Origin of the sequence: Mucilaginibacter pankratovii, from assembly GCF_014773265.1 — a bacterium.
GTDB lineage: Bacteria > Bacteroidota > Bacteroidia > Sphingobacteriales > Sphingobacteriaceae > Mucilaginibacter > Mucilaginibacter pankratovii.
The window spans coordinates 284,933-400,275 of record NZ_JACWMY010000005.1; the positions used below are offsets into that span (position 1 = coordinate 284,933).

113 protein-coding genes (2 of these 113 running past the window's edge) are annotated in these 115,343 nt (G+C 42.9%); 79 read left to right on the forward strand and 34 right to left on the reverse strand.

From position 1 onward, the window contains the following. From IDJ77_RS11935 to IDJ77_RS11960, 6 genes are all read left to right on the forward strand, one after another. Positions 1–122, forward strand: the end of a protein-coding gene (locus tag IDJ77_RS11935; protein ID WP_191189180.1) for a helix-turn-helix transcriptional regulator. It extends 151 nt beyond the left edge of the window; the window shows 122 of its 273 coding nt (coding positions 152–273); the start codon falls outside the window, past its left edge; the stop codon is at positions 120–122. A gap of 10 nt (positions 123–132) precedes the next feature. Further along, entirely contained in the window at positions 133–393 is a 261-nt protein-coding gene (locus IDJ77_RS11940; protein WP_191189181.1) for a helix-turn-helix domain-containing protein, read from the forward strand. Positions 394–686: 293 nt separating this feature from the next. Beyond that, positions 687–1,079: a plasmid mobilization protein gene (locus IDJ77_RS11945; protein ID WP_191189182.1), complete on the forward strand. Its 393-nt coding sequence runs from the start codon at positions 687–689 to the stop codon at positions 1,077–1,079. Then, the gene (locus tag IDJ77_RS11950; protein WP_191189183.1) at positions 1,060–2,010 is read left to right on the forward strand and encodes a relaxase/mobilization nuclease domain-containing protein; all 951 of its coding nucleotides are present in this window, start codon (positions 1,060–1,062) and stop codon (positions 2,008–2,010) included. Before IDJ77_RS11945 ends, IDJ77_RS11950 begins: the two co-directional genes overlap by 20 nt. A 40-nt stretch (positions 2,011–2,050) precedes the next feature. Next, positions 2,051–2,710, forward strand: coding sequence for a hypothetical protein (locus IDJ77_RS11955; protein ID WP_191189184.1), 660 nt, complete (start codon positions 2,051–2,053; stop codon positions 2,708–2,710). A 290-nt stretch (positions 2,711–3,000) separates the two neighbouring features. Beyond that, positions 3,001–3,276 carry a hypothetical protein gene (locus tag IDJ77_RS11960; protein WP_191189185.1) on the forward strand — a complete coding sequence of 92 codons (276 nt, stop codon included), beginning with the start codon at positions 3,001–3,003 and terminating at the stop codon, positions 3,274–3,276. A gap of 206 nt (positions 3,277–3,482) precedes the next feature. On the opposite strand, the gene IDJ77_RS11965 is transcribed toward IDJ77_RS11960, so the two are convergent. Together IDJ77_RS11965 and IDJ77_RS11970 are read right to left on the reverse strand one after the other, a co-directional pair. Then, entirely contained in the window at positions 3,483–4,940 is a 1,458-nt protein-coding gene (locus IDJ77_RS11965; protein WP_191189186.1) for a sensor histidine kinase, read from the reverse strand. A gap of 305 nt (positions 4,941–5,245) precedes the next feature. Further along, the gene (locus tag IDJ77_RS11970) at positions 5,246–5,482 is read right to left on the reverse strand and encodes a hypothetical protein (RefSeq protein ID WP_191189187.1); all 237 of its coding nucleotides are present in this window, start codon (positions 5,480–5,482) and stop codon (positions 5,246–5,248) included. Between the two features lie 141 nt (positions 5,483–5,623). On the opposite strand from IDJ77_RS11970, the gene IDJ77_RS11975 reads away from it, so the two are divergent. Further along, a complete protein-coding gene (locus IDJ77_RS11975) occupies positions 5,624–5,872 on the forward strand; it encodes a helix-turn-helix domain-containing protein (protein ID WP_191189188.1) in 249 nt (82 codons plus the stop codon). Between the two features lie 34 nt (positions 5,873–5,906). Here the strand turns inward: IDJ77_RS11975 and IDJ77_RS11980 are convergent, their stop codons facing one another. Both IDJ77_RS11980 and IDJ77_RS11985 read right to left on the reverse strand, forming a co-directional pair. Further along, positions 5,907–6,350: a hypothetical protein gene (locus IDJ77_RS11980; RefSeq protein ID WP_191189189.1), complete on the reverse strand. Its 444-nt coding sequence runs from the start codon at positions 6,348–6,350 to the stop codon at positions 5,907–5,909. 9 nt (positions 6,351–6,359) lie between these two features. After that, positions 6,360–6,755, reverse strand: coding sequence for a helix-turn-helix domain-containing protein (locus IDJ77_RS11985; protein WP_191189190.1), 396 nt, complete (start codon positions 6,753–6,755; stop codon positions 6,360–6,362). A 504-nt stretch (positions 6,756–7,259) separates the two neighbouring features. Here IDJ77_RS11985 and IDJ77_RS11990 point away from each other — a divergent pair. The 6 genes from IDJ77_RS11990 to IDJ77_RS28025 all read left to right on the forward strand — a co-directional run bounded on the left by IDJ77_RS11990 (position 7,260) and on the right by IDJ77_RS28025 (position 12,098). Beyond that, a complete protein-coding gene (locus IDJ77_RS11990) occupies positions 7,260–7,499 on the forward strand; it encodes a hypothetical protein (protein WP_191189191.1) in 240 nt (79 codons plus the stop codon). Between the two features lie 5 nt (positions 7,500–7,504). Then, positions 7,505–8,377 (forward strand): HEPN domain-containing protein, encoded by an 873-nt coding sequence (locus IDJ77_RS11995; protein ID WP_191189192.1) that lies wholly within the window; start codon positions 7,505–7,507, stop codon positions 8,375–8,377. A gap of 23 nt (positions 8,378–8,400) precedes the next feature. Beyond that, entirely contained in the window at positions 8,401–9,723 is a 1,323-nt protein-coding gene (locus IDJ77_RS12000) for a hypothetical protein (protein WP_191189193.1), read from the forward strand. A 689-nt stretch (positions 9,724–10,412) separates the two neighbouring features. Then, a complete protein-coding gene (locus IDJ77_RS12005; protein ID WP_191189194.1) occupies positions 10,413–10,964 on the forward strand; it encodes a helix-turn-helix domain-containing protein in 552 nt (183 codons plus the stop codon). A gap of 679 nt (positions 10,965–11,643) precedes the next feature. Beyond that, a complete protein-coding gene (locus tag IDJ77_RS27635; RefSeq protein WP_394368032.1) occupies positions 11,644–11,862 on the forward strand; it encodes a transposase in 219 nt (72 codons plus the stop codon). Further along, positions 11,841–12,098, forward strand: coding sequence for a transposase (locus tag IDJ77_RS28025; protein WP_394368033.1), 258 nt, complete (start codon positions 11,841–11,843; stop codon positions 12,096–12,098). Before IDJ77_RS27635 ends, IDJ77_RS28025 begins: the two co-directional genes overlap by 22 nt. A gap of 121 nt (positions 12,099–12,219) precedes the next feature. Here IDJ77_RS28025 and IDJ77_RS12020 read toward each other — a convergent pair whose 3' ends face one another. The 5 genes from IDJ77_RS12020 to IDJ77_RS12040 all read right to left on the reverse strand — a co-directional run bounded on the left by IDJ77_RS12020 (position 12,220) and on the right by IDJ77_RS12040 (position 16,514). Then, positions 12,220–12,603, reverse strand: a complete 384-nt coding sequence (locus tag IDJ77_RS12020) for a hypothetical protein (RefSeq protein ID WP_191189196.1) — start codon at positions 12,601–12,603, stop codon at positions 12,220–12,222. Between the two features lie 407 nt (positions 12,604–13,010). Next, on the reverse strand, positions 13,011–13,769 hold the full coding sequence (locus tag IDJ77_RS12025) for a DUF4382 domain-containing protein (RefSeq protein ID WP_191189197.1): 759 nt from the start codon (positions 13,767–13,769) through the stop codon (positions 13,011–13,013). A gap of 169 nt (positions 13,770–13,938) precedes the next feature. Beyond that, positions 13,939–14,487 carry a hypothetical protein gene (locus IDJ77_RS12030; protein WP_191189198.1) on the reverse strand — a complete coding sequence of 183 codons (549 nt, stop codon included), beginning with the start codon at positions 14,485–14,487 and terminating at the stop codon, positions 13,939–13,941. A gap of 166 nt (positions 14,488–14,653) precedes the next feature. Further along, positions 14,654–16,258: a PAS domain-containing protein gene (locus IDJ77_RS12035; RefSeq protein ID WP_191189199.1), complete on the reverse strand. Its 1,605-nt coding sequence runs from the start codon at positions 16,256–16,258 to the stop codon at positions 14,654–14,656. A gap of 61 nt (positions 16,259–16,319) precedes the next feature. After that, complete coding sequence (locus IDJ77_RS12040; protein ID WP_191189200.1) at positions 16,320–16,514, reverse strand: DUF3606 domain-containing protein; 195 nt, start codon at positions 16,512–16,514, stop codon at positions 16,320–16,322. A gap of 506 nt (positions 16,515–17,020) precedes the next feature. On the opposite strand from IDJ77_RS12040, the gene IDJ77_RS12045 reads away from it, so the two are divergent. The 18 genes from IDJ77_RS12045 (at position 17,021) to IDJ77_RS12130 (ending at position 30,513) form a co-directional block, all read left to right on the forward strand. Then, positions 17,021–17,437: a response regulator gene (locus IDJ77_RS12045; protein WP_317174335.1), complete on the forward strand. Its 417-nt coding sequence runs from the start codon at positions 17,021–17,023 to the stop codon at positions 17,435–17,437. An 8-nt stretch (positions 17,438–17,445) separates the two neighbouring features. Then, positions 17,446–17,985 carry a DUF892 family protein gene (locus IDJ77_RS12050; RefSeq protein WP_224751065.1) on the forward strand — a complete coding sequence of 180 codons (540 nt, stop codon included), beginning with the start codon at positions 17,446–17,448 and terminating at the stop codon, positions 17,983–17,985. Positions 17,986–18,248: 263 nt separating this feature from the next. Next, positions 18,249–19,271 carry a PAS domain-containing sensor histidine kinase gene (locus IDJ77_RS12055; protein WP_191189201.1) on the forward strand — a complete coding sequence of 341 codons (1,023 nt, stop codon included), beginning with the start codon at positions 18,249–18,251 and terminating at the stop codon, positions 19,269–19,271. Between the two features lie 821 nt (positions 19,272–20,092). After that, positions 20,093–21,322: a site-specific integrase gene (locus IDJ77_RS12060; protein WP_191189202.1), complete on the forward strand. Its 1,230-nt coding sequence runs from the start codon at positions 20,093–20,095 to the stop codon at positions 21,320–21,322. A gap of 139 nt (positions 21,323–21,461) precedes the next feature. Continuing rightward, positions 21,462–21,791: an ArsR/SmtB family transcription factor gene (locus IDJ77_RS12065; protein ID WP_191189203.1), complete on the forward strand. Its 330-nt coding sequence runs from the start codon at positions 21,462–21,464 to the stop codon at positions 21,789–21,791. A 56-nt stretch (positions 21,792–21,847) separates the two neighbouring features. After that, positions 21,848–22,318 (forward strand): DUF6428 family protein, encoded by a 471-nt coding sequence (locus IDJ77_RS12070; RefSeq protein WP_191189204.1) that lies wholly within the window; start codon positions 21,848–21,850, stop codon positions 22,316–22,318. A gap of 27 nt (positions 22,319–22,345) precedes the next feature. After that, positions 22,346–22,762 carry an arsenate reductase ArsC gene (locus tag IDJ77_RS12075; RefSeq protein WP_191189205.1) on the forward strand — a complete coding sequence of 139 codons (417 nt, stop codon included), beginning with the start codon at positions 22,346–22,348 and terminating at the stop codon, positions 22,760–22,762. A gap of 5 nt (positions 22,763–22,767) precedes the next feature. Beyond that, positions 22,768–23,853, forward strand: coding sequence for an ACR3 family arsenite efflux transporter (gene arsB, locus IDJ77_RS12080; RefSeq protein WP_191189206.1), 1,086 nt, complete (start codon positions 22,768–22,770; stop codon positions 23,851–23,853). Continuing rightward, a complete protein-coding gene (locus tag IDJ77_RS12085; protein ID WP_191189207.1) occupies positions 23,853–24,623 on the forward strand; it encodes a metallophosphoesterase family protein in 771 nt (256 codons plus the stop codon). The genes arsB and IDJ77_RS12085 overlap by 1 nt, the downstream gene beginning before the upstream one ends. Before the next feature lies 1 nt (position 24,624). Beyond that, positions 24,625–25,362 carry a metallophosphoesterase family protein gene (locus IDJ77_RS12090; RefSeq protein ID WP_191189208.1) on the forward strand — a complete coding sequence of 246 codons (738 nt, stop codon included), beginning with the start codon at positions 24,625–24,627 and terminating at the stop codon, positions 25,360–25,362. Between the two features lie 10 nt (positions 25,363–25,372). Then, positions 25,373–25,753 (forward strand): ArsR/SmtB family transcription factor, encoded by a 381-nt coding sequence (locus IDJ77_RS12095; protein WP_191189209.1) that lies wholly within the window; start codon positions 25,373–25,375, stop codon positions 25,751–25,753. Between the two features lie 89 nt (positions 25,754–25,842). Beyond that, complete coding sequence (locus tag IDJ77_RS12100) at positions 25,843–26,604, forward strand: hypothetical protein (protein WP_191189210.1); 762 nt, start codon at positions 25,843–25,845, stop codon at positions 26,602–26,604. A 162-nt stretch (positions 26,605–26,766) separates the two neighbouring features. Continuing rightward, positions 26,767–27,030, forward strand: a complete 264-nt coding sequence (locus IDJ77_RS12105; RefSeq protein ID WP_191189211.1) for a helix-turn-helix transcriptional regulator — start codon at positions 26,767–26,769, stop codon at positions 27,028–27,030. 17 nt (positions 27,031–27,047) lie between these two features. Beyond that, positions 27,048–27,311: a helix-turn-helix domain-containing protein gene (locus tag IDJ77_RS12110; RefSeq protein ID WP_191189212.1), complete on the forward strand. Its 264-nt coding sequence runs from the start codon at positions 27,048–27,050 to the stop codon at positions 27,309–27,311. 442 nt (positions 27,312–27,753) lie between these two features. Next, positions 27,754–28,134: a plasmid mobilization protein gene (locus IDJ77_RS12115; RefSeq protein WP_224751066.1), complete on the forward strand. Its 381-nt coding sequence runs from the start codon at positions 27,754–27,756 to the stop codon at positions 28,132–28,134. Further along, entirely contained in the window at positions 28,131–29,018 is an 888-nt protein-coding gene (locus IDJ77_RS12120) for a relaxase/mobilization nuclease domain-containing protein (protein ID WP_191189214.1), read from the forward strand. Before IDJ77_RS12115 ends, IDJ77_RS12120 begins: the two co-directional genes overlap by 4 nt. A 51-nt stretch (positions 29,019–29,069) precedes the next feature. Continuing rightward, positions 29,070–29,768 carry a hypothetical protein gene (locus IDJ77_RS12125; protein WP_191189215.1) on the forward strand — a complete coding sequence of 233 codons (699 nt, stop codon included), beginning with the start codon at positions 29,070–29,072 and terminating at the stop codon, positions 29,766–29,768. Between the two features lie 247 nt (positions 29,769–30,015). Beyond that, complete coding sequence (locus tag IDJ77_RS12130) at positions 30,016–30,513, forward strand: hypothetical protein (RefSeq protein WP_191189216.1); 498 nt, start codon at positions 30,016–30,018, stop codon at positions 30,511–30,513. Between the two features lie 65 nt (positions 30,514–30,578). On the opposite strand, the gene IDJ77_RS12135 is transcribed toward IDJ77_RS12130, so the two are convergent. From IDJ77_RS12135 to IDJ77_RS12145, 3 genes are all read right to left on the reverse strand, one after another. After that, complete coding sequence (locus IDJ77_RS12135; protein ID WP_191189217.1) at positions 30,579–31,472, reverse strand: hypothetical protein; 894 nt, start codon at positions 31,470–31,472, stop codon at positions 30,579–30,581. Positions 31,473–31,487: 15 nt separating this feature from the next. Then, the gene (locus IDJ77_RS12140) at positions 31,488–35,084 is read right to left on the reverse strand and encodes a DUF6443 domain-containing protein (RefSeq protein WP_191189218.1); all 3,597 of its coding nucleotides are present in this window, start codon (positions 35,082–35,084) and stop codon (positions 31,488–31,490) included. 127 nt (positions 35,085–35,211) lie between these two features. Continuing rightward, positions 35,212–35,616 carry a helix-turn-helix domain-containing protein gene (locus IDJ77_RS12145; RefSeq protein ID WP_191189219.1) on the reverse strand — a complete coding sequence of 135 codons (405 nt, stop codon included), beginning with the start codon at positions 35,614–35,616 and terminating at the stop codon, positions 35,212–35,214. Positions 35,617–35,745: 129 nt separating this feature from the next. Between IDJ77_RS12145 and IDJ77_RS12150 the strand changes: the two genes are divergently transcribed. Together IDJ77_RS12150 and IDJ77_RS12155 are read left to right on the forward strand one after the other, a co-directional pair. Next, complete coding sequence (locus IDJ77_RS12150) at positions 35,746–36,843, forward strand: HEPN domain-containing protein (protein ID WP_191189220.1); 1,098 nt, start codon at positions 35,746–35,748, stop codon at positions 36,841–36,843. A gap of 2 nt (positions 36,844–36,845) precedes the next feature. After that, positions 36,846–38,174, forward strand: a complete 1,329-nt coding sequence (locus IDJ77_RS12155; protein ID WP_191189221.1) for a hypothetical protein — start codon at positions 36,846–36,848, stop codon at positions 38,172–38,174. A 271-nt stretch (positions 38,175–38,445) separates the two neighbouring features. On the opposite strand, the gene IDJ77_RS12160 is transcribed toward IDJ77_RS12155, so the two are convergent. Further along, on the reverse strand, positions 38,446–41,163 hold the full coding sequence (locus tag IDJ77_RS12160) for an N-6 DNA methylase (protein WP_191189222.1): 2,718 nt from the start codon (positions 41,161–41,163) through the stop codon (positions 38,446–38,448). Beyond that, positions 41,160–42,014, reverse strand: coding sequence for a DNA-methyltransferase (locus tag IDJ77_RS12165; protein ID WP_224751067.1), 855 nt, complete (start codon positions 42,012–42,014; stop codon positions 41,160–41,162). The genes IDJ77_RS12160 and IDJ77_RS12165 overlap by 4 nt, the downstream gene beginning before the upstream one ends. A gap of 325 nt (positions 42,015–42,339) precedes the next feature. On the opposite strand from IDJ77_RS12165, the gene IDJ77_RS12170 reads away from it, so the two are divergent. Next, a complete protein-coding gene (locus tag IDJ77_RS12170; protein WP_191189224.1) occupies positions 42,340–42,642 on the forward strand; it encodes a restriction system modified-DNA reader domain-containing protein in 303 nt (100 codons plus the stop codon). Between the two features lie 481 nt (positions 42,643–43,123). On the opposite strand, the gene IDJ77_RS12175 is transcribed toward IDJ77_RS12170, so the two are convergent. Further along, positions 43,124–45,016: an AAA domain-containing protein gene (locus tag IDJ77_RS12175; protein WP_191189225.1), complete on the reverse strand. Its 1,893-nt coding sequence runs from the start codon at positions 45,014–45,016 to the stop codon at positions 43,124–43,126. A gap of 14 nt (positions 45,017–45,030) precedes the next feature. Then, the gene (locus IDJ77_RS12180; RefSeq protein WP_191189226.1) at positions 45,031–45,654 is read right to left on the reverse strand and encodes a hypothetical protein; all 624 of its coding nucleotides are present in this window, start codon (positions 45,652–45,654) and stop codon (positions 45,031–45,033) included. A gap of 85 nt (positions 45,655–45,739) precedes the next feature. On the opposite strand from IDJ77_RS12180, the gene IDJ77_RS12185 reads away from it, so the two are divergent. The 4 genes from IDJ77_RS12185 (at position 45,740) to IDJ77_RS12200 (ending at position 51,222) form a co-directional block, all read left to right on the forward strand. After that, positions 45,740–47,752 carry an AAA family ATPase gene (locus tag IDJ77_RS12185; RefSeq protein WP_191189227.1) on the forward strand — a complete coding sequence of 671 codons (2,013 nt, stop codon included), beginning with the start codon at positions 45,740–45,742 and terminating at the stop codon, positions 47,750–47,752. 114 nt (positions 47,753–47,866) lie between these two features. Continuing rightward, positions 47,867–48,433 (forward strand): hypothetical protein, encoded by a 567-nt coding sequence (locus IDJ77_RS12190; RefSeq protein WP_191189228.1) that lies wholly within the window; start codon positions 47,867–47,869, stop codon positions 48,431–48,433. Positions 48,434–48,873: 440 nt separating this feature from the next. After that, positions 48,874–49,473, forward strand: a complete 600-nt coding sequence (locus IDJ77_RS12195; RefSeq protein WP_191189229.1) for a hypothetical protein — start codon at positions 48,874–48,876, stop codon at positions 49,471–49,473. Between the two features lie 261 nt (positions 49,474–49,734). Next, positions 49,735–51,222: a TonB-dependent receptor gene (locus IDJ77_RS12200; protein ID WP_191189230.1), complete on the forward strand. Its 1,488-nt coding sequence runs from the start codon at positions 49,735–49,737 to the stop codon at positions 51,220–51,222. Positions 51,223–51,228: 6 nt separating this feature from the next. Here IDJ77_RS12200 and IDJ77_RS12205 read toward each other — a convergent pair whose 3' ends face one another. Beyond that, positions 51,229–51,843: a response regulator gene (locus tag IDJ77_RS12205; RefSeq protein ID WP_191189231.1), complete on the reverse strand. Its 615-nt coding sequence runs from the start codon at positions 51,841–51,843 to the stop codon at positions 51,229–51,231. A gap of 1 nt (position 51,844) precedes the next feature. Next, positions 51,845–53,812, reverse strand: a complete 1,968-nt coding sequence (locus IDJ77_RS12210) for an ATP-binding protein (RefSeq protein ID WP_191189232.1) — start codon at positions 53,810–53,812, stop codon at positions 51,845–51,847. A gap of 127 nt (positions 53,813–53,939) precedes the next feature. On the opposite strand from IDJ77_RS12210, the gene IDJ77_RS12215 reads away from it, so the two are divergent. Genes IDJ77_RS12215 through IDJ77_RS12230 form a run of 4 tightly spaced genes read left to right on the forward strand, consistent with a single transcriptional unit; the run spans position 53,940 to position 57,394 of the window. Next, on the forward strand, positions 53,940–54,980 hold the full coding sequence (locus IDJ77_RS12215; RefSeq protein WP_191189233.1) for an OmpA family protein: 1,041 nt from the start codon (positions 53,940–53,942) through the stop codon (positions 54,978–54,980). Positions 54,981–55,018: 38 nt separating this feature from the next. Then, complete coding sequence (locus IDJ77_RS12220) at positions 55,019–55,567, forward strand: hypothetical protein (protein ID WP_191189234.1); 549 nt, start codon at positions 55,019–55,021, stop codon at positions 55,565–55,567. A 21-nt stretch (positions 55,568–55,588) separates the two neighbouring features. After that, entirely contained in the window at positions 55,589–56,557 is a 969-nt protein-coding gene (locus IDJ77_RS12225; RefSeq protein ID WP_191189235.1) for an RICIN domain-containing protein, read from the forward strand. A gap of 12 nt (positions 56,558–56,569) precedes the next feature. Continuing rightward, positions 56,570–57,394: a hypothetical protein gene (locus tag IDJ77_RS12230; protein WP_191189236.1), complete on the forward strand. Its 825-nt coding sequence runs from the start codon at positions 56,570–56,572 to the stop codon at positions 57,392–57,394. Between the two features lie 3 nt (positions 57,395–57,397). Here the strand turns inward: IDJ77_RS12230 and IDJ77_RS12235 are convergent, their stop codons facing one another. Next, positions 57,398–59,287: a glycoside hydrolase family 127 protein gene (locus IDJ77_RS12235; protein WP_191189237.1), complete on the reverse strand. Its 1,890-nt coding sequence runs from the start codon at positions 59,285–59,287 to the stop codon at positions 57,398–57,400. Positions 59,288–59,460: 173 nt separating this feature from the next. On the opposite strand from IDJ77_RS12235, the gene IDJ77_RS12240 reads away from it, so the two are divergent. From IDJ77_RS12240 to IDJ77_RS12265, 6 genes are all read left to right on the forward strand, one after another. Beyond that, positions 59,461–59,931, forward strand: a complete 471-nt coding sequence (locus IDJ77_RS12240; protein ID WP_191189238.1) for a hypothetical protein — start codon at positions 59,461–59,463, stop codon at positions 59,929–59,931. A gap of 16 nt (positions 59,932–59,947) precedes the next feature. Beyond that, complete coding sequence (locus IDJ77_RS12245; RefSeq protein ID WP_191189239.1) at positions 59,948–60,406, forward strand: hypothetical protein; 459 nt, start codon at positions 59,948–59,950, stop codon at positions 60,404–60,406. 27 nt (positions 60,407–60,433) lie between these two features. Next, the gene (locus IDJ77_RS12250; RefSeq protein ID WP_191189240.1) at positions 60,434–60,922 is read left to right on the forward strand and encodes a hypothetical protein; all 489 of its coding nucleotides are present in this window, start codon (positions 60,434–60,436) and stop codon (positions 60,920–60,922) included. A gap of 46 nt (positions 60,923–60,968) precedes the next feature. Beyond that, on the forward strand, positions 60,969–61,394 hold the full coding sequence (locus tag IDJ77_RS12255; protein ID WP_191189241.1) for a DUF1801 domain-containing protein: 426 nt from the start codon (positions 60,969–60,971) through the stop codon (positions 61,392–61,394). Between the two features lie 164 nt (positions 61,395–61,558). After that, complete coding sequence (locus tag IDJ77_RS12260; protein WP_191189242.1) at positions 61,559–64,417, forward strand: M16 family metallopeptidase; 2,859 nt, start codon at positions 61,559–61,561, stop codon at positions 64,415–64,417. A gap of 282 nt (positions 64,418–64,699) precedes the next feature. Next, positions 64,700–65,677: an SH3 domain-containing protein gene (locus IDJ77_RS12265; RefSeq protein WP_191189243.1), complete on the forward strand. Its 978-nt coding sequence runs from the start codon at positions 64,700–64,702 to the stop codon at positions 65,675–65,677. 9 nt (positions 65,678–65,686) lie between these two features. Here IDJ77_RS12265 and IDJ77_RS12270 read toward each other — a convergent pair whose 3' ends face one another. Then, positions 65,687–66,550, reverse strand: a complete 864-nt coding sequence (locus tag IDJ77_RS12270) for a DUF808 domain-containing protein (RefSeq protein ID WP_191189244.1) — start codon at positions 66,548–66,550, stop codon at positions 65,687–65,689. 114 nt (positions 66,551–66,664) lie between these two features. On the opposite strand from IDJ77_RS12270, the gene IDJ77_RS12275 reads away from it, so the two are divergent. Continuing rightward, positions 66,665–67,735 (forward strand): DUF2235 domain-containing protein, encoded by a 1,071-nt coding sequence (locus tag IDJ77_RS12275; RefSeq protein WP_191189245.1) that lies wholly within the window; start codon positions 66,665–66,667, stop codon positions 67,733–67,735. Here the strand turns inward: IDJ77_RS12275 and IDJ77_RS12280 are convergent. Further along, positions 67,705–67,977, reverse strand: a complete 273-nt coding sequence (locus IDJ77_RS12280) for a UBP-type zinc finger domain-containing protein (RefSeq protein ID WP_191189246.1) — start codon at positions 67,975–67,977, stop codon at positions 67,705–67,707. The genes IDJ77_RS12275 and IDJ77_RS12280 overlap by 31 nt on opposite strands. A gap of 253 nt (positions 67,978–68,230) precedes the next feature. Here IDJ77_RS12280 and IDJ77_RS12285 point away from each other — a divergent pair, with 253 nt between their 5' ends. The 4 genes from IDJ77_RS12285 to IDJ77_RS12300 all read left to right on the forward strand — a co-directional run bounded on the left by IDJ77_RS12285 (position 68,231) and on the right by IDJ77_RS12300 (position 73,066). Beyond that, positions 68,231–69,487, forward strand: coding sequence for a putative DNA modification/repair radical SAM protein (locus IDJ77_RS12285; RefSeq protein WP_191189247.1), 1,257 nt, complete (start codon positions 68,231–68,233; stop codon positions 69,485–69,487). A gap of 2 nt (positions 69,488–69,489) precedes the next feature. Then, positions 69,490–70,254 carry a TIGR03915 family putative DNA repair protein gene (locus tag IDJ77_RS12290; RefSeq protein ID WP_191189248.1) on the forward strand — a complete coding sequence of 255 codons (765 nt, stop codon included), beginning with the start codon at positions 69,490–69,492 and terminating at the stop codon, positions 70,252–70,254. Between the two features lie 880 nt (positions 70,255–71,134). Beyond that, entirely contained in the window at positions 71,135–71,548 is a 414-nt protein-coding gene (locus IDJ77_RS12295) for a DUF7674 family protein (protein ID WP_191189249.1), read from the forward strand. 168 nt (positions 71,549–71,716) lie between these two features. Further along, on the forward strand, positions 71,717–73,066 hold the full coding sequence (locus IDJ77_RS12300; RefSeq protein ID WP_191189250.1) for a PhoH family protein: 1,350 nt from the start codon (positions 71,717–71,719) through the stop codon (positions 73,064–73,066). A gap of 108 nt (positions 73,067–73,174) precedes the next feature. Here the strand turns inward: IDJ77_RS12300 and IDJ77_RS12305 are convergent, their stop codons facing one another. Then, positions 73,175–75,328: an FUSC family membrane protein gene (locus IDJ77_RS12305; protein ID WP_191189251.1), complete on the reverse strand. Its 2,154-nt coding sequence runs from the start codon at positions 75,326–75,328 to the stop codon at positions 73,175–73,177. 204 nt (positions 75,329–75,532) lie between these two features. Between IDJ77_RS12305 and IDJ77_RS12310 the strand changes: the two genes are divergently transcribed. After that, entirely contained in the window at positions 75,533–78,106 is a 2,574-nt protein-coding gene (locus tag IDJ77_RS12310; protein ID WP_191189252.1) for a phosphoenolpyruvate carboxylase, read from the forward strand. A 532-nt stretch (positions 78,107–78,638) separates the two neighbouring features. Next, positions 78,639–79,166, forward strand: a complete 528-nt coding sequence (locus tag IDJ77_RS12315; RefSeq protein ID WP_191189253.1) for a DUF4142 domain-containing protein — start codon at positions 78,639–78,641, stop codon at positions 79,164–79,166. Between the two features lie 101 nt (positions 79,167–79,267). Here the strand turns inward: IDJ77_RS12315 and IDJ77_RS12320 are convergent, their stop codons facing one another. Both IDJ77_RS12320 and IDJ77_RS12325 read right to left on the reverse strand, forming a co-directional pair. Next, positions 79,268–79,723, reverse strand: a complete 456-nt coding sequence (locus IDJ77_RS12320) for a DUF4268 domain-containing protein (RefSeq protein ID WP_191189254.1) — start codon at positions 79,721–79,723, stop codon at positions 79,268–79,270. Between the two features lie 6 nt (positions 79,724–79,729). After that, a complete protein-coding gene (locus IDJ77_RS12325; RefSeq protein ID WP_191189255.1) occupies positions 79,730–80,077 on the reverse strand; it encodes a hypothetical protein in 348 nt (115 codons plus the stop codon). A gap of 98 nt (positions 80,078–80,175) precedes the next feature. Here IDJ77_RS12325 and IDJ77_RS12330 point away from each other — a divergent pair, with 98 nt between their 5' ends. The 3 genes from IDJ77_RS12330 to IDJ77_RS12340 all read left to right on the forward strand — a co-directional run bounded on the left by IDJ77_RS12330 (position 80,176) and on the right by IDJ77_RS12340 (position 83,600). After that, a complete protein-coding gene (locus tag IDJ77_RS12330; protein ID WP_191189256.1) occupies positions 80,176–81,642 on the forward strand; it encodes an alpha-L-fucosidase in 1,467 nt (488 codons plus the stop codon). Between the two features lie 88 nt (positions 81,643–81,730). Then, positions 81,731–82,681 carry an SMP-30/gluconolactonase/LRE family protein gene (locus IDJ77_RS12335; protein WP_191189257.1) on the forward strand — a complete coding sequence of 317 codons (951 nt, stop codon included), beginning with the start codon at positions 81,731–81,733 and terminating at the stop codon, positions 82,679–82,681. Positions 82,682–82,697: 16 nt separating this feature from the next. Then, the gene (locus tag IDJ77_RS12340; RefSeq protein ID WP_191189258.1) at positions 82,698–83,600 is read left to right on the forward strand and encodes an SMP-30/gluconolactonase/LRE family protein; all 903 of its coding nucleotides are present in this window, start codon (positions 82,698–82,700) and stop codon (positions 83,598–83,600) included. 92 nt (positions 83,601–83,692) lie between these two features. On the opposite strand, the gene IDJ77_RS12345 is transcribed toward IDJ77_RS12340, so the two are convergent. Both IDJ77_RS12345 and IDJ77_RS12350 read right to left on the reverse strand, forming a co-directional pair. After that, the gene (locus tag IDJ77_RS12345; RefSeq protein ID WP_191189259.1) at positions 83,693–84,868 is read right to left on the reverse strand and encodes a glycosyltransferase family 2 protein; all 1,176 of its coding nucleotides are present in this window, start codon (positions 84,866–84,868) and stop codon (positions 83,693–83,695) included. Continuing rightward, positions 84,865–85,788, reverse strand: a complete 924-nt coding sequence (locus tag IDJ77_RS12350) for a glycosyltransferase family 2 protein (protein ID WP_191189260.1) — start codon at positions 85,786–85,788, stop codon at positions 84,865–84,867. Before IDJ77_RS12350 ends, IDJ77_RS12345 begins: the two co-directional genes overlap by 4 nt. Before the next feature lie 74 nt (positions 85,789–85,862). Between IDJ77_RS12350 and IDJ77_RS12355 the strand changes: the two genes are divergently transcribed. The 7 genes from IDJ77_RS12355 (at position 85,863) to IDJ77_RS12385 (ending at position 91,076) form a co-directional block, all read left to right on the forward strand. Beyond that, entirely contained in the window at positions 85,863–86,363 is a 501-nt protein-coding gene (locus IDJ77_RS12355) for a hypothetical protein (RefSeq protein WP_224751068.1), read from the forward strand. Between the two features lie 10 nt (positions 86,364–86,373). Further along, positions 86,374–87,507: a fused response regulator/phosphatase gene (locus IDJ77_RS12360; protein ID WP_191189261.1), complete on the forward strand. Its 1,134-nt coding sequence runs from the start codon at positions 86,374–86,376 to the stop codon at positions 87,505–87,507. Next, positions 87,504–87,845, forward strand: a complete 342-nt coding sequence (locus IDJ77_RS12365) for an STAS domain-containing protein (protein ID WP_191189262.1) — start codon at positions 87,504–87,506, stop codon at positions 87,843–87,845. Before IDJ77_RS12360 ends, IDJ77_RS12365 begins: the two co-directional genes overlap by 4 nt. Before the next feature lies 1 nt (position 87,846). Beyond that, positions 87,847–88,404 (forward strand): hypothetical protein, encoded by a 558-nt coding sequence (locus IDJ77_RS12370; RefSeq protein WP_191189263.1) that lies wholly within the window; start codon positions 87,847–87,849, stop codon positions 88,402–88,404. Positions 88,405–88,421: 17 nt separating this feature from the next. After that, positions 88,422–89,582, forward strand: a complete 1,161-nt coding sequence (locus tag IDJ77_RS12375; protein ID WP_191189264.1) for an acyltransferase family protein — start codon at positions 88,422–88,424, stop codon at positions 89,580–89,582. A 374-nt stretch (positions 89,583–89,956) separates the two neighbouring features. Then, positions 89,957–90,421, forward strand: coding sequence for a helix-turn-helix transcriptional regulator (locus tag IDJ77_RS27840; protein WP_191189265.1), 465 nt, complete (start codon positions 89,957–89,959; stop codon positions 90,419–90,421). 115 nt (positions 90,422–90,536) lie between these two features. Beyond that, entirely contained in the window at positions 90,537–91,076 is a 540-nt protein-coding gene (locus tag IDJ77_RS12385) for a DUF4199 domain-containing protein (RefSeq protein ID WP_191189266.1), read from the forward strand. Positions 91,077–91,243: 167 nt separating this feature from the next. Here the strand turns inward: IDJ77_RS12385 and rseP are convergent, their stop codons facing one another. The 6 genes from rseP to IDJ77_RS12415 form a co-directional block, all read right to left on the reverse strand. Then, entirely contained in the window at positions 91,244–92,578 is a 1,335-nt protein-coding gene (gene rseP / locus IDJ77_RS12390; protein WP_191189267.1) for an RIP metalloprotease RseP, read from the reverse strand. 6 nt (positions 92,579–92,584) lie between these two features. Continuing rightward, the gene (locus tag IDJ77_RS12395; RefSeq protein WP_224751069.1) at positions 92,585–93,781 is read right to left on the reverse strand and encodes a 1-deoxy-D-xylulose-5-phosphate reductoisomerase; all 1,197 of its coding nucleotides are present in this window, start codon (positions 93,779–93,781) and stop codon (positions 92,585–92,587) included. 56 nt (positions 93,782–93,837) lie between these two features. Continuing rightward, on the reverse strand, positions 93,838–95,343 hold the full coding sequence (locus IDJ77_RS12400; protein ID WP_191189268.1) for a GH3 auxin-responsive promoter family protein: 1,506 nt from the start codon (positions 95,341–95,343) through the stop codon (positions 93,838–93,840). 2 nt (positions 95,344–95,345) lie between these two features. Continuing rightward, entirely contained in the window at positions 95,346–96,047 is a 702-nt protein-coding gene (locus IDJ77_RS12405) for a hypothetical protein (RefSeq protein WP_191189269.1), read from the reverse strand. 9 nt (positions 96,048–96,056) lie between these two features. After that, positions 96,057–97,025: a glycosyltransferase gene (locus IDJ77_RS12410; RefSeq protein WP_191189270.1), complete on the reverse strand. Its 969-nt coding sequence runs from the start codon at positions 97,023–97,025 to the stop codon at positions 96,057–96,059. Between the two features lie 108 nt (positions 97,026–97,133). Then, on the reverse strand, positions 97,134–98,084 hold the full coding sequence (locus IDJ77_RS12415; protein ID WP_191189271.1) for a glycosyltransferase family 2 protein: 951 nt from the start codon (positions 98,082–98,084) through the stop codon (positions 97,134–97,136). Positions 98,085–98,245: 161 nt separating this feature from the next. On the opposite strand from IDJ77_RS12415, the gene IDJ77_RS12420 reads away from it, so the two are divergent. Together IDJ77_RS12420 and IDJ77_RS12425 are read left to right on the forward strand one after the other, a co-directional pair. Next, on the forward strand, positions 98,246–100,849 hold the full coding sequence (locus IDJ77_RS12420) for a M1 family metallopeptidase (protein ID WP_191189272.1): 2,604 nt from the start codon (positions 98,246–98,248) through the stop codon (positions 100,847–100,849). A 106-nt stretch (positions 100,850–100,955) separates the two neighbouring features. Then, complete coding sequence (locus tag IDJ77_RS12425; RefSeq protein WP_224751070.1) at positions 100,956–101,921, forward strand: energy transducer TonB; 966 nt, start codon at positions 100,956–100,958, stop codon at positions 101,919–101,921. Positions 101,922–101,947: 26 nt separating this feature from the next. Here the strand turns inward: IDJ77_RS12425 and IDJ77_RS12430 are convergent, their stop codons facing one another. After that, positions 101,948–103,447 (reverse strand): malate:quinone oxidoreductase, encoded by a 1,500-nt coding sequence (locus tag IDJ77_RS12430; protein WP_191189273.1) that lies wholly within the window; start codon positions 103,445–103,447, stop codon positions 101,948–101,950. Between the two features lie 290 nt (positions 103,448–103,737). On the opposite strand from IDJ77_RS12430, the gene IDJ77_RS12435 reads away from it, so the two are divergent. Then, positions 103,738–104,250: a hypothetical protein gene (locus IDJ77_RS12435; protein ID WP_191189274.1), complete on the forward strand. Its 513-nt coding sequence runs from the start codon at positions 103,738–103,740 to the stop codon at positions 104,248–104,250. 285 nt (positions 104,251–104,535) lie between these two features. Then, entirely contained in the window at positions 104,536–105,546 is a 1,011-nt protein-coding gene (locus IDJ77_RS12440) for a glutamine synthetase beta-grasp domain-containing protein (protein WP_191189275.1), read from the forward strand. A gap of 32 nt (positions 105,547–105,578) precedes the next feature. On the opposite strand, the gene IDJ77_RS12445 is transcribed toward IDJ77_RS12440, so the two are convergent. Beyond that, positions 105,579–105,983, reverse strand: coding sequence for a gamma-glutamylcyclotransferase family protein (locus IDJ77_RS12445; RefSeq protein WP_191189276.1), 405 nt, complete (start codon positions 105,981–105,983; stop codon positions 105,579–105,581). 86 nt (positions 105,984–106,069) lie between these two features. On the opposite strand from IDJ77_RS12445, the gene IDJ77_RS12450 reads away from it, so the two are divergent. The 10 genes from IDJ77_RS12450 to IDJ77_RS27940 all read left to right on the forward strand — a co-directional run. Beyond that, positions 106,070–107,428: a glutamine synthetase family protein gene (locus IDJ77_RS12450; RefSeq protein WP_191189277.1), complete on the forward strand. Its 1,359-nt coding sequence runs from the start codon at positions 106,070–106,072 to the stop codon at positions 107,426–107,428. 65 nt (positions 107,429–107,493) lie between these two features. Beyond that, positions 107,494–107,883, forward strand: coding sequence for a GxxExxY protein (locus IDJ77_RS12455; protein ID WP_191189278.1), 390 nt, complete (start codon positions 107,494–107,496; stop codon positions 107,881–107,883). A 105-nt stretch (positions 107,884–107,988) separates the two neighbouring features. Beyond that, on the forward strand, positions 107,989–109,026 hold the full coding sequence (locus IDJ77_RS12460; RefSeq protein ID WP_191189279.1) for an aminoglycoside phosphotransferase/kinase family protein: 1,038 nt from the start codon (positions 107,989–107,991) through the stop codon (positions 109,024–109,026). Positions 109,027–109,146: 120 nt separating this feature from the next. Further along, complete coding sequence (locus IDJ77_RS12465) at positions 109,147–109,998, forward strand: HAD-IIA family hydrolase (protein WP_191189280.1); 852 nt, start codon at positions 109,147–109,149, stop codon at positions 109,996–109,998. Between the two features lie 43 nt (positions 109,999–110,041). Beyond that, entirely contained in the window at positions 110,042–111,061 is a 1,020-nt protein-coding gene (locus IDJ77_RS12470) for a glycoside hydrolase family 43 protein (RefSeq protein WP_224751071.1), read from the forward strand. A gap of 24 nt (positions 111,062–111,085) precedes the next feature. Further along, positions 111,086–112,258, forward strand: coding sequence for an aldose epimerase family protein (locus tag IDJ77_RS12475; RefSeq protein ID WP_224751072.1), 1,173 nt, complete (start codon positions 111,086–111,088; stop codon positions 112,256–112,258). Between the two features lie 207 nt (positions 112,259–112,465). Then, the gene (gene moaA, locus IDJ77_RS12480) at positions 112,466–113,455 is read left to right on the forward strand and encodes a GTP 3',8-cyclase MoaA (RefSeq protein WP_191189282.1); all 990 of its coding nucleotides are present in this window, start codon (positions 112,466–112,468) and stop codon (positions 113,453–113,455) included. A 12-nt stretch (positions 113,456–113,467) separates the two neighbouring features. Further along, a complete protein-coding gene (locus IDJ77_RS12485; protein WP_191189283.1) occupies positions 113,468–114,661 on the forward strand; it encodes a molybdopterin molybdotransferase MoeA in 1,194 nt (397 codons plus the stop codon). A 48-nt stretch (positions 114,662–114,709) separates the two neighbouring features. Continuing rightward, positions 114,710–115,189: a cyclic pyranopterin monophosphate synthase MoaC gene (moaC, locus tag IDJ77_RS12490; protein ID WP_394368034.1), complete on the forward strand. Its 480-nt coding sequence runs from the start codon at positions 114,710–114,712 to the stop codon at positions 115,187–115,189. Next, a protein-coding gene (locus IDJ77_RS27940; RefSeq protein WP_317174336.1) for an NTP transferase domain-containing protein crosses the window boundary here: on the forward strand, positions 115,170–115,343 show its 5' end (the start). 1,008 nt of this gene lie beyond the right edge of the window; the window shows 174 of its 1,182 coding nt (coding positions 1–174); its start codon is at positions 115,170–115,172; its stop codon lies beyond the right edge, outside the window. Before moaC ends, IDJ77_RS27940 begins: the two co-directional genes overlap by 20 nt.

Genomic DNA, 115,343 nt, shown 5'->3' on the forward strand with positions numbered 1-115,343 from the left:
TGTCATTGGTGACTGTCACAGACTGGATGAAAAAGGGATTACCTTTTTTGCGCCTGCACAAAAGGGTGTATTTCAAAATGAGCGAAGTGCTCAAAATCATGCAACAAAAAATTAAAGATTAAGGAGGGAAAGATGAACATCGAATTTATCACCAAGGATGATTTACGTAAGATCGAGAATTTATTAGGCGAGATCAAGGGTCTTATAAAACCCGGTCAGGGACAAAGTAAACAGTGGCTGAAAAGCTACGAGGTAAGGAAGCTATTAAACATTTCGCCCGGTACCTTACAGAATTTAAGAGTTAACGGAACACTCCGTTATACCAAGATCGGCGGGCTGCTTTATTACAAGTTAGAAGACATTGAAAAGCTATTGGAGGGCAACGCCAGGTGAGGAAAAAAAGCAACTCCGATGCGAAGCATCGGAAAAAACAACGGGCGAAGACCAAAGCGAAGCTTTGATAAAAAGAGCCGCACAGTATACCGCTTGCGGTATAGCTGTATAGTTGTCTATACCGGCCGGAGGCCGTTAACAAAAGGCATTTGCCGATAAGAAGCAAGTTTGTGTTTTTGGTACCCAAAAACTCCGTTGCAGCCTACGGCTGAACGGCAAACTTGCTTTTTGCTCCCGATGGTCGCAAAAAGGAAAAATAAAAAAAGTGATGGGATTAAGACAGCGTGAGGCGTATGGAAACGAACGAAAAATTATCGGTTAAAACCGAAAAACCAAAACATAAAGGTGGCAGGCCAAAAGTTAAGGTCAAGCGTGAAACACATGTCAAAGTCCGGTTAACCGCTACAGAGCGTTTTATGATTGCCGCGAGAGCTAAAGATGCAGGTATGCGCATTAGTGATTGGATAAGGGCGGCGGCAAAGACCGCAAAAGTAGTGGCACGTTTAAAGCCGGAGGATCTACAGATCATGCGGATGCTTGCAGGGTTAGCCAACAACCTGAACCAGTTAACGAAGTTGGCTCACCGGGACGGCATTTTAACGATTGCGATTAAATGCGGTAATCTTCTGATTGAAATAGACCAGGCATTAAAATATTTTAACAGCGATGATCGGCAAGATACCTAAACCCGGTAAAAGCTTTGGCGGCTGTATTGAGTATAACGTCTTGAAAAAAGAGGCGGCCATACTTTATGCGGATGGCGTGCGCATCGACAAGACAGCGCACATTATTGACGACTTTAATATGCAGCGCAAAATGAACCCCGGCTTAGGTCAGGCAGTAGGCCATATTTCGTTAAGCTGGAGCCCGGAGGATAAGGAAAGGCTAAATGATGAAAAAATGGTCAGCATTGCCAAAGAGTACCTCCAACGAATGAAAATACAGGACACGCAGTTACTGATCGTTAAGCACAAAGACCGGGCGCACCCGCATATTCATATTGTTTATAACCGGGTTAATAACGAGGGTAAAACAATCCCTGATAGTTTCCAGCACCTGAAAAACATTAAGATCAGTAAAGAGCTAACCTTAAAGTATGGCATGCATATCGGGCAGGATAAGGAAAAGGTTAACCGACCGCAATTAAAAGGTATTGATAAGCTGAAATATGAATTATACGACACCACTAAAGCGGTAAGCCAAAAGGTTACCAGTATGGCAGAACTTAAACAGGAACTGCTAAAGCAGGGCATTGGGATGCGGTTCAAATACAAAAGCGGCACGTTGGAAAAACAGGGCATTAGTTTCAGTAAAGGCGACTATAAGTTTAAAGGGTCAGAGATTGACCGTAGTTTAAGCTATGGCAGGTTGAGCAAACAGATTGAGCAACAAGCACAGCAGAAGCAAGCCGAAGAGCAACGCCCGACCTTAGCGCAGCAGCTAAGGGAAGTCATAAACAGGGGGCCAGTTAAAGAGCAATCCGGTCACCATTCGGTAATTGACTTGTTTGGCCGTATTCCAATCATTACACCTGAACCGGAACCTGATCCGTACCGCAGGAAAAAAAGAAAGGGCCAGGGTAACGATCAAGACCAAAGCCAGGGCATTAGCAGATAATAAATAACAAGATTAATGGACAACAAAAAATTATTAAGACATGGGAACGCACGAAGAAAATAATATGCAGCAAGAGATTATAGATAGTATGGCTAAAAAGGTTACAGACCTTGAAAAAAGACAGTCCAAAATTGAGGAACTTGGTTTAAGCGCCCTGCCATCAAAAGTTAAGGAATTGGAAAGTAAGGTAACAGAAACAGCCAATACGCAAACGCTGGAGAACACCAAGCAGTTAGAGCGTTTTGATAAACAACTTAACGGGTTTGATGAAAAGATAAATGCCATACCTAAAGAAATACCCATTAAATATAATGTTCAGTTTGATACAAAATCAAAGTTTATCATTAGGACAATTTTAGGGTTAGGGCTTGCGGGTGCCATTATGCTTGCCGTCTCTATATGCTTATGGATTGAAAACAGCCGTAGGGCTGATGAAACAAACAAATTCCTTATCCTACGGGGCTTTTATCCCAATGTGGCAAAATATATTGATACTGCTTATATCAGCAACGCCGACTTCCTGATTAAAAAGGCAAAGGCTAATATTGATGAACAGCAAACCATGTCAGAAGCGGCATTTGAAGCGAAACAGGCTGCTGAAGAAAGCAAGATGGCAGATGAAAAGTTAATGGCTCTAAAGCGTAAAAATCAACCTGTGAAAAAGACCACGAAAAAAACAACACGACCAAACCCTAACTGATAGAAACAATTAAAATCCCCCCGGCTAATTCTTTGAAATGTTTTCTAAGAAAAAATAGCACTGACTTAAAAGTATGTATTTGTAATTTGATAAATTAAAGTATATTTAGAAATCTAAGCACATCTACGTGCTTTTGTGATAAGGTTTAGGTTAGAAAAGCTCGGCGCGATGCCCGGCTTTTCTTATTTTGGCACTTTTTCTATATTAGGAAGGCTTTTTTAATGTAACAATTTAGTTGTATTATTCCACAACATAATTATTATATTGCCCGTACAAACCTTATTATAATAATGGTACGAGTTAAAGCCCTAAACCAGTTTCACAAGGCCATTGTGAATGTTAAAAAAGAAGCTCATAAAATGCGGCTGGAATTAGAACGTGCAGAAGCATGGTATGAAGCGAAAGACAAATATTATAAACTCAGTAAAAAAGGCCAGGAATGGCCCCGACATCTTTTTGAAGTCCGTCAATTAGTTGAGGCAATTGAAGATCTGGAATTTGTAGGTCGAAAATTCAATATCAGTAATGGGGAAGTGGTATTGCCGAAAATAAAATCGTATTCATAAACTTAACTGTAAATACGGTGCGTTCAGCAATTTTATTAACTTCATGGTTTCCAATTAATTGTGCAGGATGAAAATAGGTAAGCTTATTGACCGCAACTTTTCTACGGCCTCTGTCTTAGGGGTTAAAAGCCATATCATTTTGCTCACCGATTATGAGCGTGGAAAGTATACTTGGTCAAGGCAGCACATTCAGGTGTTCCTGTCAATTAAATATCGCTTCTCCTGGGCAATAGGATAGTAAATGTCGTGCCTGAACCAGGTTCGCTGGTGACGCTAATTTCCCCACCCAACACATCAATATGGCTTTTGACCAGAAACATCCCGAGCCCCTTTCCTTCCACATCGGTATGAAACCTTTTATAGGGTTTAAATAATTCCGCGCTATGGCGTTCCAGATCGATGCCGCGGCCATTGTCGGATAAAACGATATGGATCATCGTTTCCTCATATGAAATACCCAAGGTAATGATCGGATCACTTTCCGACCGGTATTTGATTGCATTGGTGATGAGGTTAAAAAAGACACTATAGATATAGGCTTTATGAGAATAGAGGAGAAACGTTCCTTGCGTCACTTCGATCCGCACTTGATTCCGCAAGATATTATCAGCCAGATCTGTTTTTATGTTGCGGATCATTTCGTAAAGATCGATCCGCTCCATTGTCAATTCCACCGAACTATCTGTCGCGTTCAGAATTTTGCTGAGATCTATAATCACTTCATCCAGCCGAGATATGGAGTTTTTTAAATTGTTGGTGCAATAGGCGACCGTTTCCGGGTCATCTTTCTCGATTTCCAGCAACGTGGCGATCCCCATGATATTCGCAACCGGGGAACGCAGATTGTGTGAAACAATATAACCGAACTCCTGTAACTCTCGGTTATGTTTATACAAATCATCGGTAATTCGCTTCATTTCTTTAAGCGCCAGTTTCCGTTCGCTGATGTCGTGCATGGCTCCAACCATCCGCACGGCGGTACCTTCTTTATCACGAATCACAAAACCACGGTCCACTACATCGGCAAAAGTTCTGTCCGCTCTTCTGTAACGATATTCTTCCTTCCAGTTTGTTTCCTTACCTTGAAGAATCACCTGAATACTTTCTGTTACCCGTTTGATATCATCCGGGCAAATGTGCGATGTCCAGGACTCAATTCCTGGGCTGATTTCGGCCTGTTTATAACCGAAGATTGTTTCAAAGTTCTCTCCCCAATATAAAGTCCCCTTTACAATATCCCAGTCCCAGATGGCATCAGAAGTCGCACGGGAGACATACTGATAGCGCTGGTTACTTTCCTCCAGCGAAATTCTCATTGCCTCTTCCCGTTCGGTGATCAGTCCGCTCCTCGCGATAGCATACAGCAATTGATCCTCTACATCCCACTGGGCCGACCAGCGCAGTGGTACGATATGACCGTCCTTATGAACATAACGGTTTTGGATCTGTAGTTTCGCCCCACTTATTACTTCGACCAGCGCTTCGGCGGCGATACCCAAGTCTGCCGAATCAATAAAGTCTGTATACGATCTGCCGCATAGTTCCTCCGGCGTATAACCGAGTAGATCCAGCGAAGCTTCGCTAACATCGACAAAGCGACCCTGCCCATCTATAGTGCAGATGAAATCAGCAGAAAGCTTTAAAAGTTTATCGAGTTTTATCATCGAAAAATTTATCCGCTAATTAACCTATAATATTTTATTTATTAAAAAAAAACACTATAGGTTATGGACTCAGATCGGCTTCGTATTCCAAGCAACCAATACTTTCTCTTTATCGTAAAGATTGCCCATTAAGTCCCGGACCGATGCCTGTAACGGCTTGATTTTTACTCATTGGGGCATGCTTACCAGAATAGATTGCCGATATATTTACCGCGAGATCAAAAGAACGAACTGACCATTTGGAATAAGGTTAAGTGAGACACTGTGGGATTATTTTTTCAAAATGGAAATAATATTAAAATATTTTATAGTTTTTCAAGCCCCGTCCGTTCTTGGTGCAACTTATAGATTGCATCAACTAACAGTGTAAGCTTTTCTTTAAATAGTTCGAAATTCAAACCATCCAAATCTTTCATACCGCTACCCTTGTCAAGATAGGCGAACATTAACCATTTAAAAAGTTCTTCATCAACTTCATTTAAGGGTTCTTCCCCAAATAAGTCTTCGATTTTTTTCTTCAAAAGTGACAGGCCCTCACCCATATTTATTAAACGATTACGATTTAAAATCAGCCAATTAACATTGTTAATGCGATGGCCTTTATCAAAGTTACGATTTGTCGTGTTATAACACAACAAATTTGATGGTATAATTTTACAATTTCCCTAATCATTTTATAGATAATGGTTAGCGATTTAGATAAGGGCTTATTAATACAATTCGGAAAACGTCTTCGGTCATTAAGACTATCTAAAAAGCTGACTTTGCGCAAAATGGCTTTATTGTGCAATGTGGAATTTGCTGATATTCAGCGTTATGAAACCGGCAAAGTAAATATTACCTTGCTTTCATTAGGCGAACTTGCAAAGGCACTGGAAATAGAACCAAAAGAATTGTTAGATTTTACCCAGGAGCAAGACCTAAAGCATTAAAAAATAACAAATAGCTTATTCTCAAAATTGGTTGTTAACCTGTCGGTTTCAGATAGACATAGCGATTATTTTCGTCGTTTTTGATACGTGCCAGTTTTTTTTCTTTCACCAGGCCGAGTAAAAGACCGGACACCTGGTAGGTATAAACGGTAACATCATACTTTTCAGCGCAAAAATCTGTAATCGCTGAAATAGATTGAGGGGTATCAAAAAAGGCACTGCCCAACAGTAGTCTTAAAATTATGGTTAATCCGATCTTTTTTTCTTTTGTTTGAGACACTTCTTTGTCTTGCGGATTTGCAGACATAACAACCGTCGGCATGAAAATATCTCCATCTTTTAAATCACTTACATGGGTATTCAAATGATCTAAAACACGCTCTATAACAATGACCTGCACTGTTTCAGAGTTGAAAGCGTTTATAACGTCGGTAAATTCAATTAATTGCTTTTTTAATTGTTCAGTTTGTTTATACATGCAGAGAAATTATTTTTTTAATAGATCGTTTTTCTCCCGCTCACTCTGTAACAAACGTTCATAAAGCTTTTTATTTTCTTCAACCAACTCCATTAACTTATCTAATGGATTGAAAGTACAGTGATAATTGCCAAATGGCCCGTGATTAACACTGCTGTCATTAAACGTATTAAAATAATTAACCACAGCTTCTTCGCTAAAATTTTTGATAGCATCCGGTGTTACGCCTAATACCTTAGCTACTTTATCTAAAACATCATCTTCCAAAATATCGCTTTGCTCCATACGGGAAACAGTTTGTTGGCTCACACCCAATTCAGATGCAAGAGTTTCTTGTTTAATGCCCCGTAGTTCACGGATGCGGCCAATCTTTCGACCGATATTGGTATTAGCAGATGTTTCCATATCTCCAAATATACAAAGTTTTCTTTCTGATAATAATATGGGTAACATACGATTAATCCGATGCGTTTCGGCAGACGGCTTCATTGCACCACGCACTGCGTGCAGGGTTCCATTCCGCAGTCCGCCTCTCCGCCGCACCGCAAAACTGAAATTCGTTCCTCATAACAGATTTGCTTCCGGCCACCGCTCCTTGACGGGACACATTCCATATTCACCTGTACAGCGAAGATAGCCCACGCCGGGATAAAAAGTAAAGGCTATACGGAGCAGGCAACAGTGTTTTGTTTTTTAGCGGCTTGCCTGGCCTTGACTTTTACCCGGCTACGCGCTCTTGGTTGCTTAACAGTTGAGTATGGCCTGCATGTTCATCACCTCTTTCGGCTCACCTGAACGCAGCAGAGCACCAGCGGTAAAACACACGAACATCTAAGTAAAATACACGTGTTATGGGTTCGGTACGGCTTTATCCGCGCCGAAATTTGAATATCAAGTAAAGTATTCACCATGAAAGTCATTATTAATAACATCAATATCTATTTTAACACAGGGTATAAAAGCACTATTAACATAGGTACCGAAAGAACAACTATACCGGATGTAAACGACTTCTGTTCTCATATTGTCGTAAACGATGGCGTTGTAACCGATGATAGTGCATTTCTTGAGCGCTTAAAGGAACGCCTTACCCAAAGCGAACAAGAAGTAAAAGAATTTCTGGAAAAGTATAACGCAAAAACCCATTAAATGCTATGGAAAGAAAGAATATCAATCTCTCTTCCTTGCAGTACAAGGAATTAGAAGAAATCATTACACTGCTAACAGGCCAGTATAAAACGGAATACATTATTTGCTTTGGTTGCCTAAATGATGTTAAGGCAACAAGCAGTTGTTTTATTGAGGATGTGAGGCAGAACAATACCAATTACTTTTTGCTGATGATTACGACAGAGATCACCCGTATAGAGCATGAAGTACAAGACTATGTAAACAACCACTTTGATAAGGCAGGTATCACCATCATCGTGCATGGCCTTGAAACGGTAACCAATGCGATAAGCCAGGGCAGCCGTTTTTTTACCGCAGTTTGCCGTGATGGATTGCAGTTATACACCGCCAATGGCTTGCGCTTAAATATGGACTACCCCAATTTGAACCCTGCCACTACACAGACAAAAGCAGAAAAGCATTATTATCACCGGTATTGTATGGCTTTGGGTTTTATGGAAGCGGCAAGTGAATGTTTGGAAAAGGAATATTACAACAATACCATTTTTATGCTTCATCAGGCCGTAGAACAGGCTTGTATAGCCATGATCCGGGTATTTATGGCTTACCGTTCAGACATGCATAATCTTTCCCGTCTGTTGAATCTATGCGGTTGTTTTTCAGGCGAACCAGCCGCTATATTTCCACGCAAGACCACGGAAGACCAGCGTTTGTTCCAACTATTGCTTAAAAGCTATTCAGATGCCCGATACCGGGATGAATATAAAGTGACCAGTCAGGATGCAGATATGCTTTGCACACAGGTAAGGGCATTTATAGAGCTTACCGAGGAACTTTGCATTGACAGGATAAATGACTTACGGACGGCGGTTACCGATGTTCCTAAACAGGATTGAATTTTAAACTTAAATCTTAAATCATGCCAGCTAAACAAACAAAGGTGGGTACGATCTTAGACCCTGATACTTTCTTTTATACCATCCCATTAGAACTGCCTAACCAGCGTTTAACGAGGGAAATACTTGGAAAACATTTTCCGATGCCAAAGGGGAGGCGGGCACACATGGGCATTGATGCGGAGTATAAAAGCTTTAAAAATGGGTTGGTGTCAGTCAGTGTAAAGTTGCCTGATAATTCTGAAAATATATTGTTTCTGCATGTCGGTTTAACTGAATTAGACATTGCCTGTACTTGCGGTATGCCGGACAGAAAACTTTGTTATCATGCTTACATGGGATTGTATAGCCTCACCTGGCACCATTATTTGGATTTTGACAGGTATTACTGGCCGGGATTTACAGCAGATGAGAAAGTAAAGGATAAGTTTTTAACCACCGAAGTAACAAAAAATTGGATTTCCGTAAAATCGAAAGCAAAATACGGTAACATTTTTAAGTCTACCATCGGATTTGAGGACATTGAAAAATTCCCATTGGTAAAACCAGCAATGGTTACAACTATACCAACAGGTGGTCAGCAGGCAATATCTTATTGTTTAACTTACAACGTAGGCAGTCATTCCAATTTGCATCTACCTGTTTTAATGCCTTGTTTGGGAGTGACCAATAAGCATAACGATGAAGTTGTTAGCTTTAAGCAGTTCAATCGCAGGGATAAACCTGTTGTGGGGGTTATTTATAGCATAAACCAGCAGCAACTTAACGAAATATCCATTCAACAATTTGATATAGCAAAGCGGCATTACGGATTAACTGGTGAGGGAAAAAAGCAAGAAGCGGCAAAGGCAAAGCACGAAATGCTTAACTTATGGGAGCGGGCAATTCCCTTACTTTTAAATGAAAAATACAACTATCGCTATTATACCTATTGGTTAAAATACTTAAAGGATAAACCGCGTAAGGCCGATATACGAAATTGCAGATACAGTTTAGAAAAACCCGCTTTAAGCTTTATATTAAAATTCCACCAGGATCATTTTTCATTTGTTGCGGTGGTTACTGTTAATGGCAAACCTTTAAAATTTAAATTCAAGCCGCATTTGTTTGTATTTGACGATGCTACAGAACTATGTTACCTCATGCCATCGGTTCAGGACGATGATTTCTTGATGTGGGTGTTATCCAACAACAAAAGGTTAACGGTGCTTAGAGAGCATCTCAACGAGTTTCACGACACGTTCCTTGCTAAGGTTAGTTCATCTTATCCGGTAGCATTCATCGATCTTAAATCTCAAAAGGCGGTTCCATATAATTTTGAAATGATTTCCAATGAAATCACTTAAATTAAATTGGCATGGAAAACAGAAATGACAATGAATTTAGAGAGCTATCGCCAAAGGAAATTAGAGACTTGCAATTAGGGATGCGGTATTTTTTTATAAATCACCCACATGAGAATTTAAAGGGTGTGCTATGGGATCTGTACAGCGGTTGGGTCTACAATTCGGCGGACTACGTAACGAGTGAACAAATAACGAATATGTTATTATTTTATGAAGCACTCCTTGAATTTATGGGCTACGTACATAATTATTGTCAATATCTTGACAGAACTGTTTTAAAAGAATAGTTAAAACAATACTTTATTTTGCGAGTATATTCGGCGAGTTATAACAAAATATCTTATGCATCGATCCTGCGCTCCGGCAATATTCTATTTAAATTAAGAAAGTATTGAGATTTGGCAACACGGGTTAATCCCTACAAGTTACCGCCGGAGCAATTAATATTAATTTTTCGTTAATCGACGAAAAAAATCCATTATACTAATCATATTACGCAAATTACAACCTTCGGATTTACCAATCATATCCGGTATCAAATTTAACTACCATAGTTCAAAACCACCATTAAAAGCCTTTGTAGCATTAGCGGGCACTATATTTTTGGATATACCGGCAGCGTTTTATTAAAACAGGCTACAACGGATAAAAAATTATAGGGGGCACTTGTTTTGTAATATACACCTACAATGGACCTCTTTATAAAAAACATGGTAAGCAGTCGCTGCAAAATTATTGTCGAATTTGAATTAAGAAAAGCTGGGTTAAAATGTACCTCGATTGATCAGGGTAAGGTAACTGTTGCAGGAGATGTACTGCCGGCTCAAATTCAACAGGTTGGTGTGTCGTTATTTAAATTCGGACTGGTGTTAATGGATAACAAAAAAAGCATACTAATTGAAAAGATCAAGCAGGTTATTGTCGATTTGGTCTTTCATTCAGAAATGCGCTTAAAAACCAACTTTTCCGACTATCTCAGCAACAAACTTAACCTTGACTATACTTACCTGGCCAACACATTTTCGGACGTACAGGGTATTACAATCGAGCAGTTTTTGATCCTTAATAAAATTCAACTGGTAAAACAATTGATACGGCAGGATGAACTAAGCCTTACCGAAATTTCATGGAAACTGCATTACAGCAGCGTAGCGCACCTATCTACCCAATTTAAAAAGGTGACTGGTTTAACACCATCGCAATTTAAAGACCTTGCTTTTCAAAGTCATGCACCATTGTAAATGGATGAATTATATAACTTATTAACAAGCTATGTAATAGACTTTCTACAAAGAGGGCTTAAGTTTGTGACATCCGCTTATCTTTCACTGGTTACTTACACTTTCAGCCACTTACTTATTGTCGCCGGTTACCAGCATTGATTTAATCCCATTAACATAAAGGGTTTGTATGGCTTCCGTGGATCCAGGCGCAAAGTGTCTGACAGGGCAATATAGCCGTATAGAACGTCATTGATCCTAACGAAGACCATCGTATCACTTCCGTTAGCATGGAAACCTTCGAGGATCGCAATTTTCTCTCTTAGGGATAGTAAACAGGTTTAAGGACGATTTAATTTAGAGGTAGATTTTATCCGTTTGGAGGTTAAAACATTCGCATTGAACGATTCCTTAAATTAAGGGCAAAAAAATGTCGACCCAGGGGAGGCCGACATGGAAAGGCTGACGGAATTTAACGTCTCTAATTTTGAATTAATCAGGTGGTATTAATAATTAATTTCAAGGCAGCACAGAAGATATTGAAATACTGCCCACTGCTCCGTTTTGCTGAGCCGATTGCTTGCCATCAATAAAAATCTTACCGCAGACCTGACTGCCGTCAGTACTGATCACCGTTAATTTTAGTGCCAGGCGATGATTACGTATCAAGATAAAAAAAGGACAAAACGCCGAAGCCAGTTTGGGGGTATTGGACAGCCAAAGTGTAAGATGGGGGAACAACAGGGCTCTGAACAGCTTTGATGGCAACAAGAAAGTAAAAGGCATTAAACGGAATATCATAGTGGATAAAAACGGGTTTTTAGTTGCAGTGATGGTAACAGTAGCTCATATCCATGACAGTAAAGCGGTAATGCTGCTGATGCGGATGTTGAAAGAATGTTATTCGGAAGTAAAGTAATTATTGCTGATGGTGGGTATCGTGGCGAGATCGCAGAACAGGTAAAGAAGAGTTTCGGTTATATAATAGAAGTGATTATGCGTTCTGAGGATAAGAAAGTCGGGTTTAAACCAACCCATAAAAGATGGGTGGTTGAAAGAACATTTACATGGTTTGACAATGACAGAAAGCTATGCAGAAACTATGAGCTCCTACTTGAATCTTCTGAAAATATGGTCAAACTCGCCGCTATATAATTATTATTGAATAAAATTTAAATAGGCTCTAAAAAGTTGCCATATATCAATATATTTTTTGATTATAAATAAAGAAGCCCGATTTGTTTAAATCGGGCCTCTTTATTGGTTAAAGGTTTTGTTAAAAAGAATAAGTAGTTGAAGCAGTCAATACTGTTCCTGTCCCTGTATTTTCTTTGACTAAATTGCCGTCAACGTAAATTTGAACCTTTAAAGTGGATCCAGCACTTGCACCATTACCATTTGCACTAAAAGTAATTATAGATACGGATGATGGAATAGTTAGCTCTGAACTAGCAAATGAGCTGCTGTTCAATGATGAAGTATTTGTTACATTACCTGATTCATTGGTATAAGCTACTGCTGAGAGTTTAGCATCTGAAGATGTTTCTGCTTTAAATTTTACTTTGTGTGTTCCTGATGCATTATCTTTTTTACAAGAATAGAATACTGATACAGTAAGTACTATAAAAGATACCGATAAAATTTTAAAAATGTTTTTCATAAGGTTTTGTTATAAATCAATTATTTAATACTTCATACCAAACACCGTGCCATAAATAGTTTAATATTATTTTAAATTGCCGGATGAAAGCCATTTGAACAAGACCTTTATACGGACATTTGGGCATATTACATCACAGTTTAAAAAGGGTTCTAGAATATTATCGAAATCCAATTTGAAAATTATAATTTATTTACACGTGCGTGTTGAAAATGTTTGAGTTTATTAATTAGCCCGTCGGCTTTTTTTAACAATGAGCAATCACAAGTACCGGTCTAATTATCAGCTGTTAAAATAGTTAAACCTGCTCTGGCAAAAAAACATGACGAGGTCATTATTTCGCCGCAACGGGTAGTATTAATAAAAGCACACCTCCTTTTGTTGGAAGTGTACTTTTATGCAATTAACTAAGGAAAAGTAACGGTTCCCATATCCTTAACACCGCCATTCACAACAACAACATTGCTAACAGTTTTAACCGCATAGGGGCTTACAGGTATAAAATTAATGCTGTAGGTAGCGGCAGGCAAACCGGGGAAGTAAAACTTTCCGGTAGCATCCGCAATTGTACCTACTGTATCCGTTCCGCTAATAGCGTACACTTTAGGATAGGCCGCTATAGGGTTTACCATACCAGTTATGGCACCCGAAACTGCCTGTGAAATGGCACGGATGACCGGCTTTAATATATACTTTCCGTTTCCGGTGGTTACGATGGACTGCCCGGCATCAAAATCAAGCAATAAGGTATAAGCGATACCCGCTGTCAGGTTATCCATGACCTTCAATTTTACTCCGGATGTCTGCCCACTTGGTGTAGTTAGATCATAAGAGACACCATTAACGATTACCCTATTACCGGTGGTATTCAGCACCAAGCGTACCTCCTTTAATTGCCCTGCCGGAATATCCGCAGCAGCCAGTAAAGTGTCTTTTCCCAACCTGAAATGCAGGATGTCAATCGGGCCGCCGTTCACAGCCAGTGTTTGCTCACCACCATCGGTAATAACAACGACTTGTTTGATGCTTAAAATGACCGCATCATAGGGCCCGGGGCCGTCAGTCAGCCGCACAGAAACAGAAGTCGTATTGGAGTTATTGCTTTTTTTACAGGAAGCAAATCCCAAAGCCAGGATCGCGACCGAAAATAAAATCAACTTTTTCATAATTAATAGGGTTTTTAATAATGTAACATATTTATTACATACAGTTACTATTACGTATAGATAAGAAAAAAGTTTCACTTTAAATTAATATTCCATCACTGGTAGCCCTGAAACGAAAAAGCAGGCCCCGTTAGGAAACCTGCTTTTATGTTAGACTGCATAGGGATATTTAATCTTTTCCGTGCCCATGGCCCTTATCGCCGTGTTTCATTTCTTTCATCTCGTCCTTCATTTCATGCTTCATTTCTTTCTCGTCTTGCTTGAAACTTTTATCTTTCTGTTTATACCAGCCTTTATGTTTGCCGTTGTCCCAGTGGTTACGATATTTTTCATCCGGGCTATCCCGGATGATTAGTTGATCATGTCTTCCCTTATAACTGGCATACCTCGTTCTATAAACATTATCCCTTAACCAGGGGTCGCGGTCATTTATCACTACTTTGTAACCATGGTAAAGGTCATAATTAAGATACCTATCTGGTAAATAAACCGTATGTATCCAGTTGTTATTCCTATAATAGATATACTGGTGGGTTGGAACGGAGTAATAAGCGCCAATATCGGGAAGATAGTAATAGTCTGCGTGGTCATAACCAACCGGCCCCCAGGAAGGCTGACTGCCAATATTAACGCCAAGGCTAACGTGAACCTGTGCGTTAGCCATTTTGAATGCGAAACAGATAAACAAAAGAAACGAAGTAAAATTTATTTTTTTCATACAATGGATTATTTTTATGATTAACTCTCAAGTCAATGAAAATGTTTGATTTTATTAAATGAGCGCTACCGCGAACAACCTATCAATGCAGCTGCATCAATACTTAAATAAAGGTTTAGTTAACCATATAGTAGGTCTTCGCGGAAGCAATGTTAATAAACCAACTTCATCCATGAGGTTCAGGGCTAATTTTTTCAGTAATATTTTTGATGACCTCATCTAACTCTTCAGCAGATTGATTAAGGTAATTTGCAATGACTTTAATATCCTTATCGTCAGGGTCATTATGAAGTATAGCCGATAAACCGATGATCCGGGCCACCGGGGCTCTCACTACGTGTGACTGCATCCAGGATATCTCGCGTAATGTTCTATTTTGCTCTTCTATCTTTTGAAGATAAATTCTTCCGGAAGTAATATCCCGGCCGGTGATGCAGCATCCATTAACTACGCCCTGCTCATAAACTGGCGTAATGGTATAATGAATCCAAAAAGCCGATCTATCCGACGCGCGGTATTTCCGATCATATTCTATAACTTCTCCAACATACGCCTTATCAAGAAGCTCTCTAAAATATTCGTACCTTGACTGTTCCACAAACTCGAAAATACTTTTCCCATTCTCGAATTCAGCAAGAATTTTGTTAAACTTAATATAGGCTTTAGCCTTTGAATTAAACGTTTTGATATCACCTTTACGATCAAGCAAAACAAAACCTTCAACAGCATTTTCAAATATTGCCCTAAGGTTGGATTCCGAGTCAATTACTTTGAGTTGTGCACTCAAAATGTCCCGCACGCTTTTCAGTTGATCGGTGATGTCCGTGGCAACGACAAGCCGCGCGGGCCGGTTGTCAAACTCCATCAAGTTACTCTCGATTTTCACATCAATACGATCTCCGTTCTTCTTGATATGCTGAAAATTTCCAGTATAATATTGACCGGAAATGCAGTTGGCCTTTACGATGTCTTTGACTTCCGAAACATCGGAAATTGACCGTATGTCCGCTATGGTCATTAAAAGAAACTCGTTTCTGGTGTAACCATAATGCCGTACAGCGGCTGCATTTACATCAAGAAACTTTAGCGTTTCAGCATCAAAAAGCCACATAGGCAGCGGGTTGCTGTCGAAGATATTTTTGTATCGTTCATGTAATAAGGTTTTGTTGTTGATGGTTAGCTGAAGTCTCTTAAATATTTGATGAATTAATGCAACAAAGACAATGCTTAAAAAAATGAGGTTAGAGCCGAAAGCGATCCATGCCCCGATGGTATACTCTTGATTCAGTGCCGAATTAAATAGTTTAAGTTCAATGATACAGGCAAAAATTGCGAGGATCAGGAAATTTGCTAAAATCGACCAACAGGCATAGTTCACGGGCAATATCAGCGCGATCAAAATGGTGATCCCGAATAAGTAAAATATGCCTGGCCCGATATAGCCTAAACTATTGATCAGGAAAATGGCTAAAACATAAAAAATGCAGATGATGGCTAATTTTCGTTTTCTTAACGTAACACGGCTAATGAAAGTCACCAATATCAACCCAAATAAACAGGACAGATCGACTATTGCGATAATAGAATAACCATCTTTAATGGCCATAAATACGCCTGGTATAACTGCGATCATACTCACAGGGAAACAATAGAAAAGGAAACAGTAGAATAATTGATCCTGCCAAAAGCTCAAGTCCTCTTCTGTATGTGGTACTTTTGATGTAAATTCTCCTTTTATGAGCGTTTGGTATTTTAACACCCAGTCTTTCATTTGCAGTTCGTTTAGAATGTGATTAAATCCCAATCATGCTTGCGCAGTTCTCAGATGTTGGTTAAACTTTGGTTGCGAGGTATTTCTTTTTTAAATACGCTTCCACGTTGTCTGTCCTGGTACCTGCCGCATTAACTGCTGCCTTTAGCTGTACCTTGCTAATATTAAATTTCGCCGTCCAGTATTCGACCTCATCTTTTTTATTAATATCGATTTCGTCCTTATTCATGAGTTTCACGCGTCCTTTGTTATCCATTGCTATGAATTGCTGATTTTATATAATGTTACGAATAAAATAAATTAAGGTTACATACCTGCAACACCCAATATAATGTCCTAAAAGATAATAAGTGTACTGGAGTTTAATTTGTTTGGTGACTCCGGTTTCGGCTTCTCCAAAGCAACTATCTACACTTCGGTTAATTAATCCTTCCTGTGCTTACTTAGCTTTTAATGCCATCATATGAAACTTGAAAGTTTGCAGATCGTGTCTTAATCAGATGCTTATTACATGTCCAGGGGAAATCACAACGTCTTTTTTTAAGTTCAATGATTACCGTTTTCGATACCCATACGATACGACTGCTATTTTTTCGATGATGCTGTGCTCAGGTCCTAGGACATTAATTTTTTCCGACCAGCAATCATGGAAATATTCCGCTGGTCAGTACGAATTGTATGGCGTTTAGGTCTCCGAACTTTAAAACAAAATGACTGGTTAACATTTATTTAACTCAAATAGCTTTTTATTTTCATTAACAGGTGAAAATAAAAAATTTGGACGGGTATTTGCAAGGGCTGTTTTTAAATAACTACATAGCAAAAAGGGTTTTGGCGATCGATGACGATGAGGATATTCTGGAGATCTTAAATATTATTTTTCAGGAAAGTGGATACGAGGTTGTATTATCAAACACCGGCGAAGTTGCTGAGCATATCCGGGTGATCCAGCCTGATATTGTCCTGCTTGATGTCAGTATTGTGGGTTCGGACAAAAGCGGCCCCGATATTTGCAAGGAGATCAAATCGCAACTGGAGACCAGCCACGTCCCGGTCGTGCTGGTTTCAGGAGAACCGGGCCTAGCTGTGATAGTACAGGAATGCGGCGCTGATTCTTATGTGACCAAACCATTTGATATTTTCCGTTTACTTTCAAAAGTAGAAGAATTAATACCTTAACCTGGTAAATGCACAGTCCGATGACAGAGCGATCAGATAAATCACCTTCCCCGAAGAAGATAAAATTAGGCGCTGAAAAGCTGAAAACGTTCTTTGTTAATCACTTGAACCGGGTCTATTTTGCTAAAGCACATTTGGTGAACAAATTGCCACAGATCATGGATGAGGTGAATTTCACTGACCTGCGGCTGGCGATCCGCGAAACTGTAGCGGACGTGGAAAAGCAAATGGCAAGGATGGAACTGATCTACGAATTATTGGATGAGTCCATCGGCAAGGGCAGCATTCATGGCCTGACAGGATTAGTAGATGATGCATTTGAGGCTATCCGGGAACAAGCAGGCGAGGCCGAACTACGCGATATGTCGATCATTTTTTACCTCCAAAATATTGAATGTTTGGAAATGGCCTCTTTCCAGGTGCTGCAAATAGCGGCGGTCAAACTCAAAAACAAACAGGTGCAACAATTGCTTCAGGAATGCTATGAGGAGGCGAAAGCGGACCGCACATTGTTGCTACTGATCGTTGCAAAATACATCACGAAGTAACAGGTGTACTGGCTTTGTAGCCAACTACCACTCCTAAGTAATTCATCAGGCAAACTTATTGCTTTTGACTTTGTATTATGTATATTCAGCGATTACGTGGTAAACGCCAGTGGCTGGTAATACGTAATTTCACTCCATACAACGTTTCAGAAAAATACATATTTTTGCACCTGAAAAGGATCGAACGGTATGAAGGATAAACCTACAGGGAATCTACCTGCATTTGACACTAAAGTACAATTCCTTGCATTGACATAGCGCAAATGGCGCTTGATGCTGCCAATGTGGGCATTTGGATAATGGATGCGGCATCGCGAAATTTCCATCCTTCTACCCGTACAAAAGCCTTGTTCGGTTTTTTGCCGGAGGAAGAAATGTCCTTTGAGGATGCTCTGTTAAAAGTAGCCGGCAAACACCGGAGGTCGGTTTGGGCCGCTGTTGAGAACGCGATCAAGCACCGTGGCAATCTGTATATTGAATGCCCAGTGATGATTCCGCCCCAAAAGAGACATCGCTGGTTAAGCATTACCGGTGGGTTTAATACTTCCGATGAAACTAATAATTATTTTTCCGGGATCATAGTCGATATAACTGAACAAAAGCAAAATGACCTGCGGCGGAGCAAGTTCATCGGGATGGTCAGTCATGAATTGAAAACGCCCCTAACCGCTTTGAAAGCTTACGTTCAAATGCTTAACAACTGGGCTAAAAAGCAAAAAGACAGTTTTAGCATCGGTGCGCTTTCCAAAGTTGAAAAACAGGTGAAGAAAATGCTGAATATGATCAATAGCCTGCTTAACTTATCGGGCGCGGAGGCGGGAAAGATCCATTTAAATAAGCAGGAGTTTGCCATGGACGAACTGATTGGTGAGGTTATTGAAGAAACCTTGTTTATTACTTCTTCCCACAATATCACCGTGGCTCCATGCGACCGTGTTATGGTAAACGCTGACCGGGATAAGATTGAGCAGGTGCTGGTGAACCTGCTGAGCAATGCCGCTAAATATTCCGGTAAGGAGGAACCCATTGAGGTTAACTGTTCAAAGGATGAAATCACGCTCACGGTCAGCGTCCGCGATCGGGGCATGGGTATTTCAAAGAATGACATGAAAAAGCTATTTACTCCGCATTATCGTGCAGAAACCAAGGAAACCGAAAGAATTTCTGGGTTTGGCATCGGCCTCTATCTATGTTCTGAGATCATCAAACGTCACCAGGGGGAAATCTGGGTGGAAAGTGAGCTCGGTAAAGGTTCAATATTCAAGTTTAAACTTCCGTTAAATTAACTAGTGCTTCTACTGGATAAAGAATGGTGTACCATGGTACCCGCTTGGCAGATACTAAATATGTTAGACACTATTTGGCTTTAAAGAACAAGATCAAAACATATATTTCAAAGCATAGTTGATAACTACCTTCAGGCGATTAAAGCAATTGGCATAAAAAGGTTGGCATTTTTTCATGGCTTATCTCGATATTTTAGCTGCTCACGCTTTTTTGCTCAGCCTGTGAAATTGGTGATGTGTTTATTGGCCTATCGCTGGCAGGTAAACAGGAGACTGACCGTATTACATTATCATACTAAAACTTACCTTAATTTATTCAACTGAAAACGATTATTAAGAGTACCAAAACTAATCTAAATTGTTGTTGCATAACTTAAAATAGTTCGTTAAATTTGTATCAATCGCTGTTAAAGAGTATGTGAGTAAAACAGTGAGTAGTTCTAAAAAGTCTCCATCAACTTATTGATATATAGTTATTTGCGGAAAGGATTAATCGTCCTGCCATCCCGACTTAAGCGATACCAATCAAGTATCAAAAAGCCTTTAAATCTATGATTTAGAGGCTTTTTTGTTTTATTCAAGCCCAATTCATTCAAGTTATATTAAGGAAAATGTGCCCTATTCGGTGCCCAAAATTTATATTTTATATTTGGGCACAATTAGCACATTAAGTATTTGATAGTCAATTGATTACTTAGTTTATTTTGACGTTTTTTGGTGCGCTTTGTGAGCCCCTTTTGAACAAGGGTAAACGCGACCCAATGCAAAGGCCGCTAAAGACCGTCAATCTGATGCTATTTGTGACTTAATAATTGACGAATATGAAAACAGTAAACAACACCTTTGGCGTAATCTTTTATCTTAGAAAGTATAAAGCCACTAATGACGGAAAAGCCCCTATCTATGCAAGAATTACTGTAAACGGTAGCAGGATTGACCTGTCGGTTAAACGTTCCATCGAGCAAGATAACTGGAATGCCAACAAAGGTATGGCAAGAGGCAGCAGGGAAGAAATTGTAAAGCTAAACAAGTATTTGGAGCAATACCGCTCAGGCATCGTAGAAAGCTATCAGGAAATTTTATTGCAAAAAAAGCTGATTACAGCGGAGTTGGTAAAGGATAAATTTACAGGAGAAGATCAGGCCGAGTTTACATTATGTAAATTAATGGAGTATCATAATTCAGATCAAGTGCAGCTATTGGAGCCAGGCACGATGAAGAACTATTATACTACCCAAAAGTATATTAAAGAGTTCATTAAAGAACGGTTTAAGACCAGTGATAAATACCTGTCCGAGTTGAGTTACAAATTTATCACGGACTTCGAGTACTATCTGCGCAACAGAACGCCGGAGAAAGGCCAAAAAGCCCTAAATAACAATGGCCTAATGAAACATATTGAAAGGTTTTGCAAGATGATCAATCTTGCTGTAAGGTTAGAATGGATAGACCGTAACCCCTTTCACGCTTACCAATTGAAGTTTGATAAGGTAGAACGGGAATACTTAACCAAAGACGAATTGGCAAGGATTGAAGCTAAGAAATTTAACATCGCACGTTTACAGGTAGTCCAAGACCTTTTTGTGTTTAGTTGCTATACAGGACTGGCTTATATTGATGTGTTTAATCTAACACCTGCTAACTTGGTAGCGAAATCCGAGAGTAACATTTGGATTGCTACCAACAGGCAAAAGACAAACGAACCTGTAAGAGTGCCTTTACTACCTAAAGCTTTGGCGATCATTGAAAAATACAAAGGGCATCCACAAGCAATAGCCGATGGTAAGGTATTGCCAACGTTAAGTAATCAGAAGCTGAACAGCTATTTAAAGGAAATCGCTGATACCTGCGATATTACCAAACCCCTTACCTTTCATATTGCGCGGCACACATTTGCTACTACGGTTACGTTAACCAATGGTGTACCAATAGAGACCGTTAGTAAGTTGTTGGGGCATAGCAAACTGAGCACAACACAAATTTATGCCAAGGTGGTTGAGAGTAAAATAAACGATGATATGGCTTTGCTAAAGAAGAAATTATCAAATTGAATATTTAATAGGCTGCTGTATAACGGCAGCCTATCTCCTTACAACTAAAAATTGTTCTGATCCGCAACAGCGCAAGCCGCCTGAAACAAATAAAATTTGCATCATTGAATAGTTAATCGTAATATTGCAATATAAAGTTATGGGACTTACAAAGACAGAAATATTCACCGAAGAGCAAAACAGGTTAGCTGTTATGCTAAAAGCAATTGCGCATCCTGCCCGTATCGCTATTTTACAGGAGATTATTAAATCAAACACCTGTATTTGTGGCGATCTGGTGAATGATTTGGGATTAGCGCAACCGACTATTTCACAGCATTTGAAGGAGTTGAAAAACGCAGGTTTAATACAAGGCACCATTGAGGGTGTTAGCGTTTGCTATTGCATCAACCCTCCAGTTTGGAATGAGTTACAAGATCAACTAAGTGGTTTATTTAACTCGTTTTCCGTAAAAGCGGACTGCTGCTAAAATTTTTTGTCAAAATACATCGTAAAATTGCAATATTACTTTTAATAAAACATATTATGAAACTATCAGAAATCAAAGAAATTCTTACCAAAGTTGAAGGCGTAAATTTTCAGTTAGAAAATGGAGAATCAGTACCAGAGCATTTTCATGTGACTGAAGTTGGCGTGGTAACCAAAGACTTCATCGATTGTGGAGGAACGGTACGTCACGAGAAAGTGGCCAATTTCCAGTTATGGGATGCTGACGACTTTGAACACAGACTTAAACCGGGCAAACTGCTCGACATCATAGGTTTGTCGGAGAAAATATTGGGCATGGAAGATTCGGAAATCGAGGTAGAATACCAGGCGGAAACCATCGGCAAATATGATCTTGCATTTGACGGACATAATTTTGTTCTGGTGTCTAAAAAAACCGCTTGCCTGGCCATGGACAAATGTGGAGTTCCTGAACCTGCCTCAAAAGCCGGAATGGTTAATTTGGCAAGTGCGGCAAATACCTGTACGCCTGGCGGTGGATGCTGCTAATAAAACCTTCAATCAAATTCTAATTTAATGAAGAATATCTTAGTGTTATGTACCGGCAACAGTTGCCGCAGCCAGTTGGCAGAAGGTTACCTGCGCCACTTTGCGGGTGACAAGGCCAATGTATACAGTGCCGGAATTGAAACGCATGGTGTCAACCCCAAAGCGATAGCTGTGATGGCTGAGGATCATATTGATATTTCAGACCATACTTCTAACCATGTGGATGAGTATATCGCCATCCCCTTTGATCAGGTGATCACCGTTTGTGATAATGCAAATGAAGCTTGTCCTTTCTTTCCGGGCAAGGTTGAGCGTTTTCATGAGAACTTTCCTGACCCGGCAAAAGCCAAAGGAACGGAGCGTGAAATTATGGATGAGTTCAGACGTGTACGCGACCTTATCAAGGTCTATTCAGCCACATTCGTCAACCAACATTTAAGCTAAGTTATATGTCAGCAAACAATTGTGCCCCTGTGGCAGAACGTAAACGATTAGGCTTTTTAGACCGATACCTAACCCTTTGGATATTCCTTGCAATGGCAATCGGCGTTGGTATCGGCTATTTCATTCCTTCCTCTTCAGATTTTATTAATTCTTTTTCCAGCGGAACGACCAATGTACCCTTAGCTCTTGGGCTGATACTAATGATGTATCCGCCGCTGGCTAAGGTAAAATATGAAAAGATGGGCGAGGTATTCAAAGATACCAAGGTGCTAAGTGCCTCATTGATCCTGAACTGGATTATTGGGCCGGTTCTGATGTTCTTCTTGGCCATTACCTTACTGCGCGACCATCCGGCCTACATGGTGGGCTTAATTCTCATTGGTCTTGCCCGTTGTATTGCTATGGTAGTGGTTTGGAATGAATTGGCTGAAGGAAACCGGGAGTATGCTGCTGGACTAATCGCTTTAAATAGTATCTTTCAAGTACTTTTGTACAGTGTTTATGCTTACTTGTTCATAACGGTATTACCGCCGCTATTTGGTATGGAAGGGTTAGCCGTTAACATCACCATTGGTGAGATTGCTAAATCTGTCGGTATTTACTTAGGGCTTCCTTTCGCAGCCGGTATCATTAGCCGTTATGCACTGATCAGCATTAAAGGTGAAGAATGGTTCCAAACCAAATACATCCCTTTTATTTCTCCCATTACCTTGATCGCGTTACTCTTTACCATTGTGGTTATGTTCAGTTTAAAAGGTAACCTGATCGTACAGATCCCTTTTGATGTGGTACGAATCGCCATACCATTAGTGATCTATTTTACCATCATGTTTGTGCTGAGTTTTTTTATTGGCAAATCATTTGGTGCAGATTACAGCAAGAGTACTTCTATAGCCTTTACCGCTACTGGAAATAACTTTGAATTGGCTATTGCGGTAGCCATTGGTGTATTCGGTATCAATTCAGGCGAAGCCTTTGCCGGTGTGATTGGACCGCTGGTAGAAGTACCTGCACTGATCGCACTCGTAAACCTCGCATTTTACTTCCGTAAAAAATACTATTCCCCTAAAACCTTAACCGCTGCTGAATAATGAAGATTGCCCTTTTTTCTGATATACATGCCAACCTGCCTGCATTGGAAGCTTTCTTTGCAGATGTAGAAACCCGTAAACCTGATGCCATTTACTGCCTTGGAGACTTGGTAGGATATAATATCTGGCCTAATGAGGTAATCGATGAGATCCGCAAACGTGGTATACCTACTATTACCGGTAACTACGATTTTGGTATCGGCCGCGGCAGCGATGACTGTGGCTGCGCCTACAAAACGGATGAAGAAAAAGCGATGGGCAAGGTATCCATCAGCTATACCAATGAAACTGTAAAAGACGACCAAAGGGCTTACCTACGTACCCTACCATCACATATCCGGTTAGAATACCAGTTAAACAATGATAAGCTAAACGTTCTTTTGGTGCATGGCAGTCCGCGCAAGGTGAACGAATACCTTTTTGAGGACAGGGATGAGAAAAGTATGTTGAGAATCATGGAGGGTGCCGACGCGGATGTCATGTGTTTTGGACATACCCATCAGCCTTATCATCGCATTTTACCGACGGAAACAAACGAAGACACCCATTTCCATCATGCAATCAATATTGGCAGCGTTGGTAAACCGAAGGATAAAGATCCACGTGGTGGTTATGTAATGCTGCACATCAACGAAAATAGCTCAGTAAAAGACAAAGATAGTGTACAGGTAGAGTTCATCCGCTTCGACTACGACATTGAAAAAGCAGCTAAAGCAGTTGAATGTAGTCCTCTGCCTAACGATTATGCAGATATGTTAAGAAACGCATAATATGAGGGTAGCATTATTTTCTGATGTACATGCCAATCTACCGGCATTTGAAGCATTCCTTAGTGATGTAGACAGCCGCGACCCTGATGCAGTCTACTGCCTGGGTGACCTCATCGGTTACAATGTTTGGCCGAACGAGGTCATTGATGAGATACGAAAAAGGAAAATCCCGGCAATAGCTGGCAACCATGACCTCAGGGTCAAATATATGGTAACGTTGGAGCACCACCTTAAAGAGAGTGGCAAAGGTCACGCTTATCATTTAGTTAAATGGCCAAACAGGGACTATTTAGGAACCTTACCTGCGCATATCCGTCTTGAATATAAATTAAATGACGATCAGCGATTGAATGTGGTGCTGGCACATGGTAGTACACGAAGCGTGGATGAATATGTATTAGAAGATATGGACGAAGCCTATTTGACCGAAATGATGAAGGAAGCTGATGCCGACATTCTATGTGTAGGCCACTCACATAAACCTTACCATCGGATCATCAATACAAAAGGCAAGTTCAAACATGTGATCAATCTTGGGTCCGTTGGGAAACCAAAAGACGGTAACCCGGACGGGTGTTACGTTATGTTAACTTTGACCGACAACAGCACTGCGGATGACAAGGATAGTATAAATGTAGAGTTTATCCGGGTACCTTATGATGTAGAGACGGCAGCAAGAGCTATAGAAAATAGTTTGTTACCGAAAGAATTTGCTGAACGCCTAAGAAATGCTAATTAACGGTTAATCTATGGGAGAAGAAGAATTTGCAACAGAGTTCTCGAAACAGGAAGTGCAGATAGCCGATTTTATGAGAGCAATGGCTCATCCCGCAAGAATTGCCATCATGATCCGTTTAGCTAAGTTCAACACCTGTCTTAAAAAAGATGTGGTTCCTAATATCCCGGTACAAAATAGCTCGCTCAAAAAGCATTTGCTGGCATTAGAGTACGCAGGATTGATAAAAGGTATGACCAGCGTTCATCATGCTGACTATTGTATCAACTGGGAAGCATTCGGTGAATTTGCGCGCACCTTCAAAGCTTTTTTTGACGAGTTTGATTTTAAGAATGTTCAACAAAATTGTCAAGCCAGAAAAGGTAGGCGTAAACGCATTTTTAATAATACATGATTATCATTCATGTTTCCAGAAAAGTATAATCTCAAACTAAACTTCTGACTTATTCGTTGAAGCATGAATAGCCATTTAAAGCCGGAACCATGCCCAATAAATATTTTAAACCACACGAATCATTCGACCTCAATCCACATAAATATGATGTGGGCGTTTTTACTGGACTGAAAAATGGTTATGAAGACAATCTGTTTATTAAAATATTATTTACCTTACCGGAAAAAGAATATTCAGACTATTACCAATACCATCTTTCCTTTTACTTGGAAAAGGAGCCACAAGGCGAACAGGAGTTCTTCACTTTCGTATGGCAAATTGTATTAAGACGCATACGGTTCATTGAAAATAAAAATCCGTTTAATTCAAGCCATGCACTCGACATGGAAATACTTGAAAAGCTTCTACAGTTTCAAAAATATCTACGTTCGATGGACCGGTGGAATACCCAAAAAACTCTACCTGAAATAATTGCCGACCAGCAAGAAGAAGTCAGAAAACAACAGACAGAAATTGCCAGATTGAAGGACGCTTTAAAGGTGGCAAAGAAACTCGAAACCCAAGAGTTTATCAATATAGCAGATGGATACCTGTTAAGCTTTTTGGATATATGCCTGCAAGCACAGGAAGCCCCATTGCCGGACACTGGTAAAGAACTCCTTTTTTCACAAACGCAAATCGTATGGTGTAAAATGATCGCCAAGTATTTCAAAGAGGGCAACAACGAGATCAATATCGAAACCTTACGCCGCTATTTTCCGGGCAACAAGAAAGACCCAGGCGTTAAATACGCCAAAGTTCCACCGGAATTAAAGTTGTTTAAACTTACACCCGCCAAAAAGCGGAGTTGAAACTCGTACAATTTAAGCTACTTATCCCACCCTTTCCCAAGCTATAACAGCTTAAATTACAATCATATACAAGCCTGCCTTAGCTTGCTATAAACACCCTCATTTTAACCACGCAAATCTGCGTGGTCACGCCCGCGCTGCTTTTTTAATTTCATTTGCGGCATGGAGATCATAAACCAAGAAGCCCTAAGCCGGTGTATCAGGGATGCAGTCAGGGCAGAATTACAGGAACATTTTAAAGCAGGCGGCAATCAGCCGCCGCAGGATGAACGGCTATTATCCAAACAAGAACTGTCCGAGGAATTAGGTGTGTCGTTAGTAACGCTCACGGACTGGATGAAAAAGGGATTGCCCTTTTTGCGCCTGCACAAACGGGTGTATTTCAAAAAGAGCGAGGTACTCGCCATCATGCAACAAAAACACTAAAGAGCAAGGAGGAAAAGATGAACGTTGAATTAATCACCAGGGAAGACCTAAAGCAATTTAAAAACGAGATGCTAACCGAGATAAAGCATCTCTTAAAGCCAGGTCAAGGGCAAAGTAAACAATGGCTGAAAAGCTATGAGGTCAGGAAGCTGTTAAATATTTCTCCCGGCACCTTACAGAACTTAAGGGTTAACGGAACGCTTCGCTACACCAAGATCGGCGGGATGCTGTATTATAAGTTAGAGGACATCGAAAAGCTATTAGAGGAGGGCAGCCGGTAAACCGGCTGGTGGCTCCGAAGCTTCGCTTTGAAAAAAAGTACCGGGCAGATCAGCGATACCGCGAGCGGTATGCTGATGCCCGCGCACCCGCAAGCGGGTGTATAACAGACCCGGCGGCAAGCCGCCGGAGCAAACGGGCAGCACCTTTGGTGCCACCGTTTAAATAGCCCGGTAATCGCTATAGCGATTACCGAAGAACCGCGAAAGCGGCAGGCCGCTTTTGGCGGTGGCAGCACCGAAGGTGCTGCATGAACAGCCCCCGGCTGTATCGCTACAGCGATACAGCCGGGCAGCGGAACAGGCCTTTGGCCTGTAAGCGGAGCCAGCTATGTTTCGGCCATGCCGAAACTTGCTGGCCCCCGCTCATGCTATCGCATTCGGGGGGATTTTTTGAGGATTTTTTAACGAAAAGAAGCTTATGGAAAGTGCTGTTGAAAAGACAATGAATAAAAAACACACGGCCCCGGCAGGCCGGGGCGGTCGCCCTCAAGTGCCGCACAAGCGGCGCAGTGCCGTGAGCGTAATGTGTACGCTCATTGAGAAAAAGATCATAGAAGCCAACGCGAAACGCGTAGGCATGAACCCGTCGGTTTTCCTGCGGAACCTGGGATTAAGTACGCGAATAGATGTCAGGCTCAAGACCCTGCCCAGGCCGGTTTTGGAAATGCGTGGTACGCTAAATAATATCGCCGCCAACCTTAACCAGATCGCAAGGAAGCGTAACCGGGGCGATGATCTAAACGCAATGGAAAGAGCCTTGCTTGACCAGGATGTAAGAAGCTTGCGGGCATTGGTAAAGAACATTAACGCTCATGTATCATGATCGGGAAAGTAGGTACAGGCAAAAGTTTTCGTGGTGTTCTACACTATCTGTTTGAGGGCAGGCGGCAGGAAAGCAAAGAGCTGCAAATGCAGGAACTGGAAAAGAAGCAGGTCGAGGTTATTGCTTACAATCAGTGCTTCGGCAGCCGTTTGGAACTGGTACGTGAGATGATCGAAGTAGCTAAGCTAAACCCTGATCAATCAAAGCCGGTTTTTCATTTTTCATTAAGCTTCGCTTATAGCGATGCTGGGAAATTAGACTTACAGGACAAGATAGACATGGTAGAAAAGCTGGCCGAAAAGTTTGATTTCAAAGACCACCAGTATGTAGTAGTAGCACACAAAGATACTGATCATGAACATTTGCATATTGTTGCCAACCGCATCGGCTTTGACGGCAAAACAGCCAGTGACAGCAATAGCTATAAGCATGTGGCCGAGTTCGCCCGAAAGATGGAATTGGAATACAAATTAGAGCAGGTGTTAAGCCCGAATAAGTTTTTGAGGCCGGAACAAAGAGTTGCACAAAGCCAGCGTTCAGACAACCGTAAGGAGGCTTTAAAAAAGCACCTGCAAACCGCGATCAAACAAAGTAAAGATGTGCAGCAGGTCAAAAAGTACATGGAGCAGCGCGGCTATGAAGTGGAGTTAGGCCGGGGTATCGCTTTTACCGATGCGCAGCACGTCCGCTTTAAAGGCAGCCAGGTCGGCTACGCCCTGATGGATATTGAGAAGAAGCTGAAACAGGAACATCAATTACGGCAGCAACAGGAGCAAAACAGGCAGGCGCAATTACTGAAGCAACAACAGGAGGAATTGAAGCAGCAGCACGAAAAGGAAAAACAGCAACAGGTAAAACAGCATACGCCGCGCATAGGTCGGTAACCTACACTTATTTAACAATGAACAGATTTATTAAAATTTAATGATAGCATCATGAAATCAAATGAAGGAACCCCTATTGATGAAATCACCTTAACATCCGTGTTAAACGAGCACGCCACAGACTTAAAGGAGATCAAAAATTTTATAAAAGAACAACAGCAGCAGATAGATCAAAAAAATGCGCTAATTGCGGAAAAGGATAATCAGACGCAAAAGTTGATAAGCGGCTTTGAACAGAAATACGAAAAGCTCGAGGTTACCGTATCCGCACCAAGTACTTTACCCATTTCCAGGATCGCCAGTGATGGTATGGAAAACATTAAAACGTCTGTTATACAGATAATGAATGCGGCCTTTTCGAAGAACAGGATTTTAGTATTGCCGGAAGATGGTGGGATAGGCGTTATGAAGACTATGGCGAAGCGTAGTATGTATTTAACTGCCATAGCCATCGCGGTCGGCTTTATTAGTTGGTTCGGTTTCCATAATTGGTATAAAGACAGCCAAAACAGCCGCTTTCGTAAAGCTTGGTACTGGAATTATCTGATCGCAGACAGCACTAAAAGGCAGCAATTACAAAGCCAATTGGACAGCCTAAATGTACAGGCTATTAATCAATACCGGACGGATAGCATTGTACGTTATTTGAAATCTCAGACAACGGAATTACAAATTAGACAATTGGAAATGGAGGCAGACAGTTTGAGGAAGATTAAGGGCAAGCCCTATAATGATAATTTTAAAGATTAACGGAAGTAAAAACGTACTAAATAGTTTATCTGCTACCCGACTAATAGAAATTATTATTTTGAAAACTGGTTATTCCGGAATGTATTATCATGAATTCGAAGAAGGGACAAGGCAGCAAGGATCGGTGCAATAACTTAAAAGCCGCAGTAAATAAGCTTTGAATGTTTAGGAATATAAAGTCCATATTTATAACTTGGTTTTAAATATGGACTTTCTTAGACCTATCCTACTTCTCGGAGCATTTCTAATGCTTAAAACAGTTGTAATGGCACAAGATGGTGATCATGTCTTTATCGGTCAACATGTGGATAGCGTTCAGCGGATAGTAGCATTAGAAGTTCAAGGACATTATAACGCCGGAGGCTATCTTGTAAAGATGAGTGCGCATACAATTGATTACAAAGGCAAGCCGGTAACAATTATTTTGTGCAAAGAGAACGTTTTGAATGCCAGTGTTAATAAGGGGATAAATCTCTGTGTAAATTATTTTATCGTAAAAGACACCGTATTCTATATTGCGACAGAATACAAGAACTTAAGCGAAATTGAAGTAAAAGGAATACTTCTTTCAGACAGGAGATTAACAAATGTTGCCGGTTATTACTTTGATAGCAATTACAGGTTCTATCACCGCGTGATAAAGAATGGGGATGGTTCTGTAGTGGATGAATACCGGAAAACAGTATTTGAGCGACTGCCGCTAAGTGTCAGAGAGCAACTGGGCATTCTTCTAAAAAAACATTAAGGAATATTTATTTGATTCACTAAACTTAGCTGCAATAGCCATTCATACATTCATAAATGTAATTATCAATAGATTTTTTGTAAGCCATCTGGTTTTTTAAGAAAAACGTGCTCCCCTGTGTAAACCCAAACCCTATTGTCTATCCCTAATTTTATAGAGGCATATCTTCCTGGCAACGAAATTTTTTTATAATGCTTGTTTTTGACGTCAACGAATGAAAAATAGGCGTCTGTATAAACATTATCTACCATTGTTCCACTACCAGCAAAATATATTGTATCTCTACTTAAAATTGCGTTTTCTATATTATGAAGTCCTTCCAAGTGTAATAAAGTGTCAGCACCTGTAATATTTTTTTTGATCAACATGAGGTTACTGTCATCAGAATCATTGATTTGAAAGGGATTAATATCATATTTGAGCTGATCTAATGATTCTGGAATTTTTTTGATATACTTCCAATCAGTATTAAGATCTTCGCCAACTAACCTATAAACTTTGTAATCCTCCGTAAGCAGTTCAAGCGGCTGCTTCGTTTTTGATATTATCCTTTCACCGCCTGAGAATATGCTATTTAGGAAAGTAATCTTCCAGCTTATTCCTGAATCAATTGATGAGCCTATCATTAATTGTCTATTACCTTGCTTAGTTATCGAAGTGATTCCCCATAAGGTATGAGTTTGATCTACTGTAATTTGCTGCCAGGAGACTTTTAGGTTTGACTTTATCCAAGTTCTACCGAGATTATTACTAATGATAAAGCCTTTATCCTTTAATATAACAATTGAACTATCAGACATATCCAATATGTCGATAATGTAGTGATTATCACTTTCGCTACTTATACTTTTTGAAGGATTATTATTTTTTTTACTGAGTTTACCATTACGTTCATTTTGTTGACAAGATGAAAACAAGATATTAATTAAAGTAAAAAAAAGAAACAAACGTAAACTCATATCAATTAAACTAAATTATTTAAGTGCTCCTGGTTTGTAATTGTCGGGACCAAGCGTATGAGTTGGCTTTCCTTCATATGGGGTCAGAATTCCGCTTCTTATTTTGTCAACATATTGACTGTAAGGTATGTTTGAAACCTGAGCACCGCTTATATAATTAGTATTAGTTTGTGTCACAAAAGGACTTAAAACATATCCTTCGTAAGCTGATTTGGCTGCATTGAAGAAATAATTATAATAGTGCTTATCAAAGTTCATTCCTGAAGACATAATATCATTTGGAAATCCTGGATGATTTACACCAACAACTGCGGTTCCATACCCCTTTTTTTCGTCGAATGTTGTCACCCTTGTTTCATCATACCGGTCACTTAACCCCATTTCATGCAGTGTTTCATGAAAGACGGTTCGATTATTAGCTCCTGATGAGTAAACATGACCAACTCTTCCAGTTCTTAACTCATCGGTTTTATTAGGGTCCACATGAGACCGGTTTCCGTCCTTAAAGTCTTTTCCTGAATGAAATACCATCATGTTTTCTCCGGCTCCTAGATCTGATTCTTTTTTAGAATTGTCATACTTATATTGGACATCAAAAGAGACGTTCACACCGTTAACTGTTTTTGCCTTTAGTTGGCTTGCTGAATACTTTGTTAATTCATTGGCTCTCTTATCACTAGCCCCATCGCCAGATATGTAAACTGTAGATGAAATTTTGACATCTGTGATATTGCCATCCTTATCTCTAGTGATAGTGAATATAACATCTCTTCCATCGGGATCCATTCTCTTAATGGGATTATTGGCTGCAAAGTTGTAAGGAGACAGTGAAGCGTATTTTTCTGCCATCTGGTCTATCATATTCCACCTTCCTATATAGGGATCGTATAATCGAGCCCCAAAATCGACTAACCCAATTTCATCCATTAATTCTTTGCCATTAAATAAATTCTGATTTTTCGAACCAAACAATTTTCTATTAATCTCCATTCCAAATGGATAATAATCATCACGCTGGACTACGCGAGCAACGCCGCTGCTATCATCGAAGCTCAATCTTGTATTGCCTAGATGGTCTTGTAAATAAAATTCATAACTAAAAGTTCCATCCGATTTTCTCCGTGCAAGTCCATCTTGTGTAGAAATAGTTTGAATGATACCATCCTTATATTGTAGGCCATTTATATAATCTGTTGAGCCAAATGTAGAATTTGCGCTCACTGTCCTTAATTTATTTCCGCTTGCATCATAGAAATAATTAATTGACTTACTTCCAGTAATGTTTTGTGGCAAATTTAATTGGTTGTAGCTAATATTAATATTTGTATGTGGATCATACTTTACATTGCCATTCCCATCATAAAGGTAATTGTTGGCACTAATACCGGTTATTGTGCTTAATTGGTTGCCATTATAATTATATCCCAAATTAATGACCGTTGAAGCCGGATTATCGCGTTTTAACGTTAAAATATTACCTGCTAGGTCATAAGTTATGCCATATTCGTTAAACCCTTCGTTTGAAACACCATCAGTTAGTCTACTTAATTTATCGTAGGAATAGGTATAAGATTTGTTCAGCGAACTGCCGGTTCCCCAGAATTGATTAGCGATATTACCATTAAATTGAGGATTTGTGCTGTCATTGTATTTCAACTGCATAACGAATAATCCAGAACTATCTTTGTTTAGCCAACCTCTTTCATTGTATTTAAATAGTACATCCTGCAAAAAACTACTACCGTTATTCTTACTGTAAAGGTGTTTTTTGTATAGTTGTCCAACTTCATTAAATTCTATTTTTGACAACAGAACTGGCGTTCCCCCGTTTATTGCTTCCCAACTATTTATTTTACGCCCTACATGATCATACTCAAAGGTATTAGCGACATTAAGCGTTGGGTTTGCTAAAGCGTGATGAATACGATTAGTCGTTAGTACTTCATTAGTGAAACTATAAGTATTTGTTATTTCATCATAATTTGCTTCATTGATAGCTCCGTTTAAATAATGCTGCAAGTAGGTCTTAACTATTCTAGCGTTATCGTCGTAATATTGTACCGACCAAAGCATATCATTCGTATTCACAACATTTGTGAGCGAAGCGGTTACTAAAGTTGTTGTATTTGAAGTGTACAGAGATGTGGCATTGTAAGCCGTCGGTAAGTTAGGGATATTATAAGCGTCATAGTAATTCACTGATAAATATCTTGTTATACCTGAAATCGGAAAGGATTGGGAAGTGTAATAATAATTTCCTGAATTGTTGTTATCTCTCTGCTCCCACAGAACAGACGATCCATCAACTTGACTCTGTAAGCTCATTCTACTTACTGGTGAATTATTGTTGTTCCAATTACCTGAAATAACAGGCCGTTCAAAAGCATCGTACTTAAACACAGACCATAAATTATTAACCCGTTGCATTGAATCTTGTGTAGCAACTATATTATCTAGTTTGTTATACACTAAATATTGTCTGCCGACACCAGGTAATTTTTTCTCTACAACCCGATTTCTTCCATCAAAACGATATTGAAAGCACAGTAAATCAAGCTGAGTCGGTGTTATTCCACCGTTATCAGGTTGTGCTTTTGGTGATAATATAAAAGTTAGATTTCCAAAATCATCATACACATAGTAAGTCGATAAAACTTCACCTCCAGTATTAAATGTTCTTTTTAAAATGATCTGCCCTTGCTTGTCTGTATACTGCTCTACCGTTCCAATCTTCCCATCACTCGCCTTCCAATTTTCGTCCTTCGCTATAGTTACATAAAGTTGATTGGGTTGATACAATCCTCTGTCTGATAAAGAAGGTTTCCCGTTAGAATCATAAACAACATCATAAAGCTTGACAAATCTTCCATTACCGGAGCTTGCATCAGCATCATTAGTGCTATATTCTGTTTTTACTGTATGACCCGGGTCAACTGCACCTGATTTACCGGTTAATTGCCAAGCATCCCCCGGGGAACCTTTTTCAAGAAGCCTGTTTAATGGTGAGGCTTCGAATAGCAATTCAGAAAATGGCATCTTAATAGGTGTGTAATTCTCTCCGTTTCTGTTATAAAACGCTTGCTGTGCACTTACTGGATTACCAGGCATCGGGTTAAGCGCATCGGGTCTATAAGTTCCAGAAGTGCCTTGTGAGGTAGTGTAGGGTAAATACTTTATATTCTCTCTGCCAAAGGCGTCATACGCAATTGGCTCAATTATATCTTTTAAGGAGGGGCTACCTTTTACTTGGACGTTCTGTAATGGACGACCTAAACCATCAAAATACTGTACACTAGCCATTACATCGCAGGAGGAATTAGCAGGATCTGCTGGATTAATTACGCCTGCAACCCTGGGTGTGTAAGTAACGATATAATTTTGATTGTTACTCGGTGCAGCTGCTAATGGAGTACAACCAGCTGTGATATAAGCATGAAAGCTTTGACCTGAAGCAGTGCTAAACCCCGGTTTAAGAACTATACTGATTGGTGCGGTATGATTGCCAGTTGTATTCGCCGAGCTAAGTTCTAATTGACTAAACGCGTTTTTGACCACGAAATTAGAAATACAAAACAGTAAGAGTACTTTGCAAGCAAGAGATCGGTTCTTCATGTGAAAGGGCTGAAAAGGTATCTGCCTTAAAGTTAGGCGTTTGTTCTTACAAAACAAATATTCAGACCTTTTTTAAAATTCAAAGTTAAGGGTCAACCTTGCAACTTATGATTTCTTACCCATCACATCATTTTCTTTTTAACAGCTCGTTTTTTTCCTTTTCGGCCATTAGTAGTCGCTCATATAGCTTTTTATTTTCTTCTACCAACTCCATTAACTTATCAATAGGGTTGAATGTTGGATAAAAGAAAACAGATGCGGCCTGATCGTGATTATTAACTGTACTAGCAATAATATTAATTACAGCATCTTCGCTAAAATTTTTGATCGCATCCGCCGGAACGCCAAGCACTTTAGCCACCTTATCTAAAACCTCATCTTCGATAGTTTCACTTTGCTCCATGCGTGAAACGGTCTGTTGGCTCACGCCTAATTCAGCGGCAAGCGCTTCCTGTTTGATGCCGCGCATTTCGCGAATACGACCGATTTTCCTACCTATATTATTGTTTGAGGGTTTAGCAGATGTTTCCATAACCAAATATACAAAGAATTTATAACGGTAAAGATAACACCCTTGTGAGTAAAACACGCGCTGATTGGGTTCGGTACACAGCTTCGAGCACTGAAATTTGATTAAATCATTAATCAAATTTCCAAAATTATGAACGTCATTAATTTTTCAGGTGGAAGACTGGTATTGAACATTTCAGGTATGGATACTGACGGTCCCGCCGTCTCCAGAGTCAGTTTGGGTTCGGATAACCTAACTGAAACCTTATATAAACGATTGCTGCAAGCGGAACGCGAGAAGGTGCAAACGCTTAAAGATGCGATCGATCAAAAATACCCATTAGAGGAAATTGTTTCCGACTACTATATGACGGAAGAACAGTCCAAAGAGATGTCTGAACTAATAGAGTTCCTTGCTCATAAGTATGATTTGACACATATTTATTGTTTTGCCCGTAAAGGAACGATTACCGATAACTTTAGCAAGTTTGGCGAGTTTCCTTCTTCTATTGATCTGCACTTCTTCTTTCTATTTATTACCAAAGCCAACGAACGGGTAGAGCATGAGATACAAGAATATATCAACACCCACTATAAAAGCTTTAAGGTAACTGCTATATCCCACGGCCTTGATAGTGTTTGTAGTGCAGTAGCGCAAGGCAACAGGTTTTTTATTGAAGCCTGTTTAGGCGGTCTGGAAATGTATCATGACAAGGTAAATCACTTGGATGTAGAATTTCCAACATTGAACCCGAGTAATACACTTCAGAAAGCGGAAAAGCATTTCCACGACCACATAAAAATGTCAACCGGCTTTTTATATAGTGCAGCTAATTGTATACGTCTAGAGGAATATCCTGAAAACGGTGTCTTTATGCTTCATCAGGCTATGGAACAAGCCTGTATTGCATTAATTAAAGTTCACATGGGTTACCGGACTGATCTGCATAACCTAACGCGCCTTTTAAACCTCTGTAAATGTTTCTCTGATAAACCAGCAGAACTGTTTTTAGCGGAAGATGAAGAATCCGTTAGCTTATTCAAAGTACTTCGCCAAAGTTACGGAGATACCCGTTATGCAGATGATTTTAGAGTTGACAAAGATATTGCCATCAAAATACTGGAAAGGGTTGATGCCTTTGTGAGTTTAGCAGAAAGCCTTTGTCTTGATTGGATTAATGCCCTACGTACAAAGATTGGCGAAGATGCAGCACAAAATGTTTATTCCGTAAAGGAAGAAAGGGACTGACGATGACTGCCAAAAAAATAAAACAGGAGGCCGTTATCATTCCAGCCGACCTATTTTTCTACCCGATCTCTTTAACACAGCCCGACCAGCTTTTGACGCAAGACGAATTATACAGGCATTACGAACCACCCCGAGGGCGCAAAGTGTATATGGGTAACCAAGATGAGTTTGTAAGCTTTGAGAACGGAATAGCTACTGTAAAACTTCAACTAAACGACGGTTCAATATACTACCTGTATCTCCACGTTGAAAAAGACGAATTACATACTGGCTGTACATGTAGGATGCCCCAAGAAAAGCTTTGCTTTCATGCTTTTATCTGTCTGTTTAATCTAACGTGGTTGAGGGAAACCTTTAATTGCCAGAAATTATACTGGCCAAACTTTTACAACGAAGGAAATAGCCGAAAGTATCTTAACATTAAAGTCTCTCGCCGTGACATTATTGTTGAGGTTAAGCCGGAATATGGATTGATTTACCGCAGTCAGATCGGGTTCGGTTTACATAGTCCACCGCTATTAATCGAATCGGGCGACCGGACGCTTTTGATAAAGGCAGGAGATACTTCAGTGTACGCTTACGCTTTGTGCTTTGCACCTGATGCTTACCGTAACCGTCACTACCCGATACTCATGCCATTTCATGGCAAGACTGATAAGAGCGGGTTAAAAGTAAGTGCCTTTACAAGATTCAGCTTACCTGATAAGGAACAGAAGCCATCTGAAGATTACCTTAACCAACAGCAATTAAATGAGATCAGTAAAACGATGTACGAGATCATGAGGCCGCTAACCTACAAAAGTGAGTTGCGGGATGAACAAGTTTGGTGCGAGGCAAAAGCGACGATCTTTACGTTATGGAAAAAAGCTTTGCCCTTCCTTGCTGATCATCCTTACAATCACACGTATCTCTTATACTGGTTTAAATATTTAAGGGAAAAGCCAACCAAATCGTTCATGCAAGCTTGCAGATACAATTTGGAATGCCCCACGCTGTCATTTATGTTAACATTTCACAAAGACCGCTTCAATCTTTCGGTAGAGGTTATTATTGGTAGTAGGATAATAGCAGTAAAGCAAAAACCGCATTTTTTTATTCTTGATGAGCAGACGGGCAATTGTTACCTGATGAATAGCGTTCAGGATGATGGTTTGCTGAACTGGATGCTTGATAGCAAAAACAAGATCACTGCTCTAAAGGAGGATTTTGAGGAGTTTAATGAGAATTTCTTAATAGGTCTTGCTGAATGCTATCCGATATTTTTTACAGATAAACGAGGAAGTAGAACGGCCTATGATTATAATCTTCTAAAATCAGGGTTAGGCTGGTGAAAAAAGAAAAGCAGCTGCGGCAAGCGGCTCCATACTTCCGCCGCCAGCCTCGCTGCAAGAGCAAACCGCAGTTGCCGTTTGCAGAAACAGGAATAGGTTCCCCTCAATCACCATAGCCGCAAAGGTAGCCCACGCCGGAATAAAACGTCAAGGCTATACAAGCGGGCAATTGTGTTTTGTTTTTTAGCGGATTGCCCGGCCTTGACATTTCATCCGGCTAAGCGCTTTCGGTTGCTTACATGGTGGTTAAGTGGCGGGCGTTTAGTCGGTATTATGGTCTTGCGGTTGAGCGGATTTCGACAAGCGTTAGTAGTGAGTCATAGATGACCTGTCTGCTCACGGTAAGGTTAAATGCACTTAAAACAGCATCATCAAAAGCAATACGGTCGGCCTGTTCTAACTCATCCGCAACAGAAGACATAATTGCACGGTTAGTCAGGGGCTGAAATGAATCTTTAATAGCCTGTATTGCATCACTGCTCAATACACTGATATCTAAAACGTGCATGTATTGTTTAATACGATCACTACTAAGATCAAGTGCTCCGAGGCCACGTCCAAAGCCCATACCCTCTAAGATAAACATCGAGACGGCACTATTCATGATTGCATGATATATTTCAGTGTCAACCGCATCGATAGGTGTTAGGGGTACAAGTCGTTGATCACAGAAAGCTGGAGGATCAACGCGTCCAACAAAAAGTCGGTCTCCAAAATTAATAAACATAACCAAATCAGATAATTCATCGGTATCCATTTCATACCACAATCTGCCAGCTTTAGATAACTTGGTTATATTTTCCAATGTATTGAATCTGCTAATCCAGTTTAGTGCGCCAGTATGACCCAACTCAGTTAGTTCAGCTTCTGTCCTTGAGCAGCAAAAAGCCTCTTTAGCAGCCGGCATACTTAACCGAACGAAATCAGATGGGCTTTTCGCTAATGGCCTAATATAATCAGGCTCGATGCCATGTCCTGCTCTTGGATAGAAAAGCTCATTTTTACCTCTGCGTTCACCTCGCTTTACATTGAATATTGTCCTCAATGGAACTAAGGGAATATCCAATATCCAGTTACAATTTACAAATTGTGCATTACCACCTAAACCTAATACTCTGAACCGGGCTATTTGTTCAGGACTGACGCTTCTTACGATGAGGGAATCAATCTGAGTTTGCCCAAGCTCAATTTGTGCAGCAAGTAATTGCACAGCGGCTTCGTCGCTTATTGCTTCGAGTGGTCTGGTGAGAACAATGTACTTAATATCTCCGCTTTCTTGCTCGGGATTGATCTTCTTATCCATGATAAGCATATTTGTTACCACTTCGCTGTTGTTAAACCATCTTCCGGCTCCCGAAGTAATGACACATTTGAGATCATAATAACGACCCAGTAAATTATAAAAATCATCACCCCAATCAGTTCCCAACCATGCATTAGTGATGATTATACCTAAACGCCCATTATCGGTGAGCAATGAATGTAGGGAAAAAGGCAGATAAGCAGCAACATCCGCTCTTTTTGAGAAATTAGCCATGCCCATTCTTTGAACGATATCCCGCAAAGCATTACCATATTGATCCCTACCTGCCTGCGCAACAAAAGGTAAATTGCTGGTAATTGCCTCGAACTGACCAAGTGTTTCTGAGAAAAGCTGACCAGTTGATGGGTTTCTAAATTCAATTACGGTATCACTCCTTAGTGTAAACGCGTCTTTTTGGAATATTCTCAAAGGCACGTGCATTAATCCCGGTTTAGCCAGGGCAAACGTTGCTATTTGAACCGCTTGCGGGTCTTGATCACCTGCGAAAACAGAACGCGCACCATTTTCAGGAGAGACGGCGCTAGCTAATTTTAATTCTAAAGCAGCCCGCACAATCGTTCCGCTGCCACAACAAGGGTCAAGCACTCGGTCATCGACGACGTTTCGCATACATATTTGTACGAGCAATCGCGCCAGTTCGATAGGTGTGGGATATTGTCCTCGAAGCTTTCGTGTAGCGACTTCAACGGTTGCTTCTAATATACCGGATAATTGAGCCTGATCAACCGCTCCTAATCTCAGATCAGAAAGTAGGCGATTAAATTGCTTGAGCTGATCCCATGCATGGGGCGTTATTTCCGACAAACCTAAGCTATCAGAGAAAATAGTCCAGAAATTGCAATCTTCGGATAACCGACGAAATATGTCCAGAGCTTGCACCGGAGTTGTTTCATCGTCAATAGTTGAAACACTTTGTGCCCGAATATCGGTTTCACGCAGGATATGTGCGAAGATCAGCTTACCAATCCAGTTAGATATTACTGCTTTAGCAAGAACCTGTTCTTTATCCTCGCCGCCATATTCTGCACGATAATTATTCCACCATACAATAACATTTGACCTGAACGTACTATTACGCCTCATGGTGTCCACAATAGCATCTTTAACCTCTGCCGAGTTCTCAAGAATAAGGGAAGTAACACCACCGCTTCGATATGCTTCCACAAACGGTCTGCCTTCTAACTCGCCTCTATCAAAAAGGTCATTTAGGAAGTTGAAAATCTCAGTTGCTAAAGACTCCCATCTCGCCCTGTTTTGTAGTACAGTAGATCTTGTGGTTATATCAGCCAGTGTATTCCATGTATGTGAGCGCTCAAAAATGCCAGTTGTTCTGCTACGGACATATAGGTGAGCTTGAGTTACATTCCACAAGATAAAACTATCTAAACCAAGCGCATTCGCCTTAATCTCTGCGTTTTCGCGAAATTCTCTATCGCTGATACTGGTATCAGGCATTTTTAATTCCCATCCTTGCAGAATGCGGGCGGTCTCTCGGTCACCAAATAATAAAACGTCAGGAAATAGGCTTCCGCCATCAACTCTAATGGTTTGCTCACCACCTGCATCTTTGATTGAACGGTTGTTAGCTGTGGCTAAGGATTTAATATGCCCTATCAGATCGATTGCCCACGATCTTTCGTTATAGGACGCTGTAGTATTTCTCATATTGCGATAGTAGGTTCATCGTTGATCACCAAATTCACGTCAACCATGCCTTTTTTATTGGGTTGCGCTGAACCGGATGAGGGTTGCAATTCGGAAAATAGTGCAGGTGGTTGCTGTTTGTTCTTAAAAGCCAGTTCGACCTCTGCTAAGCGCTCTTTAGCAATATTTATATAATCAATATTACTCTCCTTGAATAAATGTACTTCCTCGTTTTTTTCAATCCCGATAAACCGACGCTGCTCAAGCGCTGCCGCCACTAAAAAACTACCGCTGCCAAAAGCATTGTCAAGCACTAAGTCGCCTTCTTTGGTAAACATGCGGATAAGGTATCTACCAAGCGCAACAGGTTTTTGGGTAGGATGCCAGACACGTCCGCCTGTTTCGCTTTCAGCGGTTTTACAATACAGCGTATCAGTAGGAAAACGTTCTCCGTCACTCTTAACCTGAACGGGTTTAAAGTCTCCATAACTACCGGTGAATTGAGCTTTTCTTACGCCTTTATTGTAGGGTTCACCCGGAGACATTACCGGATAATAATTGGGCTGACTTCCGTAGAAAATACAAATATCTTCATGCTGCCTTAGAGGTTGGCGGCGCGCATTTAAAAAATTAGTGGGTTTACTTTTTACCCACACAAATTTATATTTAAACCATCCCTCGTTACTTAAAATTAATTTAGCTGTAAATATCCCTTGCGAAGAGAGTGCAATTACTCCTTTTGGCTTTATAATACGCTTGTACTCTCTCCAAAGTTCCGTTAGAGGTATAACACTATCCCACTTATTCTGCGTTGTACCATAGGGCAAATCGCATAAGATCATATCGACAGAAGCATCGTCGATTTGTTTCATGACCTCAAGGCAATCCCCCTGAAATATATCACCACCACGGTACCTCATCCTAACTATTTATCACTGTTTATAAAAGTTTAAAAATCAAAAAGCCGTTTACACGGACTTTCCCATATTAAAATATTCCACAAATTAACGCTTTTTACCGGCTTTCAAAGACATTGTGGAAAAGCAATTACTTGTACAAAACTTTGTTCCTTAATACACAGAAGCTATCAATTATTTAACTTTTAGCTCCGAGTATTCGCAAACATAAACAATGCTAAATATATTAGCAAAATTGATTGAAATAAATTTGTTATAACTTTACCAAAATTTATTTGAAGTGGATTATTTGGAGCAACAGGATATAACTCTTGAAATGGTTATCAAGGCCGGTTTACTTGAACCGGGAATAATTGTATACGCAGCATCCGACAGCAATATAACAGGAACGTTAAATGCTGATGGCTCGATTGAGTTAACTATTGACGGAAGAAAAAAGGTATTCCCATACCCAAGCGGAGCCGCCCGTGCGGTTAGAAATATAAGTGTTAGCGGTTGGGTATTCTGGAAAGTAAAAGAGAATGACCAATTAATTGATTTACTAAGGTACAAGCAAAAACTTCAGGCCATCAACGGGCAATAACCGAAATTACCTACATCTTGAAAAGTTAGAAAAGATACAAGATGACGGTCGATAATGTTTTTTTTAATCTAAAAACATTCATTATATTTGAATAACAAGTTCATTGACTATCACTTATACGGATAAACAGGCTTCAAAACCCACCAATTAAAAGCATATAATATGTGCCCTATTCGGTGCCCGTTCCTGTTCGTTTTCGATATAACGTACTGAATATTATAGATTTAAGTGGCCGGATAATCATCCTGCCATCCCGACAAAAGCGATACCAAATCAATTCAAAACCCTGTAAGTCATATGATTTACAGGGTTTTGTGCTTTTAGGGTTTTCCCAATAAAAGCATAAGGAGACCCTAACCCAAGCATTTGGTGCTGATTATGTCTTTGTCATTCTATTGGTATCCGCCAACATAATATCCCGCAGGATTCAATCCCCGAGCGGCTTTTGTGGCCGATAAAAGACCGATAGGGGAGCGCTTCTTTAACTTATATACTCCCAGGCGCTTTGATAACCCCCACATTGCTCGGCATACTTTACCATATCGGCGTAAAAGGCCAGGCGGGTTATGGTGGCGCTATCGCCAATGATCACCAGTTTTTTACGGGCACGGGTCATGGCTACATTCATCCGGCGGATATCCGAAAGGAAACCAATCGTACCCCCGGTATTGCTCCTGGCCATGCTGATGTATACTACATCTCGTTCTTGTCCCTGGAAACTATCAATGGTATTGATACTTATTTTTTCGCTGTAGAGAAATAAAGGGGAAGCCTCAAACAGTTCTTTTAATAACCTTACCTGGCTTTTATAAGGGGATATAACGGCAACCGAAGGGAAAGCGGTGTTGTTTTCTTTCAGTTTTTCGGCAAGGGTATATAAATGCTTAAATACAAAAGCGGCCTCATCGGGGTTAATGGTGCTGGTGCCATCTGCTTTTTCATCAAAACCACAGCCGGCGGTATCTACAAAACTCATAGGTATATCGCCCGCGAATAAAAGGCGCTCGGCTACCGCCACGTTTGCTTTTAAGCGGTTGCCATAAAACTCAGCTGAGGAGAAACCCATAATGGCGTCGTTCATGCGGTATTGCTCTTCCAGCAAGGTAACGGCGCCGGGGTGGAGAATGGCGGATTTTTCTAACAGCGTAGTGCTTAGCCCTTTTTTTGCGGCTGTATCGGATTTGATGGTGGGAGGGAGCTGGAAGTGGTCGCCGGCCACTACAACTTTCTCTGCTTTTAATATCGGGATCCAGCAGGCGGGTTCCAGTGCCTGGCCAGCCTCATCAATTACCACTGTATGATACCTTTTATTGCGTACGGTATGGTGATTGCAGCCAACAAGGGTAGCCGTTATTACCTGCGCTTTTTCCACCAGGTCGTCGATGATGAATTGTTCAATTTTGCCCACGTCCTTTATAATGCGGTGGGCTTCATCAAATAATGCTTTGCGTTGGTCGCGTTCGCGTTTGCCAAAACTGCGTTTATATTGATGCGCCATATTTTTATAACCCGCGGCCTGCTTTTTTAACTGCTTTACATCTTTCATGTAGCTATGCACGGCCATTTTGTTATCAAGCGTTAGGGCGCTCAGCTTTTCAGAAACGCGCGCCGGGTTACCTATCCGCAGCACATTTAACCCTTCTATGGCGAGTTTCTCGCTCAGCAGATCTACCGCCGTATTGCTGGGCGCTACAACCAATATTTGCTTTTCGTTTTGTTGGATAAGGTTTTTTATTGCCTGTACAATAGTTGTGGTTTTGCCGGTACCGGGCGGGCCGTGCACAACAGCAAATTCGTTAGCCGAAAGTATTTGCTGCACGGAAGCTGCCTGTGACGAATTTAGATCTCCCGGTATTATCTGTTTGATGTCTGCTGAAAACGTTGGTTCATCTTTACCCGTTAAAACCCTGATAAGCTTGCCCTCCGGCTTGTCACTCAACGCCGACGCCTGCTTCAGGGCGTTCTGCATTTCGTCATAACTGTTGTTATCAAAAAGCAATTCCACACCCAACTTTCCATCGCGCGACCAATCCGGCAGTTCATCGGTAAATAAGGTAATCTTTAGCCGGTCGCCGCCCTGGTAGGCGATGGTGCCTTCCACACGATCGGTACCCGCATTATGGTTGGAGAACAATACAGCGGGTGCCCCAAACCTGAATTGGTGCGAAAGGTCTTTATGCGTGGTACGTTCCAATTCAACTGTGATGTAATCGCCACGACTTGGCTCATTGCCGCGGATGGCGATGGGGTACCAGGTGATGCCGGCTGCCCGTCGGTCAGCAATGGATGTACTTTGTGTAAGTTTTAAATAAGCATCCCGGTCTTCTTCGCGTTCGGTTTTCATTAATTGTAGCAGGTTTTTAAAATAGTCCATCGGGGCAAAGGTAATTAAACCGATGTTGCTATCGCTATTTGCGGCCAATACCCACACCGAAATGCATTAACAACCGACCGCGGTGTAAGCACACGTACTTGTTCATTTTCGGGATAGGGGAGTCCTTCATCATAACCGGCAGGCGACCATTTAAAAATATAATTGTTGGCTATGATATAAGCTTCACCAGCTAATTCAATAAAAGTACCATCGGGCAAATTGTTAATATCGGCTTCAAAAGTTATTTTACTGTTATGCAGGCTTATCCGCTCGCGGTGTATTATTTCATCTATTTTTCCAATCAGTACATTCGCCGGAAAATCATATTCCGGATTTCCTGATAGCCAGGCGGCCTTGAAGCGTTTGGCATCCTCCCTGCGGCATTCAAAGCAGGGCCTGTGGCCGGCGGCAAATGCGGTGGCCTCATCAAGGAAGAACAGCTCGGTCCACAGGTTTGGCGCCATTACCTGGCGGTGGCGGCCTTTGAACTGCAGCAGGCAAATGATCCAGGCTTTGTGTTTAAAAGGCCGCAGGATAGTTTTGCCACTGTTATGCAACTGGCCACGATTGCCCAGCCAAGTGCCGCGGGCACTTGTTTTAATAATATCGCCATGCGGATTAACACGGTTTTGCAGCATTGTTAATAATATTTACAGATGAAGCTCATATATTTTTAAACACCGGCAATATACTAAATAAATTAGTATTAGCTTTGCTGTTATCATGAGCACGATGAACCCGGCAATGCAGCTGGCAAACGACTACCTGGAAAGTACAAACACCATTGTATTTTTAACCGGAAAGGCCGGTACCGGTAAAACCACCTTTTTACAGCAGCTTAGGCAAACGTCTAAAAAAAAGCTGGCGATAGCGGCGCCCACCGGGGTGGCTGCGATAAACGCCGGCGGGATGACCATTCATTCCTTGTTCCAGATTCCGTTTGGGCCGCTCATTCCATCGGGTAACGAGAACCCGGAGTTGTATTATAACGACGAAAAAAAAGAACTTTTAGGCAGCCTGGAGTTGCTTATAATTGATGAGGTAAGTATGGTGCGGCCCGATGTGCTCGACCAGATAGACCTAATCCTGAGAAATATTAAGGGCTCGATTTACCCCTTCGGCGGCGTGCAGCTGCTACTGATAGGCGATCTTTCCCAACTAAGCCCCATCATTCGCGATGAAGAATGGCGGATCCTGAACCGCTACTACACAACACCCTATTTTTTCAGCAGCCTGGTGATGCAAAAGGCCAGCTACGTGCGCATAGAGCTGGATCATGTGTACCGGCAAAAGGAACAGGCTTTTGTGGATATCCTTAACGAGGTACGTAATCAAATCATCAGTCCGCAAAATTTGGCGCTGTTGAATGCCCGCCATCAGCCAGGGTTTCGCCCTACAGCCGAAGAGCCTTATATCACTTTAACAACCCACAACAGCATTGCTCAGCAACTGAATAATGAATTTGTGGAGGCGCTGTCTGGTGATGAATATGAATTTACAGCCACCATACGGGGCGATTTTCCGAGGGATGCTTATCCTACAGAAACCAACCTGAAGCTGAAACTTGGCGCGCAGGTAATGTTTGTAAAGAACGACGGCTCGGCCGAAAAGCTTTTTTATAATGGTAAAATAGGAATGGTTACCCGTATAGAAGGCAATACAGTTTTTGTACAATGCGGGCACGAAAGCCGGGAAATAGCAGTAGAAGCGGTTGAGTGGAATAATGTAAAATACCAGGTGGAGGAGGAGCAGATCAACGAAACCAATGCGGGCAGTTTTACGCAGATCCCTTTAAAGCTGGCATGGTCTATCACCATACATAAAAGCCAGGGATTGAGTTTTGATAAGGCCATCATAGATGTTTCGGAGGCTTTTGCCCATGGGCAGGCCTATGTTGCCCTGAGCCGGTGCCGAACGCTATCGGGGATGGTGCTGCGGAACCCTATTGCGGCACAGAACATTATAGGCGACCCAGCCGTTGCGCGTTTCAACCAAAGCGCAAAGGCGATCACTCCTGACGAACACAGCCTGGAACGTGACAAGGAACGTTACCGGCAATTTTTGCTGGCCGAGTTATTTAATTTTAATGGTTTAAAAACCGCTATAAAAAGCTTTGAATTTTTGGTGCCCGGCCTGCAACAAGAAACACTGGATGTAGCCGAAAAATTTATGCGGCGGCCGGATGCTGTTGATGCCTACAGGATACAAAAAGCCGCTGCTTATTTTCTTGATAAATTAACCCTGGCTACCGAAGGTTTGCACCGGCAAATGCCCGGCCTTATCGGCCAGTCGGTAGAAAAGGCTGCTAAAGCCGATAAGCTGATGCAATGGATAATGGCCAGGATAGCGTTAATGCAGTATTTTTCCAAAACAGTTTTTACAAGCCATACTTACCTGGAGCAAAAGAAAGCAGCTAAAGCAGATGCCCTGGCAGATAAATCCGGATCTTATTTAAAGGCGCTTAATGCCAAACCCAACGAGGATTTTTATGTGCAGTTACTTGCCTGGCGTGAGGCCCGCGCCGCAAGCGACCGGGTAATGCCAAGCATGTTATTTTCTGAACAAGCTGCCGCCATCATCGCCGAAAAGTTACCGGCGACTTTAAAAGTACTTAGTGGTATTAAAGGTATAGGTCCGCAAAAAGCGAACCAATATGGCCCCGAACTGATTACTATGATCAGGGTTTACCAGCAAGAGTTGTTGGGCATAGATACCGAACAGGGCAGTTTGTTTTAAATTAAACGAAATGGCAATAAAAAAGGATTATGTGTTTTCTTATCTGTCTATAGCCGTATTAAAAACCCATAAGAAATTCAAAGTGTAGTTATATTACATATTATTTATATATTTATGATTTATAATAATATTATGTTTATCGGTAATACAACGAAATCATATAAACTTTTTTTTGATCTTATCACTAAGATTTCAAAAGATTTGAATATTGATAAATCTGTGACGATGTATTTTGTTAATTCTGACTTAGAAAGAATTTTTAATAATAAAATCAATATAGATCGTACGAAACTTGTACAACTTGAAATTGAAGTTAAAACACATATAAAATCAGAAACCGAAATCCAATCAGAAATTAGTAAAAATAACTTTTTATTAGAAAGTATTTCGAAACGAATTGAGGAGTCAAGTGTAATGCTGAAAACTAAAATAGACTCATATCAACTTAAGGAGAACGAATTAAACGTATTAAATTCTAAAATATCTGATTTAAATATTCGCCTAAAAGAAATAGAGCAAAAAATAAAAATTGCAAAATACGATGTGATGGTAAAAGGCCATTCCTTAAAAGAGCAAAGTGATTTGACATATAAATATTTAAAAATATTTCTCGTAATCGCTACAATATTGGGAGTGCTTATTGCAACATTTTTAATTTACAGAAATGAACAAGTCAAATAAGATGTTTGTTAGTTTTGGTTTAGGTATTGTCACAGTGTGGGATGCGGCCACTACTATTTATGGGACGCGTACCATTGTAGGCGACTCGCTAATCCAATACGGTATTTCTGTAGGTCTTGGAATAGGATTATCTATAGTAATGCTAAGATCAATGTTAATATTGTCAAAACCCAATGATGATTTCTTCACATTTAGTGCTAAGATAGCATGGTTTTTGGCTCTCCTATACGACCTATATACGTCATTTCTCGGGAATTTTAATTTATTACAGGGGACTGCAAATGATAATCCTAAAATAATTATTGCAATTGGGCTTATGCTTTTTACTTGCTATTCCCCAATTTACTTATCGAAGTTGATATATGAATCATCGGTCGAATGAAATACGGAGACCGAGTCATCTTCTGTCCAAATGGTTTTGGATTTGTTTTACTCTCGTCGTGATAGTCGGATTTTTCTTATACGGGCAGAAATTAATTAAAGACAAAACCGAGATTGCGCAAACAAAAAAAGCACTGCTCATATTGAGAGACAGTTTAGATAATTGCAAATTAAATCTGCAAAACTGTAGTTTAGAAAACAAAACAAAAGAAGGAAAGATTTCTGAACAGCAAGCGGATCTTAAAAATTCAAGCATTGTAGCACTACAGCGAGATAGTATAATAACACAATTAAATGATTCAATCGTCAAGTTGACAAATAAACCACCTGAAATAATTGTCCAGTATAGAGACCGCGTTTTTTATAAAGACCGCCCCGAGCCGTATCATCCCTACGGTAAAGGCTATGGTAAGCTAACAATCTTCAAACGATGTAATTGTTATAAATTAAGGTTTAAAATTGATGGAGAATACGCTGGAACAATAAGTCAAATATTTAGTGTGGGCGATCCTGTATGCGGGCAGGAAGGTACAATTTCAAGAAGCGTCTTGGCTGGTAAACATCATGTTGAAGCTCAAGACAATGAAAATCATTTATGGAATTTTTATATTATAGTTAATGAGGACCAGTGTTTGATTAAAGGACTAAGTATTAACTAGTAAAACAAGGTTATAAGCCCCTCATATAAATTAACTAATTGTGCTTGCCTAAATTTAATAAATCTATAGCTACCATATACCGGCTGTTTATTAAGATTATTGTAATGATAGTCCAATAATTTTCATTGCCTATTTTTCATCAACCTGCAATATTTTTTTTGATTTTGCCAACCTGCACGGCTGTTTCAGCAAAAAGTCGTATTTTTATACCATCTTATCGTAGCACAATAGTAGCAGGGGCAAACAATTAATTAAAAGCGTATGAGCAGCATCCATAATAAAGATATCGGCACAAAACAAAAAGCGCTTGCAATTAACCTCGACCCAACAATTTACGGCTCCTTTGCCGAAATTGGCGCAGGGCAGGACGTTGCCGCGAATTTCTTTAAAGCCGGCGCGTCATCAGGTACCATAGCCAAAACCATGTCGGCTTATGATATGATCTTCTCCGACGCTATTTATGGGGCACAGCAAGGTAAACGTTATGTTACCGAGAACCGACTGATATCCATGCTGGAGCGCGAATACGGCTTGCTGATAGAGCGACTGGAAGAGCAACGCGGCAATAACACCACCTTTTTTGCATTTGCAGATACCGCCTCGGCTCTTAATTACCATAAAACCAACGACGGCCACGGCTGGATGGGCGTGCGTTTCCAGATGGAGCCTAACGGGCAGTTTAATGATGTGGTGCTGCACGTAAAATTATTAGATAATGATAATAACCTGCAACAACAGGCGGTAGGCATACTGGGCGTAAACCTGATCTACGCCTGTTTTTACTATAACGATAACCCTTCGGTATTTTTGCTTTCGCTGATGGATGAGCTATCCAAGGAGCGGATCCAGATAGATATGATCCGCTTTGAGGGGCCAAATTTTACTAAGGTAGATAACCGCCTAATGAGTTTGCACCTGGTGAAATACGGCTTTTCTGATGCTGCTGTATTTGGGCCGGATGGTAAAAACCTGCAGCCATCGGAGGTTTTGTATAAAAAACATATTGTGGTGATCCGCGGGCGTTTCAGGCCTATTATCAACGTGCACCTGGATATGCTGAACACCGGCGTGAAGCAGTTTATGCAGGAACCCGATGTGGATAAGGAGAACGTAATTGTAGTTACTGAGCTTACCCTACAGGCGCTTAAAGAGCGCAATGCGGATGATTCGGCTGAAATAGACGAAAAGGACTTTTTGGATAGGGTGGATATCCTTTGCTCGCTTGGGCAAACGGTATTGATCTCCAATTTCCACGAATATTATAAATTGGTTGCCTATCTATCCAAGATAACTAAACTGAAGATGGGGGTAGTGCTGGGTTATCCCAACCTCGAGTACATTTTTTCGGAAGAACATTACAAAGACCTGGCAGGCGGAATCCTGGAATCCTTTGCAACGCTGTTCAGCCGCAAAGTAAAACTTTTTATATACCCAACCCTGCGCGACGGTGTGATTTGGAACTGCCTGCGTTTTTATCCGCCGCCACACCTTATCGACCTGTACCGCTACCTGATAGCCAATAATAAGATAGAAGACATCAGGCATTATAAAGAAAGCAACCTGCATGTACAAACAGACCGGGTACTGGAAATGATCAAAGAAGGGGCCTCTGGCTGGGAAGAATTTGTGCCAAACGAAGTTGCTGCTATGATTAAAGATCGCTGCCTGTTTGGTTATCATTGCGAGCTGCCGCCTGCAAACGAAACCGAAGCACCCGCCAGTAGCGATACCGTTGCCAGCGGAGCATAATTCAATTCAGATCAAGTTTTCTTTTATCGCCAGCTTGATAAGCGCGGCTGTATTTTGCACGCCAAATTTGGCCAGCATGTTTTTGCGGTGCGAGTTTACCGTGCTTACATCTACAAAAAGCAGTTCGGCTATTTGTGGGTTGGTGAGCCCATCGGCAATTTTTTCCAGTACCTGCTTTTCGCGGCGGGTGAGGGGCGGAAGTTGACTTGTATCGGCTTTGCGCAGATATAAGCTTGCCGATCGGCTAAAATACTGCTTGCCTTTTACCACGGTACGTATGGCTTCGGTAATTTCGTGCTGGGCTGCGTCTTTCAATACATAGCCACTCGCGCCGTTCTCCATCATCTTTTTGATGATACCCGCCTGGTTGTTGATGCTTAAAGCCACAACACAAACAGCAGGATATAGATTCTTAACCTTTCTGCAAAGGTCCAGGCCGGTCATATCAGGCAGATCTAAATCCATTAATATTACATCAGGTTGAAAGCTCTTTAGGCGGTAAAGCAGATCGGTACCATTGTAAAAATGGCCGGCGCAATTAATATCGGCTTCATCAGCCAATATGGCCATGATGCCTTCTTTTACCAGCGGGTGGTCCTCAACCATCAAAACCTGTATCATGTTATAAAGGTATTTCTATGTAAACCGATGTCCCTTGCCCTTCGCCCGATTCTATGTCCAGCTTGCCTTTTAAGGCATCAATTCGGCTGCGGATGTTTTTATAACCGATGCCTTTTGCAAACCCGGCAAGTTGTGTATTAAAGCCCTTCCCGTCATCCTCCACGGTTACCTGTAGTGTGCCATCTTTAGCTATCAGTTGCACAATGATGTTGGTGGCATCGGCGTGTTTAAGTGTGTTTGTTATTAGTTCCTGCACCACCCGGTACACCGATATTTTGATGGTATTATCCAGTTCCAGCCCATCCATGCCCAGGCTGTGATAGCTTACAGGTATCGGGCCACTTTCGTCAGCCTGATGGCAATAATCCTGCAGGGCCTCGTCCAGGCTAAGCTTCATCAGTGTTTCGGGCATCATGTTATGGGCAACCCGCCGCAATTCGGCAATGGATTCATCCAGCATGGCCATGCTTTTTTCAAATGCCAGGGCATTATCCTCGGTTATTACAAAGTTTTGCTTCATGCGTTTAAAAGAATATTTTGCGCCGGATAAGATCCCACCCAGCCCGTCGTGCAGGTCCTTGGCCAGGCGGCTGCGTTCTTCTTCCTGCCCTTTAATTACCGATAAGGTAGCCTCTATCTGCTTTTCGTTCTCTAACTGGGTTATTTTTTGCTGCTGTATTAGCTTTTGCTGCTGCATTACGCGCTGGCGATTGCGCATCCATAAAAAGAATAATATTAACGCGGTGGCGGTCAACAACAACGATACAGTAAGGATATAGGTCATTCTTTGTTTTTGGGCGATCTCTGCCGACTGTACCTGTATCAGCGCCTCTTTCTTATTGGTTTCGTATTTAGCCTCCAGCTCGTGGGTTGTTTTCAGGATATCGGCATTAAACATGATCCGCTCCAACGAATCAGCCTTCGAAGCATAAAATTCCGATTGTTCGACGCCACCGCCGGCCAATAATATTTTGGCGTAAAGTTGGTAACATTCTTTGAGGCGGTAGCGGTTATTATCTGCCGATGCTAATGTGATAGATTTGAGTATGTACTGCGCGGCCAAGTTTAATTGTCGGCGGTAATAGCTGTCGGCTGCAAGCCAATAGTTGGATACGGCAAGCCGGTCGTTACTTTGTAAGCGGTTTGCAACACCGGCCAGCTTGGCCGTAAAATCGCTCAGTTTAGTATAATTTCGCCGTTCTATACAATGGCTGCAATAACTTTGTAAGGCATCTGCCAATGCAGCATCATCGTTCAGTTTAATGGCAAGGCCAATTATCTCGTCGTTCAGCCTGTCCGATTCATTGTAGCGTTTCAACTTCCATAAAATAGCGGCCTTGTTTACCAGGTGGCTCATGTAAAAACCATCCTTGTTCAATTTGGAGATAGCAAGTGCTTTATCGGCATAAAAAAGGGCTTTTTCCTGCCGGTCGGTTTGGGTGAAAATAGTAGCGAGGTTGGTATATACGTTAGCCATCTTCACGCTGTCGGCAAATTTTTCGAAGATCACCATTGAATTAAGGTAATAATGCATGGCCGAATCCAACTGTTGCATCAGCCCAAAGGTATTACCCATGTTTTCGTACATGATACCCAGCCGCATCAGGTCCTTTCGTTCCGTAGTTAGTTTTACCCCTTTGCGCAGCAGACTCATGCACACTTCATATTTTCCCTCCAAATTTAATAGCTCACCCTCGCTGCTGTAGTAGCGGATAATCCCCCTTGTAAAATCAAGCTTTTTGCTTAGTTCGTAGCCCTGGTTATAATAAACACGTGCCTTTTTCAAGTCGTTATAGGCAAACTCGTCGCCGATGTGGTTTAGCAGCTTTACTTTATTAGTGTCGTTTGGTGCGCCCTGCAATTGCATGATCAGGCTGTCGCTTTTTAGCAAATGGCCATTTTGCGCGCGAGTATTTTTTGCTGCCGCGAACAGAAGTAAAAAGAAAAGTAGTGACAGGGTCTTTTGCATCAATATTTAAAGTTACGCATTCATCTGTTCAAAAGTACCTGTCTGTAGCGCCAAAAAATTCCCCCTTTTGGTGGAAATGTATTGTATATCAGTGGCTCTACATTTGGATATCACAAACCACTAAACCATGAAGAAGCATTTTTACTTGCTGGGCGCACTACTTTTAACCGCTACTATTACTACGCAAAAATCCATTGCGCAGGAGCAGCCCTTTAAAGCCTACAATAACTACGATTTTGTACCCGGGCCAACCATCATTTTTGAAGATGATTTCCGTACCGATCAGGACGGCGAGTTCCCCGCGCATTGGAACCTGGAGGGCGGGCAGGGCGTAGTCAACAAAATGGGCGAAGACGAAGTGTTCGCCATAACTAAATATTACAGCGTTTATACACCTAATATCAAAAAAGCTATTTATCTGCCTGTACAGTATACCATTGAGTTTGATACCTGGCTTGATGCTGCTTATGACAGCAACGAAGGCGCTTATCTCGAATTCCGCAAAGGGAAAGAAAGAATAGGCACGCTTTATACCAACCACAGTGCTTACAGGATGGATTTTGGCGACAACCGCCTCAACGGCGACCTACCCGCAGCTATTGGAGGTGATGGTTACCATAACAAATGGCATCACGTTGCCATTGCGGTAAACGGAAACCAAATGAAGGTTTATTGCGATCAGTACCGCGTGCTGGTTGTACCGAACAATGGTTTTAAAGCAACAAGTATAGCGCTTGGCGGCAACGCCAGCGAAGGTACGGCAATGCTTATCAAAAACTTCAGGATAGCCGAAGGTGGGGGCATGAATATGCTGGGCAAAAAATTTACCGATACAAAGATTATCACCCACGGCATCAACTTCGATTATAACAAAGCCACGATAAAACCTGAAGGTATGGGCACGCTGAATATGATAGCCCGTTTGATGAAAGAAAACCCTGAGCTGAAATTTGAGGTAGGCGGCCACACTGACAGCGACGGCGATAATGCTTACAACCTCAACCTGTCGCAACAACGCGCCGAAGCCGTGCGTACCCAACTGATACAATTAGGTATAGCTGCCGCCAGACTTAGCGCCAAAGGCTATGGCGAAACAAAACCCATCGGCGATAATCTATCGCTCGCGGGTAGGGCCAATAATCGCCGGGTGGAGTTTGTAAAAATATAACATACATATTATCAATAAATTACAATAATTAATACACCATGAAAAACAGATTATTTATGCTGATGGCGTTTGCTGCACTATTTGCATCCTGCCAAAAAACGACCGAAAAACCCAAGGAAGAAGAGAAACCAAGCAACCAATTTGTACTAAACGGTACCACTTATACTTCGGTTAGTGCAAAATTTAAAGTGTTGAACCCCATGTTTGTGGAGCTGCGCGATTCGGCCATGTCGGCAGATAAGCAGAAGGCGGCCATTGTGGAATCGGTGTTTTACGGCGGAACTGCACGCCCGGCCGATGGTAGTTATATATTGGCGAGCGACTCGTTAGGCGTTGCCAGCCTAAAGTCTACTCAAATCATTTTAAGCATTGTTGAGGTTGACCTTACCGCCAAGCACATCAATTATTACCATGTGAAGAATCCGGGCGGTACAACGGCTACCCTTACCGGCAGCACAAGCAAAATGGTGTTAAAGGAGGAAGCACAGCAACTTTTTTATAACACCTATAATTTTACCGGCGATGCGCTCAATGGCGGCGCTTTTACCAACGCCACCATATCCGCCGCTACCTATACCGAAGAATAAAATAATTACCCCTTATCACACATGAAAAAAATACTATTGTTCATCGCCTTGTTTTCCCGTATTGCCGCGTTAGCCCAGGCACCCGCCGTTGCCATTACCGATTCGGTGCCGGTAACCATGAACGGGCTGCGCGCCGGTTACATCATTACCGAGGCATCGGTAAAGGAAGTGAGCAACAAAGGCGATTTTAGCCGGTACAAGATCAAGTTCTTTGTTACCAATACCACGCCTGAGGCGCGGATACTATACCGTAAGGCGGGCTTATTCAGTAACCTCGGCTCGGTTAACTCGGTAGTGGCGTTGTTTAAATGCGCTAATGCTACAGGTGCGCGGTTTACCAATAAACAGCATTCGATAAACATGCCGCCATGCCAGGTACTGGCTGATGTAGAAGACAAGGATTGCGCCACTGGCAAAACTGTGCGTAATAATCGTTTTGTGGACCTTGGTTATTGGATAAAACCGGGAGAAACGCTTTCGGGTAATAGTATCATGATCGTTCCGCTTAATCAAAAGCCCATGATGTCGGTTACGTTTTACCCGGAAACAGGCAGCAACCAGGGAGCATTTATTACGCCGCTTGATGAGGAGCGACAACCGGAACAAACCGGCATGGGGCTGGCGCGGGTAAAAAACTACTCGACCAGTAATTACCTGCACATACAATACGGGCCGGTGGCCTGCACGGGTATAGATTTTAACTGGTGGAGCGCGCAATGGGATATATTATATGTGCCCGGCACTAACTACGTGCAGTTGCGTAACCGCTGGAAAAATAGTTTCATCAGTACCGATAACATCAATTTGATCTCTGAAGATGGGCGTTCGCAAAAAGCGATGTGGGTATTGGAAGAAACCGGGCGCAATAACACTTATTATCTAAAAAATGCTGAGGATAACGCTAAGCTGCTTATCCAGAACGGAAAGCTTGCGGTTGTGAGCGGCAATAATACCAACTACAACGCCCATTGGGTCATCGAAAAATTATAAACCAAACCTGTTATGAAACGATATTATTTTACCCTATTGATGTTTGCCGCAACTACCGCCTTATACGCTCAGCAAAACGGTGTTAGGCCTTTCACCGCGGCTGAAAAAGAACGCTGGCAGAAAATTTCTGATGGGCTCGGCGCGGCCTTCCCTAAAAATTATAAAGACTGGCGCATCGACTCGTGCAACTGCCGTGATTTTTCTTTATGGGCCGAATTCAATAAAGCCAGGCAGCCTTTAACGGTAGTTGATAACAAAAATCAACCAGTAGGGAACCACCCGTATTATGAGATAAAATTTATAGACGAAACCGGGGAAACCGAAAAACAGCTGCAGCAATTGGAATACGATGCAGTAAACAATATATCCGACCAGGCCAAATACAAAGCCCTGCTGGCTAAGCAGGATAAAATGCGCGATTGCAGGCAACTACGTATACATGCCTTTGCCAACTACCTGATAAGTTCTACTGCCGGATACCGCGCAAATACCAAAAAGATAAAGCTGGATATACCCATTACCGGTTACGCCTACCCGTACACCGTACCCGTTGGCCCGGAGTTGATGGCTGAAGACGGAGGCTCTGTTGGCCAATACGATATGCACATGGATGAAGCGCTGATTATTATTACGCCCGCGCCTGTAAAAGTGGTATCAACCCCGCTTACCGGTAAACGCAATTATATTGAAGATGAGGTGATACCCATAAAGGTGCCGGAACCCACCATGGGGCCGATAAAAAATATCGTGATTTGGATAAAAGGCGATGAACAACGCGTGCGCGAGGTAATCAGCAAAACCGACTGGAAAGCTTTGCAAGCCATGATAGGCAAGTAGTACTTACTCTGCACTTGGGTAAACCAATTGCGCCAACCATACTTTATAAAAAGAATTGACGCTTCCGTTGCCTGCCGAGGCGTAATCGCAAAGGGTTACGCTCACGGATGGGGCGCTGTTCTCAGTATATGACTCGGGGATAAAGCTGACTTTGTACAGCATCCATATATCGTCGCCGGTAGTGTTGGTGACCTCGGTAAGGGTAATGAAACCATCGGTATCCTTTACGGGTTTTAACACGGCTTCAATGCCGGGGCGGCTAAAGCGGGCATCGCGGGCCAGAACAATTGGGCCGCGCATAACAGCAATGCTATGGCTTGGGGAAAATGTTTCTATCAGTTGACCGCGCATATCCAGTTCCAATGAGATTTTATCACCGTTTTGCCAGTTGCGTTTTATTTTGGCGTAAGTACCAGGCTGCAGGTTTTCAATTGCTTCGCCGTTTACACTTAACCTGGTATTTTTACTCCATGCCGGTATGCGGACGGCAACTTCCATCTCTGCGGGCTTTAATAACGAAAGTTCCAATTCAATGCTCCCGGATTTTGGATAGGTAGTATGTTGGGTGAACGTTACGTCGCTTCCCCTGGCTTTAAGCTTAAAAGAGCCGTCTGCAAAATAGTTAACCTGGATGCCCTCTCCCGTATTGGTGACCATTTGCAGGGGAATATTGAATAAACCCCTGGGGCCGCTGGCCTCGCAGCAGTTAAGCCCCATGCCGCATTGCTCGCTGCCGGCCAGGCGTTGCCCGTTTAGCGGGGTGTACTTGGCCCAGTTGGCGCCGTGCCCGCTCGTAGCGCTAAGGAGGGCGTTATAATAGATGCGTTCGGCTTCGTCGGCATATTTGGCTTCCCCGGTTAAGCGCAGCAACTGCCCGGTGAGTTTCAGCCAGGTTACGGTAACACAGGTCTCCTGGTAGTGATTTACAGGCGTACTTTGCAAGGCTTTACCACCAAACCACATCTCTGTAGAAGCGCCCGACCCTGCTATGTTTATCTCGGTGCTGCGGATATTTTCCCAAACATCTTCCACCGCTTTTTTGTAGGCGGGGTTGCCGGTGATGCGATACAATTCCAGTAATCCTTCATAGCATGACATCATTTCGTACGCCTTTTGCCCCTGCTCGGGGCTGTACCAGTTTTTGGGGCGGGGAAAACGCTGGCTTACATTTACGTTTGCCTTACTTATCAGTTGCGGGCCTGCCGGCGTTTCCCATTGGCGAACGATCTCCAGCGCAAAATCGAGGTACTTTTTATTGTGGGTACGATTATACAGCAAACAAATCGGCTCCAGTACCGATGATGCTGCCATGCCGCGATAATTGCCCTTGTTTACAATAATGCCGTCCTTTTTTTTCAGTTCAGTAATAAGGTTATCGGCAACCTTTATCGCGCCGTTCAAACTCTTTTTATTTTTGGTGATATCATAATAAGCCAGTAGTCCCAGCATGCAATATTTTCGGCCCCAAATATCCCATTCTTCTAAGCGGTGCGCTTCGGCGTAGTTGCCGATGTAGCCATCCGGCGTTTGGGTGGCCAACAGCCCCGCCACAGCATGGTCCATTACGCCCTTTAGTTTTTCGTTGGGATGATATTGATAGGCCAGCGCTGCTGAAGTAAACCATTTACCCCAAAACTCGCTTTGCCATTGGCGGGTCTCAGTCCGGTTTTCGGTTTTAAATGGCGCTATCAGCCGGTCAACGTCCTGTGCCAGGATGCGGTTATCGATAGATTCCTGCAGGCGGGTGCCGAGGTATCCATTAAGTTGTGCAGATGCAGCGGGCGAAATAGCATCGGCTACCGGTTGCAATTTATTTGCTTGTGCAAAAGCATCGGCACAAAAAATAAAAAGCGCGATACGCAGGGCGCAGATGGTTATTATTAATTTTCGCATAGTACATCGTTTATAATGGGGGCGAGGTTGCAAAACCTTCCGCTTAAAATTATAGATTTTTATTTGAAAGGTTGATGTTAAGATAATGTGTGCGATATTAAATAATAATTAAATCCTAAATGCCTGTCGCGAAAGTGGATTTAACGCCGTAATATTGATTAAACACGCCTATTATGAGGTCTACTCTACTTATCCGTTATTGCTTATTACTTTCAGTTATATTTATAGGCATCAGTTCCTGTAAAAAGTCTGTTAATGCGACAAAGTCGTTACTGGGCGACTGGTATGAACAAGCAAACCCCGCCGGCTTTAGCCGGGGCTTAAATTTTGGTAGCGATGGCTCGTTTAGCGCCAGGTTTACGGCTTTTCCAGCCCCTTTACCTGGCGGCGGTACGTCTGAACTCACAACCACAACTTTCGCAGGCACCTACCGGGTTAAAGGAGATAGTTTACTCACTAACATTACTACTATGACAGTTAACCAAAATAATATTGGCTCTGTTGTTACGCCATCTATTCAAAAAGTGTTTGAATATGCTACGTTTAAAGTGAATAATGGCAAGCTTACCATTAACTACACCACTTATCCAGCGGATGCGCCGGTTCCAACGCAAGCTACATATGTAAGGTTTTTGCCTGATTAAGTAATCAAACACCACCATGAAACAAATCAAACTTATTGCCTACACTCTGCTGTTTGCCTTTGTATCTGTAGGCATCAGTTCCTGTAAAAAATCAGAAGAAGCCAAACCTTCCATAATTGGAGGCTGGTTTCAGCAAAGCGTAGACGGAACCGCCGTGAGGAGCGTATCTTTCCGACAGGGCGGGGAATTCCAGGCAACATTCGGAACTTATAATAACACTACACCGGGTTTAAGCACCTATACTATTTACTCAGGAACTTATACCGTAAAAGGAGATAGCCTTTTAACAAACATCAGCACCGTTTCGGTACAGGAAAACGGGGGCACACCTGTAGTAAGCCCAACCACCCAGAAGTTGTACGAACATGCAACTTTTAGTGTAACTACCGAGACGCTTACTATCAACTACGACACCTATCCGGCAGATGCGCCGGTGCGTACGCAAGCCGTGTTTGGCCACGCGATGCTCGACTAAGAAAAGAACTAAACCTTACACATCTATATGAAAACAAAAAACACTCTTGCTTATAAAGCTTTAGCGATTGTCCTTATTTGTTCGGCGGCGTTTTTTAGCGCTTGTAAAAAAGGCAGTTCGGAAGGCCCCTATAAGCCATACATTTATCATCCAACTACATTGATGGCTTTATGGTCGGCTCAACCGCATGTTGATGGTGTGGATAATCTCATAGGTTTTAATACCGACAGCACCTTTATCATTTCCATATCAAATTACAATGCCGGCAGCGCTTCTACAAACTGGGCTACCGGAAAATTCAGGGTGAAAGGTGATAGCCTTAGCCTTACTGTTACCCAGCGGAAAACCAGTGTAAACAATGGTGCGGTAACGGTTACAGATGTTAATGAAAAGATATATAATAAAGCCACTTATGTAGTAAAAAACGATCAGCTTATCATCAGCTATATCACCATTAAGGACGGCACGCCTGTTGCTTCTACTGCGGTATTTAATTACCTGCCATTGGCTCTGTAGCAACGTTGTTTTTGATTAAAAGATAGCAATAGATATATTAGCTTTTATGAAAGCTGCCAAAACTCCACAACCGCTTGCTAATACTGCCGAAGTAAACGCGTTTATGCAAAAGCTTGATCATCCTATGAAAGATGTACTGCAGGCGCTCAGGGAGGTGATTCTGGCTGCCGACAGCGAAGTAGGGGAGCACATCAAATGGAACGCGCCCAGTTTTTTATATGTCGGCGAAATGGCTCCTTTCAATCCCAAAGAATACAAGCGCTACATCATTGTATCAAATTTTTTTAAGCAGGATTGTATCCGGCTGGTTTTTCCGAGCGGGGCAAAGGTGAATGATGCATCGGGAATGCTGGAAGGCGATTACGCCGACGGGCGTAGGATAGCTCATTTTTTTAGCCTGGCAGATGTGGAAGCGAAGAAACCTGCTTTGCAAGAGTTTATTAAAAACTGGGTCTCGATTCTGGATAAATAAATAGGCGGGTTTACGCCGATGAGTAATTCGGTCACAAATGCGTTACATGAATCAAATCGCTTGTTAATAGTATTAATCAGCAAGTAAAATTTATTAATATTAACACCATGCAAAGCTCTTTCGGTTAAGAGATCCCCAACGTTGCATAATTAACACAGATACAAATGATTAGATCTTTAAAGAGTGCGTTGATGGTGCCCTCGCTGGCATTTATGGCGCTTGCCGCAACTGCGCAAACGGCAGTAGGGCCAAAGCTGGTGGAGAAAGTAACCCGCAAGGGCACCGAACTGGTGATCCCCTACGAAAAATATGTATTACCAAATGGCTTAACCATCATATTAACAGAAGACCATTCGGACCCATTGGTACACGTAGATGTAACCTACCACGTGGGTTCAGCGCGCGAGGAGATCGGCAAATCGGGGTTCGCGCACTTTTTTGAGCACATGATGTTCCAGGGAAGCGAGCATGTTGGCAATGGCGACCATTTTAAGATCATTACAGAAGCTGGAGGAACGCTAAACGGATCGACCAACCGCGATCGCACCAACTATTACGAAACCGTGCCTGCCAACCAACTGGAAAAAATGCTTTGGCTGGAATCTGACCGTATGGGTTTTCTGTTAGATTCGGTAACGCAGCGTAAATTTGAAGTGCAGCGCGCCACGGTGAAAAACGAGCGCGGCCAAAACTATGACAACCGCCCTTATGGCCTGGCGGGCGAAGTAACCTCAAAAAACCTGTATCCTTACGGACACCCGTACTCATGGTTAACCATCGGTTATATTGAAGAATTGAACAAAGTAGGTGTAAACGATCTGAAGAATTTCTTCTTGAGATGGTATGGCCCAAATAACGCAACCATTACTATCGGCGGCGATATCAATGCAAAACAAACTTTAGCCTGGGTTCAAAAGTATTTCGGTGGCATTCCACGCGGCCCGGTTGTTAAGAACGCGTCATTCCCCGCACCGGTTTTAACGGCGAACAGGTATGTATCATATGTGGATAACTATGCTAAACTGCCTTTATTATCTATAACTTATCCCGGCGTAAAAATTTACAGCAAGGATATGTCTGCACTGGATGCATTGTCGGAGATTATCGGCCAGGGCCGTAATTCTATCTTCTACAAAAACTTTGTGAAAACACGTAAGGCTGCGCAGGCTTCGATGAGTTCAACAAATACAGAATTGGCCGGTGAAATTGCGATGCGCGTAATACCGTTTCCGGGGCAAACCCTGGCCGAGGCGCAAAAACTGGTTGCAGAATCGCTTGCTGAGTTTGAAAAAACCGGGGTAACCGACGATGCACTTACCCGCTTTAAGGCAAGTGCCGAAGCGAATTACATTAACGGCTTGTCGAGCGTAAGCGGCAAGGTATCTGAGTTAGCGCAGGCGCAATACCTAACCGGCAACCCTAACCAGATAGGCCGCGAACTTGCCGATATCCGTGCGGTAACCAAAGAAGATGTGATACGTGTTTACAATCAATATATCAAGGGTAAACCAGCTGTGATCTTAAGCGTATTGCCAAAAGGCGGTACCATTGTAGCGGCAGCAGCCGATAACTACACCGTAAACACCGCGGGCTACAAAGCACCCGATTATGGTTATAACGGCCTGGTGTACAAAAAAGCAAAGGATAACTTTAACCGCGCCGCTAAACCAGGCATCGGTCCAAATCCATCTATTAAAGTTCCGGCTATCTGGAGCGCTACTACACCAAACGGCGTCCAGATCATCGGTACTCAAAACAGCGAGATCCCTTCTGTATCTATCCAACTATCGATAAAAGGTGGCGGCATGTATGCTGTTGCTAATCCGGCCAAAGCAGGTGTGGCGGGTATTGTTGCCCGTATGATGAATGAGGATACCAAAAATTACACTGCAGAACAATTTAACTCCGAGCTTGATAAATTAGGCAGCAATGTTTCGGTTTTTGCCGGCAGCGACGAGATAGCGGTAAGTGTGTCATCACTTACCAAAAATTTGCCTAAAACCATGGTATTGCTGCAGGAACGCCTTTACAACCCTAAGTTTACGCAGGACGCTTTAGACCGTATTAAAAAACAAACCTTAGAAGGGTTTAAACAGGCTAAAACGCAACCAGCAGGTGTAGCATCAACAGTGTACAATAAAATATTGTACGGTACCGATAATGTGCGTACTTATGCAACCGGCGGTAACGAAGAAACTGTTGCAGCGATCACCCTGCAGGATGTGCAGGATTATTACGATAAATACTTCACACCATCGCAAACGAAAATTGTAATTGTAGGTGATGTTAACCAAGGTACCGCGAGGGGTAACCTGGCCTTCCTGAATAGTTGGGCAGATAAAAAAGTTACCATTCCAACCCCGGCAGAAGGTAAAACCTTTGATAAAACAACACTTTATTTGGTTGATATCCCTAACGCGGCACAGTCCGAGATCCGCATTGGTTATTTGGATAAGCTGAACTATGACGCAACCGGTGATTACTACAAATTGGGCATAGCCAACTATATTTTGGGTGGCGCTTTCAACAGCCATATTAACCTTAACCTGCGTGAGAAAAAAGGCTGGACCTATGGCGCACGATCGGGTTTTAGCTCAAGCAAATACGGCGGCGACTTTACCGCTTCGGCAGGTGTATTGGCTACCGCGACAGACAGCTCGGTAGTGGAATTTATGAAAGAGATCCGCAACTACCAGGCAAATGGCATTACACCGGATGAATTGAAATTCACGCAAACATCTATTGGTCAAAGCGATGCGCGCAGGTACGAAACAAATGGGCAAAAAGCGGCGTTCCTGTCGCGGATATTGGAGTACAACCTCAAACCAACCTATGTTGACGATCAAAACAAGATCCTTTCTACCATTACCCCGGCAGAAGTAAACCAACTTGCTGCCAAATACCTCAATACCGATAACATGATTATTTTGGTAGTGGGCGATAAGGTAAAGATATTACCGGGCCTGCAAAAATTAGGCTATCCAATTGTGGAACTTGATGCCGATGGTAAGCTGAAGCAATAGATGGATAGTTCATAGATGATGGTTTATAGTTCATGGTCAAAAGTCAATTTGGAATTAGACCATGATCTATGAACCATCGACCATAAGCCAAAATACCGAAGCCGCCTTTAAAGAAATTTAGAGGCGGCTTTTTTTTACCGTGTTTTCACCCATAAAACTTCGGTGTTTTGCTGCTTGCAATATTCCTTTAAGTTGTTGAAATTTAAACTTCATTACATCCAACCTAATTAAAAACCTGCGCGCCAGCGTTTTCTGATGCCGGCGAGCATAAACCTTACCTTCATGAAAACAAAATTTGGCTTCACCCTGATGACCATTGCGGAATTTGATGCATGGCTTACCGGCCTGCATTTGGCCCGCACCATTTTAACCGTGCAGGAACACCACACTTACAGCCCATCGTACAGTCAATTTAATGGCAACAACCATTTCGAGCTGCAACAGGGTATGAAAAACTACCACGTAACCCATAACGGCTGGAGCGATATAGCCCAACAGTTCACCACCTTCCCGGATGGTACCATCATGACGGGCCGGCCCATGGAAGCTACACCTGCCTGCATCCTTGGCCAGAATGCCCATGCCGTATGTATAGAGAACCTGGGTAATTTTGATACCGGCGGCGATGCCATGACCGCAGCCCAACACGACACCATTGTTAAAATGACGGCTATGCTTTGCCGCCGATTTAATATCCCAATAAACGATACCGGCGTGGTTTATCACCATTGGTTTAACCTGAGTACCGGCGAGCGCAATAACGGTACAAAAAACAATAAAACCTGCCCGGGTACTAATTTTTTTGGAGGTAACAAAGTAGCAAATGCCGTCGCTAATTTTTTGCCATTAGTGGCAGCGGTTGGACAGCCGCCTGCGCCGCCGAGTAATGCGGTGCTTAAATATGTGTGCGTTACGGCAAATACTTTAAATATCCGTACCGGGCCAAACGCAACCAGCCCCAAAGCAGCCGCGCCGGCTATACTGGGTTCCATTTTACGGGTGTACCAGGAAAGTAATGGCTGGTACAAAATATCGGCAAGCCAAAATCAATGGGTTGCGGCACAATTTACTGTGGTGGTAACCAGGGCAACGGTTACAGCCAATTCCTTAAATGCCCGAAGCGGGCCCGGCACCGGCTTCCCTAAAATAGGTACCTATATAAAAGGGCAGGAACTTTTTATAGAAAAAGAAGAGAATAAATGGTGCAAAATAAGTATGGACAGCAAATGGGTTAGTAAAGATTTTTTATCGTTTGCATAATCTTCGGCGCTATTTAAAAACTGAAATAAGTTTTTTGCCCACGGTTAAAAGCGCTACCATAATTAAACCGCCAATTAGCCCCAGGGCAAATTCTTTAATAACAACGAGCAAGTTGGGGAACAAATGGTGCAAGTACGCAATGTTATGCGCGAAAATACCACCCGCAACCAATATCAGCGCAATGGTGCCGATAACGGCAAGCATTTTTATAACAACAGGTAACGATTTAACCAGCAAAGTGCCGAGGGATGCGAGAAAGCCTTTATTGCCCGAGCGTTTTATTAATTGGTGCCCGGCATCGTCCATGCGCACAATGAGCGCCACGATGCCGTAAACGCCAATGGTTGCTATTAAGGCAACGGCCGCTACGGTGATGATCTGGATAGACATGCTTTTGTCTGCAACGGAACCAAGGGCGATAATAACGATCTCTACAGATAGGATAAAATCGGTTGTAATAGCCGATTTTACTTTTGTTTTTTCGGCATCGCTATCGTTTTCCCGGCTCTCGGCTATTACCTGCTGAGCTGGTTTTGGATGATGGAAGAAGTATTCGATAATTTTTTCAACGCCTTCATAAGCGAGGTAAAATCCGCCCAGGATTAAAATGTATTTGATGGCAACCGGGAAAAATATATTCAATAATAACGCAATAGGAACAATGATCACCTTATTAATTAACGAGCCCTTGGTGATTGCCCATAACACGGGTAATTCCCGTGATGATAAAAACCCGGTGGCTTTTTCGGCATTTACGGCCAGGTCGTCGCCAAGTATGCCGGCTGTTTTACGTGCGGCCACTTTGGTTGTAATGGCAACATCGTCCATTAAGGCAGCTATATCATCTAAAATTGCAAAAAAACCTGATGCCATTTTCGTTTTCGTATTAGGGTTGCCATGTAAACCCGGTTTAAGGGGATTAGTTTAAATTTTCTCTGTAATATTCCTAATTAGTTATCAAAAAGATTCAATAAACATCATTTAAATATGGACAAGATAAGAAAACGCATCATCACCTGCAGCGACGGCACCTGGAACAAACCTGGTGATGTGGATGGTGGTGTAGAGATCTCTACCAATGTGCAGAAAATATTTGAGGGTATTTGCAACGAGGATGACGCGGGTATTAAACAAATAAAATATTACGACCAGGGGGTAGGCTCTACCGGCAGCAAACTGAGGCGTATTATTGATGGTGCCACCGGTTATGGGCTGGACGAGAACATTCTGGACGCTTATAAATTCATTATCTGGAATTATGAGCAGGGCGACGAGATCTACCTGTTTGGTTTCAGCAGAGGTGCTTATACTGCCCGCAGCCTTGCCGGGATGATACGGAAAGTGGGGCTATTGAAAAATAACGACCTTAAACGAATAAAAGAAGCTTATGCCTTGTACCGCGATAGCAACATCAGGCCCGGCGATGCTGCTGCGGTGGAGTTTAGGAACACCTATAGCCAGCCTTACGCCAATGTGAAATTTATAGGCGTGTGGGATACCGTAGGTTCGTTAGGTATACCGTTTATGGTGATGCAGAACAAAAGGAAGTACCAGTTTCATGATACCACACTGAGCAGCCACGTTGATTTTGCTTATCATGCCCTTGCTGTAGATGAGCAGCGAAAAAACTTTATGCCCACTTTGTGGCGGGAGAGCGAAAATGTAGCCGAGAAAAACCCTAACCAAAAAATGGAACAGCGCTGGTTCCCGGGCGTTCACTCTAATATAGGCGGTGGATACCCAAAGGTGGGATTAAGCGATGTTGCACTTAAGTGGATGATAGATAAAGCCGCGGACGCCGGCCTTGCTTTTGAAAAAAGATATCTTGACGAAAAAATAAAGCCCAATGATGCTGATATGCTTTATAACTCTAATAAATTCCCGTTTTCCCTTTTGGGTAAGCATGTGAGGAAGATAAAAGAATTAGTGGGTACCAACGAAACCATTGATGAATCGGTGTTTGAACGTATGCTGCTCGATTTCAGGCCGGAGCCGTTATACAAGCCGGCAAACGTAAAATCAGCTCATCAATATTCTACAAATTCTTCATCGGGGTAGCACCAAAGCCAGCGCTCACCGGGTTGGGCCGATGCTATTACCGGGTGTTTGTTAGCATGGTAATGCTTGGTCATGTGTTGGTTTACCGATTGATCGCAGCAAAGGGTTACGCCACAACTTTGGCAGGTTCGCAGGTGAAACCAGGTTTGATTGTGTTTGATACATTCTTCGCAAACCTGTTCATCGCTTAGTTTTACTTCGGTAATGGCTTGCAGGTGCTGGCAAAGGTTCGGGTCGTTCATGGGTGATTTTCTTTGATACCTATAAAGGTAATAATTGTACCGGTAAATTGCAGCTCCGCGCCAGGGATAATAGCGGAAAACCCACAGCCGCGGGATGGCCTCAGCGCGCAAGCAAAGGCGAGGATTTGCAGTGTATAGCCCGCCCGAAGGGGGCGCCCATATGTTTAGCATTCTAATTTTATTCTTAAAACGGCTTAACTATTTCTCTTCAGTTGTCAACTAAATACTAATTATATTAGTATTTTTGATTGATATGAATGAGGAGCGGATAACGGAGAAGTTGAACATATTAGCGGATGCTGCCAAATACGATGTATCTTGCGCAAGCAGCGGCAGCAAGCGGAAAAACGAAAATAAAGGTTTGGGGAATGCCAGTAATGGTATTTGTCACTCGTATACTGAGGACGGGCGATGCGTGTCGCTACTCAAAATTTTGCTTACCAATCATTGTATTTTCGATTGCGCCTATTGCGTATCGAGAAAAAATAACGACATCAAACGCGCCGCCTTTACCGTACAGGAAGTGGTGGACCTTACTATTAACTTTTACCGCCGCAATTATATCGAAGGCCTGTTTCTCAGCTCCGGCATTTTTAAGAATGCCGATTACACCATGGAGCGGCTGGTGCGCGTTGCCAAAAAACTCCGCACCGAACATAACTTTAACGGTTACATCCACCTTAAATCTATCCCCGGCGCCAGCGACGAACTGATGAACGAGGCAGGCTTATATGCCGACCGCCTGAGCGTAAACCTGGAGATGCCTACCGAGGCTGGTCTGAAATTACTGGCTCCCGATAAAAATCAGCAGGATATGATCAAGCCGATGGGCTACCTCAGAAACGCCATTATTAAACATTCCGAAGAAAAAAAACTGTTTAAGAAAGCGCCACAGTTTGCGCCCGCGGGGCAGAGCACGCAGATGATCATTGGCGCCACGCCGGAGAATGACAATGTGGTATTGCATTCCGCCAATTATTTTTATAAGAATTTTAAACTGAAACGAGTTTATTATTCGGGCTATGTGCCCGTGCTGGCAGATAACCGTTTGCCGGCCCTAAATACTGCTGTGCCTATGGTGCGTGAGAACCGCCTGTACCAGGCCGACTGGCTAATGCGCTTTTATGGTTTTAAGGTGAACGAGATAGTAAACAACGCCCAACCCCATCTTGACCTGGATATCGATCCTAAATTGGGCTGGGCCATCCGCAATATGCAGGCCTTCCCGGTTGATATTAATAAGTCGGATCTGCAGCTGATTCTGCGTGTGCCGGGTATCGGGTTGCTATCGGCACAAAAAATTGTAAGCGCACGCAAATTCGGCAAATTGAATTGGGATCATTTAAAGAAAATGGGGGTGAGCCTTAACCGCGCCAAATACTTTGTTACCTGTAACAGCAATGAGTTTGAACGGCGCGATCTGACCGGGAATAACATCAAACAGTTTATCCTGGCTACATCGCAAAGTAAATATCTAAAAAACACGCAAACCCAATTAAACCTGTTTTGAGCATGGCCCTTACTACCTTAATATACGATGGCACATTTGAAGGTTTGCTTAGCGCGGTATATGAAGTGTACGCTCATCACTTGCAATTGGTAAAACTGCATACCGGCGAGTGGCATAACAGCGCATTGTTTGAAAATGTGATAACAGTAACGACAGACGAAACGCGTGCGGCGCGGGTATTAAAAGGTTTGAAAGAGCGCGTATCGCACATAGGCATACAACGTTTGTATGCCGCCCATTTGGCAGGAATAGCGGGGGAGGACATAAACCTGCTGGGGTATATGCGGTACGCATTTGATTCGCCGGTGAATATTGAGGAGGATTATGGCAACAAATATGTAACGCGCGTATCAGAGCTGGTGCGGATGGTAAGGCGCGAAAAGCATAGGATGGAAGCCTTTGTACGTTTTCAGCAGTTAACAGATGGCACTTTTTATGCCGGCGTAGAGCCAGATTTTAACGTACTGCCCTTACTCATCCGCCACTTTAAAAGCCGCTATGCCGACCAGAAGTGGATGATCTATGATATAAAGCGTAAGTATGGGGTCTATTACGACCTGCACGACACGCAATTTGTTGAAATGGATTTCGCTGATCTAAATAAACCCAATAGTGTAGTCGCTGCGTTTGCCGAGGACGAAAGCGTGTACCAGCACCTGTGGAAGAACTATTTTAACAGCGTGAACATCGCTTCGCGTAAAAATACGAAGCTTCATGTGCGCCATATTCCTAAAAGATATTGGAAGCATTTAACCGAAAAAATTTAAGTTTTAGGGATTTCGCGCGTTTTGGAAATGAAAACAGTTCACTGCTTTTTTGGATTTGCCTAATTGTTTGTTAATAAGATTTTTAAGGGTTTGATGTGAAGCAAGTATTTAATGCGCTAATAGTCAACATTTGACGAATGTGGATAACTATTGATTTGATGTTAATAAAGTGTTAATAAGAATTTGTAAAAAACTTTAAAAAACACTTGACAGATATAGGTTAAAGTTCCGATATTGTAATTATCAAGAACGACGTACTTTGACAGCCTTACAGGATTACAGAAACTAAATCGGGCGAACCTTCGGGGGAGCTAAAGATTAGGGAAGTGCCTGAATCACATGAAGAAGAAAGAAGCGAAAGCAAAACTGCTTCGGAAGTGATTAAAGGGGTATTATGGGTTTTGCTAAACTTTACGGAGAACGGCAAACGAGATAATGGCCTCGAAGCAATCAGCGTTAGCAAACAATGGTAGATCTGGTTCTCTGAGAATAAAGATACATCAGCGTTGCACGGATAATGACAGAGTCGACTTCCCCTCGGGAGGATGGCGAATTCAAAGGTCCGCAAGTATGCCCTAACCGGCTTTCCGCAAGGAGAAATGGATAGATCAGCGCTACGGGCGGCATTGAAGGAGAGGCCTCCGCAAGGAGACTGACAAGGTCTGCATCAGGTGCCAACATTTGAGGTCATCAGCATTCGCAGGAATAATGGTACATCAGCGTTAGCAATTAACAAAGAGGAGATCGGGCCGGTTAATTTTACACAAAACTTGGTGCTCAAGGGTGGCTATGGTCAGCCGAAGAGCTAGGAAACGGGAGTCAATTCGCAAGAGTGGGCTTCCGTTTTCCTGTTTAAAGGGATTTTTTTAATTTTTAGTTGATGCCTAAACCAAAAGCCAATAAAAACAATACCAGTTTCATAATTGTAAATGACCGTTTAACAACAGATCAATTCCTGATACTTTATAGTGAAGAATTTCCCAACCTCGAATCGGAAATATATGACGCGGGTTGCCGGGATTTGATTTATGTGCAAATTGGCTTGTTAAGCAATTATATAAATGAATGCATCAAGAAGGGGGCGCTCAAAGAGGTAAGACGCGTTTTTATCTTTTTTGAACGAATGGTAAACCGTGTTGAACCCGATTTGGAGAATGCGCTTTATGTTGCCTTCTTAGAGCATGTGAAAATGGACGGCGACACAGAGAATGCGAAAGAGGCAAGAAAATTGTTAAAGGCACAATATCTGGAAGCCTGGGGCGCATTGCGTGGTGTTATAATTAAGGGAAAGTAGTATTTATATGTACATCGCTGCCAGTGGTATTATTTACGTCGGTCGGCGGAGAAAAATGATAACTCAAGTTATCATCGCGTTGTTGGTTGGCCACAATTTAATGGTTAACGAGTATTTGTAGGCTTACCCGTCATCCACATCTCAACCAAAATCCTTAATTTAGCCTTGATGAATAAGGATACTATAGACAGAGCCGACCGTAAAAAGAAAATATTTGTGCTGGATACCTCGGTTATCCTTTACGATCACAACGCCTTCGAGAACTTTCATGAGCATGATGTTGCCATCCCCATACAGGTGCTGGAAGAGCTGGATAACATGAAAAGTGGCAACGATACCCGCAATTTTGAAGCTCGCAGCTTTATCCGCCTGATGGATGATATCTCCAGGAATCAACTCATCAATCAATGGATGCCACTAAACGGCAAAAGCAAAGGCAGCTTTAAGGTGATCATGGATATGAAGAACAGCAGCGCCGATGCTGAAGAGGTTTTTGGGTCTGAAAAGATAGACCACCGCATCTTAAATGCTGCCCTTGGCCTGCAGTTTGAAAACCCCGATAAAAAAGTGATTTTGGTATCTAAAGATATCTGCCTGCGATTAAAAGCCAAAGCACTTAATCTTTATGCCGAGGATTACGAAACCGGCAAGGTGAAAAATATAGATGAGCTATACAGCGGCAAAACCGTGCTGAATAAAGTTACCGAGAAGCTGATGGGCAAGCTCAATAAAAGCGACAGCGTCCCGGCAGATGATTTTGATATTCAGCCCCAAAGCAACCAGTTTTTTGTGCTGAACAGCAAGAACGGCACAGCATCTGCCTTTTATAACAAACAAACCGGCCAGGTAGAGAAGGTTACCGAGCAGCCGGTTTTAAATATCCATCCGCGCAACCTGGAGCAGGCCTTTGCCATACATGCCCTGCTTCACCCGGATATTAAACTGGTTACCATACAAGGCAATGCCGGTACAGGCAAAACGCTGCTTGCCTTAGCCAGCGCATTGGAGCAACGTAAGCACTACCGCCAGATCTTTGTTACCCGCCCTATAGTTCCGCTTAGTAATAAGGACATCGGCTTTTTACCCGGCGATGTAAAATCCAAAATAGACCCCTACATGGCACCAATCTGGGATAACCTAAAGTTTATTAAAGACCAGTTTGCCGACGACGAGAAGATGCAAAACAAGATAGACGAGCTGGTATCCAATGATAAGATCTCCATCACCCCGTTGGCCTTTATCCGCGGGCGCACGCTTGCAAAAATATTTTTTATTGTAGATGAGGCCCAGAATTTAACCCCACACGAGGTGAAAACCATCATCTCCCGTGCAGGAGAAAATAGCAAATTTGTGTTTACTGGCGATATTTACCAGATTGATACGCCTTACCTGGATGCAGAAAGTAACGGCCTGTCGTACCTTATTGATAAAGCAAAAGGGCACCCGCTTTATGCGCACATCACCCTGCAAAAAGGGGAGAGGAGCGAACTGGCCAATTTGGCAACGGAGTTGTTGTAGGGTTCAGCCTCACCTAAATCCTCTCCAAAGGAGAGGACTTTAAGTACGCTTTAGGAGAATTTAGAACCCTCTCCTTTGGAGAGGGCAGTGTGAGACTCTTGGCTTTCCTTACCTCAAAATAGTCTCCGTCACCTTACCTATATCCACCGTTATCTTATTAATAAAGCCAAGCTGCTCTTTCATCAACAAATCTTCTGCCGACATGGGGGCAGGCTGCACCTCGGCAGTTTTTACCACCTCTGGAGGTTTTGCAGGTGCCTCTATGATCTCGCCGCTCAGTTTTTTACCAGTCTCCTTTAATACAGCTATGCTTCGCTTCACCAGTTTTAAGGCATCGGCATGTGGTTGCTGCGGACCGGTGCGTATAATGGTGGATGCAATATTGGCCGTGTATGATGCCAGGATATGGTTTAGCACCACAAATTTGTGAATATCCTTGATGTTACGCTGCTTGCTTTTGGGCTCAGACGTCATGCGTTCGAAGGTGGCCGATAAGTTGGCCGAGTTTACAAACACATCCTTACGGGCCAGCTTATAATCGGTAATTAATACGGGTTTGCCTGCAATACTTTCTGATACCTTTTGCAGGTAATTAATATTGGCGGTGATCACCGCTTTCAGATCGTGTTGGATCTGTTGAAACTCCCAGGTTGGGAAAATCACATAGCTGGCTATAAACGCGATGGTAGAACCGATCACCGTATCGATGATGCGCTCCTGTGCCACGTTTATCAAACCCACGCCCAGGAATTTGAAAAGGATGAGCACATATGGGGTCATGAATATCACACTCACCACATAATTGAGCCTTAAAAAGCTGTAAGTGCCAATCATAAATACGATAAAAAATATGAATTGCACGGTCGTATTCGGGATGAAATTCAGGATCAGTATCCCAATCACCCCGCCTGCTATTGTACCGATCAGTCTTTGGTAATTGCGCTGTTTGGAAAGGCTGAAACCCGGTTTCAGTATCACTATAATAGTAAGCAGCACCCAATAACTATGCCCGCCAAGGGATATATTTTTAGCCGTGATAAAACCAATTAAACAAACCAGCGATACCCGCAGAGCGTGTTTAAACGTTGCTGAATCGAGGCTGAAGTTGTCCCAAAAAATGTGCGGGGCAAAATCCTGGTGGGTAACAAATTTGGAATACTCCACTTCGCGGGTATCATTCAGCAGCATATCCGATGCTTTGGAATGGTAGTATTTATAAATATTGCTTATTCCCTTGGCCACATCGCGCAGGTTGATCAATATCTTTTTCAGCACCAGGTTGCTGCTTTCCTTGTCTTCGGCACCAACTTCATCTATCTTTTGTTTAAGCCGCTCCAGTCGTTCGTTCAAATGGCTTAACTTTTCGGGGCGGGTATTGGCCAATACGGCAAAACCAATATTATCCAGGTCATCAGCTACGGTATGCAAAAAGTCGGCTATCTCATTCAATACGCCCGTGTGTGCGTATTTCTCGCGGATGTGGCGGTAATCGTAATGGGTAGCCATAATTTGCTCAAACATATCCACCAAATCGATAAAGGTAAGCACCAGTATCCTGCTGGCCCCGGTAGATTCCTTCACCATTAGCCGGCTCTTAAAAAGCATCTCGCGCACGGCATCCTGGTGATTGCTCACCGAGATCTGCTGCAGTACCAGCCTGCGGTAATTATCATCTATATCCGTTTCGGGTCGATAAAAATCGGCCTTTAAGCGTAAAAAACGGGCCACATCGGCAACATTCTCGCCGAGGGTTTGCTGCGCGGCGCGGTATGGGCGGATACCAAAAAATATCAGGCTGAAGATCATATACCAAAGCCCACCGGCTAAAATGGTAGCGCAAAATATAGGCAACTCGGGCGGTGGGATGGCCTTATCCATCATAAAAATCATTACCAGCAGGGCAGAGGTACCTACCGACGCAGCCCGGTTACCATAAACGGTAAGCATACTAAACAGGAAGGAAAACACGGTGATCTCCAGGCCCAGCGTATACACATTAAGCCGGGCGTAACCCGTTATTAACGATACTATAAATAACAGGCCGTTGCCAATAGCCATGGCATTGCGTTTATGCTGAACCGGCCCCGGGCTATCTATCGCGCAGATACACAGTGCTCCCAGCGACATGGTGAGTCCCAGCTCGAAATCGCCAAACTCCATGGCCACAAGCGAGGGGATTAAAATACCGGCAGAAATGCGCAAGCCATCAGAAAAATACTGGCTGTAAAAAAAGCTTTTTATTTCTCTTTTGTGGCTATTCATGAGGTGGTTTTGGGCGGGATATTTTCGCGTTTGCAAATTTAAACAAATAAATTTGCCATAGGTTGCAATAACCATAATTGCATTAAAAAGGATTATCTGTTATTAATTATTCGGATTTTAGCTTAATTTAATTTTAGATAGTTAAATTCACGCCAAAATACCGGGCAAGCGGTATTAAGTAAATTTTGATAAACCTGTATTATTATGCCAACAACCCTAAGGCTCAGTCAGAGAGAAACAACGTTTAACCAGGAAGTTGTAACCCGTTTTGAGTTATACAACAGTTTGTTTCAAACCCTGCCTTTTTACCAGGTAAAGGATACCGGTATTTTACTGCCCTTCTTCAGTTCGCATTGCGAAAAGGGAGCGGCGGCCGAATTGTCGCCTACCGAGATCATCGAATCGTTCTTTAAAAAGTATGTACCCGGGATAGATCATCGCGAGCAGATCAACCGCATGTTCCGTTTTATTCAATACATCGAGCGGCAGGTAGTTTTGTTCGATGCCATCGAGGATTCATCTTTCGGCACATTGGGCCGCACGGACGATACCGGGCCACTGCAAAGCATGGTGCAGCAGGCAACCTCTAACGAGCACGCCCGTAAACAGATCAGCAAGCAATTAAAAGATTTCTCGCTGCGTTTGGTACTTACCGCGCATCCAACCCAGTTTTACCCGGGTACCGTGCTGGGCATCATGACCGATCTTATTGACGCGCTAAAAACGAACGATATCCCAAGCATCAACGCTTTACTACAACAATTAGGCAAAACGCCTTTCTTTAATAAAACCTCACCAACGCCTGTAGATGAGGCCGTTAGTTTAGTTTGGTTTTTGGAAAATGTATTTTACCATGCCTTATCGGGTATCCAATCCAAACTCGAGGAAGAGTTTGATATGGAAGGCAATCAGCCCGTTTTGGAATTGGGCTTTTGGCCCGGCGGCGACCGCGACGGCAACCCTAATGTAACCACACAATCTACCCGCGAGGTTGCGGCGATGCTGCGTAAACATATCTTCCGCAGTTATTATCGCGATTTCAGGTTATTAAAACGCCGCATCACATTCCGTGGTTTTGCCGATAATTTGGTGAAACTGGAAAAGCTGCTTTACGATAACGCTTTCAACGTACAGGAAAACCCTAAAGATCTGCAGCCCGAAATGCTGAGCATCCTCAGATCGATGCGCGAAACGCTTGTAACCAGTCATGATAGCCTTTTTGTAGGCATTGTAGATAACCTTACGCAGAAAGTGCAGCTATTCGGCTCCTATTTTGCAACGCTGGATATCCGTCAGGATAGCCGCGTGCTGCGCAGTGTTTTTGATTATGGCACCAAAAAAATATACACCGGCGTACCAAAAGGCTATGCCGAAATGGACGAGGCTGCAAAACTGAAAACCCTGCCTTTTACCGAGGCGGATTTTGTTTGCCCTGCCGATGCAGAAGATATGACCCGCGATACGCTTGACACCATTCGCCTGATGCAGCAGATACAGCAAAGCAACGGCGTAAAAGGCTGCCAGCGCTTTATTATCAGCAACTGCCAGCAGGCATCTGATATTTTGCAGCTGATAGACTTATTCCTATGGAGCGGCTGGAAAAAAGATAAGCTTACCGTTGATTTTATGCCGCTTTTTGAGACTGTTAACGATCTTAAACACGCCGGCGATGTAATGGAGACGCTTTACACGCATCCATTCTATAAAAAACATTTACAAAGCCGTGGCAACAGGCAAACCATAATGCTTGGCTTTAGCGATAGTACCAAGGATGGCGGCTATCTGATGGCCAACTGGAGCATTTATAAAGCTAAAGTAGAGCTTACCGCTATGGCCCGTAAGTATGATATCGACCTGGCATTTTTTGATGGCAGGGGAGGCCCGCCGGCACGTGGCGGTGGGAAAACCCACCGTTTCTATGCATCGATGGGTAAAGAAATTGCGAATGACCATATTGAACTAACTATACAGGGCCAAACCGTAAGTTCTCAATATGGGTCCGTAGAAACGGCGAGGTTTAATACCGAGCAACTGATCAACGCAGGTATCATATCGGCATTGCACCCTAATCATAAAGATCTGCTGGGCGATAAGCACAAGGCCCTGATAGCCGAAATGGCCGAAGCAAGTCACGGTTTATTCCTTGCCCTGCGCGAGCACCCCTTGTTTGTAGAGTACCTGGAAAAATTCAGTCCGCTTAAGTTATTATCACAGATCAACATCAGCAGCCGCCCAACCAAACGTAACGCATCGGCCAAGCTAAAACTGGAAGATCTGCGCGCCATCAGTTTTGTAACCTCCTGGAGCCAGCTGAAGCAAAGTATCCCTGGTTTTTATGGCGTAGGAACTGCGTTAAAGAAAATGAAAGACGGCGGCAGTTGGGAAGAAGTAAAAGTGCTTTACCAAAACTCGGGTTTCTTTAAAACCATGCTGGATAACTGCATGATGTCGATGTCTAAATCCGATTTCCGGGTTACGGCTTATTTAGAGAAGGATAAAAAGTTCGGTAAATTCTGGACGAGCCTGAAGGATGAGTTTGAGCTTACTAAAGCCTTATTGCTCGAACTAACAGGAAATGCCGTACTGATGGAAGAATCGCCGGTGGAACGCCGTTCGATAGCTATCCGTGAGAAGATCGTACTGCCATTGGTTATTGTACAGCATTATGCCCTGCAATGCCTCAACAATACGCAGGATGAAGAGCTTATCGGCATTTACAATAAACTGGTGATCCGCACGGTTTACGGCATAGTAAATGCGGGCAGGAATTTGGCGTAAAAGAATAAACGACTTTTATAGCAAAGGCGCTGTATTGTGAGATTCAGCGCCTTTTTTATTACGCCTCTATTACTATAGGCAGCTTGTTTGCTAATATCATAGGCGGTATTAAGATTTATCGCTGCTTTTGCGATAGGGATAGGAGCGGAAACCCCGGAATGAAGTGCTGCTTCTATCAGCAGTACGGAATGAGGAGTTGAAGCTTATAGCCCGGGCCGAAGGCATCGCCATAATATTTGCCTGAACTCGAATTTTAAGGAATTAAAGAATTTTCAGAATTCAAAACAATCCGGATGATTGAGCATTGCCCTCTAACCTCTAACCTCTAACCTCTAACCTCTAACCTCTAACCTCTAACCTCTAACCTCTAACCTCTAACCTCTAACCTCTAACCTCTAACCTCTAACCTCTAACCTCCGCTCACTACTTTCTTAAAAAGTAAATTTATCAGCCTATTGTAAAATAAAATTAGATTATTATAAACAGGAATCGCTTATGTTTGTTGCACCAATTACATACTTAGCATTCTATAATGAAACAACTGGCCAGCATTGCTTTTATATTGATCGTATTTATTACGGTATCCGCGTGTAACGGGGATAGAAAAGGCCGGAATTTTAACAAAACAATTGATGCCGAAGCACAGAATTTTATTACTAAAGGGATAGAAGGGGGCAACGCGGAGATAAAACTATCTGAGTTGGCGCTAAAGCAATCAAAAAACGATGCGATCGTCGATTATGCTAAGATGATGATAGCGGAACATACCGACTCAGGAAAGGAGCTGAAGGATATCGCAGTAGACCAATCTGCCAGCGTGCCAGATACGCTTACAAAAGCGCATAATCAGGCGATGGAAGCGCTCGCTAAAAAAACAGGTAATGCTTTTGATAAAGACTACATCCAAGCTATGGTTGAAGACCATGAACAAACCATCGCCTTGTTTAAAACGGTAACCGGCAATCCCAATAAAAAAATAACCGATTTTGCCGACAAAACGCTGCCTAAGCTAAAAGAGCACCTGAAAAAAGCCAACGATATTTGTTTGGGGTTAAAATAAACTCAGTTGTTGTTTCACAGGTGGCTTGTTCGCGTTCGACATGGGGCGCGAACAGCCCGAACAAGCCCGAACATTGTGATTTTGATACAATAATACCTTTATCAGGCCTCGAAGGCATATTTGGCATTGCTCCAAAATTCATCCAGGGCTATCATTCGGGGTTTAAAAAAGGAGATCAGTTTAGGCCAATCCTCTTTTTGGAAAATGCTCACGGGTTTCAGTTCGGTATAGATACGGCTGATGGTTTTGCCGTACTCATCGGTAGTGTGGAGCTGCCATTCCCATTCTTCCTCCAGTGTGCTGTGTAACATGGCCTTATAGGTAGCAAATTGTTCGAAGAAGAGTTCCTGCAGCTCAATATCCGGGTGGCTGATCTCTATAGCGATGCTGGCCATTTTGTTATCTGCCTGCATTTTAAAGTAGATATGCTTAACCCCGGTTTTGTAGTTGATCCAGTTGGTACGCAGGCCATCAGCAGACATCACCGGCCCCATGTATTGGCCAAAGGCCGTCCAGAATGCTTGTTTTAATTGAGATGCCTGGTCCTTCGAGTACATGTAAGATTATTGATCGGCAAAGATGTAATCTACAGATGTAATAAGCAAAGGGAATTTCTTAATTGCAACCATACACTCTTGTTTTTGCTGGCTTCCATCCAAATAAGTTACCTTTTTATAAAGGTAATTAACAAAGCGCCCGCCGCCTTTCATCATCACGGCGTCGAATGTGGGGTCTTCGTTATAATTTTCTGGCTTACCCGCTTTTGTAATGGATATGATGGAATAATTCAATGCCCTGAATTTTTTTCGAATAGCATGCGTATAAATAAATTCCCGGATAAAGTACGCCGCAATTACGAGAATAACCATCATAGCAAGCATACCCAAACTTAGCAACGCAAAAAATATCATGGTTGCTAAGTTAATATGTAATTAAATTGATACGCCCATTGAATTAAATAAATCATCTCAATTTATTTACATTAGCAAAACCATACCAAATACCTGCTATGAAACACCTTTTACTATTCCTGCTGCTCCCAGTAATGGCCCTCGCACAAAAGGCCCCAAAACCATACGGACCGTTACCAACCAAAGGCCAGCTTCAATGGCAGGAAACCGGGATGTATTGCATCATACACTTTGGCCCAACTACCTACATGAACAAGGAATGGGGTTACGGTGATGAGGGAGCCGCCGTGGTAAACCCAACGGAATTTAGCGCCATGCAGATAGTTGGCGCGGCAAAGGCAGGCGGTTTTAAGGGCATAGTAGTGGTAGCCAAACACCACGATGGTTTTTGCCTGTGGCCAACTAAAACAACAGATTATAATATTTCTAAAAGCCCTTACAAAAATGGCAAGGGCGATATCGTTGGAGAATACAAAGCCGCATGCGAAAAGCTGGGTATGAAAATGGGCGTGTACTGCTCGCCCTGGGACAGGAACAACGCGCTTTATGGCAAACCTGAGTATGTAACTAAGGTTTACCGCGCCCAACTAAAAGAGTTGTATACTAAATACGGCCCGCTGTTTATGTCGTGGCATGATGGCGCTAACGGTGGCGACGGTTATTACGGAGGCGCTAAGGAAGTTCGTACTATCGACCGATCTACGTATTACGGATGGGAAACTACCTGGGGCATTACCCGCAAATTGCAGCCAAACGCGGCGATATTTGGCGATGTTGGACCGGATGTACGCTGGGTAGGCAATGAGAGGGGACAGGCCGGGGAAACCAGTTGGGCAACCTATACGCCCCACGCGCCCGAAGAAGGCAAAAAGCCCGGTAATGGTTATGTGAAAGACTATGAAGGTACCGAGGGCCACCGCGATGGCAAATACTGGATGCCAGCAGAATGCGATGTTTCTCTGCGCCCGGGTTGGTTCTACCATAAAACGCAGGACGATTCGGTTAAAAGCCAGCACGATTTGTTTGATATTTACTTAAAAAGCGTGGGTAGAGGCGCAAGTTTGGATCTGGGTTTATCACCTGATAAAACCGGGCGTTTGAACGAACACGACGTAACATCGCTAAGAGAATTTGGACGCTTGCTGGAGTTGACCTTTAAAGAGAACCTGGCCAAAGGCGCCACTTTAAAGGCCAGTAATACGCGCAGTGGCGATAAGGTGAAATTTACCGCAGCAAATTTATTAGATAACGACAGGTACAGTTATTGGGCAACCCAGGATAAGGTAACTACTCCGCAACTGGAACTTGATATGCACAGGCCCAAAGAGTTTAATATCATTAGGTTAAGAGAGAATATAAAATTGGGCCAGCGTATTGAAGAGCTTGCCATAGATGCCTGGCAGGACGGGGCCTGGCAGCAGATAGCCACAGCAACCAGTATAGGCGGCAACAGGTTAATTAAACTACCCAAAAACATTACCGCGCAAAAAGTAAGGCTGCGTATAACCAAATCGCCGGTTTGCATTGCGCTGAGTGATTTTGGGCTTTACAAGTATGTTAACTAACCGCCGCCGGTTGTAAAACCAAACTAATGCCGTGACCTGGAAATAAAGAATATTATGTAATATCGTTAATGCCTTTAACCTTTAAAAAATGCTGAATAGTTTAACCCGGTTGTCACCCTGTCTGTTGCTGGTTGTGGTGGCCTTAGCTTCGTGCAGTAAGGCTCCCCGCGTAACAGTAGATCCGCCAGTGGTTATCGATACACCGAAAACGCTTTTTAACCTTGATAGCTTGCCGCGCGAGATCTCCAACCGGTTTACTTTTACAGAAGGGGCTTCGGTAGATAAAGATGGAAACGTGTTTTTTGTGGATCAGCCCAATAGCCAGATCTGGAAATACGCAACAAACGGAACCTTATCCTTGTTTATGGATCATTCCGGCTATTCCAACGGTATGTTTATTGATAAAGATGGTAAATTAATTGCCTGTGCCGACGAGCATAATGAATTATGGGAAATAGATATAGCTACACACGCTGTAAAGGTATTAGTAACCAATTATATGGGGAAATTACTTAATGGACCCAACGATGTTTGGGTGCATCCTAACGGCACGATATATTTTACCGATCCGTTTTATGCCCGCGCATGGTGGACACGGGTAAAAAAAACACAACTGACATCTGAAGGGGTTTATTACTTACCGGCAGGTGCCGCCACGCCGGTAGAACTGGTTGATACTTTGAAAAAACCCAATGGCATACTGGGCACGCCCGATGGTAAATTTCTCTACGTAGCCGACATAAGCGCTAATTTAACCTACAAATACACTATTAATGCCGATGGTAAACTAAGCAACGCCAAATTATTTTGCCGCGATGGTTCGGACGGTATGGCCCTTGATAATTTTGGTAACCTGTATCTTACCAACGGAAACGACGGGGTACATGTTTATAACACTAAAGGAGAAAAGGTAATTACAATTCCTGTCCCCAAGATCCCCTCAAACGTTTGCTTTAGCGGTAAGGATAAAAACATCCTGTTTATTACAGCAAGGCAATCGATATATACCCTAAAAATGAATGTAAAAGGAGTTGAGTAAAGCCTTAATTAACCAGATGAAAAAAATGTCGTTTAAAAAAACAGCCCTACTGGCTTTGTTAGCTATCTCTGCAACAAAAGTATCAGCTCAGCCACACGCATTGTTTGATACGCTTGAGAAGCCAAAGCTTATATCAAAGGTATTTGCTTTTACAGAGGGCCCCGCCGTTGATAAAAAAGGCAATATCTTTTTTACCGATCAGCCCAATAATAAAATTTGGGAGTACAAAACCGACGGCCAACTTGTGCTCTATATGGAAAATGCCGGCCGTGCAAATGGTACTTACGTAGATAAAAAGGGAAACCTGATTGCTTGTGCTGATGAGCACGACGAACTTTGGCTGATAAAAAACGGCAAGAAAAAGAAAGTACTGTTGGGCGATTATAAGGGCAAATTACTAAACGGGCCAAACGACCTGTGGATCCATCCGAATGGAGATATCTATTTTACCGACCCCTATTACCAACGGCCATGGTGGACACGCACCAAACCCGACCAGGACGGCCAAAAGATTTATTATCTCCCCAAGGGGAAAACTGAAGCCATTATGCTGGAGGATAGCCTTAAAAAGCCAAACGGCATCGTAGGCTCGCCGGATGGGAAGTTTTTATATGTAGCGGATATTGGTGGCAATAAAATTTATAAATACGATATAAAAGAAGATGGTACATTAAGCGGCAGGAGGGTATTTGCCGATAAGGGCGCGGACGGCATCACGCTGGACGAGCGGGGCAATCTATACCTTGCGGGCAACGGGGTGACAGTGTTCGATCCGCAAGGCGTACAGATCGCCCATATAGATGTCCCCGAACCATGGACGGCAAACCTTTGCTTTGGTGGGAAGAACAGGGATGTATTGTTTTTAACCGCCTCCAAAGCTATTTACACTATGCAAATGAGGGTGAAAGGGGTGGAGTAGAGCGGTTCATGGCTTATAGTTGATGGTTCATGGTCGGATGCTCGTTCGTAGCTGTGCTGTAGCTGCTATCATCTATGAACATCAACTATGAACTATTGCTTCCTCTGCACCTTTTCCCACATGGCGCTTTGCTTTTTGGTAAAGTAACGGATGATGCCTGCTAATACCGCGTAGTTCATTACGCAAAAATAGTAGGGTACAAACAATGCCTTTACACGGATGTGCCTTTTCTCCATAATAAAACCAAGGAAGGCCAGCAGGTAAAAGAACACTTGCCCGGCAAATAAAACATCGTAAATCAATCCTTTGCCCGCAAATGCCAGGGCAAGATTGGTAAGTAAGGCCAATATCAAACAGAAGGGCGTCACCGTCCACCTCAGCACACGGTGGCTAACGTACTGAAACGACAGCAAGGGGTATTTGAACGAGAATAACAACGGTACTAACCGCAGGATAGATTGTATACCGCCGGCTGCTATACGTATTTTGCGTTTAAGCTCTTCGGTAACGTTTTCTGATGCGGTTTCCAGCGCGTAAGCTTCGGGCTCGTAAACAATGCGGTATCCCTTGGCGGCTATCAGCATCGATATCATAAAATCATCCAGTACGGTGTCGGGTGGTACGTCCTGGTACAGATTGCGGCGTACGCTGAAGAGTTCTCCGGCAGCACCAACTACCGAGTATAGTTCCGAATCCCATTTCTTCAGAGCCGATTCATACTTCCAATAAAAGCCTTCACCTGCGGCACTGGCATCGGCATTTGTATCTATTTGCACGCGTTTTTCGCCGGCAACGCAGCCAACTGTAGCATCCGCATAATGGCGGCAGATCCGTTTAATGGCATCGGCATTTAAAAAAGTATTGGCATCGGTAAATACAACCGCTTCGGTAGTAACATACTCCATGGCGCGGTGTACGGCAGCTATTTTACCGGCACGCCCGGGGCGGTGCAGTAATTGTATTTGCGGGTATCGGGCAATAATATCGGTTGTCCTGTCGGATGAACCGTCGGTTACAAAAACAAATTTCAGCTTACCTGCGGGATAGTTAAGCGCCAGGCTGTTGGCTATCTTCTCCCCAATAAAATGTTCTTCGTTATATGCCGCAACAACCAGGGTACACTCGGGTAGCTGCTCGTCGGCAACATCAGTTACTACCTTACGGCCCTTTAAAGCCCGTTTTATTTTGATGATAATAAATAACAGTATCCCGTAGCCAACAAAGGTATAAAAGGCTATAAACAGGCTTAGCCAAAATGTGATTATCATGAAACCTTGTTTATAGTGTAGCCTAATTCGGTGCTGGTTTTTTTATGCGTAATATTCCACCATACAGCGCGGAAAAGTAAACCAATAAAATTATAGCGCTTCTCTTTTATGTAATTGATAATATTACGCGGCACCACCATCACTACAAAATAGATGTAAAATACAAATGCCTTAAATGCAGGTGCATTATGGCGGATAAACAGGATACGGTTACGGTTCATGAAGTATTCTTTAAACGGGCTGTTTTTCCCAACCGTCATCGATTCTTTGTGGTAAATAACCGCGCCGCCGTGTACCCAGGCCTGGTATCCCGATTTATTAATGCGTTCGCCCCAGTCTACCTCCTCGTAATAAATAAAAAAGTTATCGGCCATCAGCCCTGCTTTTTCGCAAGTTTCGCGCTTTACCATCATGGCGCCGCCGTGGCAATAGCCGGTTTGCCCTAAAAAATTATCGTACTGCCCCACATCGCGCTGGTTTTTGCCAACGGCCTGGTTACGGCACGTGTAATAATCAACCAGGGTAAAGCCCATGTACTGTATCAGTGTTTTATCGAAATGGTAATTCAACTTGGGCGAGATAATGCCAACCTCGGGACGGGTATCCAGTACATCAACCAGTTTTTGCACCAGCCCGGGTGTAAACTCGGTATCGTTGTTCACCAGGAAATAATAATCGCCGGTTGCGGGTTTTATACCAATATTGTTGCCACCAGAGAAACCCAAATTTGCTTCAGACCGTATAAACTTAACATTAGGATATTTTGGTGCCCATTTGGGTACAGGATTTACAGTGCTGCCATTATCAACAACAATTACCTCCAGGTTTTCGTAGGTGTTTGTTTCGGCAATAGAATCTAACAGTTCTTCTGTTATTTTGTCCTGGTTGAAGTTGATGGTGACTACGGAAACCCTTTTCATGCAAAAAATATTGATGTATGTGTTTTACGCTATAATGTTAGCAAAAGTTAGTCATTTTATAAGGAATTAAAAGGTTGAACGACAAGAAAGTTTTGGATGAAGGCGCTTTGCTTGAATTAAAAGCGGATGAACTGGTGGTATTACTCCGTAAAGGGGTAGTTGACGCCGGGCGGATAAAAGTTGTTCAGCAAAAATTGCTACACGCGCTCGACGAAGCCACGCTGCCGCAAAAAATAGAAGCTTTTAAGGAACTGGATACAGAACAGGACCGGCTCGAACTACTCAACGGTTTCGAGTACCTGTTGTCGCATCATCAGCTGGATAGTAATGTGAGCAAGAAATATATTACCAAGGAGCGGGTAAAAAAAAGCATCGTTGTTATTATAGGCATTATCATGATCACGCTCGGTATGGCCATGATCATTATGCCGGCGCCGCCGTATTTTGAAATGTTCACCGTATTTTATTTTAACGATAACGACGGTGTTACCATTATGGATATCATATCGCTGTTGATTGTTTTTACGGGTGTTTACTTATTTTTGAGCAGTGTATTAAAAAAACAAAGTACCTAAGCCACCACCCATGCCCGTATCAAAAAAGATCTTATTGGTTGATGACAACACACTTGTGCTGGAGATGATGGGCAGGGCCCTGGGCAAAGAAGGGTTTGAGTGTATGAAGGCGGCATCTGCCGGCCAGGCGATGGAACTATTGAAAGAAGAACGCCCCGATATCATTCTATCCGACTATCACATGCCCGAGGTTAATGGCTTTGAATTTAGGCAAAACCTGATAGGTACAGACTTTAAAGATATCCCTTTTATGTTTCTCACCAGCGAGGTGGATAGGGATGTAATGCTGGAGGGCATTAACCTGGAGGCGGTAGATTATATACTGAAAGATACGCCGGTACAGGTAATAGTAAGCAAAATAGACAACTTTTTAACCACTGTGCGCGAGCAGCACGAACGCACCCTAAAAGAGTTGAGCAAAGCGGCAATGGCGCTTAACCTGCATTCTGTACCGCAAAAGCTGCCGGTTATTGGCGGGTTTGAGATCGATTTTTGGCATAAGCCTTTCCAGAATTACCCCGGTGGCGATTTTATAGATTTTATTACCGTAGATGAGCGGCATACCTTTATTGTGTTGGGAGATGTGATGGGCAAAAAGTGGGGTGCATGGTATTTCTCTTTCGGGTTTTTGAGTTACATACGCGCAGCGGTGCGCATCTGTATTTCTGAAGGGAATTTTTCCACCAAGAATATCCTGCAGAAAATAAATTCGGTAGTGTACCACGATCCGGTGGTGAATGACGTACTATCCAGCCTGTCGCTGGTTTTAATAGACGCAAAGGAATCGACGATTAAATATTCCGGCGCGGGAGATCTGCCTTTATTTTATTATAACAGTAAGGATGATGCGACAAAGGAAGTGCGCTCATCGGGTATGTTACTGGGCCTGATGCCTGATGGTGATTTTGACGAGATCGAAATAAAACTAAGCGCCGGTGATCAGATCTTTATCCTGACAGATGGGATAATAGACGCAGATACCGATACAGGGAAGAAAACAGACTACAATTCCTTTATTGCAGCGGTAACCCCATTTCTGGGGAAGCCGTTTGCCGATTTTAAGGCAGGCGATTTCCTGAAATGGAAAGCGAAAGAGCATATTGATGATTGCAGCTTAATATATTTAAAAAGAACAACCTCATGATATTACAAATCAATGATCACCAGGATGCTTTGGTGGCTACCATACAGGTTAAGGAAGCCAATTTAACGGTATCCGAAAAATTTAAAGCGGAGCTGTTTACGCAAATAGATGGCGGAAGCAAATACATCGTTGTGAATTTTGAAGAGGTAACTTATGTGGATAGCTCTTTTTTAGGGGCGCTGGTATCGGCACTTAAACATGCCATTACTAATAAAGCCGAAATAGTGGTGGCGGGGTTAAACAAAGATATTCTGGGGCTGTTTAGGTTGATACGCCTGGATAAGGCCTTTAAGATATTTGATACCACAGAAGGGGCGTTAGCTGATAAAGCAAAGTAGGATGGCTGCCGGAGTCCCAAAACAATTAATATTCGGCCATACGGCTGAAGAGCTATACCCGCTGGTGGTAGAAGGTGTTGAGTTTCTGCAACGGGAATCAGATACCGACGACGATACACTCACCAAAGTGAAATTGGTATTGATGGAGTTGCTCACCAATGCCTTAAAACACAGCGGAGGCGGGCAAACGGAGGTATGGCTTCATGTAGACCAAAGCGATATTATCATTAAAAAAAACGATACCGGAAATCCTTTAGTGATATATTGCGGCGGTATAAAACACGAATGGCCGCTTCCCGGAAACCACCAGGCTGGGCGCATTATATGTGCTTACAGCGGTAACGGCAGCAATTTAAATGCAGCGGTTAAAAACAATTGCCTTGTACAATTCCTTGTTGAAGAAACGGGGCCGGAAGAAACCGATCTGCTGCGTTTACCGGAGCATTTTGGGTTAATGATCATCGCCCGGGCCTGCAGTAGTTTTGCTTACGAATTTAATATTGATACCTGTACAAATACGTTTACTGCGGTTATCCCTTTAAAGGGGCAGCATGGTTAACAATTTAATTTGATTAAATGAGCGGGGAAGCTGAATCAGTTCCAAAAAAAGCGTATTTATATTTTGCCAATTTAGATGGGATAAGGGCGATAGCCGCTTTAATGGTGGTGCTGTCGCATATTCAGCTCCATAAAAAGCTTCAGGGGATCCAACACCAGGATTTGATCGACTTTAAAAATTTCGGTAAAATAGGGGTAACCATATTTTTTACGCTCAGTGGCTTCCTCATCACTTACCTTTTGCTCGAAGAAAAAAAACGCTTCAAAAAAGTCTCCTTTAAAGCTTTCTATATCCGCCGCATTTTACGGATCTGGCCATTATATTTCCTGCTAATACTGGTAGGCTTTTTTGTTTACCCTGCTGAGGGTTCCATGCACGCGCTTTGGCTTAGTTTGTTTTTGATGCCTAATGTGGCATTTTGTATGAAACTGCTACCCAATATTTTCGACCCCATATGGTCGATAGGTGTGGAGGAGCAATTCTATATTTTTCACCCGCACATTTTCCGGCAGAAGAAGGTGCAGAACATATTGTACACCCTAACGGGTATCTTAATAGTGCTGGTAGCGCTAAATCTAACCGTAAGGTATTACCAATACCAAAGCCAATTTTTGCTCAACCTCGACCTGTTTTTATACTTCACCCGGTTTGATGATATGATGATAGGTGCCATAGTTGCCTTACTATACTTCAATACCAAAAACAACTGCTTTACATTCGGGTTCCAAAGCGCTTTTAACCTGCTGTTGAATAAATATTTTCAAATGGCATTAGCAGCGGCATTTATAGCCTTTATCTGTTTGTTTGTGCATAAGGAAATAGGGCAGGGCGATCTCATCATCTCGGCATTTTCGGCATTGATGATGGTGTACCTTTGCGAACCCGGTACCACCAATGCTTTTTTTGGCAACAAAGCGGTAGCGTACTGCGGCAAAATCTCCTACGGTATCTACCTCCTGCACAAATATCCTTTAATGCTGATGCTGTATATTGTACGCAACTACATTCCTCCGGCCAGTACTTTCTGGCAAACTATTATACTTTACCTGGGGACTATCGTGTTGGTTGTGCTCCTGGCATCGGTATCTTATTTCGGTTTCGAGCGTTATTTTCTGCGGATGAAAAGCAGGTTTCAAAAGATCACTTCAAATAAGCTTGCCGCAACCAACGCCGCTTGAATTTTTGTAATGCGACCGGTATTTTCCCCACGGGGTGTCCCAATTGAAAAGTGGGACACCCTGAAATCGAATAATATTGATTATCAGCTGGTTGTGTATTTTTAGTGAAACACTTTGGGACATCCCTATACATTAAATAAACAATGTAAAATATTGATAATTAGATATATAAATAAAATTATTGACAACAAGAAAAATCGGGTAAAACAGTTATTGTGAAACAGTTTGGGACACCTCATCCCTATTTAGTCCTGAAAATAATTTATACTTTTAATGCTTAATCCGGATATAGATTTACCCTTCCCGGCCGGCCAAATTGTTTCATTTAAGCCCGCGTTTTTCCTACTTTTAAAGCTCCATCTTAACAATAAATCATGACGACGAACTACCTGGCTAAATACCGCTCTGTAATCATATACGGTGTGTCGCTGGCTGCTTTATTGTTTTTACTGAAATGGCTGGAATGGCGGTTTATAATTGTCGACTATGCTTTTGAGATCTACGCCGGTTTTGTAGCGGTAATTTTTACCGGGCTTGGCATTTGGCTGGCGCTGAAACTGAGTAAGCCCAAAACCATCACCGTTGAAAAACAAGTTTTTATAAATGCAGGCGAATTTTTACTTGATAAAAGCCAGCTTAATAAACTTGGGATGAGCAACCGCGAACTGGAGGTATTACAACTGATGGCACAGGGCCTAAGCAACCAGCAAATTGCCGAAAAACTGTTTGTATCGCTCAATACCATTAAAACACATTCCTCCAAAGTGTTTGAGAAGCTGGAAGTGCAGCGCCGCACCCAGGCTATAGAAAAGGGGAAGCGCCTTAGCCTCATCCCGTAAAACCGATCATTCTTTTGTGTGAAAATAAGCGTTCAAATCAAAATCACCCTAAAGTATGACGGAAAATATATCAGTAAAAATCACTTTTGAGCCATAAACTTTAAAGCATAAAAACATGAAAAGAAATGTATGGGTATTTGGATTGATCAGCGGACTGCTGGTGTCCTTGTTTATGATTTGCAGTATTGCCTGGTGCTACAGTACCGGCAAGTACGAGGGCAACATGTTTGTTGGCTATGCCGGCATGCTCATATCGTTCTCCTTAGTGTTTGTAGGCGTGAAAAATTACCGGGATAAATTCAATGGCGGTTTTATCACATTTGGCCAGGCGTTAAAAATGGCTTTTTTAATATCGCTTGTCGCTTCTACCTGCTATGTAGTTGCATGGCTGATAGATTATTACGTATTCATCCCCGATTTTATGGAGAAATTATCCGCTGCTTCGTTAGAAAAAGCGCAGCATAGTGGGTTGAGCCCTGCCGCGCTTGCTAAAAAGACCGCCGAAATAGCAAAAGCGAAAGAAATTTATAGCACCCCGGCAGGGGTTATACTCTTTACTTATCTTGAAATATCGCCCGTGGCCATCTTGGTGCCATTTATTACGGCATTGATACTTCAAAAGAAAAACAAAGCGGGGGATTTTGCAACCGCATAATTAGACATCGGGATAAAGCATCACGTTTTTATACTTCATAGCGCTTGGTAACTTGATCTGGGGGGGATTAGCGCGATAATTATTTACCACAAGGAGCACAAAGATTTAACCACAAAGGCCACAAAGAAAAATCTCTGTGGCCTTTGTGGTTAAAAACCCCGTAACCGTTATTTATGCTTTACTATCTGCTTTACAATATCGTTGCCAAAAGCAAACACCATCAGGGAGATTAGTAATACAAAACCCACTATCTGCGCGCGTTCTAAAAACTTATCGCTAAGCGGCTTGCCTTTTATCATCTCAATAAGCAGGAATACGGTATGCCCGCCATCTAAACCAGGGATGGGCAGTAGGTTGGTTAATGCCAATACCATCGATAGGAAACCTACCAGGCTCCAGAAACGGATCCAGTCTATAGTGCCGCCAAACATTACCGCTATCCCAATAGGGCTTGATATTGCTTTATTAGCTTTAACCTGGCCGGTAAAGATCTTTTTAATACCCTTGGCATTGCTGCTGAACATATCCCAGGCCTTATTTGCACCAACGGGCAAAGCGGCAAAAAAGCCATAATTAATGGTTGTCATTTCAGGGATCACTTCTTTCTTGGGCCTGTAGAAACCTAATTTACCGGCAGCATCAATTTTAGCAGGCATTACAAGCACGGTGTCTTTACGCCTTACCGAAAGCTGCACCTCCTTGTTTTTATTGGCCTGTAAAACCTCCTGGAACTGATCGAAGAAGGGCACGGGTTTATCATTAACAGCTATAATGCTATCGCCTTTTGTTAGGCCCACTCTTTTAGCCTCTCCCGCTACCGAATCAACGCTAAACTTACTGCGGGGTACGCGGCTTATGAATTCCTCTATCGTATAGTCGGATATGTCGTTTAAAATGGTAGGCGGCACTTTTATTTCAAGGTGCTGGCTACCGCGCTGAACGCTTAAAACGGTTTTATCAAGCAATACCTTCGAGCTGCTCAGGTCTTCAAAACGCTCAACAGGTTTGCCGTTTACAGCGGTTATCTTGTCGCCGGCCTGCAGGCCCATCTTTTTACCGACAATGCCCGGTACAATACCGTACTTTACATTGGCATTAGGTATATAGGTTTCACCGTATTTAATGGTAAGCACCCAAAATATAAATATACCTACTATAATGTTTACAATAATACCGCCAAGCATTACAATAAGGCGCTGCCAGGCTGGTTTGGAGCGAAATTCCCAGGGTTGCGGCGGGCCGGCCAGCTGGTCGGTATCCATCGATTCATCTATCATACCGGCAATTTTCACGTAGCCGCCCAAGGGCAGCCAGCCTATACCGTATTCAACACCTTTGTAGTTAAATTTGAAGAGGCTGAAATTCCAGGCATCAAAAAACAGGTAAAATTTCTCCACTTTTATTCCGAAAGCCCGGGCGGCTATAAAATGCCCAAACTCATGCAGTATTACTAAAATTGAAAGGCTAAGTATTAATTGGCCGGCCATGATCAATATATCCATTCGTTGTTATTTCTCTTTAAGATCGTATGCTTTTAACGGCATTTGCTTTATTAAATTTTGCGCAAATATGCGTGTTTCTTTATCAGTATTCAAATAGTCGCCAAGCTTAGGCTGCTCTATATAACCTATTTTTGTCATACAGGTTTCAATAATATCGCTCATATCCAAAAAGCCGGTATCGTTGTTCAGGAAAGCGGCCACGGCTATCTCATTGGCCGCGTTAACGATACAAGGCATATTCCCCTTGCGGTTCAACGCTTCAAAAGCCAGTTTAAGGTTGCGGAAAGTATCCAGATCCGGTTTCTCGAAACTGAGGTTAGGATAATTCACAAAATCAAACCGTTTAAAGTTGTTTTTGACGCGGTTAGGATAGGATAGGGCATACTGTATCGGCAGTTTCATATCCGGCAAACCCATTTGCGCTTTTATCGAACCATCCTCAAATTGCACCATCGAGTGGATAATGGATTGCGGATGAACAATAACATCTATCTGATCCGCCTCGAGGCCGAACAACCACTTGGCCTCGATAACCTCCAGGCCTTTATTCATTAACGATGCCGAGTCGATAGTTATTTTGGCACCCATTACCCAGTTGGGGTGTTTTAGGGCATGCTCGCGGGTAACAGTTGATAAAAAGTCTGTCGTTTTGCCCCTGAATGGTCCGCCGGAGGCCGTGAGGATGATCTTCTCTATCTTATTGTGCTCTTCTCCTGCCAGGCACTGGAATATCGCTGAGTGCTCGCTATCAACGGGTAATATCTTAACGTTATGCTGTTTAGCCAGGCCGGTAACCAACTCGCCGGCAACCACTAAAGTTTCTTTGTTTGCCAACGCGATATCCTTACCTGCTTTAATGGCGTTGATGGTAGGCTCTAAACCCGCGAAGCCAACCATGGCGGTAAGCACAATATGGATCTCCGGATGGGTAACCATATCCTTTATGGCCTGGTAACCTGCAAGTACATTAATGGGCAAGTGGGACAGTGCCTCTTTTACTTCGGCGTACTTAGCTTCGTCGCAAATGATGACGTACTCGGGCAAAAATTCCATTGCCTGCTGTATCAGCAGGTAGGCATTAGAGTGCCCTGTGATCATAAAAGCACGAAACAGGGAGGGGTTATCTTTAATAACTTCCAATGTTTGTGTGCCGATGCTGCCGGTAGAGCCTAAAATGGCTATATTTTTTATATTGTTGCTCAATTATAGTATCCTGTATACGCCAAAGCTTTTATACTGCTTAAAGACGCTGTGTTTGCTTAAATGTTACTGATATACCGATTTAATTCGTCCGCAATTTTCCGGTCGTTTGATAGTCTTGGCACTTTATTTTGGCCGCCCAATTTGCCCTGGCTGCGCATATAATTGATAAAGGTATCTTTTTTTAAACTGCGGATAACCAAAGGCTGCAAAATGTTGCCCTCTATCAGGTCGAAATAGTAAATATTCTTTTTCTGGAGCGCCTTATCCACCTTCAGCGAAAAAGCGCCGGGATCTTTCGGCTCGTTGCCAAATTCGATGAACCATTCGTGGTAGGGGAGTTCTCCCGCCTTGGGGGTTACCTGCGGGGCAACGGTGAACTCAATTACATCCACACCTTCTTCCGCAGCTACGCCCATTAAAGCCTGCTCCACTTCTTCGCCAATTACGTGTTCGCCAAAAGCGGAGATATAATGCTTGATACGCCCGGTAACCGCAATTTTATACGGTTTTTTTGATACGAACTTAATGGTATCGCCTAAGCTATAGCCCCATAAACCGGCACTGGTGTTTAATATAAGCGCGTAGTTGCGCTCCAGCTCCACATCCTTCAGGTTGATGCGGGTAGGGTTATCATTAAAGTATTCGTCGCTGGGGATAAATTCATAAAATATGCCGGCATCCACCATCAGCAGCAAGCCTTTTTCCTTTTGCGAATCCTGGAAGGCTATGAAACCTTCAGAAGCCGGGTAGGTTTCTATCGAATCGACCTTTGTGCCGATAACTTCCTCCATGCGTGCACGGTAGGGTTCGTAGTTTACGCCGCCGTGTACAAACAGCTTAAAGTTTGGGAAGATGTCCTTTACCTTTTTACCACCCGATACCGCCGAAAGCCTGTCGAAATACATCTGGCACCAGGGGGGGATACCGGAAATGAGGCGCATATCCTCTTTTACGGTTTCCTGCACAATGGCATCCACCTTTTGCTCCCAATCCTCGATGCAATTGGTTTCGTAAGATGGCATGCGGTTCTTTTGCAGGTATTCCGGCACATGGTGCGCCACAATGCCGGATAGGCGCCCAACAGAAATACCTTCCTTTTCGCTGAGTACCGGACTACCCTGCAGGAAGATCATTTTACCATCCACAAAATCGGCTTTCCCTGTTTCGTGGATATAGCTAAGCAATGCATTGCGCGCGGCTTTGATATGCTCGGGCATGCTCTCTTTTGAAATGGGGATATATTTTACCCCCGAAGTAGTACCCGATGTTTTTGCGAGATAAGCGGGTTTGCCCGGCCAAAGCACATTGGCTTCGCCTTTGGTTACACGCTCGATGTAAGGGCGGAGTTCCTCGTAATCCCTAACAGGTACTTGTTTTTTAAAATCCTCGTAGCTGTTGATGGAAGCGAAGTTATGGTCGGTACCAAAGGCCGTAGCTTTGGCATCGTGTATTAAATTGCTGAAGGTTTTTTGCTGCAGCGCTACTGCATTTTGGCGGATATGGTTTAGCTGCCGGTTTACAAAAAAGGCGAAAGCCTTGCTCAATAATGCTTTTAAACCCATAATTAATTGGTTTCGGCAACATCGTCATCTACATCCAGGTGGCTGTAAATAAGTTTACGATAAGTTACTGCCAGGATAATATTGACAAACGGAATGACGAATATTATGCCCACAAATGTTAAAGAGCCAATAAATATCAGCACCTCGATGATAATAAACAGGGTGAAATATTTTATGATGTTCCCTTTTATCAGCCCGAAACTTTGCGCAACTGATTCAAAAGGCCCGGATTGATCGTCGACAATGAAACAGTTGCAAAGCGGGAAATAAAATAATGTAAAAAACTGAAACAAATAACCCACCGCTATCCCCAGTATATTTTTTGTAACACCATCCGGCAGATTTTTTATGCTATTTGACAGGAATACCATTACCGTGCTTACCAATAATAAAAGGATAAGGTAACTCCCAACCATTTTCAGGTTCGGAATCACATCTTTAAAGCGTATTTCGTAATAGGCGTTATCCATCAATTGAAAAAGTAGTTTAATAAACGCCAGGAACGTATAAGTGATAGCAACCAGTAGTAAAAAAGCGCAGACAACGCCTATGAACGATTCATCCCAAAAGTAGTATACCCAAAAAGCACAAAAAATAATGGCTAACAGCGACAAAACCATAAAAACAATGATGGTTGCGAAATTCCTTTTGAAAATATCCCAGGATGTTTTTAACGTCTCGGAAACAGAAAATGGGTGGTACATGCTACGCTATTATGATCTTTTTAAAACTACCCGCTTCCAATAATCCTGCATAAATCCAAACCCATAAGCAGTAAGTTGGGTAAAGGCAGCTATTATGCTCAAAAATGCAATTTTTGCCGATTTGTTTTTCCACCAAGAGTGAAAAAATATCAACAAAATAATAAGCGCTACCATAATATTACACAATATGGATATAAGCCATCCAAATAAATTAGCGATAAGTGTGAATATTAACCCGAGTGTAAACACCGCCGGAAAAAAATGTACCGCTTTTAACTGATCCGGGAAAAATTTATAAACGTTGATCCTTGCCCGGCCGAAGAAGTGAAGTTGTTTAAAGAACTTTACAAAATCGGTACGGCGCTTATGGTAAACAATGGCATCACATATCAGGCCTATTTTATAGCCTAAGGAGTGAATGCGGATGCTGTACTCGATATCCTCGCCCAGGCGGGTGATGATGAAGCCGCCCGCGTTTTCCCACACCTTGCGCGATATACCCATGTTAAAGCTGCGCGGATGAAACTGGCCGATCCCTTTTTTATTCCCGCGGATACCGCCGGTAGTAAAAGGGGAGGTCATGCTGTAGCTGATGGCTTTTTGGATGGGGGTGAAGGATTCGTGCGCCCCATCAGGACCTCCGTACGCATCCAACCAGTCTTTATTTAGTGAATCGTTTACTATTTGCAGGTAATCGTGCGGAACGAGGCAGTCCGAATCGAATATGACAAAGTAATCGCCTTTTGCCCGCTCAAAACCGAAGTTGCGGGTAAAGCCCTGGCCCTCGTTGGCCTTCTCAAAGTATTTTACATCGAGCCTATCGGCGTAGCTTTTTACAATATCTTCCGCCCGCTTGGTGGAACCATCCTCAATAACCAATACCTCAAACTGTTTATAAGTTTGCAGGGTAAGCGTGCCCAGCAATTCAGCTATTTCTTGCGGGCGGTTATATAAAGGTATGATGATGGAGAAAAACATTCTTTTAGATGTGCAGATTTCAGATGTGCAAGTGTGCAGATGAAAAATTAATTAAAAAATTATTGAATGGCTTTGCATCTGCACATTTGAAATCTGCACATCTGCACATCAAATTGAATCCTCAATTTGATAATGATTCCGTTCCGGCGAATTGCGCGATACCAGTTCGGCAACAAAGCCGGTTAGAAACAACTGCGAACCCAATATAATGGCTACCAGGGCAAAATAAAACAATGGGTTATCTGTTGGTTGCCTTGGTACAATATGATTGGCAAGATCGCGCAGCTTATCGGATATAAGCCATACGGCTAATACTATCCCCGTTAAAAAACTCAGCGTACCCATCATGCCAAAAAAGTGCATGGGCCGTTTGCCAAATTTGCCTACAAAAAATATCGAAAGGAGGTCTAAAAAGCCATTGATGAACCTGCTCCAGCCGAATTTGGTTTTACCATATTTACGGGCACGATGTTCAACTACCTGTTCGCCAATTTTGGTGAAACCCGCCCACTTGGCCAATACAGGTATATACCGGTGCATTTCGCCGTAAACCTCTATGTTTTTTACTACTGCCTTTCGGTAAGCCTTTAAGCCACAATTAAAATCGTGCAGATTAGGGATGCCGCTCATTTTGCGGGTAGCGGCATTAAATAATTTGGTTGGGATGGTTTTACTAAGCGGGTCGTAGCGCTTTGCTTTCCAGCCGGATACCAGATCGTAGTTATCCTCGGTAATACGGCGGTAAAGGCCGGGGATCTCATCGGGGCTGTCCTGCAGGTCGGCATCCATGGTGATCACAACATCACCCTTGGTGGCCTCAAAGCCGATATTCAGCGCGGCAGACTTGCCGTAATTACGCCGGAATTTGATGCCCCTGATATGCGGGTTACCATCTTTAAGCTTCACGATCATATCCCATGAGCCATCGCGGCTGCCATCATCAACTAAAATTATCTCGTAACTATAACGGTTCTCGGCCATTACCTTGCTTATCCAGGAGGTAAGCTCAGGTAAGGATTCTACTTCATCATACAACGGTACTACAACAGATATATCCATTTATCAGGAAAAGAAAATGCTCGTAGCGCTCAAATCAGCAAAAACGGCATTAGTGCAAAAATATAAAAAATAGGCAAGGGTTTAACGCCGATGTTTAGATAATCGCATACCCGTTTCCGAAAAAACGATATATTAGCCTTTAAATCATCTGTCTAAAAAAAATGAAAATTTACAACAAAGCCCTTTTGTTCTTACTAATCGTTTGTACCTATACCGCAAACGCGCAAAATACTGATAAACCTGCACCCAAATACGATCAGCATAAGGTGTTTAGCCCGCTGTTTTACCCCGAGAAAGGTAATGTATATCGTTCCGCATCTGGTACGCCGGGCGCCAAATACTGGCAAAACCGTGCCGATTATAAAATAGATGTAACGCTTGATACCCTTAAACACCGCCTAAGCGGCAGTGTTATTATCACCTACACCAACAACAGCCCCGATGGACTGGATTTTTTATGGCTGCAGTTAGATCAGAACATCCTCCGCGAAGACTCGCGCGCGCAAGCCACTACCGTGATAGGCGGCGGGCGCTTTGCCAATAACGGTTTTACTAAAGGTTACGAGCTAAAAGGCGTCACCATTTTAAATAAAGGCAAGGCCGAGAAGGCCAACTACCTGGTGAATGATACCCGCATGCAGATAAAACTGAAAGATACCCTGCGTGCCAACGGCACCAAAATACAGGTTAAAATAGATTATGCCTACGATGTATCCGAGTATGGCACAGACCGTACCGGCCGTTTAAAAACCCCTCAGGGCTGGGTATACGATATTGCCCAGTGGTACCCGCGCATGGAGGTTTACGATGATGTAAGCGGCTGGAATACCATCCCTTACTTAGGCGCGGCCGAGTTTTACCTGGAGTATGGTAATTTTGATTATACCATTACCGCGCCGGCAAGCCTGGTGCTGGTAGGCTCGGGCGAGTTGCTTAACCCAACAGAAGTACTTACACCAACCGCGTTAAAACGCCTTGCATTAGCCAAAGCCAGCGATAAAACCGTGATGATAAAAGATTCGGCAGAGGTGGTTGGCGGCAACGCTTACGTTAAAAAACCAATGCTTACCTGGCACTTCTTCTGTAAGAACGCACGCGATATTGCCTGGGCGGCATCAAAAGCATTTGTTTGGGATGCGGCGCGTATCAACCTCTCTAACGGAAAAAAAGCATTGGCGCAATCCGTTTACCCAATTGCCAGCGGTGGCAAAGCCGCATGGGGCCGCTCTACCGAATATGTTAAAGCTTCGATAGAACTTTACTCGGGTAAATGGTTTGAATATACTTACCCGGTAGCTACCAACGTTGGCGGCCCTGTAAGTGGTATGGAATACCCGGGTATTGTATTTTGCAGCCATCAAAGCCAGGGCGGCGGACTGTGGGAAGTTACCAACCACGAGTTTGGCCACAACTGGTTCCCGATGATCGTAGGCTCTAATGAGCGTAAATATGCCTGGATGGATGAAGGTTTTAACACCTTTATTAATAAGGTAGATACCAAAGTATTCAACAAAGGGGAATATTACACAAAGGACGATGTACAAAGCGGTGCGCCATACATCTTCAGCAACACAGCCGACGCCATAATGAACACCCCGGATGTGATCCAAACCGACTACCTGGGTAATGCCGCATACGAAAAACCGGCCCAGGGCCTGATGATACTGCGCGAACAGATCTTAGGCGAAGAGCGCTTTGATTTTGCATTTAAAACCTACATCAAGCGCTGGGCATTTAAACATCCAACACCCTGGGATTTCTTCCACAGCATGGATAACGCGGCAGGCGAAGACCTGAGCTGGTTTTGGAACGAGTGGTTCCTGCAAACCTGGAAGCTTGACCAGGGCGTTAAGGAAATAAATTATACCGATAACGACCCTGCAAAAGGCGGATTAATAACCATCGAAAACCTGGAAGAAATGGCCCTGCCGGTAACCGCCTTTGTGATGGAGGAAAACGGTAAAAGCAGCACCATTAAACTGCCTGCCGAAATATGGCAGCGTGGCAACACCTGGACGTTCCCGTATAAATCGACATCGAAAATTGCTTACGTAACTTTAGATCCTGACCATTTACTGCCAGATGTAAACCCGGATAATAATTCCTTAAGCGGGCAATTGGTAGCAAAAAGCACTACAGCTGCAGATGTTATCAATACTTATATCAGTGCTGTAGGCGGCGAAGGCAAACTTAAAGATGTTAAGGACATGACCGTTAATTCCGACGGAACATTCCAGGGCGTTTCCATTAAAATGACGGCTAAGTATAAAACACCGGATAAATCTTACCTCAACATTATTGCGCCATCCTATAATAACTTTGTGCTAAGTAATGTGGTAATTAATGGCGACAGCATCAGAATGAAACAGTTTAACAACGATGCGCCCGTTAGCAAGGAAGAAAACCCAAGGGTACGCAACCGTTACAAACTATTCCCCGAACTGGATTATGGTAAAGCAGGGTATAAATTGGAATTGGCCCCCGAAATGCAGGTGATCGATAATCAGCTGGTTTACCTGGTTAGCATCACCAACCCGGAAGGCGTTCGCGTAAAACACTATTACGACCCTAAAACCGGCTTCAAAATAAGACGTGTGACCGATGTGCCCGGCGCCACTCCGTCAACATATGGCGATTATCGCGGCATTGCAACCGGCATAAAAATACCCTATTCCGAAAAAACTTCGGTAGGAGGTGTGGTAGCCGATTTTAAGGTGACCGATGCAGTTGTGAACAGCAATTTAAGCAGCGATGATTTTAAATAGATAACAAAATATCAGCAGTGATGGAAGCCGGGGCCTAGCAGTTCCCGGCTTTTGTATGTAAAATGATTTTTATATATTTAATGCTGATTTAACCAGCCCTTGTTACATGATTAAAGCTATACTAACAGCAATACTTAGCATTCTTATATATGCTACTACGTTTGCGCAACCAACTAAAACCGCAAAACCCGATTCTGCAGCATATTATATGCGCGACCCGTTTAATATGGCGCACGGGCAGGCAGACGCGCAATTTTTACGATTAATTGTGAAAGCGGATTCGGGCATGTTTGTGATACAGGATTATTATCCTGACGGGGCATTGCGCCTCTTAGCAAAATCTAAAACTGATGCAGTGAATTTCGAACAAAACGCCCATGGGTTTTACACCGAGTTTTTTCGGAATGGAAAGAAGAAACTTGCAAGACAATACAATAATGGCCAATTGGTTAATAGCGATAGTACCTTTTATGTTAACGGAGCACTGTTAAATTTAATTGACAACAATAAGGATGGCATTTATTTAAAGGCCTGTTTCGATTCGTTAGGCAAAGTATTGGCCGAAAATGGAAACGGCACCTGGATAAGTCGCAATGAATACGATGAGCAGGAATTATTAACAGGGCCGGTTGTAAACGGCAAGGGGGACGGTGTTTGGAGCCAGAAATATGCCGGTAATACGGTAAATCCCAAAATTGAATACAAAAACGGTTTGATGTTGCCCGGGCAGAATTACAAGCCCGTTACCCAGGTATTTTCGCCGGTTGATGTACAGCCGGGTTTCGGCAAAAACGATAGCGATTTTAATATGTACTTGGCGCGCACCGTAAGATACCCTAAATACGCACGGGAAAACAATATAACAGGGCGGGTTATCGTAACGTTCATTGTAGAAAAAGACGGCAGTTTATCTGATTTAAAAGTATTGCAGTCGCCGCACGAAAGTTTGAGCGAGGAGGCTTTGCGTGTGATGAAATTATCTCCACGCTGGCATCCAGGTATTCAGCGCGGGCGACCTGTGCGCGTGCAATTTTCTGTACCGGTTGCTTTTGCTTTGGCTACAAGTGAATAAGTTTAATCTTGTAATAAATTGATAAACTAAACCAATCCCAACACCTTACTCGTCCTTGCCCGTGTAGCATCTGCTAATGCTTCATCCTTAACAAGCGATTGCCCGTAAGAGGGTATCATTTGTTTTAGTTTAGCCTGCCATTGCGGTGTTTTTACTTTATCTTTAAAGCAGCGTTCTATCAGCTCCACCATAATAGGTACAGATGTAGATGCACCCGGCGAAGCGCCAAGCAAGGCAGAGATACTGCCATCGGCAGCGGTTACTACCTCGGTGCCAAACTGTAAAACACCTGTACTTTTCGCATCTTTTTTGATTACCTGCACGCGCTGGCCGGCAACCTCCAGTTCCCAGTCGGTAGCTTGTGCTTCCGGGAAGTACTCCTGCAGGGCTTTCAACCTATCGGCGGGTGATTGTAATACCTGCCCAATTAAATACTTGGTCAGGTCCCAGTTATCGCGGCCAACTGCAAGCAGTGGCAATAAGTTATTTGCTTTTATAGAACCGAAGAGATCCAATAATGATCCTTTTTTTAGGAAACGGGTAGAGAAACCCGCATAGGGGCCAAACAGCAAAGCTCTTTTGCCATCTATCATCCTGGTATCCAAATGCGGTACCGACATAGGTGGCGCACCAACGGATGCTTTACCGTAAACTTTGGCATTATGCTTAGCAACAACGGCCGGGTTATTACAAACCAGCCACTGCCCGCTTACCGGGAAACCCCCGAAGCCCTTGCTTTCTGCAATTCCCGATTTTTGTAGTAGGGGTAAGGCACCGCCGCCGGCTCCCACAAAAACAAATTTTGCGTTCAGCTTACGTTTTTGGCCGCTTGCTTTGTCGGTGACTTTTATACACCAGGCATTATCTTTATTGCGTTTAATATCGGCAACATCGTGGTTTAAGCTCAGGCTTACATCAGGTTGTTTCTCCAGCCAATTGAACAGGGTACGGGTAAGGGCACCAAAATTCACATCGGTACCAATATCCATATAGCTGCCGGCTACGGTATGGCTTTCGTCGCGGCCTTCCATTACCAGGGGCATCCATTTTTTAAGCTGCTCATGGTTTTCAGAATATTCCATAGCCTTAAAAAAATGATGTTTGGTCATGGCCTCGCAGCGTTTTTTTAGATAAGTTACATTATCGGCACCCCAAACAAAGCTGATGTGGGGTATCTTGCTGATGAACGTTTGCGGCTTGCCAACAAATTTATTTTCGACAAGGTGCGCCCAAAACTCTTTGGTAATTTCAAACTGCTCGGCAATTTGTATGGCCTTGTCGGCAGAAACAGTACCGTCTTTTTTCTGAGGAGTATAGTTCAACTCGCAGAAGGCGGAGTGCCCTGTGCCGGCGTTGTTCATAGCATCAGAACTTTCGGCGGCTATGGAATCCAGTCGTTCAAATATCTCTATAGACAGATCGGGCTGCAGCTCTTTTAGCATTACCCCAAGTGTAGCGCTCATGATACCTGCGCCAACCAAAACCACATCAACCGTTGTATTCGAAACCCTATTGCCGTTATTCATGATAGTATTGAATGTAAAGATACATTCAAATAAATTGTTTGCCTGTTGAAACTCTTGTTATAAACTAATACTGATAACTTTTACACCTAAAGCAAAATGACGAAGCAACTGCCGCAAAAGCGTGTAAAGTATAAATCAGGCAATTTTAAGAAATTTTACAGAAAAATATGTCATTAAAACGTTTAAACCTATGTTTTAATGTTTGGATAGCAGGCAAAGCGGGTCAGTTACACGCGTAATCACACAAAGTAACAGGATCAGTGTTCCCTAATCATATAAATCATCCAATCATGAACCGACCAGCATTATTCATCTTAGCCATTGCCCTCATTACTTTAGGTGCCTGCAATAGTAATAAACCAAAACCGGTATCAGATACCCTTGCTAAAACTGCCGTTACGGTAAACGGTAAAAAAGACAGCGTGATAAACAACCCGCAAAATAATTATGGTAATGCTACGATAGCCGAGCTCTGCGTTAAATGCCTGATTGAAATTGTGAAGGCCGATGATAATTATAAGAAGGCGGCGGTACCCGAAAACGATGTTAAATTTATTATAAACTACGTAAAAACGGTACAACCCCAGGATACCGTGAGTGAAGTAAAGGCAACCAACGCGCTAAGGGTGGATGTTATAAACAAAATGCCTGCGCCACATAAGATCTCCTCGTTTTTGTATGATAATAATTTGGCCAAAGTGTATTTCTTAATCGGTAATACTAAAACCGAGCTAAAAACAGACGCTTCGTTGCTAAAAAGAGTGAGAAACAGTTGCTATTGGGGAGTTGCATCCGGAAAATAATTTTCACCTGCCGTATAATAGGGCTCTTGTTGAAATAAATCGCTATGCATGCATAGCGATTTAGGCATTGCTGTTGCATTTAACAAAAATTACTTATCTATAACTATAGAATTGATAGATATTTAATTGATTTAGGAATTTATAAAGCCATTTATTGTAAATATTTATAAATTTTATAAAAATTGCTATGATATTTATAAAATTGCATTAAATTCGCAATGTAGAACATAGTAAAGGCTCAACACGAACTATAATTTAAACTTAAAATTACAAAATTCATTAAAAATGGCAACTAAACTTGAGTACATCTGGCTTGATGGGTACAAACCAACGCAAAGCTTACGTAGTAAAACAAAAATTGTTAAATCGTTCAGCGGCAATGTTGAAGATCTGGATAACTGGAGCTTTGATGGTTCGTCTACCGAGCAGGCACCAGGTGGTTCATCTGACTGCGTTTTAAAACCGGTATTTGCATGCCCTGACCCACAACGTAAAGATGCTTACCTGGTTATGTGCGAAGTATTAGATTCAAAAGGCGAAGCACATGAGTCTAACGGCCGTGCGCTTATCCAGGATGACGATAACGATTTTTGGTTTGGTTTTGAGCAGGAGTACTTCCTTTGGGATCCTGCAACTAACAAACCGCTTGGTTTCCCGGCAGGTGGTTACCCGGGTCCGCAAGGCCCTTACTACTGCTCGGTTGGTGCAAACAACGCCTATGGCCGCGATATTGTTGAAGAGCACTTAGATGCTTGTTTAGATGCAGGCTTAAACGTAGAAGGTATCAACGCTGAGGTTGCTGCAGGCCAATGGGAATTCCAAATCTTTGCTAAAGGCGCTAAAGAAGCCGGTGACCAAATTTGGGTTGCACGTTATTTATTAGAGCGTATCGGCGAAGCTCATGGCGTTTCTATCAACTGGCATTGCAAACCGTTAGGTACTTTAGACTGGAACGGTTCTGGTATGCACGCTAACTTCTCTAACACAACTTTACGTACTGCAAACAGCAAAGAAACTTTCACAGCTATTTGCGAGGCTTTCCGCCCTGCAGTTGCTGAGTGTGTTGCTGTATACGGTGCACACAACGAATTACGTTTAACCGGTAAACACGAAACTGCTTCTATAACTGATTTCAGCTACGGCGTATCAGATCGTGGTGCTTCTATCCGTATCCCGCTTTACACAGTTGATCACGACTGGAGCGGTTACCTGGAAGATCGTCGCCCTAACTCGGCTGCCGATCCATACAAGGTTGCTGCGGTTATTATCAAAACAGTTAAATCTGCAAAATTGTAATACCCCTATATCAATGCTACAGATCCTCCGGTTTAATTACCGGGGGATTTTTTTTGCCTTAAATATTCCATGTAATCTCCCGAAACTATTTGTGGCCGCCCATCAACAGGTAAATTGTAAACGTAGAGCCAGGCTTCTATTATTCCTTCCGCCGTTTCAATTGGATGATTTATCCTTAAGTATAAGTTGGGTTGCTCTTCGATGGCACCAACACCTTCATAGCTATCTATCTCACTTAAAACATGTGTATTGTGGATCTGATAAACGCTGCCGAAAACGTAACCTGCGTTTTTATCAATAACCAATCCGGGGTATTCACCAATGTCGTACAATATACCTGCTATCTTCCCGGTTATTATAAAATTGCAATGCTGGGTTAAATACCTGCCGAATTGGTTATCGTTTTGCAGCAGTGTTCCGTATACAAACAAATACATATCGGGCATAGTTAAATATACTTGTAAAATTTATATCCGCTATAATATATTAAACTTGCTTAAATTGGCATTTTATACTAAACCACATGGATCAGGAACAGGTAATAGCCTACATCAAAGAAAATAACATCCCCAAAGTTAAATTTGCTTTTGCCGACGTAGACGGCGTTTTACGCGGTAAGGTGATCAGCACAAAGAAATTCCTCGACGGGCTAAAAACCGGTTATGGCTTTTGCGACGTGGTTTTTGGCTGGGACAGTAATGATGTTTGCTATGATAACATGGAATTAACCGGCTGGCATACCGGCTACCCGGATAAACTTTGCTATATCGATCTTTCAACCTTCCGCACCGTACCATGGCAGGATAATATCCCGTTCTTTTTGGCCGATTACAGCGGGCCGCATGGTAACACTGTGCCCGCCGATCCGCGAAGCTTATTGAAAAAGATAATAAGCGAGTGCAAATCAATGGGTTACCATGCCGAATTTGCGCAGGAGTTTGAGTGGTTCAATTTTAAAGAAACACCACAAAGCTTGCAGGATAAAAACTTTGCCAACATGGAGCCTTTAACGCCCGGCATGTTTGGCTATTCTATCCTGCGTACCTCGCAAAACAGCGATTTTTATTACGACCTGTTTAACCTGCTTACCCAATTTAATATCCCGATAGAAGGCCTGCATACCGAAACAGGCCCCGGCGTTTACGAAGCCGCCATTGAACATTGCGAAACCCTGGCAGCAGCTGATAAAGCAGTATTGTTTAAAACAGCTGTGAAGGAAATTGCGAGCAAACACGGCATCGCCGCCACCTTTATGGCCAAGTGGAACCAAAACCTGCCCGGCTGCAGCGGCCACATCCACCAGAGCCTGTGGAGCGAAGACCAAAGCGAAAACCTTTTTTACGATGGTACCGACGAAAACAAAATGAGCGAGCTGCATAAGCAATACCTTGCCGGTCAGCTTTATTGTATGCCGCATTTATTGCCAATGTATGCCCCAACTATTAATAGCTATAAGCGCCTCGTAGAAGGGGCATGGGCACCAACCACTATCACGTGGGGGGTAGATAACCGTACTACCGCGCTCCGGGTTATTAATACCTCTATCGGCTACACCCGCCTGGAAACCCGCATCCCCGGCTCAGATACCAATCCATATTTGGCTATCGCTGCTGCGCTTGCTTCAGGCCTTTATGGTATCAAAAACAAACTCAAACTCAATATTGCCCCAACAGCAGGCAACGGCTACCAGGATAAAAGCAACGGCAGCTTACACGCCAACCTGTTCGATGCCGCAACGGCTATGCAAAACTCATCTGTAGCCAAAGAACTCTTCGGTGTCGATTTCGTGCAGCACTTTACCCAAACCCGTTTGTGGGAGCACAGGCAATACGCTAAAAGTGTGAGTGATTGGGAGTTGAAGAGATACTTTGAAATTGTCTGAACCGGGATTAAGCGGATTTATGCGATGAATAGATTTTGATTTGCTTGTTTATCAGTGTTTTTTTTATGCCTGAACAATTAATACACGATGACCTTACCGGGAAAATAATTGGATGCGCTATGAAGGTTCATACGGCGTTGGGCAATGGTTTTCAAGAAGTAGTTTATCAGCGAGCGTTGGAAGTTGAAATGGGATACCAGGGATTGATATTTGAGCGGGAAAAGGAAATGCCAATTTTTTATCGTGAGGTGGAGGTAGGTAAGCGTAGAGTTGACTTTTTAGTTCAAAACATAATATCGGTTGAACTTAAGGCTATTATTCAACTGGAAGATGTTCATCTTGCCCAAGCCATAAATTATCTCGAAGCGTATAATATAAAAATTGGTCTGTTAATAAATTTTGGAAGTAAATCTTTAACTTTTAAACGGCTCCTCAATAAAAAGTTTAAACAATAGTATATTTGCCGCCAAACCAATTTAAACTGTTTTAAGAATTTCTGCGACAGGATTGTCAAAATCCTATAAATCGCATAAATCCGCTTAATCCCGGTTCAGACAACTATGGACTTTTCTATCATTATAAAAAAAGCGTGGGAAGGCTATGATGCTTCCAAAACCATCAAAAGTGTTGAGGATATCAGCGCGATGGTATCTACCAACCACGTATACCGCATTACATTTGATGATGAGGATATCATCATTGCCAAGCTATCGCTCTTTGGTAAATTCGAGCATTTTAAGGAAGATCACCGCATCATCCACTCGCTGAGCAATAACCTGCTTTACCCCTTTGAGAACTTGCTGGCCAAGTCGCTGTTAAAAAACAACCGCGTTTATATTTACCACTATAAATACGGCAAAACAGATGCCTGGGTGGTGTTTTATAACCCAACCCGCATCCTCGATAGGTTACCAAAACGCCTGGATGACAACCTCATCAAAAAACTTGGGCAGCAATTGGGTAAATTCCATAAGGCCTGTAGCAGGGTAAAAAATGTATTGCCGAAATCAAGTAAAACGCTGCGTACGGATATCTATTCGCTGCAGCAGCAATTAGAGAAGAACGAAAGGAATTTTGGTTCGGCCATGCAAGTGGATTTTCTAAAATACCATTGCGACCTGTTTTTGCGGAACCGCTCTAAATACAACATGTCATCGTTTGATATTATTCCTGTGTTTATTGATTGGAACATTGGGAATTTTTCGGTTACCCCGAATTACGAACTATATTCACGCTGGGATTACGATTGGTTTAGGATGAGCTACCGCGTGCTCGACTTTTACTTTTTTAGCAGGGTGGTATCAGATGTGGGCGACCGTACAGTATTCAGTTACGTAATAGGCCCTATGATGGAGGATAGGTTTATTACCTTCCTGAAAGAGTATCACAAAGTATACCCGCTTACAGCTGACGAGATAAGATTTATGAAAGAGGCGTACCGCTTTTTTATCCTCAACTATGTGATAAAAGATGGCAAGCACTTTTTTAACGATCAATACGCGAAAAAACTGCAGGCAGAAGCATTTGATGTTTACCTGCCATCGGTAGACCGCGATTTTGATGCCGAGAAAATAATAGAGGCTTTAAAGTTGAATTAGGTTAGAAGAGCTGTAAGGGTTGTAAAAGTTATAGCGGTGTACCTTTGCTTTGCAACCTCTCCAAACCCTTACAACCTTTTTAACTTTTACAACCATTTTAACTACTACAACTAACAACCAATGAAACGCATTGATGATTTCCGTGAGATAATTGATAATTACGAGGTGGTTTTTTTTGACGCGTTCGGTGTTTTGAAAAATTACGGCGGGTTAGTGCCGGGTATTGAGCGGACATTTGATTACCTGGAAGAATCGGGTAAAGAGTACTACATCGTAACCAATGATGCATCGCGCAGCCCAACGCAGCTTGCAGAATCGTACCATAAAAAAGGACTTACCGCAATCACTGCAGACAGGGTTATATCTTCGGGTATGCTCACCAAAGAATTCCTCGACCTTAAAGTTGATGATGGGATAGTGGCCTACTTAGGTACCGAAGACTCTGCCCATTACATTGAAAGCGAGGGCTTGCATACCTTGCCGGTTAGCGGCATTACGCCGGATAACTTTGATAAAGTAAACGCCCTGGTGTTTTTAGATGATGAAGGTTTTGATTGGTGTAACGACCTGAACAAAACCGTAAACCTGTTGCGCCGCCGTACCATTCCGGCTATTGTGGCAAATACAGATTTTGCTTACCCGGTTAATATAAACGACATAGCTGTAGCTATAGGCGGGATAGCCGCCATGGTAGAAACTATCGTTGGGAAAAAGTTTATTCGTTTTGGTAAACCCGATTCGCAGATGTTTATGTTTGCTTACGACCTGATCCGCGAATACCGCCCCATCAGCAAAAAAGAGATAGTAATGGTAGGGGATACCCTGCAAACAGATATTTTAGGTGGCAACAAATTTGGGTTGGATACCGTTTTGGTATTATCCGGCAATACGTTAGCGGCGGATGCCCAAAACAGGATGACCTCAACCGGCATTGTACCAACATATATTTGCGATTCGGCAGTAATAAGATAGAACGACGATGAAGTTAACAGGGTTTGTTTTAGCATTGATAATAATGATTGGATCAAACGATATCATCTATGCCCAATCTCAACCTGCTAAAACCTTCACAAATCCCTTGCTGCCTTCGGGCGCCGATCCATGGGTGATCTACCATAATGGCTATTACTACTACACCAATTCGCTTCAAAACAAGCTGAATATCTGGAAGACGAAAAACCTTGCCGAGCTCGCCTCAGCTAAAAAGAAAACGGTTTGGACACCGCCCGCCAATACGCAATACTCTAAAGAGCTTTGGGCGCCCGAACTGCATTATCTTAACAACAAATGGTATATCTATTTTGCTGCAGATGACGGCAGCAATAATAATCACCGCCTTTATGTGCTGGAAAATGCTGCCGCCGACCCTTTAACGGGCGCCTGGGAATTTAAAGGCAAAGTAGGCGATGCTACCGATAAATGGGCCATAGACGGGTCGGTATTTACGCATAAAGGCCAGCTTTACATGATATGGGCAGGCTGGGAAGGCGACGAGAACGGCCAGCAGGACATCTACATCGCTAAAATGAAAAACCCTTACACCATTGAGGGGCCGCGGGTAAAGATCTTCAGTCCGTTTTACGATTGGGAAAAGAACGGCGACCTGCACGATGCCAATAATCCTCCACATGTTAATGTGAACGAAGGCCCCGAGATCTTAAAGCACGGCAATAAATTATTTCTTATTTATTCGGCCAGTGGCTGCTGGACAGATTTTTACGCGCTGGGTATACTCACCGCATCGGCCAACAGCAACCTGCTCGACCCAAAATCGTGGAAAAAATCAGCGGAACCGGTATTCAAAAAATCAGAGGCGAATGGCGTTTATGCGCCAGGGCATAATTCTTTTTTTAAATCGCCCGATGGAACAGAGGACTGGATAATTTATCACGCCAATGCTAAACCCGGGCAGGGCTGTGGCGGTTTCCGTTCGCCCCGGATGCAAAAATTTACCTGGAACAAAGATGGTACGCCAAAATTTGGAATCCCCGTGAAAGAGAATACACCTTTGGCAATACCATCGCAACACAAATAATACAACCAATACTTATAAAAAATTATGCAAAACACCTTAAAAAAACCAACTTTGGCACTGGCAATCGCCGGCAGCATGTTTATGGCTGCCTGCAATCAATCTGCACCAAAAAGCAACACCATGACAGACAGCACAACAACCGCCACAGTAAAATTGCCTGCGGCAGCCAGGTTCGAGAGAACTATCGACGGCAAGAAAACCGAATTGTTTATTTTGAAGAACAAAAACGGTGCAGAAGCAGCAATTACCAATTACGGCGCGCATTTAATAAGCCTGCTTGTACCCAATAAGGCTGGTGAGATTACAGACGTTGTTTTGGGATTTGATGATATTGAGGGTTTCCAAAAAGCGGCAGGGGCATATTACGGAGCTACTATTGGGCGCTACGGCAACCGCCTGGCAAAAGGAAAATTCACGCTGGATGGCAAGGAGTATACTTTGTTTACCAATAACGGCCCAAACACGTTGCATGGTGGTAAAAAAGGCTTCGACAGCATGGTATGGGATGCCAAACAAACCGACAGCGCCACTGTAGAACTCAGCTACCTGTCTAAAGACATGGAAGAAGGTTTCCCCGGCAACTTAAAGGTGAAAGTAATTTACACCCTTACCGATGATAACGCCCTTAAAGTAAGCTACGAGGCTACTACAGATAAAACCACCGTGGTTAATTTAACCAACCATGCTTATTTCAACCTGAACGGGCAGGGCACGGGTTCTGTTTTAGAACACTCTGTGAAAATAGACGCTGATGCTTACACACCGGTTGATAGTACATTGATCCCAACCGGCAAAATAGAGCCGGTTAAAGGCACACCGTTTGATTTTACAGCGGCTGCTACCATAGGCTCGAGAATAGAGCAGGATAACATCCAGCTAAAAGATGGCAAAGGATACGATCATAACTACGTGCTGAACAAACACGATATCAGCACCCCGGTCGCCACTGTTGTAGGCGATAAAAGCGGTATAAAAATGGAAGTATTTACCGAGGAGCCGGGTATGCAATTTTACACCGGCAACTTTATGAACGGTACTAACACCTTAAAGGGTGGTGCAAAAGATGAGCATCGCACGGCTTTTGCTATGGAAACGCAGCATTACCCCGATTCGCCGAATCAACCTGCTTTCCCGTCTACGGTTTTAAAGCCAGGTGCGGTTTATAAAACGGTTACGATATACAAGTTTTCGAAATAAATAAAAGCGAATTACACTAATTGAGGCGAATGCCACGAATTTTGAAAAGCATCATTGCAGATCAAAATTCGTGGCATTCACTTTTTAGTAATTCGTGAAATTCGTGTTCTTCAGACTTCGTGAAATTAGCGTCATTAAATTCTCAAAATTCGTGTAATTCGCTTTTTTTCGTGAAATTCGTATTCATTGTTTTAATACCATACGCGTTTGTTATTAGATAATCACGGCAGAAGAATTACTTACCTGCGCCTGGCGGTAACCGACAGGTGTAATCTGCGTTGCTTTTACTGTATGCCCGAGGATGGCCTCAACTGGCTAAGCCGCACCGAGCTGATGAGCTACGAGGAAATGCTGCGCGTTTGCGAATTGCTGGTAAAAATGGGCATCGATAAGATCCGCATTACAGGGGGTGAGCCTTTTGTGCGCAAGGATATCATGCAGCTGCTCACCGCGCTCTCCAAATTGGAGGGTTTAAAAGAATTAAGCCTTACTACAAATGGTGTTTTAACCGCGCCGCATGTTGCCGAATTGAAGGCTATAGGCGTACGCTCTGTAAATCTGAGCCTGGATACTTTGGATGCCGGTCGTTTTTTTGCTATAACCCGCCGCGATGAGTTTGCCAACGTGATGGATACCATGCACGAATTGCTGAAGCACGATATGGAGGTGAAAATAAATGCCGTGGTTATGGCAGGCAAAAACACGCAGGATATTATCCCCCTGGTAGAATTAACCAAAGACTTACCGGTAAGTGTACGCTTTATAGAAGAAATGCCCTTTAACGGTGACGGCCACAGCTACAGCGGTGTGCTTTGGGATTACGTACACATCTTCGATGAAATCAGGAGCGTTTATCCCGACATCCAAAAAGTTCCCGACCCACAATACTCTACCGCTTATAATTATCAAATCCCCGGACATCTGGGCAGCATAGGTGTCATTGCCGCTTATTCGCGTACTTTTTGCGGTACCTGTAACCGTATCCGTATTACCCCGCAGGGAACTTTGAAGAATTGCTTGTACGATGACGGCGTGCTGAATATAAAAGACCTGATGCGCGAGGGGAAAAGTAACACCGCCATAGTAGATGCCTTGCGCGTTGCATTCAACAGCCGCGAAAAAGACGGCTGGGCAGCCGAACGTAAACGGATGGAAAACCCCAACTTTCATGAATCGATGGCTACCATTGGTGGCTAAATACCTGATGATATGACAACGGTAGCACAAGCCGAAAAGATAGTACTTGCCCAGTTGAAAGATCATGGTACCGAAACTGTGCCTTTTGAACAGGCTCTCGGCCGCGTTTTGGCGGAGTATCTGCTGGCCGATCGCGACCTGCCGCCCTTTAACCGGGTAACCATGGACGGCATTGCCATATCCTATAAAGCGATAGAAGCAGGCATCAGCACATTTCATATCAAGGCCACACAAGCCGCGGGCGACGAGCCCATGGGTATTGAGGATGATGACCTCTGCATCGAAATTATGACCGGGGCGGCTCTGCACCCTTCACTTGATACGGTTATCCGTTACGAAGACCTCGAGATCCGTAATCGTCTGGCAGCTTTAACTATCCATAACATTAAAAAAGGCCAGAACGTCCATTTTAAAGGGAAGGATAAACACGCAGGAGATGTAGTGGCTGCCGCGAACCAAAAAGTAACACCGGCTATTATAAGCCTTGCGGCATCGGTGGGCAAAGGCGGACTGTTGGTTAAAAAACTGCCGCGGGTAGTTATTATTTCTTCCGGGGATGAACTGGTTGATGTAAACGATACGCCAACAACATACCAGATCAGGCGCTCAAACAACTACACCATAAAAGCGGCGCTAACCAACCACGGCTTACATGCCGATATGCTGCATATTCCCGATAATCCGGAGGTAACGAAGGAGCAAATAGCCAATTGCCTGCAAAATTACGATGTGATACTGCTGAGCGGTGGCATCAGCATGGGTAAGTTTGATTATATCCCAAAGGCTTTAGAAGAATTGCAGGTAAATAAATTGTTCCATAAGGTAGCACAACGACCCGGCAAGCCGTTTTGGTTTGGCAGGCATGATAACGGCGTGCTGGTGTTCGCGTTTCCGGGTAACCCTGTAGCTACATTTATGTGCCTGCACAGGTATTTTTTGTTGTGGCTGGATGCAACACTTGGCTTGCCAGCTAAAGCGCCTGTGTATGCTGTTTTAGATAGCGATTTCAGCTTTCAACCGCAGCTACAGTACTTTTTACAGGTTAAGCTAAATTTTAATAACCGCGGGCAATTGATGGCAACCCCGATAGAAGGAAACGGCTCGGGCGATTTTGCTAACTTAGCAGACACCGATGCTTTTATGGAACTACCGTTAGAAAGGAACGAATTTAAAAAGGGCGACGCTTATCAGGTTTGGATATTTTAGCGGTGAACGTTGAAATCAAAAAAATCGGTGTAATCAAAAATATAATCTGTGGAATCAAAACTAAGTCATTTAGATAAGCAGGATAACCCTACCATGGTAGATGTGTCTGCAAAGCAGCTTACACACCGTACAGCAACAGCGCAAAGTATTGTGGTGCTGCCCGGCGAAGTTTTGCAGCATTTAACAGATGGCGAACTGCAAACAAAAAAAGGTTCGGTATTCCAAACGGCTATTATAGCGGGTATTATGGCGGCAAAAAAAACCGGCGACCTTATTCCACTATGCCATCCATTAGGTATGGATAACTGCCAGGTTTACATTAAGTTGAATGAGAATAGTGAAGTAGTGATTGAATGTACAGCCAGCATTACAGCTAAAACCGGTATCGAAATGGAAGCACTTGTTGGCGCGTCTGTTGCAGCTTTAACGGTGTACGATATGTGCAAGGCCATGAGCCACGATATTGTGATAAAGGAAACCAAACTCATCTCAAAAACAGGAGGTAAGCGTGACTTTAAAAGATCATAAAAAGCATACCGCCATTGCCCGCCCGGCAAACGGCAATTTCGGCCGCAACGAGTGGGCTATTTTAGGCGGGCCATGTACGGTTGTTAAACTGCTTGCAGATCGTATCATCGCGGCATTATCGCCACAATACCAGTGCGCTTATGCCGATACCTCG

Excerpts from the sequence above, each read along its gene's own strand:
- IDJ77_RS11940 (WP_191189181.1), top strand. The coding sequence starts at position 133 with ATGAACATCGAATTTATCACCAAGGATGATTTACGTAAGATCGAGAAT.
- IDJ77_RS11945 (WP_191189182.1), top strand. The coding sequence starts at position 687 with ATGGAAACGAACGAAAAATTATCGGTTAAAACCGAAAAACCAAAACAT.
- IDJ77_RS11950 (WP_191189183.1), top strand. The coding sequence starts at position 1,060 with ATGATCGGCAAGATACCTAAACCCGGTAAAAGCTTTGGCGGCTGTATT.
- IDJ77_RS11955 (WP_191189184.1), top strand. The coding sequence starts at position 2,051 with ATGGGAACGCACGAAGAAAATAATATGCAGCAAGAGATTATAGATAGT.
- IDJ77_RS11960 (WP_191189185.1), top strand. The coding sequence starts at position 3,001 with ATGGTACGAGTTAAAGCCCTAAACCAGTTTCACAAGGCCATTGTGAAT.
- IDJ77_RS11965 (WP_191189186.1), bottom strand. The coding sequence starts at position 4,940 with ATGATAAAACTCGATAAACTTTTAAAGCTTTCTGCTGATTTCATCTGC.
- IDJ77_RS11970 (WP_191189187.1), bottom strand. The coding sequence starts at position 5,482 with ATGGGTGAGGGCCTGTCACTTTTGAAGAAAAAAATCGAAGACTTATTT.
- IDJ77_RS11975 (WP_191189188.1), top strand. The coding sequence starts at position 5,624 with ATGGTTAGCGATTTAGATAAGGGCTTATTAATACAATTCGGAAAACGT.
- IDJ77_RS11980 (WP_191189189.1), bottom strand. The coding sequence starts at position 6,350 with ATGTATAAACAAACTGAACAATTAAAAAAGCAATTAATTGAATTTACC.
- IDJ77_RS11985 (WP_191189190.1), bottom strand. The coding sequence starts at position 6,755 with ATGGAAACATCTGCTAATACCAATATCGGTCGAAAGATTGGCCGCATC.
- IDJ77_RS11990 (WP_191189191.1), top strand. The coding sequence starts at position 7,260 with ATGAAAGTCATTATTAATAACATCAATATCTATTTTAACACAGGGTAT.
- IDJ77_RS11995 (WP_191189192.1), top strand. The coding sequence starts at position 7,505 with ATGGAAAGAAAGAATATCAATCTCTCTTCCTTGCAGTACAAGGAATTA.
- IDJ77_RS12000 (WP_191189193.1), top strand. The coding sequence starts at position 8,401 with ATGCCAGCTAAACAAACAAAGGTGGGTACGATCTTAGACCCTGATACT.
- IDJ77_RS12005 (WP_191189194.1), top strand. The coding sequence starts at position 10,413 with ATGGACCTCTTTATAAAAAACATGGTAAGCAGTCGCTGCAAAATTATT.
- IDJ77_RS28025 (WP_394368033.1), top strand. The coding sequence starts at position 11,841 with ATGTTATTCGGAAGTAAAGTAATTATTGCTGATGGTGGGTATCGTGGC.
- IDJ77_RS12020 (WP_191189196.1), bottom strand. The coding sequence starts at position 12,603 with ATGAAAAACATTTTTAAAATTTTATCGGTATCTTTTATAGTACTTACT.
- IDJ77_RS12025 (WP_191189197.1), bottom strand. The coding sequence starts at position 13,769 with ATGAAAAAGTTGATTTTATTTTCGGTCGCGATCCTGGCTTTGGGATTT.
- IDJ77_RS12030 (WP_191189198.1), bottom strand. The coding sequence starts at position 14,487 with ATGAAAAAAATAAATTTTACTTCGTTTCTTTTGTTTATCTGTTTCGCA.
- IDJ77_RS12035 (WP_191189199.1), bottom strand. The coding sequence starts at position 16,258 with ATGAAAGACTGGGTGTTAAAATACCAAACGCTCATAAAAGGAGAATTT.
- IDJ77_RS12040 (WP_191189200.1), bottom strand. The coding sequence starts at position 16,514 with ATGGATAACAAAGGACGCGTGAAACTCATGAATAAGGACGAAATCGAT.
- IDJ77_RS12050 (WP_224751065.1), top strand. The coding sequence starts at position 17,446 with ATGCACAGTCCGATGACAGAGCGATCAGATAAATCACCTTCCCCGAAG.
- IDJ77_RS12055 (WP_191189201.1), top strand. The coding sequence starts at position 18,249 with ATGGCGCTTGATGCTGCCAATGTGGGCATTTGGATAATGGATGCGGCA.
- IDJ77_RS12060 (WP_191189202.1), top strand. The coding sequence starts at position 20,093 with ATGAAAACAGTAAACAACACCTTTGGCGTAATCTTTTATCTTAGAAAG.
- IDJ77_RS12065 (WP_191189203.1), top strand. The coding sequence starts at position 21,462 with ATGGGACTTACAAAGACAGAAATATTCACCGAAGAGCAAAACAGGTTA.
- IDJ77_RS12070 (WP_191189204.1), top strand. The coding sequence starts at position 21,848 with ATGAAACTATCAGAAATCAAAGAAATTCTTACCAAAGTTGAAGGCGTA.
- IDJ77_RS12075 (WP_191189205.1), top strand. The coding sequence starts at position 22,346 with ATGAAGAATATCTTAGTGTTATGTACCGGCAACAGTTGCCGCAGCCAG.
- arsB (WP_191189206.1), top strand. The coding sequence starts at position 22,768 with ATGTCAGCAAACAATTGTGCCCCTGTGGCAGAACGTAAACGATTAGGC.
- IDJ77_RS12085 (WP_191189207.1), top strand. The coding sequence starts at position 23,853 with ATGAAGATTGCCCTTTTTTCTGATATACATGCCAACCTGCCTGCATTG.
- IDJ77_RS12090 (WP_191189208.1), top strand. The coding sequence starts at position 24,625 with ATGAGGGTAGCATTATTTTCTGATGTACATGCCAATCTACCGGCATTT.
- IDJ77_RS12095 (WP_191189209.1), top strand. The coding sequence starts at position 25,373 with ATGGGAGAAGAAGAATTTGCAACAGAGTTCTCGAAACAGGAAGTGCAG.
- IDJ77_RS12100 (WP_191189210.1), top strand. The coding sequence starts at position 25,843 with ATGCCCAATAAATATTTTAAACCACACGAATCATTCGACCTCAATCCA.
- IDJ77_RS12105 (WP_191189211.1), top strand. The coding sequence starts at position 26,767 with ATGGAGATCATAAACCAAGAAGCCCTAAGCCGGTGTATCAGGGATGCA.
- IDJ77_RS12110 (WP_191189212.1), top strand. The coding sequence starts at position 27,048 with ATGAACGTTGAATTAATCACCAGGGAAGACCTAAAGCAATTTAAAAAC.
- IDJ77_RS12115 (WP_224751066.1), top strand. The coding sequence starts at position 27,754 with ATGAATAAAAAACACACGGCCCCGGCAGGCCGGGGCGGTCGCCCTCAA.
- IDJ77_RS12120 (WP_191189214.1), top strand. The coding sequence starts at position 28,131 with ATGATCGGGAAAGTAGGTACAGGCAAAAGTTTTCGTGGTGTTCTACAC.
- IDJ77_RS12125 (WP_191189215.1), top strand. The coding sequence starts at position 29,070 with ATGAAATCAAATGAAGGAACCCCTATTGATGAAATCACCTTAACATCC.
- IDJ77_RS12130 (WP_191189216.1), top strand. The coding sequence starts at position 30,016 with ATGCTTAAAACAGTTGTAATGGCACAAGATGGTGATCATGTCTTTATC.
- IDJ77_RS12135 (WP_191189217.1), bottom strand. The coding sequence starts at position 31,472 with ATGAGTTTACGTTTGTTTCTTTTTTTTACTTTAATTAATATCTTGTTT.
- IDJ77_RS12140 (WP_191189218.1), bottom strand. The coding sequence starts at position 35,084 with ATGAAGAACCGATCTCTTGCTTGCAAAGTACTCTTACTGTTTTGTATT.
- IDJ77_RS12145 (WP_191189219.1), bottom strand. The coding sequence starts at position 35,616 with ATGGAAACATCTGCTAAACCCTCAAACAATAATATAGGTAGGAAAATC.
- IDJ77_RS12150 (WP_191189220.1), top strand. The coding sequence starts at position 35,746 with ATGAACGTCATTAATTTTTCAGGTGGAAGACTGGTATTGAACATTTCA.
- IDJ77_RS12155 (WP_191189221.1), top strand. The coding sequence starts at position 36,846 with ATGACTGCCAAAAAAATAAAACAGGAGGCCGTTATCATTCCAGCCGAC.
- IDJ77_RS12160 (WP_191189222.1), bottom strand. The coding sequence starts at position 41,163 with ATGAGAAATACTACAGCGTCCTATAACGAAAGATCGTGGGCAATCGAT.
- IDJ77_RS12165 (WP_224751067.1), bottom strand. The coding sequence starts at position 42,014 with ATGAAACAAATCGACGATGCTTCTGTCGATATGATCTTATGCGATTTG.
- IDJ77_RS12175 (WP_191189225.1), bottom strand. The coding sequence starts at position 45,016 with ATGGACTATTTTAAAAACCTGCTACAATTAATGAAAACCGAACGCGAA.
- IDJ77_RS12180 (WP_191189226.1), bottom strand. The coding sequence starts at position 45,654 with ATGCTGCAAAACCGTGTTAATCCGCATGGCGATATTATTAAAACAAGT.
- IDJ77_RS12185 (WP_191189227.1), top strand. The coding sequence starts at position 45,740 with ATGAGCACGATGAACCCGGCAATGCAGCTGGCAAACGACTACCTGGAA.
- IDJ77_RS12190 (WP_191189228.1), top strand. The coding sequence starts at position 47,867 with ATGATTTATAATAATATTATGTTTATCGGTAATACAACGAAATCATAT.
- IDJ77_RS12200 (WP_191189230.1), top strand. The coding sequence starts at position 49,735 with ATGAGCAGCATCCATAATAAAGATATCGGCACAAAACAAAAAGCGCTT.
- IDJ77_RS12205 (WP_191189231.1), bottom strand. The coding sequence starts at position 51,843 with ATGATACAGGTTTTGATGGTTGAGGACCACCCGCTGGTAAAAGAAGGC.
- IDJ77_RS12210 (WP_191189232.1), bottom strand. The coding sequence starts at position 53,812 with ATGCAAAAGACCCTGTCACTACTTTTCTTTTTACTTCTGTTCGCGGCA.
- IDJ77_RS12215 (WP_191189233.1), top strand. The coding sequence starts at position 53,940 with ATGAAGAAGCATTTTTACTTGCTGGGCGCACTACTTTTAACCGCTACT.
- IDJ77_RS12220 (WP_191189234.1), top strand. The coding sequence starts at position 55,019 with ATGAAAAACAGATTATTTATGCTGATGGCGTTTGCTGCACTATTTGCA.
- IDJ77_RS12225 (WP_191189235.1), top strand. The coding sequence starts at position 55,589 with ATGAAAAAAATACTATTGTTCATCGCCTTGTTTTCCCGTATTGCCGCG.
- IDJ77_RS12230 (WP_191189236.1), top strand. The coding sequence starts at position 56,570 with ATGAAACGATATTATTTTACCCTATTGATGTTTGCCGCAACTACCGCC.
- IDJ77_RS12235 (WP_191189237.1), bottom strand. The coding sequence starts at position 59,287 with ATGCGAAAATTAATAATAACCATCTGCGCCCTGCGTATCGCGCTTTTT.
- IDJ77_RS12240 (WP_191189238.1), top strand. The coding sequence starts at position 59,461 with ATGAGGTCTACTCTACTTATCCGTTATTGCTTATTACTTTCAGTTATA.
- IDJ77_RS12245 (WP_191189239.1), top strand. The coding sequence starts at position 59,948 with ATGAAACAAATCAAACTTATTGCCTACACTCTGCTGTTTGCCTTTGTA.
- IDJ77_RS12250 (WP_191189240.1), top strand. The coding sequence starts at position 60,434 with ATGAAAACAAAAAACACTCTTGCTTATAAAGCTTTAGCGATTGTCCTT.
- IDJ77_RS12255 (WP_191189241.1), top strand. The coding sequence starts at position 60,969 with ATGAAAGCTGCCAAAACTCCACAACCGCTTGCTAATACTGCCGAAGTA.
- IDJ77_RS12260 (WP_191189242.1), top strand. The coding sequence starts at position 61,559 with ATGATTAGATCTTTAAAGAGTGCGTTGATGGTGCCCTCGCTGGCATTT.
- IDJ77_RS12265 (WP_191189243.1), top strand. The coding sequence starts at position 64,700 with ATGAAAACAAAATTTGGCTTCACCCTGATGACCATTGCGGAATTTGAT.
- IDJ77_RS12270 (WP_191189244.1), bottom strand. The coding sequence starts at position 66,550 with ATGGCATCAGGTTTTTTTGCAATTTTAGATGATATAGCTGCCTTAATG.
- IDJ77_RS12275 (WP_191189245.1), top strand. The coding sequence starts at position 66,665 with ATGGACAAGATAAGAAAACGCATCATCACCTGCAGCGACGGCACCTGG.
- IDJ77_RS12280 (WP_191189246.1), bottom strand. The coding sequence starts at position 67,977 with ATGAACGACCCGAACCTTTGCCAGCACCTGCAAGCCATTACCGAAGTA.
- IDJ77_RS12285 (WP_191189247.1), top strand. The coding sequence starts at position 68,231 with ATGAATGAGGAGCGGATAACGGAGAAGTTGAACATATTAGCGGATGCT.
- IDJ77_RS12290 (WP_191189248.1), top strand. The coding sequence starts at position 69,490 with ATGGCCCTTACTACCTTAATATACGATGGCACATTTGAAGGTTTGCTT.
- IDJ77_RS12295 (WP_191189249.1), top strand. The coding sequence starts at position 71,135 with ATGCCTAAACCAAAAGCCAATAAAAACAATACCAGTTTCATAATTGTA.
- IDJ77_RS12300 (WP_191189250.1), top strand. The coding sequence starts at position 71,717 with ATGAATAAGGATACTATAGACAGAGCCGACCGTAAAAAGAAAATATTT.
- IDJ77_RS12305 (WP_191189251.1), bottom strand. The coding sequence starts at position 75,328 with ATGAATAGCCACAAAAGAGAAATAAAAAGCTTTTTTTACAGCCAGTAT.
- IDJ77_RS12310 (WP_191189252.1), top strand. The coding sequence starts at position 75,533 with ATGCCAACAACCCTAAGGCTCAGTCAGAGAGAAACAACGTTTAACCAG.
- IDJ77_RS12315 (WP_191189253.1), top strand. The coding sequence starts at position 78,639 with ATGAAACAACTGGCCAGCATTGCTTTTATATTGATCGTATTTATTACG.
- IDJ77_RS12320 (WP_191189254.1), bottom strand. The coding sequence starts at position 79,723 with ATGTACTCGAAGGACCAGGCATCTCAATTAAAACAAGCATTCTGGACG.
- IDJ77_RS12325 (WP_191189255.1), bottom strand. The coding sequence starts at position 80,077 with ATGATATTTTTTGCGTTGCTAAGTTTGGGTATGCTTGCTATGATGGTT.
- IDJ77_RS12330 (WP_191189256.1), top strand. The coding sequence starts at position 80,176 with ATGAAACACCTTTTACTATTCCTGCTGCTCCCAGTAATGGCCCTCGCA.
- IDJ77_RS12335 (WP_191189257.1), top strand. The coding sequence starts at position 81,731 with ATGCTGAATAGTTTAACCCGGTTGTCACCCTGTCTGTTGCTGGTTGTG.
- IDJ77_RS12340 (WP_191189258.1), top strand. The coding sequence starts at position 82,698 with ATGAAAAAAATGTCGTTTAAAAAAACAGCCCTACTGGCTTTGTTAGCT.
- IDJ77_RS12345 (WP_191189259.1), bottom strand. The coding sequence starts at position 84,868 with ATGATAATCACATTTTGGCTAAGCCTGTTTATAGCCTTTTATACCTTT.
- IDJ77_RS12350 (WP_191189260.1), bottom strand. The coding sequence starts at position 85,788 with ATGAAAAGGGTTTCCGTAGTCACCATCAACTTCAACCAGGACAAAATA.
- IDJ77_RS12360 (WP_191189261.1), top strand. The coding sequence starts at position 86,374 with ATGCCCGTATCAAAAAAGATCTTATTGGTTGATGACAACACACTTGTG.
- IDJ77_RS12365 (WP_191189262.1), top strand. The coding sequence starts at position 87,504 with ATGATATTACAAATCAATGATCACCAGGATGCTTTGGTGGCTACCATA.
- IDJ77_RS12370 (WP_191189263.1), top strand. The coding sequence starts at position 87,847 with ATGGCTGCCGGAGTCCCAAAACAATTAATATTCGGCCATACGGCTGAA.
- IDJ77_RS12375 (WP_191189264.1), top strand. The coding sequence starts at position 88,422 with ATGAGCGGGGAAGCTGAATCAGTTCCAAAAAAAGCGTATTTATATTTT.
- IDJ77_RS27840 (WP_191189265.1), top strand. The coding sequence starts at position 89,957 with ATGACGACGAACTACCTGGCTAAATACCGCTCTGTAATCATATACGGT.
- IDJ77_RS12385 (WP_191189266.1), top strand. The coding sequence starts at position 90,537 with ATGAAAAGAAATGTATGGGTATTTGGATTGATCAGCGGACTGCTGGTG.
- rseP (WP_191189267.1), bottom strand. The coding sequence starts at position 92,578 with ATGGATATATTGATCATGGCCGGCCAATTAATACTTAGCCTTTCAATT.
- IDJ77_RS12400 (WP_191189268.1), bottom strand. The coding sequence starts at position 95,343 with ATGGGTTTAAAAGCATTATTGAGCAAGGCTTTCGCCTTTTTTGTAAAC.
- IDJ77_RS12405 (WP_191189269.1), bottom strand. The coding sequence starts at position 96,047 with ATGTACCACCCATTTTCTGTTTCCGAGACGTTAAAAACATCCTGGGAT.
- IDJ77_RS12410 (WP_191189270.1), bottom strand. The coding sequence starts at position 97,025 with ATGTTTTTCTCCATCATCATACCTTTATATAACCGCCCGCAAGAAATA.
- IDJ77_RS12415 (WP_191189271.1), bottom strand. The coding sequence starts at position 98,084 with ATGGATATATCTGTTGTAGTACCGTTGTATGATGAAGTAGAATCCTTA.
- IDJ77_RS12420 (WP_191189272.1), top strand. The coding sequence starts at position 98,246 with ATGAAAATTTACAACAAAGCCCTTTTGTTCTTACTAATCGTTTGTACC.
- IDJ77_RS12425 (WP_224751070.1), top strand. The coding sequence starts at position 100,956 with ATGATTAAAGCTATACTAACAGCAATACTTAGCATTCTTATATATGCT.
- IDJ77_RS12430 (WP_191189273.1), bottom strand. The coding sequence starts at position 103,447 with ATGAATAACGGCAATAGGGTTTCGAATACAACGGTTGATGTGGTTTTG.
- IDJ77_RS12435 (WP_191189274.1), top strand. The coding sequence starts at position 103,738 with ATGAACCGACCAGCATTATTCATCTTAGCCATTGCCCTCATTACTTTA.
- IDJ77_RS12440 (WP_191189275.1), top strand. The coding sequence starts at position 104,536 with ATGGCAACTAAACTTGAGTACATCTGGCTTGATGGGTACAAACCAACG.
- IDJ77_RS12445 (WP_191189276.1), bottom strand. The coding sequence starts at position 105,983 with ATGTATTTGTTTGTATACGGAACACTGCTGCAAAACGATAACCAATTC.
- IDJ77_RS12450 (WP_191189277.1), top strand. The coding sequence starts at position 106,070 with ATGGATCAGGAACAGGTAATAGCCTACATCAAAGAAAATAACATCCCC.
- IDJ77_RS12455 (WP_191189278.1), top strand. The coding sequence starts at position 107,494 with ATGCCTGAACAATTAATACACGATGACCTTACCGGGAAAATAATTGGA.
- IDJ77_RS12460 (WP_191189279.1), top strand. The coding sequence starts at position 107,989 with ATGGACTTTTCTATCATTATAAAAAAAGCGTGGGAAGGCTATGATGCT.
- IDJ77_RS12465 (WP_191189280.1), top strand. The coding sequence starts at position 109,147 with ATGAAACGCATTGATGATTTCCGTGAGATAATTGATAATTACGAGGTG.
- IDJ77_RS12470 (WP_224751071.1), top strand. The coding sequence starts at position 110,042 with ATGATTGGATCAAACGATATCATCTATGCCCAATCTCAACCTGCTAAA.
- IDJ77_RS12475 (WP_224751072.1), top strand. The coding sequence starts at position 111,086 with ATGCAAAACACCTTAAAAAAACCAACTTTGGCACTGGCAATCGCCGGC.
- IDJ77_RS12485 (WP_191189283.1), top strand. The coding sequence starts at position 113,468 with ATGACAACGGTAGCACAAGCCGAAAAGATAGTACTTGCCCAGTTGAAA.